Origin of the sequence: Litoribacter ruber, from assembly GCF_018449405.1 — a bacterium.
In the GTDB taxonomy this organism is placed as follows: Bacteria; Bacteroidota; Bacteroidia; order Cytophagales; family Cyclobacteriaceae; genus Litoribacter; species Litoribacter ruber.
In genome coordinates this window covers 1-115,343 of record NZ_JAHCMY010000002.1, presented here as the reverse complement: position 1 = coordinate 115,343, position 115,343 = coordinate 1, and the positions used below count along the sequence as shown (strand labels likewise).

Genomic DNA, 115,343 nt, shown 5'->3' with positions numbered 1-115,343 from the left:
ATTGTCCATCCCAAATGTAGGAGCGATAAACTTATATCTGCCGCTGAAAATCGCCTGAAGCCCCATGGTAGAAAGCCCAATAAAGCCTAATGCCACCCCAAATTCAATCCAAAATGACCTGTATTCCGGTCTATCGCCCATTAAGGCGATACCCAAAGGGATGAGAGCGAGGACCGTATAGAGGCCCAACCATAAAAATGCTTTTTTTAAGCTATACTTCATTTCTTGCTGCGGGTAGGTTTAGGTTTAAAAGTGATTAACCATACTCTCCAATAAACTGCCAAACTCGCAAACTGTTAAAAATTATGAATACAGGCGTAAAGATTTATGTTATCAAACGGAATTTTCCGCCTTTCGCAATGGTTTTCCTATCTTTGAAAGCCTATGAAAAAATTACTCCTTCTTACCTGTGTTTCGATGTGCATGGCCTGTGGATCGGATTACCTTCCCAAACCCAAGGGATTTAATCGGATCGATTTGCCAGAACGTGAATTTGAAAAGCTGGAGGCACGTTTTCCCTATAGTTTTGAACATTCTGCCCATAGTCTGGTCGAGTCGGACGAATTTAATCCCAATGAAGAAGCTTGGATAAATCTAAATTATAAGGATATGGAGGCCAAAGTGCATTTGACCTACAAGCCAATTGATGGGGAGGAGGAGAAATTGAAAAGTTACCTTGCCGATGCCATTAACCTTACATCCAAGCACCAAGTGAAGGCCTACGGAATCGATGAATCGATTCTCAGAACCCCAAATGGATACACAGGGGTGGTAGCAGAGCTTTCCGGAGAAGTTCCGACGCAGTTTCAGTTTTTTGTCACCGATTCCACCCAGCATTTCCTGCGGGGAGCCCTGTACTTCAATGTGGCACACAAAAATGACTCCCTGGCCCCGGTGATTGAATACATCAAGGTAGACATGATGCACCTGATGAACACCTTGGAATTTAAGCAGTAAGGTTTGCCTTAATAAAATCACTTACCAGGTAACTGACCAATTTGGCGGCACCTGGTTTTTTTTGTCCATTTTCTAATTGGGTTGCACCTTCACAAATATGTACGTAACCTACTTTGCATTTTTTGGCCGTCTGAAACAGGTATTTTCTTGCCTGTATGCTGCTGATTCCCGAAGGAGTAGCAGCACTTGACAGCACCCCTTCAATACAGTCCAGATCCAGTTCTATTCCCGTGAATTCATTCTGGGTAAAAGAAATAGCTTGCTCCAAAGCTTGTGGATAACTTTGCACCTCTCTCAAAAAAATATCTTCAAACAGGCTGAAATGCACATTTTGGTTTTCAGTGAGCTCATTTATCAGGATTTGGCTGTTGTAATTTTCGTGTAATCCTACAATCGCATATTTTTTCAGATATCCAGCCTCATAGGCATAGCGAAAACCGTTGCCGCTATGTCTTCCTTCCATCTGCCTGAAATCAGAATGCGCATCTAGGTTTATCGCATTTATACCTACTGTGGATAAAGTGCCAGTGGAAGTAAGCCCTTCATTTACACCTTTCAAAATCGGGAAACAATTGTTGTGACCGCCGCCAACGACAATTGGAATTTTCCCTTTTAATACTATTTCCTTAATTAAGGAACTCACTTCGGCATCGATAATTTCGACCGCTTTTCGATAGTTATCCACAGGCAGTTTTTGGCCCTCGAGCAAACCCTTGAAATCGAAGTGCCCCACAATGGAAATTTCGTCACCTCGGAATTTGTCGGTGCTTTGGATGTTGAGGAATGCCTTCAGAAAATCCGGCCACAGGGATTCTGTTCCGCCCACGCCAAGATTTCCTTTTACTCCGAAGGATTCCGGAATTCCGAGCAGCACATATTTTTCTCCCTCAAAACCGGTTTTGATTTTCTCGCCGAGTTTGGTTTCGTTTGCTCGTGGGTTTACGATTTCTTTTAGATTTTCTGAAGTGAAGTGATGGAAGTGGTTCATGGGGAGGGGAGTTTTTGGACGTTTGATGGACGGAAGACCGGAGACCGGAGACCGAAAACTGAAATAGGAGGAAGGCTTTTAAAACCTTCCTTTAATCAGGACTTTATCTATGGAATTGCTGCCAAATGCGTAGGGCAGATAGGCGAGTGAAGGGATGGGTTTGGTGAAGATCAGATTGGCTTTTTTGCCTTTGGTGATGCTTCCCATCTCTTTTTCTACGCCCATAGCAAAAGCCCCATTGATCGTAGCGGCGTTGATGGCCTCTTCTGGCGTCATTTTCATCTGGATGCAGCTCATGGCAATCATCAGCGGAATATTCCCACTTGGCGCAGAGCCCGGATTGTAATCGGTCGCCAAGGCCACCCCAAGTCCGGCATCTATCATTTTCCTTGCAGGCTGGAAAGGGAATCTCAGAAAAAACGCCGCAAATGGCAATAGGGTAGGGATGGTATCGCTATTTCTTAGTACCTCAATCTCCTCTTCCCCCATACATTCCAAATGATCCACGGAAACCGCACCGTTTTTCACACCCAACTGCACGCCTCCGCTATTTTGAAGTTGGTTAGCATGCAATTTTACCTTCAGACCATACTTTTTGGCCGCATCGATAACCTGCTGGGATTCCTCCAAACCGAAAAACCCTGCCTCACAAAACATGTCCACATATTCCGCTAGACCTTCCTGGGCCACTTTGGGCATCATTTCCTTACAAACCAAATCCAAATAGCCTTGATGGTTGTCTTTATATTCCATTGGATAAGCATGGGCACCCAAGAAAGTCGCCTTGATTTCCACATCGGCATTTTCCTTCAGCCTCTTGATCACCCTCAGCATTTTAAGCTCTGCATCAACGGTCAGTCCATAACCGCTTTTGATTTCAATAGCACCGGTTCCCAGTTTTTTCACCTCCTGAAGCCTCTTCCAGGCCTGTTCGTATAGAGAATCTTCGGAGGCTTCTTGCAGTCTTTTGGCCGAATTCAAGATTCCACCGCCTTTTCTGGCGATTTCCTCATAGCTCACCCCCTTGATTTTATCCACAAATTCCTCTTCTCTACTTCCGTCAAAAACCAGGTGGGTATGGGAATCGCACCAAGCCGGCAAAATAAACTGGCCCTCGGCATTTATTTCCTCCTCACCGTTTTGAGGGCCCAGATCTTCCATCTGGCCATAATCCACAATGGTATCTCCCTCAATCCTCAAAAATGCATTCTTTATAGAAGGCAGGGAATCCATCTCTTTTCCTTTGAGAAAAACTGTTTCTTCCCTGACCCCAAATAATTCTTTTATATTCTTTATCAGCATATTAACCTAATCTAGAATCCATATCCAAACCGTGTTCTTTGGCCGTATTTTGAGCGATTTCATAACCCGCATCTGCATGGCGGATTACCCCTATTCCCGGATCATTTCTCAGTACCCGCCTTAATCTGGCAGCCGCCTCATCAGTACCATCAGCCACGATCACCATGCCCGCATGGATGGAATAACCCATTCCAACCCCGCCACCATGGTGAAGAGAAACCCAGCTAGCCCCACCTGCGGTATTCATCAAGGCATTCAAAATTGGCCAGTCAGCTACTGCATCAGAACCATCCATCATGCCCTCGGTTTCACGGTTTGGGGATGCCACAGAACCGGTGTCCAAATGGTCACGACCGATCACGATTGGCGCTTTTACCTTGCCGCTTTTCACCAATTCATTGAAAGCCAAGCCGGCTTTTTCCCTTTCTCCCTGACCCAACCAGCAGATTCTGGCAGGAAGTCCCTGGAAAGCAATCCTGTCCTGAGCCATGGTTATCCACTTTTTCAGTCCTTCATTTTCAGGGAAAAGTTCCAAAATCAGGTCATCTGTTGCCTTGATATCCGCCGGATCTCCAGAAAGAGCTGCCCAACGGAATGGCCCCTTGCCCTCGCAAAATAGCGGTCGGATGTAAGCGGGCACAAAACCAGGAAAATCAAAAGCGTTTTCCACACCTTTTTCATGCGCTCTGGCACGCAGGTTATTGCCGTAATCAAAAGTAATTGCCCCCTTGGACTGAAGTTCCAGCATAAGTTTCACATGCTCCACCATGGACTCATAAGCCAGTTCCACATATTTTTCCGGATTGCTTTTTCTCAATTCGAGGGATTCCTCTAGAGAAATCATGTGGGGAATATATCCGGTCAAAGGATCGTGGGCAGAAGTCTGGTCCGTTAGGGTATCAGGCACCACATTTCTGGTCTTTAGCCTCTCCAAAAGGTGAACCGCATTGCATGGCACACCGATCGAAACCCTCTCACCTTTCTTTTTCGCCTCCAAAGCCCGGTCAATGGCCTCATCCAAATCATCGATTTTTTCATCCAGATACCTGGTCTGAAGCCTCTTCTCGATTCTCCAGTTTTCAACCTCAGCGACCAAACAAACCCCATCATTCATCGTAATGGCCAGTGGCTGCGCGCCACCCATGCCGCCAAGACCGGCAGTAACGTTCAAAGTGCCCTTCAACGACCCACCGAAATGCTGCCTAGCCAACTCTCCAAAAGTTTCGTAAGTCCCTTGTACAATTCCCTGCGAGCCGATGTAAATCCAGGAACCCGCGGTCATCTGCCCATACATCATCAAACCGGCCTTTTCCAACTTATCAAAATGCTCCCAATTGGCCCAATTCGGCACCAATTGTGAATTGGAGATCAACACCTTTGGAGCATCTTTATGGGTAGGCACGATCCCAACTGGCTTTCCGGATTGAATCAAAAGGGTTTCGTCATCCTCAAGGATCTTCAAACCTTGGATGATTTTGTCCAAAGCCTCAAAGTTACGGGCGGCCTTTCCTCGGCCACCATATACGATCAGTTCCTCTGGCAATTCCGCCACTTCCGGATCAAGGTTGTTGAGCAGCATTCTAAGAGCAGCCTCCTGAACCCAGCCTTTGCAGGTTAGCTCAGTACCGGTAGGGGTTGCATATTTTTCTTTGGTATATTTCTTATTGAGCGTTTCCATAAATGTTGATAATTAATGGTTAATATGATGACTGTAGTAAAGCGGGTTTGTTTTTGATAAAGGCGATCGACTTGGCAATGTCAGTGGATAAAACCCTGTCCACATCGTTGAAAGGAACTTCCTTGCGGTAGCTGGACACGATACCTTCAATAAAATCTGAGCTCTTGGACGGGCGTCGGAATTCCAAAGCCTGTGTCGCGGAGAATAGCTCAATGGCCAAAACCTTCTCCACATTTTCTATCACCCTAAAGCATTTGGTTGCCCCATTGGCGCCCATGCTCACATGGTCTTCCTGCCCATTGGAGGAAGTGATGGAATCCACCGAAGATGGGGTGCAAAGTTGCTTGTTTTCACTCACCACGCTGGCTGCGGTATATTGGGGAATCATCATCCCAGAGTGCAAACCGGGATTTTTGATCAAAAACAGGGGCAAACCCCTCTGCCCTGATAGGAGCTGATAGGTTCTTCTTTCAGCAATATTTCCGATTTCTGCCATGGCTATGGCCAAAAAGTCAAAACCCAAGGCCAAGGGCTGTCCGTGGAAATTTCCACCTGACACAATTTGATCTTCCTCAGGGAAAATATTCGGGTTATCGGTCACCGCATTGATTTCCCTTTCAAAAACCCCCAAAACATAATTAAACGTATCGCGGGAAGCACCATGTACTTGCGGGATGCAGCGGAAGGAATAAGGATCCTGAACCGCCTTGCTTTTAGATTCGGAAATTTCACTTCCTTTCAGCAGCCTTCTCATTTTGGCGGCCGTCTCCACCTGTCCCGGATGAGGCCTTATGGCATGGATATTTGGGTTGAATGGCTGCATGGTGCAATTAAATCCATCGATACAAATGGCTGCTATAATATCAGCCCATTCCAAAAGGCGCTTGCTGCTCATGAGACAATGAATACCATAGGCAAGCATAAACTGCGTCCCGTTGATCAGGGAAAGGCCCTCTTTGGACTTTAACGTAATCGGAGTCCAGCTGAAATTCTTCAAAACTTCGCCTGCCTCTACAATTTTCCCTTCAAAATAAACCTCGCCCAAGCCAATCAGTGGCAAACTCAGGTGAGAAAGCGGGGCCAAATCACCGGATGCCCCCAAGGAGCCCTGTCGATAGACCACCGGCAAAACATCATGATTATAAAAGTCCACCAATCGCTGAACGGTAATCAGTTGTACACCACTGTTGCCATAAGCCAGAGACTGGATTTTTGTCAGGAGCATGAGCTTGACAATCGCTTTTGGCACCTTTTCGCCCACCCCACAGGCGTGAGACTTTAGCAGGTTATACTGGAGCTCACTGATCTGGTCTTTTTCGATCCTTACATTTTGAAGATATCCAAATCCAGTGTTGATCCCATAAAAAAGTGCATCGTCATCCTCGGCAATCTTCCTGTCCAAGTAATCCCGACAAGCAGTAATCTTTTCAATAGCCTCCTCTGAAAGCTCAATGCCCATTTTTTTCTCTACTATATGCTCAATCTCCTGCAAACTCAGCCACTGTGAGCCAATTTGGTGGGTTTTCTTCTGCGAAATTTTATCCATGTCGTTTTATGTATTGTACTAGGTACTAAGTACTATGTACTATGTTTTACTCGAATCAAGGCTAGATGCTAAATAGCAGCTCTCTCCCGTCTCCCGTCTTCGGTCTTCCGTCTTCGGTCTCCCGTCTCCCTCCAAATTTCCCCAATTCCATTAATAATAAAAAATAGTATTATCTTAACCCATTAATAACTTTAAGTGATCAATGGAGATAAGACAGTTACAGTATTTCGTGGTGTTGGCTGAGGAGCTGCACTTCAACCGGGCAGCAGAAAAGCTTCACATCGTGCAACCTGCGCTTTCCAAGCAATTGCAGCAGCTAGAGCAGGAGTTGGGGGTGCGATTGATGAATCGGACTAAGCGGAAAGTCGAGCTTACAGAGGCTGGGGTGTATTTTTTCCATGAAGCTAAAGATATCCTGCACAGATTGGACAAGCTGAAAAACCAAACTCATCTTGTACAGTCTGGGGAAAAGGGTGAGCTTAAAATTGGATATGTAGGATCCTGTATCCACACGTTTTTACCTGACTTGCTTACTTCCTTAAATGCCAATTTTCCCCAAATCCAGACCTATCTCAACGAAATGACCTCCTCTGCCCAGTTGGCCGCCCTGGAAAACGGGGACTTGGATGTGGCCTTCGTACGGAATCCGATTCCAAGTCCAGAAATGGGGGAGAGGCTTGTCTTTAGTGAAACCTTTTCACTTGTTTTACCCCACCATCATCCCGCTCCTGACCCACCTAACCTTTCGGAGCTCAAGACTGAAAAGTTTATACTTCCTCCAAAAACGGATGGGGACCTATATTATAAGGTGCAGTTGAGCATATGTGAGGATGCGGGATTTTTGCCGGACATTGCCCATGAAACCGTCCATGGACATACGGTGTTAAGTCTTGTGGACCATGGGTTGGGCATTACATTTTTGCCTACCTCATTTCAAAAAGTCACCAATGTGAATGTCAAATTCATTGAGCTTAAGCAGATTCCGCAAAGGGCCGAAATCACGGCGGTTTGGTTTAAAAACAACCCCAACCCCAGCCTAAGGAAGTTTGTGGAGTTATTAATATAAAAAAAGCCTTACCTTTGTCCCCGATTTAAATTGGGTTAGTATATTCTATGGCTAAGAAAAGAGGAACCGCGCTGGAAGAACACGAGAAAAGGAAGCTAAACAAAGATAATTTTCGCAAATTAGGTGGAATTTTCGGCTTCATGATGCCCTACAAGGCACCTTTCATCCTGGGCCTTCTTTTTTTGGTCCTATCCAGCCTGACCTTGCTCGCTTTCCCCTTTGTAGCAGGCAAACTTATCGACACGGCTTCCGGGCAAGCCTGGATTGTGAATGATATCAACAGCATTGCGCTGATTCTTGTCGGAATCCTCTTTGTCCAAAGTGTATTTTCATTTTTCCGCGTGTGGCTTTTCGCTCAAGTGAGCGAAAAATCCATGCGTGATATCCGAGTGGCCCTTTATGACCGGTTAGTCCATCTTCCTATGTCATTTTTCGACAAGAGGAGAACCGGAGAATTGATCAGTAGAATCACGGCTGATATTTCACTTTTGCAGGACACCTTTTCGGTGACTTTGGCGGAGCTGATCAGGCAATTGATCACCCTTCTAGCAGGTACGGTTTTTCTTTTTTACACCACCCCGAAACTCACCTTATTCATGTTGGCCACCTTCCCGGTGTTGGTACTGATTGCCATGGTTTTTGGAAAATATATCCGAAAATTGAGCAAGGCTACCCAGGATGAGCTTGCTTCTGCCAATGTGATCGTGGAAGAAACCCTGCAGTCCATCATGACGGTAAAATCCTTTGCTGGAGAAGATTATGAAACACGAAGATACGGAACCGGACTCAACAGGGTGGTAAAAGTAGCCCTAAAGGCGGCCAGTTTCCGAGGCGCATTCATATCCTTCATCATCTTTGCCCTTTTTGGCGGGATCGTGGCGGTGATGTGGTACGGGGCAACATTGGTGGCTACAGGAGCCATGAGCATCGGTGACTTGGTTTCTTTTGTGCTTTACACCACCTTCATCGGAGGCTCAATAGCTGGGTTAGGGGATATTTATGGCCAGGTACAGAAGGCAATTGGTTCTTCAGAGAGGGTATTGGAGATTTTGGATGAGAAGCCTGAGGAATCCTTGACCGATTTTCAGCATACCAAGCTAAAGGGTGAGGTGGCCTTTCAGAATGTTGCCTTTAATTATCCAACCCGGCCTGATGTGCAGGTCCTTCGGAATATATCTTTCCACATTGCTCCGGGTCAGAAAATCGCCCTTGCAGGCCACAGTGGAGCGGGTAAGTCTACTATCATTCAGCTTTTGCTCAAATTTTACCAAGTAGGTGCCGGTGCGATCAAGATTGACGGCCAAAATGTGGATAAGTGGAACTTGAAACAGTTGAGGTCCAACGTGGGGATCGTGCCCCAGGAGGTATTGCTCTTTGGCGGGAGCATCCGTGAAAACATTGCCTATGCAAAACCTGACGCCACAGAGGAAGACATCATGCTTGCCGCCAAAAAAGCCAACGCTTGGCAGTTTATCCAAAGCTTCCCCGATGGTTTGGACACATTGGTAGGGGAAAGAGGCGTAAAATTGTCAGGAGGCCAGCGTCAAAGAGTTGCCATTGCCAGGGCCATTCTCAAAAATCCAAGCATATTGATCCTAGACGAGGCCACCAGCTCCCTGGATTCCGAATCCGAATCCCTGGTTCAAGAAGCCATGGATGAACTGATGAAAGGCCGGACCACCATCATTATCGCCCACAGATTGTCCACCATCAGAAAGGTAGACCGAATTTATGTATTGAAGGAAGGCCAGATCGTGGAAGAAGGCACCCATGACTCTCTAGCGCACAAGGATGAAGGCTTCTATGCCAACTTGGTAAGGTTGCAGTTTGCCGAATAGCATCCCCAGAACAACGAATCCCAACTGCATGGGATTCCTTACTTTTATTATACATCCAACACGGGTCCTCGTCGCCTCCCCTTCGGGTCCTCGTCGGGTCCCCTATGGGTTTTTACATATTTCAGGCGAACTGAAGCCTGATTAAATTGTGCCCAAATGCCTATTCCTCATTTGGCAATAGCATACCCTTTCCAACTTTTGGGCATTAGCTTCTACTTACAATTGTAAATAGGCTATATTTATTACTTTGTTCTACCAAACTTTATCCACTCATGAAATATCTTTTCATTCTGATAGGCTGTTTGACAATGGTCGGTTATCACACCCAAGCCCAAACACAGGAGTCTTATTTGGAAGAAATTTTTCCAGAAATAGAAGAGCTTTATAAACATTTCCACCAATATCCGGAGCTATCCCTACAAGAGGAAAAAACTGCCGCAAAGATAGCTGAGGAGCTGAAAAATTTAGGTTTTGAGGTCACTGAGGGCATTGGCGGTCATGGTGTAGTGGGGATATTTGAAAACGGTGAAGGCCCAACCCTGCTTGTCAGGACAGATATGGACGCCTTGCCTTTGGAAGAAAAGACCGGCCTTCCCTATGCTAGCAAGCAAAAGGGAGTGACCGGTGATGGGAAGGAAACCTTTATCATGCAGGCCTGCGGTCACGATGTGCATATGAGTGTGTTTTTGGGCACGGCCCGCATGCTGATGAATTTCAAGAACGAGTGGCAGGGAACGCTAATGATGATCGGCCAACCAGCTGAGGAAAATGGATTGGGTGCATACAATATGTTAAATGACGGTTTATTTGAGCGTTTTCCTTACCCCGATTACGCCATCGCCCTGCATGATACGCCCCATTTGCCTGCGGGAAGCATCGGATACAAGGCCGGGCCGCTCATGGCGGGTGTGGATATGATGAATGTGAAGGTTCACGGTGAGGGTGGCCATGGGGCAGCACCCCATATGACCATAGATCCTGTGGTGATGAGTGCCCAGATGATTCAGGCTTACCAATCCATCGTAAGCCGAAGAATCGCTCCTACTGAGCCAGCAGTGGTATCAGTTGGCTCCATCCGCGGGGGCCATGTGCACAACATTATTCCTGACGAAGTGGAAATGCAGCTGACCTTAAGGTATTACAATCCTGAAATCAGGGAAACTTTAATTGAAAACATCAAAAAAATCAGCGAACATGTAGCCCGATCAGCAGGAATGCCAGAGGACAAACTGCCTACCTACTGGATCAGGGAGCCCTACACACCGCCTTTGATAAACGATGATGAACTCACTGAGCTGATGGTTGGGGTATTTAAGGCCAATTTTGAAGAAAATAAGATAGTGGAAATTGAAGCCGAAATGATAGGGGAGGACTTTAGCCGTTATGGCATTCAAGAGCCAGCGGTTCCGATATCCATGTTTTTTTTGGGGGCTACGCCAAATGACCTTTTCAAGCAGGCTAAAGAAAACGGCAAGGAAATACCTGGCTTACACAGTCCGCTTTTCGCTCCAGAAGTGGAGCCCACATTGAAAACAGGGATTAAGGCAATGAGTTTGTTTGCGATGGAGATTTTCAATTCAACAAGATAATTTCTTAAAAAGAGAACCCTGGAGCTAAGTTGAAGTTTCTGCCAGCCAAATAAATCAAGAGTGCTGTGCCACCAAGTATCCCGATCGTTAATCCTGGAGATACTTTATTTTGCTGTATTTCAACAATTCTTTCGAAAGGAATGTCTATAACCATTCCACGTGAAGCGCGGTCTTTGTTATCCGCACTTTCAACCTTTAAAGAATTTTCTTCAAAGGAAAGGATTTTGGCTTGAATGGTATTACCACTGTTCATAGTGATCTTATACCTTTTCCCAATCTCTAAAAAATCCAAATTTCTCCTATCCGTCCAATCAATATGTTCAGGATCAGATCTCTTATGAGGTCCGACATTCTGATAAGCAGAACACCCCAAGTTCAAAATCAAAATGAGGCTAAAGATCGAGCAAAACAGAGCATTTTTCACGATATAAGTTTCAAAGTGAAGTAAATGGTATTAATACGATTATCACTTCATACTCTACTTTATATCTAAATTTACAAATTTATATCTGTATTTGATTTTATTATATAGAATTTAATTTTAATAAAAATAAGGATTGCAAATTTCAAATTGAATTTGAAAACCTGCCAGGTTTGACCTATTTTTTTCAAAACCAGGCAGGATTAAATGCTTATCTCACCATGATATATTCATACGAGGACTGCAGTCCCAGCGGGTATCCCACAGCCCAGTAGCCAAGCAGAAAGATTGTCCAGACGATAAGTAGAACCACTGAATATGGGATCATAATCGATACGAGGGTTCCGATTCCAGTGGACTTGACATAACGCTGGCAGAAGACCACCACCAATGGGAAATAAGGCAACAGAGGTGTGATGATATTCGAGACGGAATCCCCAACACGATAGGCGGCTTGAGTTAAATCTGGAGAAATACCCAACTGCATCAGCATCGGAACAAATATGGGGCTAATCAGCGCCCATTTAGCGGAAGCCGAGCCCACCAAAAGATTTACAAAAGCAGTAAGGAATACAATCCCAACAATAGTCACCTGTCCAGGGAGGTTCATGCTTTCCAAGAAGTTGGCCCCCTTCAATGCAGTCATTGCACCAATGTTGGATTTGGCAAAGGCATCTATAAATAAAGCGCAGAAAAATGCCATCACGATATAGTGGGCCATACTTCCCATGGCTTTGCTCATGGAGGCTATGGCGTCTTTCATTTCTTTATATGTGCCCGAGGCGAATCCATATACCAAACCTGGAAGCCAGAAAAGGAAAAATATCAATGGTACGATGGATTTCATCAAAGGAGCCGCAAGGGAAGTAATCTCACCATCTGCATCTCTCAAAGCGGAATCCAACGGATAAGCCCACACTACCAATCCTGTCAAACCCAAAATCATCACTAGGGAAGCCAGCCAAAAAGCTTTCTTTTCCTTTGAGCCGATTTCTTCCATCTTGGGGGCATCGGTCATGTCTTCATCCACTTTGGCTGTTTTATTCAGCCTAGGCTCGATCACCCTATCAGTCAAAAACCAAGCAACCGCCACCACCACAATACTGGATGAACCGGTGAAAAACCAGTTATTTAATGGGTTTAGGCTAATAGTAGGGTCAATAATTCTTGCTGCTGATTGGGTGAAGCTTTGAATTAAGGGATCTATGCCTGAAGGAATAAAATTGGCGCTAAAACCACCTGAAACCCCGGCAAAAGCCGCTGCAATTCCCGCCAAGGGGTGGCGACCTGCTGCATAAAATATCACGCCTCCCAAGGGAATTACCAACACATACCCTGCATCAGCAGCGGTATGGCTGACAATGGCCACCAACACCAAAATAGGCGTGAGCAGCATTTGGGGGGTAAAATTGAGCAGATATTTAAGCCCTGCATTGATGTAACCCGAATGTTCCGCCACACCAACACCCAACATGGCCACCAGCACTACGCCCATAGGAGGGAAAGTAATGAATACATTCACCATGTTAGAAAGAAATGCCGCCAGCTGAGTTCCAGTCAAAAGATTTAGAACCTTGAGGTCCTCGCCTGTTCTGGGGTCGATTTCACCAAAGTCGATGGGGGCCAACATGGCGGAAAGCACCCAGGTGGCTAGCATTAGAATCAGGAAAAGGATAGCAGGGTCAGGGAGTTTATTGCCTGCATATTCGATTACATCTAGAAACCTGTCTAGAAGGGATTTTTGCTTTTTTTCTTGTGTGGGAATCATGGGCTTAAATTTGGGAAAACCAAATGTAAGCAGCCCTACTAAAATATAAAAGGAATCTCTATTGATTCACCCACTTCTTGAAAGCAGTTACCTTTTCCCTGCTTACCACAAGCTCTTCATGAAATTGGATTTTGGGGGTAATTTTAAGTCTGCTGTTGATGTGTTTTTGAATGGGACCTATAGCATTGATATTGATCAACACACTGCGGTTGATCCTAAAAAATTCTCTCGGATCGAGCACATCGGCCTCCAGATCCATGAGTTTTTGGTTGATGGTGAATCTTTCGCCCGTGCCCATTTCGTACAGATAGGTCTGACCGTTATCGGCAAGGAAAAACGCCACTTCTGAGGGCATTTTGGCCAAAAAGGAATCCCCGGATTTCACCATAAACCTAGATTTCTGGTTGCTGTTTAGTTGGGGCTCACTCGAGAAGGGACCGGATGGGGACCTGCCCGTCTGTATCGAATAGAGCACCTGAAACTTTTCAAAGCTCTTTCGGATCCTTTCCTGATCCGCATTCTCATTGATGAAATCCAGGCAATTAAGACTTAAAGCCTTTTCGGTGATAAAAGGCTTAGGGGAAGTGAAGATCACCGGAATCCTCATGTCCAGTTTCTCAAATATAAAGGGATGCATATCTGTCAGGTCATAACTCCCCACAATCAGGTCCACCTTATTGCCCTTTTCTACATAGTTGTAGGCTTCCTCCCAGGAGGCCAATACTTCTACAGTTTTCAAAAAAGGGTTAACATTCTGGAATTTATGGCTCCATTTATAGCCATCCTCACTCCGGTGTACGATGATGCAATTAATGAACTGGTTTTCTACTCCCATTTTGCTACTCTTGGATAATTTCCGTCCGAAAACTAAACAGCTTTCAGGCTAATATCAAGACTTTTTACATGATGTGTCAAAGCACCCACTGAAATAAAGTCTACGCCGCATTCTGCGACATCTTTTAGCGTTTCTTCTGTAATTCCACCAGAGGCCTCGGTTTTATATTTTCCACCGATGAGTCTTACAGCCTCCTTCATAGTTGGACAATCCATGTTGTCCAACATAATCACATCCACACCCCCAGTTTCCAACACCTGCTTCACTTCATCGAGATTTCGGGTTTCCACCTCAATCTTGAGTTTCAGCTTATTGGCTTTCAGGTATTCCTGAGTGGCCTTAATGGCTGCGGCTATCCCACCGGCAAAGTCCACATGGTTATCCTTCAGCATGATCATGTCATAAAGGGCAAACCTATGATTTTGGCCACCCCCGATCGCCACAGCCCATTTTTCCAGCATGCGGAAATTTGGTGTGGTTTTGCGGGTATCCAATAATTTGGTGCGGGTGTGCTTGATCAGCTGGTTTAGCTTGTACGTTTTGGTGGCAATGGCGCTCATACGCTGCATGCAGTTGAGCACCAGGCGCTCGGTAGTCAAAATCGAGGCTGCACTTCCAGATACTTTAAGACCTATATCGCCAGCTTTGACTTTGTCACCATCTTTGAGTAAAAGCTCCACCTGCAAATGTGGATCATAATGCTCAAAAATCATCTTGGCCAAGTCCAAACCGGCAATGATGCCCTCTTCCTTGATCAATAGCTGGGCGGCACCCTGCACATTTTCAGGCAAGGCGGCCAAGGTAGAGTGATCACCTGTCCCCACGTCTTCCAGCAGGGCAGATTTGATGAATTTTTGTAAATTATCTTGGGTCAAATACGAATTTTTCACCCTGCAATATTACTAATTTTATCGGGAAGAATTGTCACTAAGTGAGGAAATGGGCACTTGCGTCACGATAAGGTTGCTGCTTCCTTTGGCTATGAGCTTGCCTTCCGCATTGGTGATTTTGGCTTTCCAATGGTTCACATTTCGTCCACCCCTCACCAGTTTGGCTTCTACGGTGAGTTTTTCGCCTACATGGGCCGCAGCCAAAAAGTCGATGTTCAGGTTGATGCTGGTCATCAGGTATTCATTTCCGGTCACGTAGTTGGCCCCGCCGATCACGTCGTCCAACATGAGAGAGGCCACCCCGCCATGCAAGATGTTGCCGGGATTGCAAAATTCTTCCCTCACGGTGTACTCCATGACCAATAAGCCGTATTCTACCTCTCTGAGGACTCCTTCCAGCCAGTTGCCGGCCTTGGAAGGGGAATGATTGATGGTGGTACCGATTAGTTTTTTGTAATTTCTGAGAAATATATTGTCTTCCATAGGTAAAGGCTGATCAGATTGACGGTATCGAAAATTTCATAAATGTTTTTGGGCACAAAAGGGGAGAGGGTAACCTTATAATGCCGGTTTTTGTCCTGCTGGATAATGAGGCTGTACTTATCCTTCAGTTTGAGAATTTCCTCCGGGAAAAAAACCTGTTGGGGCATTTTGACTGGACTGTTTTTCATTCCAAACTGTTTTTTGACCTTTCCATAGGTTTGGCCAACGATTCTGTCATTAAAACCCCGCTCCTGAATTTCCAGAGTGGAGTCCTGGAGAAATTTAGGATTAAAGGAATGGATTAAAGTAATGCCGGACTTGATAAAGCGATAGGTGACCTTACTTCCCACTTCCTTCTGAAAAGGCAGATTGGTCTTGATTTTACAAAAATTCCATAAGTTTTCTATCCGCTTCAATTCCATCATTTGTTCCTGTCCTCTTGTTCCAATAATCTAAAATAATCAAATGAGGTGGTTTTAAAAGCATCTCTTTCCTTTCTTTCCACCAAAATGGGCTCCCAGCCATCGGAAGTCTCTATTTCAAAATGGGCATCCTGGAGCAATAAAGGATAAACCTGATCCACAAACCTGAAATGATCAAACCTGTCACCACCACCAAATTGAATAATGCCCGAGCTGTCACTTTCATCAAAACTATACTTCAAATTAATCCTGCCATCCAATATTGCCTCGGATGGCTCCAAATAAATATAGGCATCTTCCTTCACCCGATTCAGAATAATCGAAAGGTTGATCACAGGCCTGCTGTCATCCACCACCCTTTTGGACAACCTGAAAACGTTCATTTTGGCATCGTTGCGGTTTTCTCGGTCATAGAAAGGCTGCCGCACATTCATGAAATACAGGCGGCTCGCAGCCGTGATGGAGGTCCTTATTTCTCCTTCCTCCAGTTCCACCGTTTTGGTGTTGAAAAATGATAAAGCAAAGACCCAGATCAACGTTCCGATCCCGAAGATTTTGAACAGTTTTATAAGTTCCGGGTCAAATGATTTATCCTTGGACATTTTCCTTTTTTGGCATCTTTTCTAACAACAACTCCCAGGCATTTTTGATATGGGTTTCTTCCACGTCCGTCTGCCCGATCACCCAGCGGATCACAAATTTTCCGTCAAGCTTTGTATGTGTAAAAAATGCAAGGCCGGTTTGGTTCACTTCAGCCATCCATTTTTCATTGAGCTGATTGAGTTTTTCAGTTGACAAACCAGTTTCCACAAACCTAAAGCAAATGGTATTTAAAGGTACAGGTGCCAAAATTTCAAGGTTTGGATGCCTTTCAATCCATTCTACCGCCTTCTTAGTAAGCTTAAGATGGTGGCGCAACTTTTTCCTCAGGCCATTTAACCCATAATGGCGGATGACAAACCAAAGTTTCAGCGCCCGAAACCTTCTTCCCAGTTGAATACCCCAATCCCGGTAATTGTTGACCTGCTCATCCAGTTGTGTCCGTAGATATTCGGGAGTGAGGCTGAAGGTTTTGATCAGGTGTTGGGGCTCTTTTAGAAATAGAACAGAGCAGTCAAAGTTGGTGAACATCCATTTATGAGGGTTAAAGACATAACTATCAGCTTTTTCATGCCCTTCATTCATCCATCGAAATTCAGGTAAAAGCAAGGCTGTACCTGCAAAAGCCGCGTCTATATGGTGCCAAATACTGTATTTTTGGCATATATCACCAATTTTATCGATCGGATCAATGGCTGTCGAACTGGTAGTCCCTAAAGCAGAAACCACGCAGAGAGGGATGTAACCCTTCTCAACATCGGCTTGAATGGCTTTTTCCAAAAGCTCCGGTATTAAAGCATAATTATCATCCACCCTTATTCTAATCAGATTGAACTGACCGATCCCGGCAATCCTTAATGCCTTGTCGATGGAGGAATGAACATGTTCTGAGCTATAAACCCTGAATTTTGCAAAGCCTTCAAAACCTGATTGGTTGATTCTATAGCCGGTAACCCTCTCTCTGGCAGCAAGAATCGCACTAAGCGTGGCAGTACTGGCCGTGTCATGAATCACACCTTTCCACGTGGAACATATGCCTTTTGCATCCCTCAACCAATCTAAAACCCGCTCCTCTAATTCAGTTGCGGCAGGGGAGGTGAGCCAAGACATACACTGGGCACCCAAAGTAGACATCAGTAATTCGGCCAATATGGACGGCTCGGAATTGTTGGCCGGAAAGTAGCCGAAAAAGGATGGATGTTGCCAATGAGTCATTCCCGGCAGGATGACATCTTTGAAATCAGCAAATATGCGGTCAAAATCTTCACCCTCCTCTGGAGCGGAGGAAGGCAATTGCTTTAAAATTTCACCAGGCTCTATTTTAGGTGTAACTGGATACTTTTCTTTGTTTTCCAAATAATCCGCCATCCAATCAACCATTTCATGGGCTCGCTTTCTGAATTCCTCTTTATCCATATTCAATGTACGTAAGATCCGGCATTCATATCGATAGTACAGCCTGTAGAATGGTCAGCTAATCCAGAACAAAGCAAGGTCACCATCGGTGCAATATCCTTAGGTTCAGTGAGTTGTGACAGAGCAATATCGTTTAAAGCGAAATCCTCACCATATTGATCCATAAAATCCTGAGCCATATCGGTTTTGGTAAAGCCAGGGGCTATAATGAAAGCCTTGATTCCTTCTTTTCCGTAATATCGGGCAAGAGATCGTGTAAAACTTACAATAGCGGCTTTGGAAGCGGCATAGGCCAAATAATCAGGGGTGTCACCCCTAAATGCAGCCCTGGAGGAAATGTTTACAATACGCCCATTCTTGTTATTTCTGGCATGCTCGACAAACTCCTTACTGATAATTGCCATTGCATTGATATTGACATTCATGGTTTTGAGCCATGAGCTGGTCCAATCGATGGTTGGGGCATTGTCAGGCGTAGAAATGGCAATGCCCGCATTGTTAACCACCGCATCAATCTTTCCGTAGGTTTCCACCAAAACCGGTATCCAACCCATTACTGCATCCAGATCCGAAAGATCACAAGCTACGGGGTGGGAGGGGTTTGGAAGGCTTTTCTGCAACTCCAAAACATCCTTCTCACTATTATTATAATGCAGAAGTACTTCCGCACCAGATGCCGATAATTGTTGGGCTATAGCCTTCCCAATTCCCCGGGAAGCCCCCGTGACGAGAATTCTATGGCCTGAAAGGTTTATATGCATATTTGAATCAATTCAAGTTAAGTAAGCAATTTAAAAAGCCTTGGGAAATAAAGCCATGCCGACGGTATAAAGTTTAGACAGTTCCCGCTGCTATCACGGCCAGATCAACTTTTTTAACTCCGGCAGCCAAGAGTGCATTGGCACAAGCGGCGAGTGTGGCCCCGGTGGTCATCACATCATCGACCAACAATACGTATTTGCCTTCTAGCTCTTTACCACCAAAGTGAAAAACATTCTTAACATTTTCCCACCGTTCCATCCTGGATTTCTTAGTTTGTGTTTGAGTGAATTTGGTCCTTTGCAATCCCTCATGTACGGGCACTGCCAAAGCAGCAGAAATCCCCATGGCGAATTTAGCACTTTGGTTATATCCCCGCCTGCGCAACTTAGCTGGGTGCAGAGGCACAGCGATAATGAAATCCCAATTGACATCAAACTCAGCCTGAATCAGCTTCTGCCCATACAATTTTCCCAAAACCACTCCCAATTGTGGTTTATTCTTGTATTTGAGCTGGTGGAGAAGCTTTTGACTTAAGCCATTTTTGGAAAATCTAAGGAAGGCAAGAACCCTATCCGCCTTGGTAAGACCAAGCAATTTGACGGTCAGGTCATTTTCTTTCGGCCGCAGGTGGTAAGAGGTGATGGGAAGGGAAGCTTCGCATTTTCGGCAAAGCTGAAATTCGAAAGCATACAGGCTTGTTTTACAGCCACTACAGGTCTGGGGAAACACCAGGGCCAAAAAATCCTCCAAAAAATTGAAACGCATCATGAAAAAGGCTTGTTTGTTCTGAATGACAGGAAAATACCTGTTATATTTACCGGTTAATCTAAAAGTTAAGGAAATTAATGAATTTAAGAGAAGAATTCAATGCTTATAGAACCAAGATGAATGAAAAAATCTTGGCTGAGGACAACAAAGTCATCAAGCGTTTTTTCAATCTGGACACCAATGCCTATGCGGAAGGTGCCTTGGATGTAAAAACCAAGGAAATGCTAGGCCTTTCCAGTTCCATGGTGCTCAGATGTGATGACTGCATAAAGTATCATTTGGAAAAATGTTTTGACGCAGGAGTGACCAAAGCACAGGTATTTGAGGTCTTTTCGGTTTCCATGATCGTTGGCGGATCTATCGTGATCCCTCATTTGAGAAGGGCAGTTGAATTTTGGGAGGAGCTAGAAAACCAGACAAATGATTAAAAAGGATTATGACCTTGAAGTAAGGTGGGGCAAATTGCTAAACGGATTGAAAGATCTGATTGGGAAAAAGCCCGCCGATCTCAATGGAGTACTGTTTTTGATAGGAGTACAGGAATTGGGACAGGGTCTGAGAACCTTTTCCAAGGAGCAAAAACAGGATCTGATACATATAGGCATATGCAAGGTATTAAGCTTGGGCGGCTTTTATGAATTGGATTATATCGATCAAGACGGTTGGCCACATTGGAAATTGGTCAATAAATTGCCCCACTTTGACATATTGGATCAGGAAAAGTTGTTGAAGATCCACGTAATTGAATATTTTGAAATCGAATTTGATATAGAAATCAAATAATTAATTCACCACAAGAGAATGAAATTCGTATCCTATAATGTCAATGGCATTAGAGCAGCATTAAATAAAGGTTTTGCAGAGTGGCTTAAAGATACAGACGCCGACGTGATCGGTCTTCAAGAGGTAAAAGCCATGCCTGACCAAGTTGATATAAGTATTTTCGAAGACCTTGGATACCATGTTTTCTGGTATCCAGCTGTGAAAAAAGGATACAGTGGTGTGGCCATACTCAGTAAAGTGAAGCCAAATTTTGTGGAATATGGCATGGGTGTAAGCACTTATGATGATGAAGGAAGGATGATCAGAGCTGATTTTGATGATGTATCTTTCATTAGCGCATATTTTCCATCAGGAACCACAGGGGACATCAGGCAGGATTTCAAATACCAGTTTTTGGATGACATCTATGGATATAGCCAGGATTTGATCCAAAAAATACCTAACCTGATCTTTAGCGGGGATTATAATATTTGCCATAAGGCGATTGATATCCACAATCCAGTAAGCAACAAAAATTCGTCTGGGTTTTTACCAGAGGAGAGGGCATGGATGGACAAGTTTACCGAATCGGGGTTTGATGACAGTTTCAGATTATTCAACCCTGACCCGCACAATTACACCTGGTGGAGCTACAGGGCCAATGCTCGGGCAAAGAATTTGGGATGGCGGATCGATTATCACATGACCACAAAATCCATTAAGGACCGGTTGAGAAAGGTAGAAATTTTGAGTGAAGCAAAACATAGCGACCACTGCCCAATTGTACTGGAAATCGAATAATTTGCGTGACTGAATTATACTAATAAAAGATTAAATAAAATATAAATCTGAACAGAAACTTAATGAAATCTATCAAAATTTCAATACCTTCTCTGATAGACAATATTAAAATTGTCGAAAGTTTCATAGATAATGCAAAGGAAAAATTCCATATCAATGATGACATATATGGAAACATTATGATTTCGGTCACAGAGTGTGTAAGCAATGCCATTATCCACGGCAATGGTAATGATCCCAAAAAAACGGTAAATCTGGAACTAAAATTCTTGGATAGCGAGTTGAAGTTCATCGTGGAAGATGAAGGCAATGGCTTTGATCAGAATGCATTGGTAGATCCGACCTCCCCCGAAAATATTGAAAAATACGGAGGAAGGGGAGTATTCATCATGAAGCACCTCAGTGATGAAGTAGCCTTCGAAGATGACGGACGTAAGACTATCCTGACATTTTACATGAGTTAATTGAAATGGCGATAAATTTCTTCAGTGAAGATATACCCTTTGATCTCAAACCAAAAAACAGCTACAAGAAGTGGCTGAGAGAAATTGCGGGCGAGGAGGGTTTTAAGATAGGTGAATTGAGCTATATATTCTGTTCAGACGAGTACTTGTATTCCATTAACCTGGAATACCTCAATCATGACACCTATACGGACATTATCACCTTTGACAACTCCGAAGATGAAGACATTATTGAAGGAGATATTTTCATCAGTATCGAAAGAGTCAGGGACAATGCCAAAACCCAAGGGACAGATGAAACGGAAGAATTAAAAAGAGTTCTCAGTCACGGCTTGCTACACCTTATGGGATACAAGGACAAAACAGAGGAAGAGGAGAGATTAATGAGAGAAAAAGAAAACCAGGCTATTGGTAAATTCTAAACTGTTCCACGTGAAACAGTGTCTTCTCACCTTATCCATATCATTCAACAACACAAGTGTTCCACGTGGAACACTGGGAGAATTTTCAAAAATAAATCAACGTTCCACGTGGAACATTATAATTACAGACGAGTATGTTTCCAGTATATGACGTAATAGTAGTAGGGGCAGGGCATGCGGGTTGTGAAGCCGCACATGCTGCTGCAAAGATGGGTTCCAAGGTTCTGCTTTGTACCATGAACATGAACACTATTGCGCAAATGTCCTGCAACCCGGCAATGGGCGGGGTGGCAAAAGGCCAGATAGTAAGGGAAATTGATGCCTTAGGCGGGATGTCGGGAATCATTTCGGATAAATCCATGATCCAGTTCAGGATGCTCAACCGCTCCAAAGGTCCGGCTATGTGGTCGCCCAGATCACAAAACGACCGGATGCGCTTTGCGGAAGAGTGGAGACTGGCACTAGAAGCTACGCAAAACTTAGATTTTTGGCAGGAAATGATCACAGGACTCGTAGTTAAAGACAAAAGGGTAGTAGGTGTGAGGACGGGAATGGGGCTAGATATTGAGGCAAAATCCGTGGTTTTGACAAATGGAACATTTCTAAATGGGATCATTCATATCGGAGAAAAGAAATTTGGAGGGGGAAGAACCGGTGAAGCTGCAGCAAAAGGCATCACTGAGCAACTTGTGGAACTGGGCTTCGAAGCGGGCAGAATGAAAACAGGCACGCCTCCAAGAGTAGATGGCAGAAGTTTGGACTATACCAAAATGGAAGTCCAACATGGAGATGAGTCTCCGGAAAAATTCTCTTATTCCAATGAAACCAAACCTTTGGAGAAACAACATACCTGTTGGATCACCTATACCAATAAAGAGGTACATGAAACACTGGAAACAGGATTCGATAGATCACCAATGTTCAATGGGAGAATACAGGGATTGGGTCCTAGATATTGTCCCTCTATAGAGGATAAAATCAACCGTTTCGCCGAAAGGGAACGCCACCAGATATTTGTAGAACCTGAAGGATGGAATACTGTGGAAATCTATGTGAATGGATTTTCAACTTCTCTTCCCGAAGACGTGCAATATAAAGCAATCAGGAAAATAGCGGGATTTGAAAACGCCAAGATGTTCAGACCTGGTTATGCCATAGAGTACGATTATTTTCCACCGACTCAATTGAAGTTGACACTGGAGACGCAGCTGATCGAGAACCTATACTTTGCAGGACAAATCAACGGCACGACAGGATACGAAGAAGCGGCCTGTCAGGGACTAATCGCAGGAATAAATGCTCACAATAAAGTCAAAGAGGAAGAACCATTCTTACTGAAGCGATCAGATGCCTATATATCAGTATTGATTGATGATTTGATCAATAAAGGCACTGAGGAACCTTATAGGATGTTTACATCCAGGGCTGAGTTCAGGTTGCTGCTTCGACAGGACAACGCAGATCTTAGACTCACGGAACTTGGCCATAAGATAGGGTTGGCGTCTGATGAGCGATTGGAAAATATGCTCGATAAAAAGAATGCCACTAAGCAGCTTATAAAAGAACTGAAGGAAAGAAAGCTTTCCCCCGAAGTGATCAATGAGGGCTTGGAAAAGCAACAGACGGCTACTATCAAGGAAAAGGCTACCATTGAAAAGCTGATCAAAAGACCTCAATTGGGATTGGATCAATTAAAAGGAATGGATGCTGATTTCGATGCGTTTCTGGATTCCTACGATAAGGAAGTATTGGAACAAGCGGAGATCCAGATTAAATACGACAGCTACCTGGAAAAAGAGCAGGCCATGGTAGATAAATTGAACAGCATGGAGAATTTCAGGATACCAGAAAGTTTTGATTATTTATCCATTCCTGCCCTTTCCGCTGAGGCAAAGCAAAAGCTTAATAAAATCAGACCTGAAACAATGGGACAGGCTTCAAGAATCAGCGGTGTGTCGCCTGCTGACATGTCCATATTAACTGTATATCTTGGAAGATAAAAGTATGTACGAAAGATTGACCAAATGCCCGCTTTGCAAAAGTGGGCATTTTAATAATACCTTAATCGTAAAGGATCACAGCGTATCTCAAGAGTCATTTACAATATGTAAATGCAAAAAATGTGAGCTGCTTTTTACCAATCCCCGACCGGACGTAAAAAGTATACAGAAGTATTACGAATCTGAGGATTATATTTCACATAACGATTCGGCTACCAATCTCACCAATTTGATCTATAAATTGGTTCGCTCCTATACTTTAAGGCAAAAAGTATCCTGGATCAACAGGTTTTCGAATAAGAAGGGGAGAGTCCTCGATTTCGGTTGCGGTACAGGATATTTTCTTAACAAGGCTAAAGAAGATGGATGGGAGACTATAGGATTAGAGCCAAATCCAACAGCAGCCAAAATTGCCAAAGATAGAAATGGTCTGACTGTTTACTCGGATCGGGAAGACCTACAAATAGAGAAGAAATTCGATGTTATTACGTTATTCCACGTATTGGAACATGTACATGATCTGCAGGAAACCATGGAGGTTCTTTTGGACAAATTGAAGAAGCGGGGAGTGCTCCTGCTGGCCGTCCCAAATTACTCCTCATGGGACAGCAAGGAATACGGTGAAAATTGGGCGGCATTGGATGTGCCTCGCCACTTGTACCATTTCACACAAGGGACCATGCAATCTTTGGCAGAAACCTTCAATCTAAAAATAAAAGAGACCATCCCTATGAAATTCGATAGTTTTTATGTCTCACTTTTATCAGAGAGTCATAAAAATCAAAAGAAAAATTTTATAAATGCATTAAGGAATGGATTTAAATCCAACAATTATGCAAAAAAGAACAACCAGAATTATTCTAGCTTGCTATATATTTTGAAGAAAAAATGAAAGTAAATAACCTGCTGTTATTATTTATAGCAATTATTGCCCTGCTTGCCTGCGCAAGGGAAAGCGCCCCAATGGGAGGCCCAAAGGATGAAGAGCCTCCCAAGCTACTCAAATCCGATCCAGCACATGAATCCTTAAATGTAAGACCTGAAGAGATTAATTTGGAGTTTAGCGAGTTTATCAAGGTAGAAAATCCAAACAAGCAGATCATCATCACCCCTAGGATCAATACCCAGGAAATGGAAGTGGTGGCCCTTAGAAACCGAGTGAGGATAAAACTTAATCAGGAACTGGAGGATAGTACTACTTATGTTTTCAACTTTCAACAAAGCATTAAGGATATTACCGAAAACAATCCAGCAGAAAATCTTAAACTGGTTTTCTCGACAGGTAATGAAATCGACAGCTTGAAATTTTCAGGAAGGGTAAGATTTGTATTTCCACAAAAGGAAAAGGTTATCAAGGATGTGCTGGTCGGCTTGTATGACATAGCCGACACCACAGATTTATTCAATGATCCTCCATATTATATAGCCCAGGCTGATACAAGCGGAAGGTTTGAAATAACTAATATCAAAGCTGGAACCTATAGGGCAGTAGCCTGGCAGGATGAAAACAATACATTGAAAGTGGAGTCTAAAGTGGAACCTTATGCTTATTTCTCCGATTCTGTAGTGATTGATGAAAATATAGATGGCGCCCATTTCAACCTTTTCAGGGCTGATTTATCGGCATTTTCCATCAACCGTTCAAGCCCTACTGCAACCAATTATGACATTGTACTGAGCAAGGCACCGGCTGAAATCAATTTGGACCACCCGGATTTGAATGATAAGCTATTTTATAGGCTATCAGAAAGGACAATCAGACTTTACCATACTGAGATGCGGGAGGACAGCACAGAGGTCAGATTATCGCTCAAGGACACTGTGGGCTTCAGCATTGATACTGCGCTGTATGCAACCTTTGAAGAGAGTACGAGAAACAAGCAAAAGCTCGAACTAACGGTGGATAGCGGCAAAGGCTTTATACGCAATCTCACCGCACAGTTGGACTTCAACAAACCTGTGGTAAACATCAATTACGATTCTTTGATGGTTCGGTATGATACGGCGAGCTTTATACCTATTACGCGTGAAAACTTGAGTTTACTGGATAGCAGCAATTATACAAAGTACATTGTCAGGGTAGCCTTACCGGATACTTTGCCAGCTGGCACCTATACTTTATTTGCAGCAGATTCCACCTTCCAGGATGTGGAAGGGCTATGGAATGAAAATGAAGTAGAGGCCAATTATAGAAAAATCAAGTCTGATAACCTTTCGGATGAAATTTCAGGAGTAATCGAAAGTGATGAATTGCCAATCATTTTGCAACTGCTCAACAAGCGAAATGAGATTGTTTATACCACTTATCTGACAGAATCAAACAGGTTTAGAATAACCAATATAGAGGCTGGAGAATATAGATTACGGGCAATAATAGACAGGAACAGCAACCGCAGATGGGACCCTGGCAACTATAACGACCTCAGCCAACCCGAACCGGTCTACTATTATGTAAATCCGGCGAATGGAACCCGAGAATTCACTATTAGGCCCAATTGGTCTAATGTGGACCTTAATATTGCCGCTATTCCTGAAACAGGTTTAACACAAACGACTGATCAAGAGGAAGAAGGCATGGATTTTGAGATAGAAATACCGGAATTTATCATCCCGGAAGAACTATAGCAACCGCTGTCGATAACTTGCCTAGAAAGTGTGAATAAGTGTCGACAACTTATGGATAAAAGCAGAGTTATCCCCCAGTGATATTTTTCATTGGGGGATTTTTTTGAGGCCTATGGATAACCACAATATTCTGCACCTTAATCCACATTTTCCCCCACAGCTATTCATACACATTCAACTTTGGCGTATATTCTACACCATAATGGGCATAAGTCCATTGCTCATTGAGCCTTAACAACTTACAAGTGGATAAAATGTGAATGAGACGTGAATAGCAAGGGGATAAATGATTATAAGCTTGTGGGAAAGTTTTTGCCAGTTAATTGTCCACAAATCCACACCTTAATAACTTTAATAGTTTTTATTTAATTAAATAAAATAGTATATATATAGAGAAGTGGATAACTGAAAAAGTGAACATGTTACAGGCTTCGGAGTTTTTTAGAAAATTATAAAGGCTCTTTAAATGCTCAATCAATGAAAAGGATTTTATGGCTGGTTTTTCTTGTGACGTTGGGCCATGACTTGGCGGCCCAAGAGTTTTTACATTTTACTGATTTTTACGTCTCGGGCGGATATCGCAACCAACCCTATAAAGCCTTAAATCAAAGATTGCAAAATGCCGGCTATCAGGATTTCGGAGAGCATGCCGGAATCGTAGGTATAGGTATCAATCATTTTAACAGCTCAAGGTGGGGTTTATTTGCTGAAAGCGAACTAACCCTTCATAAAAAGAGATCGTCCAATGACGAGGTTAATTATAGGTATTTACCGCTACATGTCACTGCCGGTGTACAATACCGATTATTTCCAGAAAGAGGCTTTTCCCAATGGAATTTTTATCCCCGACTTGGGCTGTTTTACGGAACCACTTCATTGGATCTGTTAGCAAATAACCTTAATAGGGATTTTGATGATAATATTACTGGCGCCATGAATTCAAGCTTTCTTTATCAGAGAAATTATGGCTTGAATTTCAGTTTGAATGCGGATAAAATTATCGGCGCTTTTATAAAGCCAACCACTCAAGTTGGAATTTATAGCCGTTTTTCCCTTCAGGCGGGTTATATTTGGAATGTGCTAAACAGCAGGACAAAACTCAGAAGGAATTTCAATCCAGATATTCGGGATGATTTTGCCATTAGAAATTCACCCACATTTGATCCAAGTGCTTTTTACATCAAAGCCAATATTGGTTTGGGCAAATTTAAAAGGACCATTAAATCTGAAAAAGAAGCCGATTATTGATTATGCGCCAAGTTTTTTTCACTATTCTATTTTTGATTTTTCCTTGTTTGATTTTTGCCCAGGAGGAAGTGCCAGCTGATTTTCTTGAAAAATTGCATCAGGAAAAAAGTGAATCCCCTCCATCTTCAATGAACTTCTTTTTCTCAATGGGCTTGGAGAGTTTATTTTCTTTGCAGCAATTTTCCGAAAGATTGGAGAGTAATGGTTTGACTCCATTTCCTGATAGAAATTTTGTAAATGGCTTGGGATTTAATATTCAAAAAGAAAAATGGACTGTTTTTCAAGTGGATTTTGGATTTGCCAACAGTAATGATATTGGAGACGTAGAAGGGTTAAAGGAAAATGTTTTTTATTCCAACGCCAGAATAGGAGGGGCATACAATGTGCTTCCAGGCACGCATTTGTTTCGCTTCGAGCCTGGCTTAGGCCTTTTGTTTGCCAATGGACGCTATACTGTAAAGTCCACGGATGAATTGGGGAGTTTCGACGGTTTTTTGGGTCAAAGGAATTTTAATGAGTTGAGATTGAGCCAAAGCAGTGTTGGTTTGAATGTCAATGTCCTGATCAGCCCCAATCATTTCCATCCTGAGCCTACAAGAGGGGTGTTTGATTTCTTTTCCCTTGAAATTGGATCTAACTTGTTACTTCACCAATTTGGTATGCAGCCAAATCTTGCAGATCACCCTGACCTTAACCTGACCAGCGTGTATTTTAAAGCGCGGATAAATGTCATTAGTCAATGAAAAAAAATAAATATTTTTATAAGAAACTTAATTCTGTATTTTCAGTTTTTTAAGTATTTATTTTTATTTGAAAGCCATTTTTTACTATATTTTAAAATATAATCAGGAATAAGTGGTTGTTTACCTCTTTTAAGTATTGAAAGCAGTTGAAATTTTTGAATAAATAGTATGCATGCATACTTTATTTTTCTTAACTTAGGTAATTCTTAAACCCGCTAGAGCATAAAGCATAATGAAGAGAGAAGAAACAGTGGATTATCATATCAAATCTGCCTGGCACGCCATCAATCGGATGTATAACCAGCGGGCTGTGCAGGATGATTTTACAACATCCATTGGATTTGTTTTGATAAACATCAATTCCAAAGAAGGGACGCCGGCCACCAAGATCGCCCCGCTGATGGGGCTGGAGGCAAGAAGCCTTACCCGGATGCTCAAAACGATGGAGGAGAAAGGGCTGATCATCCGCAGGCCTGATCTGCAGGACAAAAGGTCGGTTAGGATATTTTTGACTCCAGAAGGAAAGAAGAAAAAAGAGATCAGCGTCAAAACGATCAAAGAATTTAACGAGGAGGTCCAAAAGGCCGTGGGAAAAGAAGAACTGGACAGGTTTTTCAAGGTATTTGACAAGATCAACCAAGTAGTAGAAAAAATACAGTCGTCAACTATAAACCCTCAAACAACGATTGAAATTAGGGATTAGATTATTAGACCTTTTTTCAGAAATCACTAAAACAATATGAAACGAACAATTAAAAAAATCGCCATTTTAGGTTCCGGTGTCATGGGATCCAGGATAGCCAGCCATTTTGCCAATATCGGCGTGGAAGTGTTGCTTTTGGATATCGTACCCAGGGAGCTTAATGAAGATGAACAAAAGAAAGGCCTTTCCTTGGAAGACAAGCAGGTCCGGAACCGTATTGTAAATGATGCCCTTCAAACGGCATTAAAATCTAAGCCATCGCCAATTTATAACAAGGATTTTGCTAGCAGGATCACTACCGGGAATTTTGACGATGATCTCCCCAAGATCAAAGATTATGACTGGGTAATGGAAGTGGTAGTGGAAAGGCTGGATATAAAACAGTCGCTTTTCGAAAAGGTAGAGCTGCACCGCAAACCTGGTACGCTAATTACCTCGAATACCTCGGGAATTCCAATGCACATGATGTGTGAGGGAAGAAGCGAGGACTTTAAGAAAAACTTTGCAGGGACTCATTTTTTCAACCCTCCGCGTTACCTGCGCTTATTGGAAATCATTCCTGCACCAGAAACCGATCCGACCATCATTGACTTCTTGATGGATTATGGTGATAGGTATTTGGGCAAGGAAACTGTGCTTTGTAAGGATACTCCAGCCTTTATTGCCAATAGAATTGGTGTATATGCCATTATCAGTGGCATGCATACTGTCGAAAAAATGGGCATGGGCGTATCTGAAGTAGATAAACTCACTGGAACGGTGATAGGTCGGGCCAAATCCGCGACTTTCAGAACCATGGACGTAGTTGGTTTGGACACCACCGTGAATGTGGCCAACAACCTTTACAAAACTCTTGAGCACGATGAATCAAGGGAGAAGTTTAAACTGCCTAAAATCATGGAAGTACTCTATGAGAAAAAATGGTGGGGAGACAAGACGGGAAAGGGTTATTTCAACATGATCCGTCATAAGGATGGCTCCAAGGAGCTGAAGGAAATCGATTTTGAAACTTTTGAATACAACGATGTAGAAAAGCCTAAGTTCAAGGCGCTGGAAGGCTCGAAGGAGATTGACGATCTGAAAAAGAGGATCAAATTCTTGGTAAACTTTGACGATAGGGCCGGGGAGTTTTACAGAGCGACTTTTTATGATCTTTTCCGCTATTGCAGCAACAGAATTCCTGAGATCGCTGACGAATTGTACAGAATTGACCAGGCGGTGACGGCAGGGTTTGGCTGGGAGTATGGACCATTTGAAAATTGGGACATCCTTGGCGTAAAAGAAACCGTGGCCAAGATGAAGGAAGCTGGCGAGACACCTGCCGATTGGGTGGACGAAATGCTTGCTGCGGGCCACGAGTCTTTCTACAAAGTAGAAAACGGTGTGAAGAAATACTACGACATCCCGAGCAAGTCTTACAAAGCCGTACCTGGAATGGATGAATTCATCCTCTTGGATACCCTCAAATTGGCCAATAAGAAACTTTGGGGCAATGCCGGATCGACCATATATGACATGGGTGACGATGTGATCGGCCTGGAGTTCCACACCAAGATGAACTCTCTGGGTGCTGAGGTGATCGAAGGTATCAATACCGCGATTTCAATGGCCGAAAAGCAATACAAAGGTCTGGTGATCGGAAACGAAGGACCAAATTTCTCGGCAGGTGCTAACTTAGCCATGCTGTTCATGTTTGCCGGCGACCAGGATTTTGATGAGATCAACCTGATGATTGCCCAGTTCCAAAACACCATGATGCGCGCCAGATATTCATCTGTGCCGGTAGTGGTAGCTCCGCACAACATGGCCTTGGGTGGCGGTTGCGAGCTTTCCCTTCATGCGGATGCCGTACAGGCGCATGCTGAACTCTACATGGGATTAGTCGAAGTGGGGGTAGGCTTGATTCCTGCAGGTGGCGGAACCAAGGAAATGACGCTAAGATTCTCAGAAAGCATCAAAGATGGGGATGTGGAACTCAACAGGCTTCAGGATACCTTCATGAATATTGCCATGGCAAAAGTGTCCACCTCTGCTGAGGAAGCAAGAGGTCTCGGATTTCTTCAAACCAAAGACAGTATCACTTTGAACAGGAAAAGGGTATTGGCCGATGCCAAGCAGAAAGTTTTGGCTTTGAACCATGCAGGTTATACCCAACCGGTTCAGAAAACCAATATAAGAGTGTTGGGAAAAACCTCCTTAGCCTTGTTTGAGGCTGGTATTACGGGCATGAGATACGGAAAATATATCTCGGAGCACGATGCAAAAATTGCCCGCAAACTGGCCTATGTGATGAGTGGTGGGGACCTTTCGCAGCCAACTGAGGTAAGCGAACGCTATCTGCTGGATTTGGAAAGGGAAGCCTTTTTGAGCCTGACGGGTGAAAAGAAAACTCTGGAGAGAATCCATAGCATCTTGTTCAAGGGCAAACCACTTAGAAATTAATTGAAAAGCTATCAAGACTAGAAAATTGATACGATTTAATTAAAAAACAATCACTTATAATCAGAAATAATGGAAGCATATATTGTAAATGGATATAGATCGGCCGTAGGAAAGGCCAAAAAAGGAGGTTTTAGGTTTTATAGACCTGATGACCTCGCAGCGGATGTAATCACACATCTAGTCAGTGAGATTCCGGGATTGGACCCAAAAAGGGTAGATGACCTTATCGTAGGAAACGCCATTCCTGAGGCTGAGCAGGGCATGCAGATGGGAAGAATGATCTCCCTATTGGCTCTGCCTCAGGAGGTACCAGGATTTATTATCAACCGTTATTGCGGGTCAGGATTAGAAGCTATAGCCTTGGCCACCGCCAAAATCAAATCCGGAATGGCGGATTGTATCATTGCTGGCGGGACAGAATCCATGTCCCTGTTGCCAATGATGGGATACAAGACTGCTTTGAACTGGAAAATTGCTTCCCAGAACCCGGATTATTACCTAAGCATGGGTTTGACAGCTGAGGAACTTGCCAAGGATTATGACATCACGCGTGAGGATTCGGATCAGTTTTCGGTCAAATCCCACGAAAAGGCCCTAGCCGCTATTGAGAGCGGTAAATTTAAAGATGAAATCGTGCCTGTGGAAGTTGAGGAAACTTACGTGGATGAAAAAGGCAAACGTAAAACTCGCAAATTTACCGTAGATACTGATGAGGGACCTAGGAAGGGTACGAGCATGGACGTACTGAGCAATCTGAAGCCCGCTTTCAAACAAGGGGGCCAAGTGACGGCAGGGAACAGCTCCCAGACTTCAGACGGGGCTGCCTTTGTAATGGTGATGTCGGAGAGAATGGTGAAAGAACTGAATTTAGAGCCAGTGGCCAGACTTGTTTCTTATAGCGTGGCCGGTGTTGAGCCTAGAATCATGGGTATAGGTCCTAAGGAGGCTGTTCCAAAAGCTTTGAAGCAAGCTGGTATCACCATGAATGATATCAACTTGGTAGAGCTAAATGAGGCTTTTGCCGCTCAGGCATTGGCAGTGATCAAATCGCTGGACATGAATCCGGATATCGTAAATGTGAATGGTGGCGCTGTGGCCTTGGGCCACCCACTGGGATGCACTGGAGCGAAACTTTCTGTGCAGATCATTAACGAGCTCCGCCGCCGAAATGGCAAATACGGCTTGGTAACTGCCTGTGTGGGCGGTGGACAAGGTGTTGCCGGTGTTATTGAATTGTTGAAATAAAAATTGAACTATATTATCATGGAAACCATAAAAAAATCAATTAATGGAGGAGAGTTCTTGGTTAAGGACACACCTGCACAGGACATTTTTATACCTGAGGAATTTACCGAAGAGCAAAGGATGATGGCTCAGGCCTGTCAGGATTTTATCGAAACGGAGATTACTCCAAAGGCCGAAGAAATCGACAGCATGAAGGATCCTGAGCTTGTTCCTAGTATTTTTAGAAAAGCCGGAGAACTTGGACTTTTGGGTATTTCGGTACCTGAGGAGTTTGGAGGTATGGGAATGAGTTTTAACACCTCCATGTTGATTGCTGATATCATAGGTGCGGCGGGATCGTTTTCCACCACTTATGGAGCACATACCGGTATCGGTACCTTGCCGATACTGTACTACGGTACGGAGGAGCAAAAGCAGAAGTATCTGCCAAAATTGGCAAGTGGGGAATGGGCTGCGTGCTATTGCTTGACAGAACCAGATGCTGGATCAGATGCCAACAGCGGTAAAACCAAAGCGGACCTGACCGGAGACGGAAAGCATTACTTGCTGAACGGGCAAAAGATGTGGATTTCCAATGCAGGATTTGCGGATATATTCATTGTGTTTGCCAAGATTGAGGACGATAAAAACCTGACCGCATTTATTGTGGAAAAGGATTTTGGAGGCATCACTATGAATGAGGAAGAGAAAAAGATGGGTATCAAGGGATCTTCCACCCGTCAGGTTTTCTTCAATGATTGCAAAGTACCGGTTGAGAATATGCTTTCCGAAAGAGGTAATGGCTTTAAGATCGCCGTGAACATTCTTAACATCGGTAGGGTAAAACTTGGAGCAGGTGTGTTAGGCGGTTGTAGAACAGTTATTTCCCAATCCATTAAATATTCCACTGAGCGTAAGCAATTTGGTACCTCTATCAATACGTTTGGAGCCATAAAGCATAAATTGGCAGAAATGGCGGTGAGAACATACGCCAGTGAATCGCTTTCTTACAGAGTTGGACAGGATATAGAGGATAGAATTAGCTCTTTGATCTCAGAAGGCATGGAAGATAGCCAGGCTAAACTGAAAGGTGTGGAGCAATTTGCAATCGAATGCGCCATCTCGAAGGTTCATGGATCTGAGGTGTTGGATTATGTGGTGGACCAAGGTGTACAGGTGTACGGTGGCATGGGCTATTCGGCGGATGCTCCCATGGAAAGAGCCTACCGTGATGCTAGAATCTCAAGAATCTATGAAGGTACCAATGAGATCAACCGTATGCTAATGGTGGGTATGGTTCTTAAAAGGGCCATGAAAGGCGAGGTTAATATTTACGAGCCGGCAATGGCTGTAAGTAAAGAGTTGACCTCTGTACCATCATTTGACACAGTGGATACTTCCGAGCTTTTTGCGGCAGAGAAAGAAGTATTGAAAAAACTGAAAAAAGTTTTTCTTATGGTTGGCGGAAAAGCTGCCATGGTGCTTCAGGATAAGATCGAGACGGAACAGGAGATCATGATGAATCTTGCGGATGTGATGATTGAAATTTACGCTGTAGAATCCACCATTTTGAGAACCGAAAAATTGGTAAGCCAAAAAGGTGAGGAAAACTGCAAACATCAAATCGCCATGACAAAGGTATATATGTCGCAGGCAGCCGATAAAATTAACGCAGCAGCCAAGGAGGCAATCGGTTCCTTTACTTCAGGTGATGAGCAGAAAGTAATGCTCATGGGACTGAAGCGATTTACCAAGATGGATCTTGTGGATACCAAAACCCTGCGGAGGGAAATTGCTGATTATATGATTGAAAAAGGGAAATATCCTTTCTCTTAAAAGTAACTAAAAGCCCTCAAAATGAGGGCTTTTATTTTTTACCTCATTAAATACCCAATAAGTATCGATAAAAGATTCCTTCTAGGTGATACTTACTCTACATTTACAAATAAGTGCCGTTTATTTCTTTTTTATGAATCTTATTATATAACTTTAAGGTTCAATATAAATTCCCAGATATATGATAAATCTAAATAATTGTGATAAAGAGCCAATTCACCTTCTTGGCAAGTTACAGCGTAACGGGCATCTGATAGCAGTGGAGGTGGATTCTCTTAAAGTCGCATTTGTGAGTGAGGGCTTAGATGAGTCTCTCAACATGTCTGTGGAGGAAATTTTTAAAATGGATATTGGTAACACCTTTGGGCCGTGGTTTCTCGATGAAGTGAAGAAGTACGCAACCACGTCCAAGAATTATCAAATTGTAAAAGACCTGATTATAAAAGGGAACTCTTTCTTTAAAGCAATTCTATCCAAATCCAACGGATACCTCTTGATTGAACTGGAAGATGTCACCAATCTTCAAAAATACAATGCCTATGCTAATGAAGGCCTGAGTTTCATTGACGAAGCCAGTCAGGTCTTTGAAAATATCAATGATGAAACCAAATTGGCGATCAATGCAGCCTCACTTTTGAGAACCTATACCGGTTATGATAGAGTGATGGTTTACAAATTCAATGATAATGGTGACGGAAAGGTCATTGCCGAGGATAAAAAATTTGGCCTTGAACCTTTTTTGGGGCTTCATTATCCCGCTAGTGACATTCCAAAGCAGGCAAGATTGCTCTATTTGAAAAACAAAGTGCGTGCGATCTATGATGTGGAGGATGAAGGAAAGGACATTTTTAGCCTAGATGGGTCCCATGCAGAAGAAAGGCTGGATCTTAGTTATTCGGTGTTCCGTAGTGTGAGTCCAATTCACCTTCAATATTTGAACAACATGGGAGTAAAGTCCACCCATGGGGTTTCACTTATTATCAATAAAAAGCTGTGGGGTATGCTACTTTGCCACGACCATACCAAATCAAAATTTTTATCGATTGAGCAGCGCTTGACTACCCAATTCTTTGGGGACTTGATGTCCAACAGGATAGCCTTGATTAATTCCAACAAAAAGAATGAGGAGTTCGAAAAGCTAAATACCATCGTAAATTCACTGAAGTTTACTACCCATGATGATCTTGGGGTGGCTATCCAAACGCATTGGCAGGAAATAGGCGATTTGATCAAATGTGACGGTTATTTTCTCCAGTCCCCGCTTGGCACCTATCAGTCAGGTGAGCAAATCAGTGAAAAGCAGATTGAAGTGCTGGACTCAGCCATGGAATATAACCAAGATCTGGTGTACACCAGTAATTCCCTTTCAAACGAGGGTATGAACAATACAGAGGGTTTGTTTCCTTATTCTGGATTTTTGAGGCTCACAATTAGCGAGGAGAATAAAGAATTTGTATACCTTTTTCGAAAGGAGAAGAAAAAGAAAATAAATTGGGCGGGCAACCCCAATAAGCCAGTACTGGTAGAGGAAAATGGGCAAGAAGGCCTTACCCCCCGCAAATCGTTTTCCAAATGGGAACAGCTGGTAGAAGGGCAATCCGAAGACTGGAGTGCGCAGGATGTAGAATATGCCAATATCCTCAGGGATGCCTTTATCACTTTTGAGATAGAACACCTCAAGCAGGTTTATTCCACTGGCACTGAAGTGGAAGAAGCCACAGAGCACTACAGAAACCTTCTTTTTGAGCGGAATAAGGAGCTGAACAGGCTCAATTCATTGCTTAAAAAGGAACTGGAGGAGAAAACGAAATCACAGAACAACCTTCGAATTGCCAAGGAAGCCGCTGAGCAAATGAACAAAATGCAGACGGAATTTCCATCCACCTTGAGCCACGAAATGCGGACACCTCTAAATGGAATCATGGGGCTATCGTTGATGATTCAGGAGAAATCTGTTTCCCCGGAACTGAAGGAATTTGCCAGCATGCAAATTGAGACGACCAAAAGGATGACCAAAACCTTGAATAGGGTTTTGGAACTTGCAAAAATTCAAAGCGATGGAACTAAACCTATCCTGGATGCATTTGATTTAAATAATTTTCTCAACGAGACTGTGAAGCCCCTAAAAGAGACGGCATCAAAAAAGAGGCAAAAGCTCCTTTTGATCAACCATGAGGAGGAAATGCAAATAATATCCGATCAGATCTTGCTGGAACAAATTATTTCTAATTTGATAACCAATGCGATAAAGTTTACACCCGAGAAGGGAGTGATACAATTAAATATCAAATTGGTTAGTAAAAATTTGAAAGAAATTTTAGAAATTGCGGTTGAAGATAACGGTATAGGAATTTGGGAAGAAAATTTAGAAAGAATCTTCGAACCATTCTTTAAAGAGGGAGAAATTACCAAACATTCGGATAACAGTTCTGGTTTAGGTTTGTTCTTGGTAAAGAAATACTCCGAATATCTCAACGGAAAAATCCGCGTGGAAAGCGAAAAAGGGGTAGGGAGCATGTTTCTTGTTCAGATACCAGTCGTCAAAGCTTAAAAAAGGTTTTAATCAAGAGTATATGAAAATTCTGTATATCGAGGATAATAATATTAACAGGATGATATTCGAGACGCTTCTGTCTCCGAGAGCTGACATTGCTTGTGCAGAAAATGGTCCCGCCGGCCTAGAGATGGCTGCCAAAGACTGCTATGAAATGATTGTCATCGATTTGAACCTTAATGATCCCAAAATGGACGGGTTTGATGTATTGAAATCCTTGAGGGAAAATGGCTATTGCCAAAAATGCAGCTCCTCAAAACTATTTGCCTTGACTTCTTATGCCGGCGATGAATGGGAAAAGAAGTGTATAGAGGCAGGTTTCGATGGCTATTTCAACAAGCCCTTGGATCCCAACATCATTCTTGAAAATTATAATGGTAACTGAAACCCTTAAGGAATCCACCAAAAAACACCATTCTCTCACCGAAAAAGCGCTAAACTCCAAACAGATTTTCCAGGAATCGTTTGATTTAGAAGCCTACATCCACATTTTAAAAAATCTTTATCTTGCCCATGAGCTCATTGAAAAAAAGCTCATGGAGCAGGAAAACCCCGAATTTGCAGACTTAATGCAAAGGCATTACCTGATGCGCAAAGGTTTGCTTGAAAAGGATCTGCAAAACCTTTCTGCTGATATTCCCTCAAATTCCAATGTCGTGTTTGATTTGGAAAACACCAATCAGGCCTTGGGTGCACTCTATGTGCTCAAAGGATCAACATTGGGCGGAAAATTCATTTATAAACATCTACATAAAGTATCCCAAAACTGGGAAAAAACCTCCTTGGAGTTTTATGGATTTGAGCATGAGGAGGTGATGGAAAACTGGAAACTTTTTACACAAGAGCTCAACGCCCTGCCTATTTCACCCGATAAGGAAAAACAAATGGTAATAGGCGCCGAAAAAGCTTTTACTACTTTTATTGAAGTAAGTGAAGAATTTTCCAAAGCTTAATATTCCTCATCCCTGGCCACTTTAAATTCTCCGTTATCCTTTGTAGCCACCAAATTGGTCGCCAGCTCGAAAAGGTGTGCCTCGGATTCATAAAAGTGCATCATATACCCCGCTGTATTGGGGAAGCAGATGAGGTCACCGATCTCAGGCAGGTTTTCAAAAGCCAGTTTGCGTTTCAGGATCAATTCCTGCTCAAGGCAATACGCACCAACCAAAAACCCCTCTACTGGTTGCTGAGTCTGTTTTGTTTCCATTGAAATGATGATGGGATCTAAAAGAAAGTCAGCACTTGAGCTGAACATCTGCGTGCGGTTCATTTCCAAACCTACTAGCCAATCACCGTTCATATCCTGCTTTCTAAATGCCACCCGGGCTACTGTAATCCCCACCTGATCCAAAAGTGACCTTCCCGGCTCAATTCTGATCTCTATCTCAGCATGCTTATTCAAAACCTCATAAAGGGCAATACCTTCCGCATTTTCGAAAGTCAAAATTTGCTCTAAGAATACCGCCCGGGGAGTGGTGTTGTAGTAGGGATAAACTTTGGGCTCTCCGTGAAGCTTGCCATCCACTAATGCCATCCCCAAGGGATCGTTGGCAAAAGTGATAGGGGATCTTTTCCCTAAAACGGCATTTTTTAATGACTGATGGAAGTCTTCCCACTCATTTTTATCATGCAGATAATTCATCAGGAATCCACCTCCGATATCGATAAATTGGGTTTTAATTTCCTTCTCTGCCAAAAGGTCCACCATATTAAGTGTTTGAAACAGGGCATTTGCCCTTTGCTCTGGAGAATAACCGTTGAGGTGGAAATGGAATCCGGTAAAGTTTAAGTTTTGAAATTGATCTTTAAAACCTTCTTTAATAAGGTGGAAGGCTTGGGAAAAGGTGAATCCGAAACGGGTATACAGGATTTCCCCTTCATGCTCAAAACCTCCCAGTCTTATCCCGATATTTATCTTTTTGCCCAACTGTATGGCTGTCGCATTTGCAAGTTCACATTCATCCAGGTTGTCCAATACAATTGGCACTTGGTTTTGAATGGCAAGATCTATCAAGCGTCTATTTTTGACAGCTGCGGTAATGGCAATATTTTCTGGGTCAAGCCCTTCATGTATGCACTGTTCAAGTTCCCTGTAGCTGGCCGTATCGACCCCAAACCCCAGTTTTTTGGCTTCCTTTACCATGGACCGGCTTTTATTGGCCTTTCTGGCAAAGTATATTTTATGTTTGATATTGTATTTTTTGAAAACCTGGCTAAACTCTTCAAAATTCTCTTTAAACGGCTGTGGATTGTGCACATTGATAGGGGAGTGGTGTTTATCCACCAGCTCGGCCAACTTCTTTTTGTTCTTCAAAAATTCAGATATCCATTCGTGGATGATGGGAGTCAATTTTGGTAAGCTCATATGAAGGTAAAATGATTTGACTTTACAATTAAATTAAGCAATCGGCTTTATTTTTTCGTTTTGCAGGATAGAAATGACGCTTTTCGCCCAACTACTCGTTAGATTGTTTCTGTATCGAGACAGGGTGTCATTGTCAAAAGTAATACCCTCCGTTGGGGTGCCGGCCAGATGGAGGCTGGGATTAGGAATGCCAGTGGAATCAATTGCCGCACCTTCTTTGGAAATTTCGAAGCATCCGGGTGCATACTCGCCGTTGTAAAATGGCTTGAGCAATCCTTCAGTGTATAGCTTTTTCATAAGTGGGTTAAGACCCTGCCTGAAATCCGGTCGGGCCATTCTCGCATCGATTAGCGTATCCACTTCAATCGAAAATGGAAATTTTGAACCTGAAAGCATTGGTTTTGGTCGGGTTTTATCAATTTCAAAATTTGGAGAAGGGCCCAATTCAAAAGATATGATCCCTGCATCCACAAGGGCTAATATTTTCTCCATATTGGCCACAGGGGGACCATAGGTGACCCGACACAGGCTGCCGTTCAATTTGTCCAAAGCCCTTTGTGAATCGGATGAAAAACCGCCAAAATTATAGATCCTGCCCAAATGAACCGTTACCTCCCGCCATATCGCAACTGCGGCCATAAGTGGGCTTTCAAGTTCTCCCAATTTGGCTTCTTCTATGGAATGGGCGATATAATCCCGAACTGATGAATGAAACTCATCTTGGGATTCAAATTTTTTGTTGTGGAAGGGATCCAAAAAGCTTTCAAATGTAAAACCATCATTGTCTGTATTTTTCACTGTGGAATAATAGGCCTCCTCAACCTCCTTTTTCAACAAAGGAAAAATGGATTTTTGGAAGTCAATTTGATTTTCAGCTGAATGCTTGATTAAATCATCAAAATATGGCTCTGTGAGATGTTTCAATTCATATTTCTTACCCTCCGGAATTGGTCCTCGAGGAAGCATGGGTAGACTGCTTCTGGAAAAACAATAAATTTTATTCGGCTCTTTACCCGATGGAAAATACGTCAATTTATCCTCTATCTGCATAAATGTCCCGCCTCTGCCCTCCGTAAGCGCCAAGGCAGCATCAATAAATGTGAGCCCCACACCTTTGATGGCTACTACCTCTTTTGCTGGCAGCTCGGTTAGTTGTGGGGCTACAGGATAAGCTTTAGGTATGAATTTAAATGTGGCGTGTTTGGTAGCAAAATCCTTAAGACTTTTTTCCAATTCTGTATCAAAGTTCTGGGAATGCCCAGATGCAATCAGGATTTTTTCATAACCACCCAAATGAGTTTCTGAATTTGTGGTTAAGTAGTAATTTCCGGCTTCAATCTCTATATCTTGAACAGGCGCAGCGATAAGATTTACCTGCATGTTTGCTGGTAAGTTTTCAAGGACTTTCCTCAGCCCATCCTGCAAGTATGCCCCCACCAGCGATCTGCTGGCATAATCGGTAAACTTAGCTGGGCAGTCGGTGAGATTCATTCTTTCTACCCATTGCCACAGGCTCAACTTTTCACAGGAGATCTGATCCGGTTCATCGATCCAAATATTGATGTTGCCGATATTATAGTTAATCAGCAAATATTCCGGCTGGTCCACACGGTAATTGTTACCAGCAGCAAAATGAGGGGTTTCATTAAACCAGTCCACTATAAGGGCATGCGTAGCATCATGCATATAGGCCACCAGTCTCTCCAATGCATAAAAACCCTTTGGTCCGCCGCCAATAATAGCAACCCTGGGGATATCCGGAGTTGAAGCTAATCCAGTGCCAGGAAGGATAAATTGATCAATGACCTGATGGTTTTCTTCAATTCGTTTGGTATAGATGTGATTTGTCTTCCAGATCATGCGTAAGTTTAAAATTTTAATGATTTTTCAAATTCCTCACCAAAATGATCTTTCACCCATCGGTTGTTATACACCGTGTCTAGATACCTTTCCCCTCGGTCGCAGATGATGCCGGCAATCGTACTTCCTTTTGGTAGATGGGGAAGAGCATATTGGATAGCACTCACGATGGCTCCAGAAGACCCTCCAGCTAAGATGGCTTCCTTTTTTAACAGTTCCCGGCACCCTCTTATGCTATCCTGCTCGCTCATAAGGATGGCCTGTTCGACCAGGGATTCATTGAGGAATTGGCTTTTTCGGCCAGCCCCAATACCCGGAATAACTCTTTTGGCAGGACTGTCGCCAAAAATGATGCTTCCTTTGGAATCCACAGGGACAACTTTCGTTTTGGTGCCTTTCATGTGAATACGGTCCGCACAGCCCATAATAGTGCCACAGGTGCTGGTGGCCACAAATAGATAATCCAAGTTCCCGTACAGTTCGTCCAATATTTCATCCACAGTTTGGTGGTGGGCCTCGGGGTTAGCCGGATTGGCGTATTGATTGGGCCAAAAGGAATTGGGGATGCTGTCCAGCAGCTGTTCTACTTTTTTCAGTCGGGCCTTAAGATAACCCCCAGTGTCATCGGGTTGGGTGACTTTTTCCACTTTGGCCCCATAGGTTTTTAAGATCTTCACCGTTTGCGGATTGATGTAAGGGTCAACTACCAAAGTCAGGGGAATGCTATGGCAAAGGCAGATTTGTGCCAACCCAATCCCCATATTGCCCGATGTGCTTTCTACAATTCTGGTTGTGGAGTTTATTTTGCCCTCCGCTATGCCCCGTTGTATTATATTTAGAGCCGTGCGGTCCTTGATGGATCCTGCCGGATTGAATGCCTCAAGTTTGCCAAACACCTGCTCTCCAGGAAAGAGTTTAGTGAGGGGAACAAGCGGAGTATGGCCTATGGTGGCTAGAATTCCCGATGCCAAGGCTTCAGTTTGAATGTTCATATGGTAGTGGTCAGTAGTTTACAAAATTATTCTTTTGTGATTTTTTTAGGAATCTCAATTCAAAATCATAATTTTGAATTTATAACTGAATAATTTTAATAAATAGTATTACTTTAAAAATGTGCAAAGCCTGCGCCAATAATTCATAACAATGGGCAAAACCCTCATTAAAGCTGAATGGTAATGGAATTTGAAAAACTCACTGCAGAAAATTTTCCTGAAGTAATCCAACTCTGGGAGGCCTCGGTCCGCTTTTCTCACGATTTTTTGAAAGAGGAAGATATTTCCCTTATGAAACCCATGCTAATAAACACCTACTTGCAGTCCCTCAACCTGGTGGGCCTGTACAAGGGGGGGCTGATTGGGTTTTATGGCACCCGATCAAGCAAGCTCGAGATGCTCTATGTGCTTCCCAATTATATTGGCCAGGGCTACGGCAAGGCTTTGCTGCAACATGCCCGAAAATTTGAAAAAATTGATGCGGTGGAGGTGAACGAGCAAAACCGCTCCGCTTTGGCCTTTTATGAGCATCAGGGATTCAGAATAGTCAACAAAATAGAAAAGGACCACTGGGGATTGGGTTATCCACTGGTCCATATGGTTTTTGACTAATTTTCCGAGTTGTTGTGGTTTTCTTTTGGCCATACCTCATGAAGCTTTTCCCCACCCTTGATTCCAAAATCCAAGGTTCTGATGGGGAAAGGGATCATGATGTCGTTTTCATCATACTGTTGCTTAATGGCCATGATTGCCTCACTGCGAGCCTGTAGAAAGTCGGGTTGTTTTTTAAATTTTACCCAAAAACGCACCACATAATTTATGGAGCTGTCGCCAAACTCCGTGAAATAAAGGGAAATGTCTTCATCTGAAAGCACGTTGTTCACTGACTTTACCGCTTTTAAAGTGACCTCTTTTACTTTTTGGAGATCGTCTCCATACGATACGCCACATTCCAAGTCTATTCTCCGCTTGCCATGGGTGTTGTAGTTGATTATGGTGTTTTCAAAAACTTCCTTGTTTGGCACAATGTGAATTTGACCCTGCAGGGAGCGGATGATGGTGGAGCGGAGATTGAGCCGCTGCACGATGCCTTTTGAGCCCTGCGTTTCGATCAGGTCACCTTCTTCAAATGGCCTGCGGATAGCCATGATCACCCCCGACATGAAATTTGCCATGATATCCTGAAAAGCAAAGCCCAGGGCCAGACCGATGATACCGGCACCAGCCAAAAGGGTGGTGACCGTCCTGGTAAGATCCAGCACACCCAGTGCGATGAAGCAGGCCACCAAAATGATGGCTACATGGATAGTGGTCGTGATCAAAGATAGCAAAGACTCATGCCTGGTGACTTTTCGTAGGGCCTTATAAATTAGGTTTCTGGCCCCCTTGGCAATGATCGCACCGATGAACACCACGATCACCGCCAATACAAAATTTGGCAACATGGCTATTATCGTAGTTGCCCAATCTTCTAGTTTGGTAAATATTAAATCTGATGCGTCTCTGATATCCATTTGCTAAAAATTGATTTGGTCACTATTTCAACAAATCAAATAGGTGATTGTTGTCACTACACACAAAATTCTAATCTGCATGAAGATCCTTCTTACCGGAACTACCGGATATATTGGGCAAAGACTGCTCCCAGCACTGTTAGCTGATGGCCATCAGGTTGCCTGTTGCACACGGGACAAGCAGCGGTTTGACGCCAGTAAGTATGAGCAAAAAAACCTATCCATAGTTGAGATTGACTTCCTGAAAGAGGACACTCTGGATTCTGTACCCGAGGATATTGATGTGGCATTTTACCTAATCCATAGCATGTCAAGCAGTAAAGGAGATTTTGAATCCCTGGAGGAAAAGTCGGCTAAGAATTTTGTGAAAGCCATGGAAAAAACCCATGTAAAGCAGGTAATTTACCTAGGCGGTATTGTCAATGACAAACAACTTTCCAAGCATCTCCGCTCCAGAAAGCTGGTGGAGGATACTTTGGGCAAGGGAAAGTTTGCCTTGACCACTTTGAGGGCGGGGATTATTCTGGGGTCCGGAAGCGCTTCTTTTGAGATTATCCGGGATTTAGTCGAAAAATTGCCCGTGATGGTGGCGCCAAAATGGCTCAATACCAAATCACAGCCCATCGCCATTCGGAATGTCATCCAATTTTTGAAAGGCGTGGTAGGATTGGAAAAAACCTATAATCAGCATTTTGACATTGGCGGCCCCGAAATCCTGACCTATAAAGAAATGCTTCTTCGCTTTGCCCAAGTGAGAAACCTCAAACGCAAAATCATTACTGTTCCGGTCATGACACCGAAGCTGAGTTCCTATTGGCTGTATTTTGTTACCTCTGTTTCCTATTCATTGGCCGTCAATTTGGTAAGCAGCATGAGTGTGGAAGTGGTGGTGGAGGAAAATGATCTGGCAAAGTGGCTGGATATTAAACTTTTGACCTATGAGGAGGCCATAAGGGTGGCCTTTGACAAGATCCAAAATGAGGAGGTAGTGTCGAGCTGGATAGATGCCCAGGCCAGAAATGTGCTGGCAGGTGGGATATCCCAGCTATCCCAAGTGCCCACCTACGGTTGCTTTGTAGACAAACGGGAAAAAGAAGTCCGAAGTGTAGAGGATACGCTGATGAAAATCTGGACTATAGGTGGTGATACGGGTTGGTATACCTCGGATTGGCTTTGGAGGTTCAGGGGCTTTTTGGACAAGCTTTTTGGTGGAGTAGGGCTGCGTAGGGGGAGAAAGCATAAGTCTGCGATATTTGCCGGAGATTCGCTTGATTTTTGGCGGGTCCTATATGCCAATAGGGAAGAAAAACGCCTTCTGCTTTATGCAGAAATGAAACTTCCCGGGGAAGCATGGCTAGAATTTGAGATCAAAGACAACAAAATCGTGCAGACGGCCACCTTCCGGCCACTTGGTGTTGCCGGAAGGGCATATTGGTATTCCGTATTGCCTTTTCATGGGATAATTTTCAGAAGGATGATAAATGAATTGGCTAAATGATGATTTTATAATATTTTAATTTACATAAATAATATTTTTAAAAAACATTGATTTTTAGTATATTTATATACTTTTATCATTGTTTTATGGGTACCCTGATGCAATTGGCTAATAGATTTGGAGGGATCAATTTACTTTTCATCCCCCTGGCAATGCTTTTTTTCCAATGTGCCTCATCGACCAAAGTGAAAAGGGAACTCCGACACGTAGAAGAAATCCAAAACCTTAATAAGGAAGCCCAAAGGCAATATTTGAAAGTTCATCTTCTGGATGGGCACCTCTATATCTTGCAGGACTGGCGATATGATTTGGATCACAAATATGTCTCCGGCAATGGACGCTACCTCGATCCCAACAGGCAGCTGATCCAAAGCAAGCTTCCCAAGGAATCCCAAGAGAGTAGAAGATCCAGTGTAGTTCCCTTTTTCATTCCCTATGATCAGATTTTGATGGTGGAAACAAATTCCCGTGGCTTCAATGCCGGGGTGGCAACCTTATCCATTACCGGGCTGACCACCATGATTATTTCCGTCAATTGTCTCGTAAATCCCAAATCCTGCTTTGGCTCCTGCCCAACATTCTTTGTACCCACTGAAGATGGGCTTCAGCTTGTGGGGGAAGGTTTTTCCTCCAGCGTAAGCAGGTCTCTGGAAGATACAGATGTGGATAGAATCGATGCTAAAATGATATTGGGTTCACCGGTTTCCCTGACGGTCAAAAATGAGGCCTTGGAGACGCATATGATAAGGAAGCTGAATATCTATCAGGCTCAAAGTAGTGCGGGAAACAAGATATATTATAGCAATGAAGGCAGGTTTTATGAAGTATCAGGAATTAGGCAACCTTCTTTGGCTACAAACAAGGGCAAGTCCATTTTGTCCTATGTGGAGGAAAAGGATGAGCTGGAATGGTTTAGCCTGGCTAATGATAAGAATTTAAATACCAAAGAGGAGATTTATTTGGAATTTGAGCAGACTGGGGAGCCTGTTGGACTCATTATTGACAAGCGGCAATCTCTGATGACCACTTTTTTATTCTATAACTTAATATCCTTGATGGGGCAAACGACCGGCTATTACATTTCGGAAATGGAATTAAACAAACCTTACCTCAAAAAGCGGATCGAAAAAATGTATGGGTTATTGGGGGGTATAGAGGTGGAAATACGGAATGATAGAGGGAAGTGGGAGAAATGTACCAACCTGCGCGAAGCAGGCCCAATTGTGACAGACTCCCACTTTGTGCCCCTGCCAAGTAGCCCTGCTCAAGATAAAATCCAAATCAGGTTGAGGCTCACTGAAGGGCTCTGGAGGATAAATGAATTAAGTTTGGGGACGATTGTGGGGGAAATAACGCCCGAAAAGCTGCATCCTGCCAATGTACTGGTAAATGGCAAGGCAGCAGATGAGCTGTTGGCCAAATTGCACTCCGATGAATATGTGGTGACATTTCCTGGAGATGAATTTACCGTGCTATATCCGTCCACAATCACTGAAAACACGGAATATTTTATTGAAAGCAAGGGCTACTACTTGGAGTGGCTGAGGGAGGAGTGGATGAAGGATGCGAATATCCGTATGGCAAAAAAGGTAATCATGTGGCCTTCTTGGTATTTGAGAGCGATGGCCCCTGTTTTTAAAGAAATAGAACCTGAGATGGAAGAGGCGTTTTGGAGCAGCAGATATACCAACCCATGAAACTGTTTTTCTGTATCCTGCTGATTTTATTGCTGCTTGGTTTTACCAACTGCAGCAATAAATTTAATAAGGCTCCCAAAAACAGTGTGCCCATGAGGACAAAAATTGATAAATCTCCCTATGGGGGGTATACTGTAATTTACGACCGAGATAACCAGGTATTTTATGGTGAGTTGATTGGTAGCAGAAACGATACTTTGGTAATTATAAACAGCCAGCTGAATCTACTTCCCATGGAAAATATTGCGAGTGGCAAGGTTATTTATTTTCAGCCGTACAATTTTATAAATATTTGGCTTTATTCTTCCATCCCCACACTATTGCCCTTGGTGCATATTGCCGAATATGGAGGGGCACCCTTGCTTTTTACGCTCGTTGCCTCCGGATTTAACATGCTTGGCGCGCTTCCCGCCATGGGGATTGAAAATGAGTTTAAGAATTACCATACTTTTGAGGATGATAGGCTGAGTTTTATGAAGTTTTCCCGTTTTCCGGCCGGCATCCCACCACAATTGGACCTCAATCAACTCTCTGCTCCAGAAGGGTTTGGGGTCATGATAAAAGAATAATTTTTACCCGTGAAAATTTACCTTATGGCAGAATTTAAGTATATTTATTCATGTGTTTTGGTGCAGTCCGGTAAAGTGCCAATTTTTTTCCTGCGCACTTTTATGTAGCAAGTTTTAACATCCACTTTTCCTGAGTATTATGAAAAAAATCCTTGTCCCCACCGATTTCTCCCAAGGTTCCAAAATCGCAACGGAATATGCCTTGGCCATTGCCGAAATGTGCAACACCTCCATCGTTTTTCTCCACATTGTAGTCACCCCGCTAGACTGGGTCAACCTGCCCCTTGAAAAAGAAAAACTCTATCCCGAGACAAAAGCGGAAATAGCCAATGCGAAACGGGCTTTGCAAGAGTTGGAAAATAATGCCCATGCTAAGGGGGTGGCAGTAGAGACTAGCCTCCAATTCAACAAAAGCCGGGAGGCCATCGAAGAGCACATCATTAAGGGTGAATTTGACTTGGTGGTAATGGGTTCGCATGGCGCAAGAGGCATCAGGGAATTCATGATTGGGTCAAATGCGCAAAAGGTAATCCGAAACAGCGCCGTGCCAGTGCTGGTAGTGAAAACCCCGCCGGATGAATACACTTTCAGAAACATAGTTTTTGCATCCACCTACCAAGATGGGCATATAGCTAGCTTTCAGAAGATCATTGAGCTAGGAGAAAATCTTGCCGCTCCCATACACCTTCTTTATATCAATACCCCTTATTACTTCAAGGAGACGGAAGATATGGAGTATATGTTGAATAGCTTTGCTGAAGGCTTTCCCAACAACAATTTCCAAAAGCATATTTATAATGCCTTCAATGAAGAGCGGGGCATCAGTAATTTTATGACCAACAAAGGGATGGATCTGCTGGCGATTGCGACAGAAGGTAAATCGAGCATCAAACAGCTTTTTTCACCGAGCTTGACAGAAAGCCTGATCAACCACCTTGACAATCCGATATTGACGCTTAACTTAAGTAAAATCCAATGAGGGAAAAAGTAAGGGGATTTAATATCCCCTTACTTTTTCCCTCAGGTTTTCCCAAACGTTACCTCTCTGGTTGCGTTTCTTCATCCGCTGTCTCTGGCGTTGCTTCTTTTTCTGCTCTTTACTTTTCACAATGACATGTCGGGCCGAAATGCCTACTTGGCCGCTGTACCAAGGTGTTCTGGACCCCACGATGTTAACATTGGGCTTATAATCCAGGCTAATATTGGTTCGCAGCAGGGTCATTTCGACTCCTAAGATTAATTCAGCATTCAGGGTGTTATTACCATAGGTGGTTACGATTTCCCGTGTTTCCGGATTCCGGTGGGTGCTTTCTTCCCAGCCAAAGCCTACCCCGGTGCCATAATAATAATTAAACCTCCTGGAAATTATCCTGGAATGCTTTTGTACCAAAGCGTGAAAGGTAGTGTTGTTGTTAAAATCCGTTTGGGCTATACCTTCAAGGGTGATATTGTCAAATACCCGCTGCTGCACACTAAGGCCGATAGTCCGGTGGTTTTTGTTGCTTCCCAGCCTTAGGCCGGCAGATGTGCCATAGCTCTGCGCCCAGGTATCAGCTCCTTGGAAAAAAAATATGCCCATCAACACCCAAATCCACTTCATAAAAATCAAGTTAGCCTATAATTATCTACACATACGCATAGTATGATGTAATTATACTTCCCAACGCTCAATATTCATAATTAATATCAAAGGAGGCCAAGTAGTTTTTCGTTTCCAGTAGAATTTGGTTTTCTTGGTCAATCCATTCTTCGGTACTTTTGTCGGTAAGAGGTTTCCAATTTTTATCAGCCCAAACCTTCATCTTGTTATCCTCGATGATGAAATGGCCCCGAGGGTTATCCACGGCCAATAACTGCTGATTTTGGAAATAATAGACAAACTTGCCTTCAGGCCGGTCTACCTCCATTACTACTGGCCAGCTTTCTCCGTCTGACCGTAATACCAATAATTCTTGCTGTCCCAGTGAATCCTGTTTTTCCTGCTCCTTGGCATCCAAAGCCGAATGGGCGGCCGATAGCATCTGTTCCAACTTGGGCTTAATCTCTGAAACCTTGCGCTCCTCTCCGCCATTGGTTACCGTATCCATTGGTTCGTTGGACGGCATGGGAGCCTCAGTGCTGGTTTGCGGGGCCTGGCAGCCAATCATGACCGCCAAAATCAGCCCGGTGATAAAATTCTTATTCATACGTCAATGGTAATCTCATATCAATGTACAGTTTATTATCCTTTAAAATCAATCCAAAATGCCAAAACTGAGAAAAAATATTTTTGGATTCTTTTTTGATATGTAAATAAGCCTAACCTTAATTATTGGAAAAACCTCTTTAGGATGAAATTGGACAAGAAAGTAGTGATTGTAACGGGAGCCTCAAGCGGCATCGGTGAGGCCATTTGTTTCAAATTGGCCGAGGAAGGTGCCACTGTGGTGATGGGTGCTAGGCGCGAAGATATACTGGAGCAAAACTGTGAAAAAATCAACCAGCGTGGAGGCAATGCCTGCTATGTTCCTACCGATGTGACCTTTAGGGGAGATTTGGAAAGAATAGTAAAATTCACCCTGGACAAGTTCGGTAGGATCGATGTGATGATCAATAATGCCGGGGTGATGCCATTATCCTATTTTGAAAGCTTGGACCATGATGGCTGGGATGCCATGGTGGACACCAATTTTAAAGGCGTGATCTATGGCTGCGGCGCCGTGCTGCCGGCTTTTTTGGACCAAGGTGATGGGCATATCATCAACATTTCCTCAGATGCCGCACTGAAAACCTTTCCGGGTGGGTCGGTGTACACCGCCACCAAAGCTGCTGTAAATGTATTTACCGAAGGACTAAGAGCCGAGCTATCGGCAAGCAAGGGTATCAGGGTAACCTGTGTGATGCCAGGGGCGACCATTTCCGAGATTTCCTCAACGATAGAAGATCCTAAAGTGATTGAAAACCGAAAGATAAGCGGGATGGAAGAGATGAGGATGTTGCTCCCAGAAGATGTGGCGGGCACTGTTTTATATGCCATTTGCGCCAGCAAGAGAGCCAATGTAAATGAAATAATTGTCAGACCTACAGATCAGGCTTAAATCAAAATATTTATTCCTTCGTCTGTCAATTCCGCAGAAAAGACCTTCAGATCTGGGCAATTACCCCCGGATCTGAGGTCGCCTGTATGCAGGTCAAAGCGGTAATGGTGGAGGGGGCAAATGACTTCCTCAAATCCGTTAATCTTTCCATCAGCCAAAGATGCGGATTGATGGGGACACAAATGCTGAAAGGCAAAGACTTTTTCCCCCACTCTAGCCAGGCAAACCAAATCACTGCCCAGTTGAACTTTTCGTATGGCCCGCTCGGGGAGCATGCTGAGTGCGGAAGCCCTATCGGTACCCAACGTAAATTTCTTAGACATAGCGGAGCTCGTCTATTTGCCAAAGGATCACTCCGTAAATTATAAATCTGGCCACCCGCCATAGACTGTATCTCAGGTACTTTTTGCGGTTATATGCTGAGGCACCACCCATTAGACAGATTATCCCAAAAGGAAGTGGGCTCAAGGCAGCCACTATGATCAGAAAACCTCCATATTCACGGAATAGCTTGTCGTATTTGGAGAAAAATTTGAGCTTAATAGCTCTGAATTTCTGATTGTTTCGCAAGTTTCTACCTACCGTGTAAAGCAGAAAACCTGCAGCATAGGAGATCAAGGAGAGAAATAGCACCTTGAACATAAAGTGCAAAAATGTACCATCTTGCAATGCCCAAATTATGAAAATTTCTGGTGGCAACAGGCCGGATAAGCCTTCAGAGGCGATAAAAATAGAAATAATTAAAGTGACTCTTCCAAAAAAAGGCTGTAACCAAGCAAAGCGCTCGGCATCTATGGTTTTGCCTGCGATGATGAATGTCCCGATCAGCAGGGCAAACATAGCGAGACCTTTGATGATGTTTTTAATTAAATAAGCTCTTTTCTCTTTTTGAGAATGAACTCGTAGTTCCTGTTCCATTAACATTTTAAAAATAATTCCAATTTTTAATCCTTGGAGAAACAAAGTAAATTAGCATAAGGTTGCCTGTAAGGCTTTTAATCTATTTTGCCTAAGTGCAAGTTCCGCACCATAAGAGGTCAGCCTGCCAAGATTTATTTGACGCTGCAAAGAAACAATTATTTTTAACCAAATAACCTTTAATATCATGACAAGATTACTATTAATAGCTTTATTTATGATTAGTGGACTGGCATATGGTCAGGATTTGGAAGGAGCGTGGAGGTTGACTCATGTAAATGGACAGGACATGCCCCAACATGAATTCGTCAAAATTTACCAAGATGGGTATTTTGCCTTTGGAGCAAAAGAAAAAGAAGGGGACAAGTTCCACAGTGCCGGTGGCGGGGAATTTGAACTTGATGGCAGTAGCTATTCGGAAACCTTTGACTTCCATACCGACAACGAAGGCCTCATTGGCACCTCCAATTCCCATCAGGTGGACTGGGTAGAAGGCAAGTTGGTGATCACAGGCCAGGATGATGGCAGGGAGAGAATTGAAATTTGGGAGAAAATCAGTGACGACAGGGATGACCTAACCGGAAACTGGGTTTTCACCGGCCGTCAAAACAACGGTGAAATGAGCCGATCTACGCCTGGAGCTAGAAGAACAGTAAAAATCCTCGGTGGAGGCCGGTTCCAATGGATTGCTTTCAACTCAGAGACCAAGCAGTTTATGGGCACAGGGGGAGGAACTTATTCTGCTGAAAATGGCAAATACACGGAGAACATTGAATTTTTCTCCAGAGATGATAGCCGAGTGGGCGCCAGTTTGGAGTTTGATTATGAGGTGAAAGATGGCGAATGGCACCACAGCGGCAAAAGCTCCAAAGGTGACCCTATTTACGAAATCTGGTCTCCCTACAAAGAAGCGTATAAAAAATAAGTATCGCTGGGTTTCACTATTTGATACCTGCCTGCTTAAATTTGCTTTATGATAGCTGAAAACAACAAAGTAGTGAGTGTGGCCTATGAGCTACATGTGGATGATGGCGAAAACGGGAAAGAATTCCGTGAAAAAGTAACTAAGGAAGAACCTTTTCCTTTTCTTTTTGGAGCTGACAATATTCTGCCAAAGCTTGAAGAAGCGATTTCCGGCAAAACTGTTGGAGATTCTTTTGAAGTTTTTATTGATTATGAAAACGGCTATGGCGACTATGACGAGGCCAGAAAAGTGATCATCCCGAAATCCAATTTTAAAGAACAGAACAAAAAAAATAAAGACCTGCTGAAAGTCGGAAATGTGATCCCGATGAAAGATGACAAGGGCAATCGTCTGAGAGGGGAAATTTTAAAGGTGGATTATAAAGGTGTCCATATGGACTTTAATTCCCCGCTGGCGGGTTACGATCTTTATTTCAAAGGTGAGATCGTAGCTATCCGTGATGCAGAACCTGAGGAACTCGAGCATGGACACGTGCATGGCCCAGGAGGTCACCAACATTGATAAATTTATAAAAGACGGCTCAAGGCCGTCTTTTTTGCTTCTCCCACGAAACCTTTTCGCTAAATTAATATTGAGTATTATATGAAATTTTACAAAATTACTTTTTTCCTTTTGCTCCTTCTGGCGCCTATCACGCTATTAGCCCAAGAAGTCCAGTTAGTCATTTTAGATAAGGATACACGTGAAACACTCCCCGGAGCAACTTTGCAGGCCGAAAATCTGGAAACCCAAGTTTCGAATAATAATGGATTAATAAGTTTTATACCCGCCCAGAACTACTTTGTAAAGGTGAGTCATGTGGCTTACGAAAGCCAAAGCTTCCAGCTGAGGCCAGGGATGACAAGGGAGGTGCTGCTAGAAAGAAAAAGCACCGCTTTAGGTGAGGTAGTGGTGTCGGCATTTGAGACAGACAGGCCACTGCTTGAACAGGGTGCGGCCATTAGCAGGGTGTCTGAAGCGGATCTTTATAGATTCAATGAAAGATCAATCGTTCAGGCTTTCAACACCAAGCCAGGCATTAGAGTAGAGGAAAGGGCGCCCGCAAGTTATAGGATTTCTATCCGGGGGAGTGCTTTGAGATCTCCTTTTGGAGTAAGAAATGTAAAGGTCTATTGGAATGACATGCCTTTTACCTTTCCTGATGGCACTACGCCCCTGAATCTGCTGGATCTTTCGAACATCCAAAATTCCGAAATCATCAAAGGTCCAGCTGGAAGCATTTATGGAGCAGGAAATGGTGGGGTCATTAATCTACAGAGCCTGCAACAGCCCAATCAAAACAAAATCAGCTCAGAGCTGGGTTTTGGCGATTTTGGAATGCTTCGGTATAGGTTTGCCGTAGATCAGCGCACTGAAAATGGAGGGATCAGCGCTTCTTATGTGCACCAGCAATCTGATGGCTATCGAGACCACAGTGCTGTTGACCGCAAGGTTTTCCAATTGGGAGGGCATTTTTCCCCATCTGCCAAACAAACCATTTCTACCAACATTCTTTACAGTGACCTAAATTATCAGATTCCTGGTGCACTGACTGAGGGGCAGCTTTTGGAAAATCCGCAAATGGCCAGACCGGGTTCCGTTGAGCAAAATTCCTCTATCGCCCAAAAATCCCTTTATGCAGGAGTCACGCATTCCTATCAGATTTTGGAAAACCTGGAAAATGTCACCAGTGCATACGTGCAGACCAGTGAATTTGAAAACCCTTTCATATTGGATTACAAGCGGGAATTGCAGCATAGTTACGGAGGAAGGACCAAATTTGTCTTTCAGGACCAATTGGGCTCGGTGGGCTTGAGGTTGATAGCGGGTGGGGAATACCAATATGGCAAGACAGCTGCCCAGAACTTTGGCAACCGTGATGGGGTGGCCGATACGGTGAGGTTTGCTGATGACCTGATTACCACACAGGGTTTCTTGTTTCAGCAAGCGGAATTTGAGCTTCCCTCTGATTTGATTTTGACGTTGGCATTTAGTGAAAATTTTTCCCGGTATGACATAAACAGAAGTATTGATGCACAAACCGGAGTGCCATCGGGTGCCGAAAGGAGATTTGACCCGGTGATCATTCCCAGAATTGCAGTGGTGAAGAGGATTGGAAACAATGCTGCAGTGCATGCCAGCGTCAGTTCAGGATTTTCCCCGCCTACCATTGCCGAGGTGCGGACCAACGAGGGCTCCATCAATTTGGACCTCGATGCCGAAAGAGGGGTAAATTATGAGGCAGGTTATAGAGCCGGTTGGTGGCAAGGCAGGGTAAACCTGGATGCCAGCTTATTTTATTTCCGACTGGACCAGACTATCACTTCCTTTACCAATGAGCAGGGGGTGGTGTTGTTTAGAAATGCCGGTGCGACTGACCAAAGGGGTATAGAGGCCCTGCTGGATTATACCTTGGTGCAAAATCCCAATGCTTTCCTTTCCAACCTGAAATTTACCCATGCCTTTACTGGTCATTATTTCGAATTCAGGAACTACGAAAGCGGGGGGAATGATTTTTCCGGAAATAAGCTGACGGGGGTTGCCCCAAATAGTTTGGTTAACCAGTTTGATTTGACTACCAGTTTGGGATTCTACTTGAATCTCACCCACCATTTCGTGGATGAGATTCCATTGAATGATGGCAACACGGTCTTTCAGGAGGCTTACAATCTGGTAAGTGCCAGATTGGGATGGAGGAAAACTTTCATCAATAGATGGGATCTGGAAGTCTATGCTGGTGGCGAAAACTTGCTCGATGAATCGTATAGTTTGGGAAATGATTTGAATGCCTTTGCCGGCAGGTACTACCAACCTGCTCCGGGAAGGAATTATTTTGGCGGTCTAAAAGTTGGATTTAGATATTGACAGAGTTTTGGATCGAATGAAAATTTGATATTTTGCTGAATAGAAAAATATAATGACTTTATGGAAAGACCTGATTTTAATATTGAGGAAGTAAATAAGATTATCCGGAACAGGAGAAGTATGTTTGTGGCTCAATTTAAGGAAAATGACCCCGTAGATGAGAGCATAATTGAGGAGATGTTGGAAAATGCCAATTATGCGCCCACCCACAAACTGACCGAGCCGTGGAGGTTTACGGTTTTTGCTGGTAAGGGACTTCAGAAATTTGCCGATTTTCAATCCCAACTTTATAAAGAAAAAGCCGATCGCGAAGGCACATTTAATGAAGCTACCTACAAAAAGCTTCAGGAAAATCCGCTAAAGGCCTCCCACATCATTGCGATTGGCATGAAGCGGGACCTGAAAGTCAACCTGCCCGAGATGGAGGAGATTGCCGCAGTAGCCATGGCCGTTCAAAATATGTATCTGACGGCATCCGCACATGGATTGGCGGCTTATTGGGGAACAGGTGGGGTTACTTTCTACCCTGAAGCCAAAAAGCATCTAGGGCTTGAAGAGGAAGACAGACTAATGGGTTTTTTCTACATAGCAAAGCCTGCCTCAGACCATTGGCCAGCCGCCAGAAGAAAACCAATTGAAGAGAAAGTCTATTGGGTGAAATAGAAAAATAGCCGGTTGACGCCGGCTATTTTTTTGGGGTTATCAATAGATAGATGATAGGCAAGATGCCTGCGGTATTGAGAATCAGCAAGGCCACAAACCAGCCCTTTTGCCTGACTTGTGCAGCACGCCACATGGCGATTCCTTTCCATGTCAGTTCCCACGCTGCCGCTAAGAGTATAAAAATGATAAACCAGGTATGTTCAAACAAGGAAGAATCTGTCATAACAAAGGGGTTAAAAATTACTGGTAAAGCGATCCATGAATGTCAATCTGAATATACTAAACTTTCGCAGAAATTCTGGAGTTCTGCACTTTCATCTAAAAAAATTAACTTTGCAGAAAAGGAAATAATATGGACTTTAATAAAATCATAAGGTTTAAAATAGGAGGCGAATTGTGGGAGGTGCCCTTGGGTGTGCTATTGCTCGTTGGTGGCATCACGTTGCTGCTGATGATTGGTGGGGCCTACCTGGGATTTACCTTCGGGCAAAATCAGTTTTAAAAATCAATGATGGAAGTCTGCATGAAATAGCAAGAAAAAAAGCGGCTAAGAGCCGCTTTAAGATTTTTAGAAAGGGAGTACATCGTCTCCGCTGTCTTCGTTGAATGTGGTTACTTCAGGCATCTTGTTTGGAGATGCTGCATTTCCGCCACCTTGGCCGCCTTGAGCGTCAACTCTCCAAGCCTTCACGTCGGTGTACCATCTGCCATTATATTCTCTGCTTTCCACTTCGATCCCGGCCGTCACATCCATACCTTCTTTCATGCCGAACTGGTCGATCTTGTCTCCCCACACGGTCATACAAACTTTCTTTGGATACTGTCCGGTGGTTTCAAGGATGTAGTCCTGCTTTCTCCAAGCACCGTTTCTACCCGTTCCGCCTTGCTCAGGAAGTACCTGAATAATTTTTCCGCTGATTTCCATATATATCTGTTTTAAATTATTTCCGAACCACGAAGGTAATCATTTTTGAGCGATTAACCCTTTTCACTTTCAATTCTCTTTTTCCTAAAGGAAAGTTAATGAAATGGCTTAAATGAATTGTCAATTGTCAATATTGAATTTGAACTGTATCAACTTAGGATAATTCAAAAGCCACAATTTTGCGAAAAAATTTTATATGGAAAACCTTTTTAATTTATTTCAATATCAAAATATTATGAAATTTGTTTCTGAGATTGCCATTTTTGCTTTTCATTTCCAACGAATCATTCTATCAACCAATTAATCAAATTACTTAGTGAAATGGGTGTAATAAATTATTAACTGGATGAAATGATACTCCAACTGTGTTTTCTGCAAAAATGTTAAAAATTAACACTCACTTTTTACCATCTACAAAATACAATTTACGTTTTTTAAACGATTAGATCCTTTGAGGAACAGATTTGGATAAGATTTCGATTTGAAGAAACTAATCCGGGCCGGCAGGTGGTTATTTATGGATTCAAACAATTTTTATGGCATCAGGAAAAAGGAAAAAATTTACTGAAGGGAAAATCCTGAGTTCATTGGTCAGCTTGGCTGGCCCCATCATTTTGGCAAATATTTTACAGACCGCTTACCAACTGATCGACACCTTTTGGCTGGGAAGGTTGGGTGCAAATGCTGTGGCGGCCGTGAGTTTGAGCTTTCCGATCTTGTTTCTCATCTTGGCAATCGGTGGCGGGCTTACCCTAGCTGGCACCGTGATGGTGGCGCAACACCATGGAGCCGAAGACCAAGAACAGGTGAATTATAGCTCCAGCCAAACGGTGATAGTCATTTTCTGGGTTTCACTTGTCCTATCGGTAATCGGTTTTTTTGCCGCTCGGCCCATGATGACCTTGGTAGGGGCGGGGCCGGAGATTTTGGAAGACTCAGTGTCTTATTTCAAAGTGTCCTCCATCGGCTTTATTTTCCTGTTCATGTTTTTTGTCTTTCAATCCCTCATGCGTGGGATTGGAAATGTCATGTTGCCGGTGTATGTCATCTTGGTCACGGTTTTCCTAAATCTCGTTCTTGACCCGTTATTCATATTTGGCTTTGGGCCCATTCCAGGTTTCGGTGTGGCAGGAGCTGCGGTGGCCAGTGTGATCACCCAAGGGCTTTCGGCTGCCACAGGAATTTACCTCTTGTTTAGAGGCAAAATTGGGATTAGGGTCAAGCTTTCCATGATGCGTTTTGACTTTCCTTGGGTCAAAAAAATGGTTTACCTGGGGATACCCTCCAGTGTGGAGCAATCTACCCGCGCTTTGGCCATGGTGATGATGATAATATTGGTCACTAGTTTTGGGAGTGAAGTGGTGGCTGCCTATGGAATCGGGGCCAGGATACTCAGTTTTGTGATCATACCGGCATTGGGATTCGCCATTGCCACCACCTCGCTGGTAGGCCAAAATATAGGGGCAAGAAAAATCAAAAGAGCGGAGAAAGTCGGAAACCTCAGTGCAAACATCGCTTTTTTTGGACTTACCTTTATCGGGATCTTACTTTTCATATTTGCAGAACCCCTGACGGCCTTTTTTGTGCCCAATGAACCCACGGTAATCCGTGACGGTGCATTATTTATAAAAATCATGGCTCCAAGCTTTGGGCTATTGGGTGTGCAGCAAATATTGAACGGGGTGTTCAACGGGGCGGGCTTTACCAAAGCCTCCATGTTCATTTCCATTTTGAGCCTTTGGGTGATCCGTTTTCCATTGGCTTATGTTTTGGCCTATAAAACCCCCTTGGGCTACGAGGGGATTTGGTGGGCATTTCCTGCTTCCAATCTTGTGGCTGCAATTGTCGCATTCGTGTATTTCAAGATGGGATACTGGAAAATGAGAGTCTTCCGCTACCGGCATTCCAATTCGGTTTAAACGTTTAATTTTTCCGGTTGAACTTAAATTTGGGTATCTTTAAGGTCTATGGCATTTAGCATTAAAGACTTTTTTCACAAGGAGTTTGTCTCAAAGGGTTTGGATATTGACAACCATCAATTCATCCAGGCCATGGAGATTGCCCTTTTTTCTGACCGGTCGCTTTTCCTTACAGGGAAAGCCGGAACGGGTAAGACCACCTTTTTGCATACCCTCAAGCACCTGGGCATAGACAAGAGAATGGCCGTGGTGGCCCCAACGGGCGTGGCCGCGATTAACGCCAAGGGAAAGACCCTTCATTCCTTTTTCCGCATCGATCCTCGGCAGCTGTTTTTGCCCGACGATCCAAGGCTAAGCGCCAAAACCCACGATAAAAAAGTTTCGATATACAATACATTCCAATATTCCAGGGAGAAGATCAATATTTTCAAAAAGCTGGACTTGCTTGTCATTGATGAGGTTTCCATGGTCAGAGTGGAGATGTTGGATGTAATTGACAAAATTCTGAGGGTTTTTAGAAAAAAACACCATTTGCCTTTTGGCGGGGTGCAGCTGATCCTGATTGGGGATCCGTTTCAGCTTCCGCCCGTAGTGAGAAATGAAGAGTGGCAGCATTTGGAGCCTTTTTATCAAACCCGTTTTTTCTTTGGCTCAAGGGCCTTTCAGGAACTCGCTCCCATTCATATAGAACTCCAGAAAATATATAGGCAAAAAGACGAAGATTTTAAAAACCTGTTGAATAGGGTCAGGGAAAACCAGCATACCTATCAGGACATACAGCTTCTCAACCAAACCACCTCCAAGTACGACTTTAAACTCCTAGACGAGGGATATATCCTTTTGGGAACCCATAATCATACGATCAATGGGATAAATGAAATGAAATTAAAGGAGCTGAAGGGAAAGGAATGGAAATATTCTCCGGAGATAACGGGAAATTTTCCAGCCAGTCTCAAGCCCTTTGATCCCCTGGAACTTGTTTTAAAAGCTGGTGCCCAAGTGATTTTTATGAAAAACAATCCGGATTCCGGCTTTTACAATGGTATGATCGGGAAAGTGCTTGAGTTGAAGCAGGATGTAATCAAGGTGCAGAACGACCGGGGGAGGATATATGAAGTTAAAAGAGAGCTGTGGGAAAATATCGAATACAAATACAATGAAAAAGAGGATCATTTGGACTCAGAAACAGTAGGTACCCTGTCCCAATTTCCCCTGAAACTTGCCTGGGCAATCACGGTGCATAAAAGCCAAGGCCTAACCTTTGACAAGGCTATTCTGGATATCAGCAGAAGCTTTGAGGCGGGGCAGGTATATGTGGCATTGAGCAGATGTACCAATTTGGAGGGCCTGGTGCTTAAAGGAAAAATTTGGGAAAATAGCGTCAAAGTCAGTCCCGATAGTCTAAATTTCAGCAAGCAACAGTCAGACTCCATTTACATTGAGCAGGAATTGGAATATGCACGGGCATTTGTGGCCTGTAGGTATGCTTTCGCAGCTTTTAAAGAGGGAAATTACAGGGCTGCCCAAGAACTTTTCGACGAAATCCAATCGGTAGTCGACATTACCCAGACCCTAAAATGGCAACAATTCCTACAAGTAAAAGACTGGCTCGAGAATCGGACTTACGTGAAAAACGAGTGAAAAATTTGACTTTAAATAGGAATAATTTTTAAAAACCACAGAGGCGCGGAGAGCTCGGAGAAAATTAGTAAGAAGTGAGAAGTAAAAAGTGGATTTTTGAAATAACCTCAAACCTTTCATTTTTTACTTCTCACTCACTTTGCGTTTCTCAGCAGTTAATTTTTAATCTCTGGTACCTCTGGGCCTCAGCGGTTAATTTTGAAATTAAACCTCCCATTTCTCTATTTTATAAGCGCTATCCCAAAACATCCACTCCAGCTTGCTGGCCATTTCGAAGGCATCCAGCATCTTTTCCTGGGCTTCGGGGCTGGCTTTCTCGGCCAGGGCATCGGTGATGTCAATGGCAAGTTTTACCGATTGTGCAAATTCCTCACCTGCGTAGGTTTCGATCCATTTTTTGTATCGATGGCCCTCGTGGTGATGGTTTTCATAAATATAATCCCCCACTTTTTTGTAAATCCAAAAGCAGGGCAATACACCCGCCACACCCACTTCCACATTGGAATAGGCCGCTTGATTGAGAATGTAATTGGTATAAAGCAGGCAGGTGGGGGAGGGGTTAACCAGATCCGGTATGCCGAATTCTTTAAAATAACTTTCATGTAGGGCTCTTTCCACCACTATGGCGCCACTGGCAAATTCCGAAAAGGCAAGCACATGGTTGAGGTCATGCAGGCGACCGCTCAAAGTGCTGAGGGTTTTGCCAAATTCACCTAGATAGTAGGCATCCTGGGCCATATAAAATTTAAACTTTTCTATTTCCAAAGTTCCTTCCATCAACTCCTGATTGAAAGGCATGGCTAAAATTTTCTCATACAGGGGCGTGATCCGCTCCCAAGCGCGTTGGCTAAATTTCATGCTTAATCTGTTTTTTTGGATTATAAAAATGGTTTAAAGGTCCATTGCCGGATCCTGTCACCACATCTTTGCCCTGATCTATGGCCTGCCAGATGTACTCACGAGCATTGTGCACTGCATCCTCCAAGTTATGGCCTTTGGCCAATTCTGCTGCAATCGCCGAGGAGAGCGTGCAGCCTGTGCCGTGTACATTTCTGGTGTGGATCTTCGGGCTGTCGAAGGTCAAATGGGCATTGCCATCTTTTACCAACACATCGTATACCGTTTCCCCAGCCAAGTGCCCTCCTTTGAGCAATACCGCCTTTGCTCCTTTAGAAATCAGTTTTAGCCCGGCAATCTCCATCTCGTCCTTGTCAGTGATTTTCATCCCGGTCAGTATTTCCGCCTCATCCAGATTAGGGGTAATTACTTTGCAGAGGGGGATTAGTTTTTTGGCGAGTGCCTCCACGGTTTCATCCTGGATGAGCTTGTCCCCGCTGGTGGCCACCATCACGGGATCAAACACTACCGGGATTTTCGGATACCTCTTAAGTGTTTCTACAATGACATCCACAACTTCAGGCCTGTCCAGCATGCCTATTTTGATGGCCTTGGGCTTGATGTCCTCAATCACGGCCAAAATTTGCCCTTTGATGATATCAGGAGGAATGGAGTGGATTGCTGTCACACCCAAGGTGTTTTGAACCGTGATTGCTGTAATGGCAGAGGTGCCAAAGCAACCGAGTGCGGAAAAGGTCTTGAGGTCGGCCTGTATCCCCGCGCCCCCCCCACTGTCCGATCCGGCAATGGTGAGGACGGGAATATATTTATTTCTTAAATAGTTTTTCATGGGTGACTTATTATAAAACCTGCCAGGTTATTCGTGAAATTTATCCAATCTGGCAGGTTTTAACTTATACTCTTTTCAATTTGATTTCGAAATTCCTCGGCAGCCTTGGCGGGGCTAGGGTCACTGCAGATGCCGGAGACCACCGCCAGGCAATCCGCTCCGGCCCGAATTACCGACTCCGCATTGCTCACTTTGATATTGCCTATTGCCACCAGGGGCTTGCTGGTCATCTGTCTCAGGTTTTGCAGCCCATTCAAGCCCCACTCCGTGTAGGTGTCAGCTTTGGTGGGAGTGGTGAAAATTGGGCTTACTCCATAATACCAGGCAAACTCGCTGCCTGCCTTTGTCAATTCTGAGGCCTGTTCCAGCGAAAGGCCCACAGGGTAGTGGCTGCCCAAGAGGCTTTTTACCTGTTGCAGACTTTCATCTTTCTGCCCGATATGAAGTCCTGTCGCCTCTACTGCTTTGGCCACTTCCACGTTGTCATTGATTATCAACGGCACGTTGTATTTCGAACAAATTTCCTTTAGACGAAGGGCTTTTTCGGTGAAAGCAGGTGTGGCAAGATCCTTTTCACGTAGCTGTATGATCTCCACGCCGCCTTTGATTGCCTCTTCCATTACCCAAAAGAAATCCCTTCCCAGACAGGCTTTTTGGTCAGTTACTAAATACAGGCGGAATGGAAAATCTGCAAAATCCATTTAGAGCATGCTGATTTTGGCAAGGTTGGTGATATCGGTGTCGCCCATCTGGTGGAGGCAGTCGTAAATGTAGAGTTGCATGGTCCCAGGACCGGATGCCATCTCAGAGGCCATCTGCCCTGCCATGCCCAAAACCGCCATAGCCGATACGGTGGCATCAAATGGGTCATCTATTACAGCGGCAAATGCCCCTATCAACGCCGAGGCTGTGCAGCCCATTCCCGTGATTTGGCCCATGAGTTCGTGGCCATTTTCTATCATCGAAACCCTGTCGCCTTGGATTACATAGTCCTTTTCCCCTGAAATGCACACCACGGCACCGGTAGAATTGGAGAGGTTTTTTCCAGCCTCAACGGCCTCATCGGAGGTGTTGGCGCTGTCCACACCTTTGGATGCGATGTCGATTTTGGCCAAAGACATGATCTCGGAGGCGTTGCCTCGGATGACGGTCGGTTTGTGGTGGAGAAGCTCGGCAAGGGTATCATTGCGGTATTTGGAGGCACCAGCACCTACAGGATCCAAAATCCAGGGTTTGCCAATGGAGTTGGCCTTTTTGGCGGCGAGCATCATGCTGTCTACCCAATATTCGTCCAATGTGCCGATATTGATTACCGAGGCGCCAACCAAGTCAATGAGATCTTCCACCTCAGGGTGGGCATGTGCCATGATGGGGGAGGCCCCAATGGCCAATATGGCGTTGGCCGTATTGTTCATCACCACAAAATTGGTGATGTTGTGAACCAGCGGGCTTTTTTGCCTTACAAGCTGTAGGTTTTTGATAATAGACTCCATGGTAGTTGTGGGTTTAGTTAGGAGTCCCTTTGAAAAGTCAATACGCAACTTTTTCCTTCGGCAGTGCGAACTGCATCAGGTTCAAAGGGTATAATCTCAGCCCAACTGGGCACCCCTAAAGTTTGATTATGGGAACTAAGTTAGTAAATCCTGCCATCGAAGGCAATTTATGGCCAAGCTTTTAGAGCCGCTTCGGCGATGATTCCATCCTGTTCGCTTGTTACCCCACTGATTCCGATGGCTCCTATCACGCGGTCTCCATCTTTGATTGGCAACCCACCTTCCACGGCTACCACATTCGGCAAACTCATTAAATGGCTGTTTCCGCTCTTGGCTCCATCTTCAAAAACCTTGGTAGACCGCTTGAAATAGACAGAAGTTTTTGCTTTGGCAATGGCCACTTCCACGCTGCCCACCTGGGTGCCGTCCATGCGCCTCAAGGCCAGCAAATGCCCACCTTCATCCAAAATGGCAATGACCACGTTCCAGTTGTCCTGTCTGGCCCGCTCCTCAGCCGCATCTGAAATCTTCTGTGCAGCCTCCAGGTCAAGGGCACGGGTTTGGGAAAGGGCAAGGTTGGTGATGGAAAAGAAAAATAAAGCGATTAAAAGTCTTTTTTTGATGTTCATGGTGAAGAAAATTAGTGGAGATTAAATTTACGGATTTCCTAGCTGAGATTTTCCAAAAGCTGAAAATTATTAAAGGGGAGGTGTTTGTCAGGCTTCAGCAAAAAACTCTGTGAAACTATTTTTTTTTAAAACCCATTTAAACTCTGTGTCCTTTTCTTTTACGCCTCAACTTATCCTGCTCCAATTGACCTGATGTTTTCTTTGGCTTTGAACCTGCCGTAGGATCAGGGCATTGCTGGGGTGGCTGAGATCAGGGTCCTCGGCCAGGATATTCTGGGCGGCATCTCTTGCAATGGCCAAGATAGGGGCATCCTTGCTTAGGTCACCGATCAGCAGGTCCATGATGCCACTCTGCTGTGTGCCCATCAGGTCACCAGGGCCACGCAGTTTGAGATCTACATCTGCAATCTCAAAACCGTTATTTGTTCTGACCATGGTATCAAGGCGGATTCGGCTGTCTTTGGAGAGTTCATATTTGCTCATCAGCACACAATAGGACTGCTCGGCGCCACGTCCCACGCGCCCTCTGAGCTGGTGGAGCTGGGAGAGGCCAAACCTTTCCGCATTTTCAATGATCATGACTGAGGCATTGGGCACATTTACACCCACCTCAATCACGGTGGTGGCCACCATGATCTTGGTTTCTCCTTTGACAAACCGCTGCATCTCGTAATCCTTGTCAGCCGGCTTCATTGCTCCGTGCACGATGCTGAGTGGATATTGCGGAAAGGCCCTGGCGATACTTTCATATCCGTCCATCAAGCTCTTTAAATCCATCTTTTCCGATTCCTCAATGAGCGGATAGACTATATAAACCTGCCTGCCCAATTCGATTTCTTTCTTGATAAACCCAAAAACCTTGAGCCTGTCCTTGTCATAGCGGTGTACAGTCTGGATAGGTTTTCTGCCAGCCGGTAGCTCATCAATGACCGAAATGTCGAGATCCCCGTAAAGGGTCATCGCCAAAGTCCTGGGAATAGGCGTGGCGGTCATGACCAGTACATGCGGAACAAACTGCTTGTTTTTGGCCCAAAGTTTTGCCCGCTGGGCCACACCGAATCTGTGCTGCTCATCCACGATGGCTAGGCCAAGATTCTTGAACTGGACGATATCTTCCAAAAGCGCATGGGTGCCGATGAGTATATGGAGTTCTCCGCTCAACAAAGCTGCATGGATCTTTTTCCGTTCCGACTTCTTGGTGCTGCCTGTCAGCAAGGCAATATTGAGCCCCATCATATCCGCAAATTCCTTCAAGCCCTCATGATGCTGGTTGGCCAAAATCTCCGTGGGTGCCATCAGACAAGCCTGTGACGATGAGCCTATGGCCACCAGGCAGCAGATAAAAGCCACCATGGTTTTGCCGCTCCCTACATCGCCTTGGATCAACCGGTTCATCTGCTTTCCCGATCGCATGTCGTTATAAGCCTCCTTGATCACCCTTTTCTGCGCTCCGGTAAGTTCAAACGGGATATGGTTTTTATAAAATTCCGTCAGCAGGTTGGTATCTGAAAGAATCTGCCCCTGGGATTTCTCCGTTCGGGTCAATTTAAGTTTCAACAACCTGAGCTGTACATAAAAAAACTCCTCAAACTTTAGCCTATAAATGGCTTTTCTCAAAACCTCAGGGTTTGAGGGAAAGTGTATTTCTTTGATCGCAGGCTTTTTTGCCAGAAGGTTGAACCTCTCCAAAATGCTTGTCGGTAAAGTTTCGTGGATCTGAGGTAGGGCATTTTGCAGCAGGATTTCCATGATTTTGGAAATGCCCTTGCTGTCGAGAAATTTTGCCCGTAGTTTTTCGGTAGTGGAATAGATCGGCTGAAAGGCATTTCGGTTTTCTGTTGCCGCTGTATAGATTTCGAGTTCGGGGTGGGCGATGCTGAATTTACGGCCGTATTGATTGGGCTTTCCAAAAGCAATATAAACCGCTCCAACGGTAAGTTTTTTGACCACCCATTGTACCCCTTTAAACCAGGTCAGTTCCATTTCCCCGGTTTCGTCTCTGAAGTAGCCTACCAGCCGCTTCCTTCTCCCGTCACCGATGGTTTCTATTTTGACCAACCTGCCCAATATCTGTACGTGATCAAGTTCGGCAGTAAGGTGGCGGATTTTGTAAAACTTGGTGCGGTCCTCATACCGGAAAGGGTAGTGCTGCAGCAATTCCCCAAAAGTAAAAATGTTGAGTTCTTTGTTGAGCAACTCAGCTTTTTGGGGGCCTACGCCTTTCAGAAATTCTATTTTGGTATCGAAGTAGCCGGGCACGGGTTGAAAGGGGTATGTTTTAAAAACTTCCCAAATTAAAACAAATCCAGGAAAAGATGGCTAAGAAGGTACAAAAACCTACTTTGCCTTCAATGCACTAATAAATTGTCGTATCTATGACTTTTTAAAACTTAAAATTTATTAATGATTAGTGCAGAGTTTTAATTTTTTAGTCATATTTATAACCAAGTTATGAAAAAGTTTTATCCAATTTTTGCAGCGGCTTTGTTTTTTGCTTGTTCAGAAAACCCAAAGGATCTTTCCCAAAGCCAATCACTTTCTCTCAACTTTGAGCTTGACACCGTGATGGTGGATGCGGGGGATGATATTATTTTTTTGGCAGGTGGACTCCATCAATCGGACTTGAGTTCTGATGGAACGACATTTTATAATTTTGATTTCAATGAGAATCTTCTCGAGGTCATTGATCTGGATAATCTTCGGCTCTCTCATAAAATCCCATTTGAGAAGGAAGGACCAAATGGTACCGGAAACGTATATGGAGTTCAAAATTTGAGTGATGGGAGGTACCTTTTGTCCAATTTTACATCAATTGGTATTTTTTCAGAGCAAGGCCAAAGGGAGGATTCATATGATTTTTCGAAGGTTCCTTCAGGTATTCTCGAAGAGGGTGAAGTCGTTTCGTCGGATGGTATTTTATCAGAGGATGGAAAGTACTTTGTGTCATTTTATGCTAAAGGATGGGCAGGTGCCCATGGTATCGCCAAGCTAGACCTTGAAACCCGTGAGATCTTAAGATTTCCTGTAGATCAATTGAAAGCTTTGGATAGGTATACGATGAAATCCCATGATGAATATAAAATGGAAATAAGTATGGTGGCCAACCATCTTTCGTGGCATGAGGAAAAGTTGCTCATCAGCAATTCAGTAGAAAATCAACTTTTGGTTATTGACCCTAACCATAATAGCATTTCTCAACATTCTTATGAAGCTCTATTGACACCTAACTATTCTAAGGAGCCTAATAAGAGGGATTTTGATACATTTGAAGAAATAGGAGAAGTGGGTGAGACTTACCGTAACGAGGTCTACTTTGGAAAATGGCTTTGTGATCCTCTATCTGAAAGATTTTACAGACTGAGCCATATATTTGAAAGGGAGGTTGGGGAAGACCAGGAGGAATATAAAGTAGTGCTGACAGTTTTTGACAAGGATTTTCAGCAGTTGTATGAAGGTCTCACACCATTGAAAAGTAATTACTTCAATCCGTTTGTAAGAGGTGGAAAGCTTTACCTCTTCGAAAACATCAATGACGAACTTGCATTTATCGTCCTTACCATCAATGAAGCATAATATGAAAAGATTTTTATTGCCCCTATCTCTGATGTTTGGCATCGCCTGCTCTGACAAGGGTTCCGAAGAAGGAGCTCAGCAACTAACCCTGACTTTTGAAGTGGACACCGTGATGGTGGATGCGGGGGAGGATTTTATTTATTTAAGAAGTGGGCTCTATCGTGCGGAGCTTAGTTCTGATGGCAGAGCATTGTATAATTTCAATGACAATGAAAATCTGCTCGAGGTGATTGATATGGATAATCTTAGGCTTTCTCACAAAATCCCCTTTGAAAAGGAGGGGCCACATGGTACCGGACAAGTATATAGATTTCAAGATTTGACTAATGGGAATTATCTTATATCAAATTTTACTTCAATAGGTATTTTTACAGACAAAGCTCATAGAAAGGAATACCATAAATTTTCTACACTATCAGAAGAGGTCATGGAAAAGGGTGAGATTGTCTCACCTGAGGGTATTTTATTAAAAAATGGAAAAACATATGTAACTTTTTATGCAAAAGGTTGGGCAGTAACAGATGGAATTGTAAAGTTTGATTTGGAGTCCAATGAAGCAATTAAGTTACCCGTTGATCAATTAACAGCCTTGGATAGGTTTACTGTTAAAGTTCATGATAAAACGCAGACAGAAATTAATTGGGTAGGTAAATATTTGTCTTCATATGGGGAAAAAGTACTTATAAGCAATTCCGTGGATAATCAGCTTTTAATATATGATCCTGAAGAGAATAGTATTATTCAACATGATTTCCAAGCTAAACTGACAGCCAACACGCCTAAGGAGTTTGCGAGAAGAGAAGTAGATACGCAGGATGAATTAATGGAAATAGGCAACTCTTTTCGAAATGATATATTTTTCAGTCAATGGATATTTGATTCTACCGCCGAAAGGTTTTACAGGTTAACCTACCTTTTGGATAAGGAAGTGGATGGACAAAAAGAATTCAAAACAGTATTAACCATTCTTGACAAGGAATTTCAGCAGGTGTATGAGGGAGTGACACCCTTGAAGAAAAAGTATTTCAAGCCGTTCGTGAGGGAAGGCAAATTATACCTTTATGAAAATATAAACGATGAATTGGGCTTCATTGTCCTTTCTATTACTGAGGTTTGATCAGATATAAGAAATCCCTAAAAAAAAAACTTATTTTGATTTCTCCGCAAAGAAACTCTGCGAAACTCCTGTTTAAACTCGGTGCAACTCTGTGTCCTTTTTTCTCTACTCCAACCTCGGCAAGCTCAACTTGTACTTAACCGCTACCAACCTGATGATGATCACGATGCCGATGGAAATGAGCATGTTGGGATCTCTGTCCAGGCCAAAATGGTTGAGCACCAAATAAATGATCGCACCGGCTAGGCAGGCACTGGCATACACTTCCCTTCTAAAGAGGATGGGGACCTCATTGGTCAGCGTGTCCCGGATCACGCCTCCCATCACGGCAGAAAACATGCCCATGATGGCGGCTATTTCCACCTGTACCCCTAGACTCAATGCTTTTTCCACTCCAAGAATAGTGAAAAACCCAATCCCAAAAGTATCAAACAGGAATAGAGTTCGACGTAACTTCCCCAAACTCCGGTGAAAAAGAAAAGCCGTTAAGATACCCAAGAATATGGCGTAAAGGAACCAGACATCGCCCACCCATACCAAAGGGTAACTGCCTAGTATAATATCCCTGAGGCTACCACCGCCGATTGCCGTAATGAAGCCCGTGAAGCCGGCCCCAAATAAATCATGCTCCCTATCCTGCACGGCCAAGGCACCGGATATGGCAAACATGAAGGTACCGATTAATTCAAGTGGGTATTGAATGTCCATTTGCTTATCATTTAGCAGACGGAAGAGGACCGGAGACGGGATGTTCTCGCTTTTTTGTTTCTCTGGGCCCTCTGATCCTCTGTGGTTATTTTAATTTCTTCATTACAAAAGTCCCCATGGTTCGCTTGTGGTGCACCAATACGGTTTTTGGGTCTTCCAGGTGCTGTAAATTGTGTCGGTGCATTAGTATGTCCAGCAAGCTCTCAGAAAGCAGAAACCGTGTATTGCCATCTGGTAGTAGATGCTGCCCTTCTTCGGTTCTTTGGCTTTCCTCCACTATTCCCCCCATGGCAGTGCAGCATCGAAGAAAGAATATACCTCCTGGTTTCAACACACGCATCATTTCATCCCACAGTTGGACAAAGTGCTCTTCATTTTTGGCAAAATGCATGACAGCCGAGGAAATGACCGCATCAAAGGCTCCCCTGTGAAAGATCATGTCCTCCACCATACCTGTCTGAAACCGTTGGGTATCATATTCCGGTAGGATGGTTTGGGCATAGATCCGGGCCATTTGGATGGCGATGGGATTGTTGTCCACCCCAAAAATCTGGAATCCCTCCCTTATGAAATAATGGGTGTTTCTCCCTTCACCGCATCCTGCGTCCAGAATTTTCATTTCTTTGGTAAACCTGCCTTTCAAAATCTGATCCAGCAGGTAGATGTCAATATTACCTAATAGGTGGTTAAGCTGGGCGATGTTCATATCAGTTTCTTTTCCTGCAAAGCCTCTATGGTTATTTCACGACCGATTTCAATTATTTCCTTTGCTCTGTAAAATTCAAAAGTGCCGCATTGTTTCCTGCTGATTTTCACGTGTACATCCACAGGGTGCTGCTCGAGGATGTAATCGGATATTCTGTCCTGCATCATGTCCATGGACAGGTTCATCAGGTCCAAAAAGCTCAGGGTTTTGACCTTAGGTGCCTTTTTCTCTCTGGGCAGGTATTTGGAGACTTTTGCCTTGTATTCATTGACCCAGGCAGGGATGGCAATTCTGCTGCTACCTTCTTCCAATACTTTTTGTCTTACTAGACATTGTTGTGGCCCGTTTACATCAGAGGCAATCCTCAGGGTAGCCTGGTTGTCTTTGATCAACTCTACTGGAATGGGATTTAAGATTCCGCCGTCTATGTAAGAAATATTATCGATCAAGGCGGGTTGAATCACGGTAGGGATGGCTGCCGAGGCCCTTATGGCAGAAAAAAGGCTGCCCTCGGTGAAAACTTTTTCCTGTCCGCTGATAATATCCACCGCATTGCAGGCAAAGGGAATCGGAAGATCTTCAATAAGGCAATCTCCCAAAAGGGCCTGGATCACTTGGAAGACCTTTTCCCCCTTGATAAATCCGGAGGTGGAAATCGTGAAATCCATGAGGGAAAACACGTCGACCCTATCAAGATTGCTGATCCATTCCTTGAATTGGGGCAGGTTGCCTTTGGCGTATACCCCGGCGATCAATGCCCCCATGGAGCAGCCGGCCACGGAACTGATCTGAAAACCGTTTTCCTCCAGCACTTCTATGGCACCTATATGTGCCAAACCCCTGGCGCCACCGCTTGAAAGGACTAAAGAAACGGTTTTTTGATCCATAGTATTTAATTAAATTCGTTTTTAATTAACCACAAAGTACGCGAAGGTCCGCAAAGTTTTTCTTTCCGATTTGAGCAAATGCTTTAAACCGAAACCTAAATTTACAATAAAATGACACAGTATAACCCCTTTCATTTGGCTTTCCCGATCAGGGATATTGAGGAGACCCGGAAATTTTATCAAGAGCTGCTTGGCTGCGAGATTGGAAGAAGCACAGACAAGTGGATTGACTTTAATTTCTTCGGCCACCAGCTTTCTGCCCATGTCAAACCTGAAGAACTGCAGCAAGCGAAATCCAATGAGGTGGACGGGAAGAATGTACCGGTAAGGCATTTCGGAGCCATTTTGGAGTGGGATGCCTGGCATGAATTAGCCGACAAACTGAAAGCTCACGGCATAGATTTCATCATCGAACCCTATATCCGCTTCAAGGGTGAAGTAGGGGAGCAGGCCACCATGTTCTTCCTAGACCCCAGCGGAAATGCCCTTGAGTTTAAGGCATTCCAAGATAGGGAGCAGATTTTCGCCAAGTAGTGGATACAGAAGACTGAAGACCGGAGATCGCAGTTTCCGTCTTCCGTCTTCCGTCTTCCGTCTCCCGTCTTTTACAAATTTTCGTCAAAGGCCTTTACCGCTCTCAATACCGTTTCTGCGGCTTGGTGGTAGAAGTCTTGGTCAATGTTTTCGAAGGTGTCGGTTGGCTTGTGGTAGTCGGGATGGTCTTCCACGCCGAAATAGATATGCGGGATATCTTTCAAGTGGAATTGCGCATGATCGGAGCTGAATGTCCAATCATCCTTGCCCATTTCCGGATCATCATGGCCCAACTTGAGGGTGACTTGCCCAAAAGGCTCCAGAGATTCCAATACAGGCTTCAATTTGGGATTGTGAAAAGTGCCAGAAGCATAAAGCTCATTGTTCTCATTTCTGGAAATCATGTCCATGTTGATGTTGAGTTTGACCTGTTCCAATGGAAAAGGGAAGTCTGCCACAAGTGCTTTGGCTCCTTGATGGCCCATCTCCTCTGCATCCACGGCGGCAAACATGATGGAATGTTTGGGTCTGTTGACGGAGAAATATTCCGCCATGGCCAAAAGTGCCGCGGTACCGCTGGCATTGTCGTCAGCCCCATTGAAAATTTGCCCGTTGATCACTCCAAGGTGGTCAAAGTGGGCCGTGATTACGATCAGGTATTCAGACTCGCTGCCGGGAATGAAGCCCACGATATTGGCAGCCCCCTCATATTGCACGCTGTCACGTGGATTCATGAAAGAAAAATACTGGGTAAAATCGCTATATTGGCTGGTCAGATTCAAGCTTCCAAACCTCTCCCTAATATGCTTTTGAGCTTTTATATTGCCTTCCGAAAGAGGTTTTCTTCCTTCCAGCTCATCTGAAGAGAGGTATTCAATATCCGCGATAAGCTTGTCCTTATCAATGTTTTGCGCAACAGCCGCAAAATCCAGCGCTACCCCCAGGATCAATAGGAGGCAAATAAATTTAAATTGGTATTTCACTTCAAATAATTAAATTGTGTTAATACTAGTTGTCAAAATTTGTAGCAATTTGGCCTATCACAATAAAGAGACCTATTTTTAAGTTTTGTAGGTAACAGGAACAATTCTTTCCTTTGTCTATTATGAGGCAATTATAACGTATTATGAAGTCAAAACTCCTCGTTTTAATCTTTTTTTGTATTTCAAACTCATTTGCCCAAAGCGGTGTGCCTGATTTCTTTCTGGATGGCAAGTCCGTGGTGCTAATTTCTAACGCACCATCGGCCCGACCGGTTATGGGATTTGAGGAAATCGCACACCAGGTCCACCAGGGCTTGGTAGAGGCAGGTGGGGATCCGGTGGGGTATTTTGAGCTTGAGGAGATAGTGCTTAATGAAGAAATCCAAGCTGGATACGCCTCCCTGTTTGCCAAAAGGCTGATCAACGGAATAGTTATCCTAACCCGCCTTCCCAATGGTGCTTTTGAAATGAACATGGCGCCTTTTTCCAACAATAAAAACATTGTAAACCCAGGATCTTCCTGGAGCATGAGGGGATCAAATATTAAAGAATTAAATGAATCTTTGATCAAAATCGGTGAAGTTACCCAATCCAAAAACCTGTTGGTGCTGGAGGTACCTGAGTTTCCTCAAGGCAGTCAATCCGGCTCAAGTAGCTACATTAGCCGCAATCCCTTAAACTTGAATGTTTTCAGATTGGGGATTCCCCTAAGCGGGGCAGGGGGGGAGGGCAGCCACCTGACTTCCTTTCGCTATGACTTGCTAGGGAGAAGCGATGCGGAAAGGGCACGATCCCAAGAAAGGGAAAAAGAGCAGCTTCAGGCGGTCTTTGAAACCAGCTATCCACATCAAGTGGTCTTTCTGACCGAGGCTAAAACTTCCCAGGAGCTCATCCGTGACCGGGTTCAGTTTGTCCTCAGAAGGGTGGAAGGCAGAGAAGGTGATTTGATGAAAAGCATGGGCGTGTCGGGTCAGAGTCCCAACCCGGAAAAAGTAGTGGTCAAATATTATATCCACTTCTTGGTGAGGGATGAGCTCTACATTGGCCCCAAATGGGATGCGGATGCTAACTGGCAGGTGGCCTTGACCAATTTTCTCCAAAACCTCAACCCCTAAAAAGCAAAAAGGTGTACCAGGAAGGTACACCTCAAGCTATCGAATTGGGTGGTCAATGCAACTTTCAGCTTACTATTAATTATCTATAGAGCCCATGACCCTTTTCATAAAGGCATTCATGGCTTCTTTTTTATCCATGCCATCCTTGATCATCTTGTGGACCTCCAGAGTACCATATAAGTTGGATAGCAATTCGCCCATAACTTCTATTTCTTCATCTTTTAGCGAAGGAATTTCAGTCATGGATTCCAAAAGTTCAATGGTTTCATTCACCCAGTCCTCATCGTTTTCCTCAATGAAGCCCAGGACATGCTTAATTATTGGCAATCTCATCTATAAGTGCTTTTAGGTTTTCTTCCTTGTTTGTCTGTGTTTGGTTGACTAATAAGCCGTCCTTAAATGTAGCAAAAGTAGGAAGATTGGTCACCGCAGCTAGTTTCCTTGATTCAGGAAGTTTCTCTGCATCTACGTACAAAAATGTGACCGAATCATAATCTTTGGCCAATCTTTTCATCTTTGGCTTCATAATTCTGCAACTTCCGCACCAGCTGGCACCGTATTGTACCACAACTTTACTTTTTTCTGTGATAATTTCCTTTAGGTTGTCGTTTTCTAATTCTTGTAGCATATCTAATAGTTATGATTGTAAGACTAAAATTGAGCACAAAGGTACTGTCTATTAAAATAAAAGTCCAATTGAAAATATCTATACAAGATAGAGTGTCTCAATTAATATATCTTGGCATTCATAAATGGGACTAAAGCTAGAATTATGGCCTGCTCGTAATAGGTCTTCCTATTGACGGCCCCATTGGTAAGAATGCCCACAGCACCATCCGTCTCTTTAGAGTTTTCCCGATTAAAAAAACTGTCATCGGCCTTTCCAAGTTCCATTCCTCCTTTTACTAATTTAGATATAACTTCCGGTAGATAAAAGGTAGACGTTTTGGCTTTACCGATTTTATCGGCTTTGTCCAACACCACCACCCAGGCAAAAGCATTCATTCCATGCCTGTCTTCATCCACGCCGCCTTCAATGCCCAACCAAAAGTCTGCTTCCGGAAAGGCGTTTTTGGCGTTCTCCGCGCGATTCAATGCACCCTGAAGTGTTTCAGCATCCCCCACTGGCTGATCAGCCACATCTGAGGTCACGTTGATGCCCTGTACGATAAAACTATCTTCAAAGCACTGGTGGAAGGCTGCATCGGTGCTGTTGATTTTGACCGGATTTCGGCTTCCGACGATAATCAGGAGTTGTCTTTTCTTTTTCTGAAGGTTTTCTCTTTTTGGAAAGCTCATATTTAATTAAAAGGATTGGACGCTAAATGTTTGGAGAGGTCCAGTTCAATTGTATCCTACTGGGGTAAAAATAAACAGCCTTCGGTTGGTTCCCGAAGGCTGAAGTAATTATGCCATGTTATGATAAACGTTGTTTACATCGTCGTCTTCTTCCATGCGCTCGATCATCTTATGGATGTCTTCTTCCTGCTCCTCAGTGAGCTCTTTGGTAGACATTGGAAATCTTTGAAAATCAGCGTTGGTGACTTCGATGCCCTTATCTTCAAGGGCTTTCTGCATGTTGCCAAAGTCCTCAAATTCGGTATAAATGAAGATTTCACCCTCATTCTCATCGATATCGGAAAGCCCAAAATCAATCAGTTCAAGCTCTAATTCCTCCAAATCCCAGTCTCCCTTTGGGAAACGGAAAACGGCTTTGTGCTCAAACATGAAGCTCACCGAACCAGAAGTGCCCAACGAGCCTCCTGCCTTGGAAAAGAAATGGCGCACATTGGCCACCGTTCTGTTGATATTGTCTGTGGAGGTTTCCACAATTACGGCAATCCCGTGAGGTCCGTAGCCTTCATATACTACTTCTTCGTAATCCTTCTCATCTTTGTTGCTTGCACGTGCAATGGCGGCTTCGATCCTGTCCTTGGGCATGGATGCACCTTTGGCGTTTTGGATCACCGTACGCAGCTTGGCATTGTTGTCCGGGTCTGGTCCGCCCACTTTCACGGCCATCACGATTTCTTTACCCAATCGGGTAAAGACCTTGGACATCTTGTTCCAACGTTTGAATTTTCTCTCTTTCCTGAACTCAAATGCTCTTCCCATATAGATTTATTTCTCGGGTCTTCCTCGGTTGTGTTTGTGTTTCTAAGCTTTAATTTAATGTAAAAATAACAAATCTTTTCATTTCCTCCCGAGGAAGTTTTAATGCTTGGGCTTATAAGAAATATAGTACAGGGATTTAAGAACGAAAACCCCCTAAAACCGTACTATTAAAGAATCAACGCTAGCCTTATGACTTTTTCCTCAGCTTACCCACTTCCCAACCTCCCGCAGAGCAATCATAAAAGAGTCGTGATTCTGGGCGGAGGCTTTGCAGGTCTCCAACTTGCCAAAAAACTTTCGGGCAAACCCTATCAGGTTGTCCTTTTGGATAAAAACAATTACCATCAGTTTCAACCCCTCTTTTACCAGGTGGCCACCTCCGCTTTGGAGCCCAGTGCCATTTCTTTTCCCCTGAGGAAAATCTTCCATCACAGTAAAAATGTGACTTTCCGGATGACAGAAGTGGAGTCCATCTCGCCCGATGAAAAAAGGGTTTTTACCAAAATGGGATTTGTCGATTTTGATTATTTGGTTTTGGCCATGGGGGCGGATACCAATTATTTCGGGATCGAAAACATCAAACAGAAAAGCACACCCATGAAGTCCGTTTCGGAAGCCCTTTATATCCGAAATCGCATCATCGCCAATTATGAAAAGGCCATCAATACGCAGGATGAAAACGAGAAAAGGGCCTTGATGAACATCGTAATCGTAGGGGGTGGGCCTACTGGGGTGGAGCTTGCCGGTGCGATGGCGGAACTGAGAAACAGGATTCTGCCTAAAGACTACCCAGAGCTGGATTTTCATCAGATGCAGGTGATTCTGGCTGAGGCAGGAGAGAGCTTACTTGCGGGGATGACTCCTCAAGCCAGTGCGCACGCATTGAAATATCTGAAAAACCTGGGGGTGGAGGTCATATTCAAGGCGGCCGTGACCGATTATGACGGCCTTACCGTCAAGGTGAAGAATTACCCGAATTTCAATAGCCGCACTCTGGTGTGGGCAGCCGGGGTGAAACCCAACGCTGTGGACGGAATCCATGCTGATCAGGTGGCAGGAAATGGCCGATTGCTGGTCAATGAATTTAACCAGTTGGCTGGGGCGGATTACATTTTTGCCTTGGGGGACCAGTGTTTGATGGCCTCTGAAGATTATCCCCGCGGTCACCCCCAGGTGGCCCAAGTGGCCATTCAGCAGGCAACCAACTTGGCCAAAAATCTGGTTTCCTTACATAAAAATCAGCCCCTTCGGCCCTTCAAATACAAAGACCTAGGATCAATGGCTACCGTGGGTAAAAAACTGGCGGTGGTGGACCTTCCTTTTATCAGATTCCAGGGCTTTTTTGCCTGGGTGACCTGGCTTTTTGTCCATTTGATGGCCATTTTGGGCGTCAGGAACAAACTGTTTATTCTGCTCAATTGGGCGTGGAATTACTTTTCCTTTGATGTGTCCCTTCGTCTTTTGATCAGGCCTAGGATGGTCAAGGACCATGAAAGCAAGGAACTGGTGGAGGATAAGGATTAAAAGATCCTGGCTCCACTTCGGTTGACTATATTTTCAAGGTAATCATTGGGGAGCTTAAATTGCTTTCCTCCCTCTATAATGGAGGCTAGATAGGTTTCTGAAGGGAATATGTTGGGCTGGTTTTCGGGACTGAGGAAGGTGCCAGCTTGGATTTTTCCCTTGTTGGTATGAATGTCCACTTGTTGATAATTATACCCTGGCTCGTTTTTCAAAAAATGCTGCAAATCCTCTTCGCTGATTTCATAGATGGCGCCGTACACATGTTCATTGGGGCTGCTCACAATGTTTGCTCTGGCGGAGCCGTCTTCCATGGGGTGGTTGAATCTAAATCCATATTTGGGCAAAATTCCCACGCCCTTGTATTCGGCTGTACGACCCAGCCTCTCTTCGAAGAGCTCCTGCTTCAAATTGCTCGCATAGGCAAAATATAGAATCTTTTTCATCCAATTAATTTACGCCTTTCAGTGGGCTCTCCCAAATCATCATTAAGATTTGTTAACAATTTATTGGATAAACCCGCTTAAACCTTGGGGTATGGACTGGGTCTAAGAAGTACAAACCAAAACAAAGAAGGATATGAAAAAGCTAATGTTATTTGCCGCAATATTTACTGTAATGTCATTTACCGCTGATGCCCAAAAGAGAGGCGAGCGTAGAGGACAGGAAAGAATGGACCCTGAAAAAAGGGTAGAAATGAGAGTCAATCGGATGGCTGAACAGCTCGAACTTACTGAAGAGCAAAAAGAGCAGGTGAAGCAAATCCATATGGAAAGGGCTGAAGTGCAAAAAGAAGCCCGGGAGACCAGAAGAGCTCAACAGGAAGAAAGAAGAGCAGCTATGCAGGAGGAAAGAAAAGCCCAGCAGGCTGAAATTGAGAAGGTATTGACTCCTGAGCAGAAAGAGAAGTGGGAGGAAATCAGAAATGAAGACCGTGAGAAAATGCGTAAATACCGTGACGCCAGAGGCAATGATGATACTGAAAAGGTCAGAAAGCACAGAGGCAAAAGAGGCGGTGGCGCTTGGAGAAAATAATAGTGTTTGTAGGGTGAAATTAGGTTTATGTTAAACTAAAAAGGGATGGTTAGGTAACCATCCCTTTTTTCTTGACTTTTCCAGTTTTTCAACTTTTCTCCATGAAGCTCAGTGATAAACTCCGCGCAAGACTTTTAATTTAACTCCCAAATTCATAATAGGAGTGATCTTTCTGGGGTAGGGAGCTTTTTCCTTGCAGAAATTTATCCACATGATAGGCTGCCTCTCGTCCTTCCGAAATGGCCCAAACTACTAAGGATTGGCCTTTCCTCATGTCACCGGCCAAAAATACTTTTTCCTCACTGCTTTGGTAATCTTTGGAATAAGGCAAGCCATTATCCAAAAATTCCACCCCAAAAGATTCAAGCAAACCATCCTTTTTGGGGCCTGAATAGCCAATAGCTATGAAAGCCAAATCACAGGGAATCACTTTCTCGGTGCCTTCCACCTCTTCAAAACCAAATGAGCCATCTCCCTTTTCCTTCCATTCAATCTCTACCACTTCGAGCCCGCTGACTTTGCCTTTTTCTCCTTCCAAAAATCTCTTGGTAAGCACCGACCATACCCTTTCCGCCCCTTCTTCGTGTGAACTTGAAGTGCGCAAAGTCATGGGCCACTCAGGCCAAGGATTGCTTTCAGTCCGCTTTTGTGGTGGCTTGGGTAAAAGCTCCAGCTGGGTCACCGATGCTGCGCCATGCCTTCGGGAAGTGCCTATGCAGTCGCTACCGGTATCTCCCCCTCCAATCACCAGCACATGTTTGTCTTTTGCAGAAATGGGATTATTTCCCCTTTCCCCGCCAACCACGCGATTTTGGTTGCCCAAAAAATCCATGGCAAAATGCACGCCTTCCAGTTCATGACCTGGTATTTTCAACACTCTTGGCTCCTCGGCCCCGGTGGATAAAACCACGGCGTCGAAATTCTGGAGGATGTTTTCTGCTTTAATGTTAAAACCTACTTCCGTATTGGTGGTAAAGGTGATGCCTTCTTCACGCATAAGGGAAATCCTGCGGTCTATCACCCACTTTTCCATTTTAAAATCGGGAATGCCGTACCTCAATAGCCCACCAACCTTGGCGTTTTTCTCAAAAACAGTTACCTCATGGCCGGCTTTATTGAGTTGGTCGGCAGCAGCCAATCCTGCAGGCCCCGAACCGATCACCGCCACATGCTTACTTGTTCTTTTGGCAGGGGGGTTGGGTTTGGCCAAGCCCAATTCATAGGCTTTTTCGGCAATGCTCTTTTCGATCAACTCTATGGTCACAGGATCTTTGTTGATTCCCAGGACGCAACTGGACTCGCAGGGCGCCGGACAGATCCGGCCTGTGAATTCGGGGAAATTGTTGGTACTTTTTAAAATGTCAAAAGCCTCGTCCCACCTTTCCTGATAGACTGCCTCGTTAAAATCCGGAATTACATTTCCCAGCGGGCAACCCTGGTGGCAAAAGGGAATCCCGCAATCCATGCATCTGGCGGCCTGTTGGTTAAGCTTTTTTTCATCCAAAGGTTGGTAGATTTCCTGATAATCGCCCACCCTTTCTTCTACCGGTCTGGTTTGCGGCAGTTCTCTTTTATATTTGATAAATCCTTCTTTCTCTCCCATTTTAAGCTACAGTTTGTTTGATTTCACGCTGTTTTTGAAGTACCCGCTTGTAATCCCTTGGAAACACCTTGATAAATTGACTTTTCACCACATCCCAATCCTCCAATAATTTATTGGCCACACCGCTGCCAGTCAATTGAGCATGTTTGGTGATTTGGAGATGGATTTCTTGGCAGTCATCCTCATCCAAGGGATCGAGGTCCACCATTTCAGGGTTGACCAGCTTTTTGAAATCCTTGTAGATATAGGCAACTCCTCCACTCATACCGGCGGCGAAATTTCGTCCTATTTCTCCCAAGATAAGCACTTGCCCTCCGGTCATGTATTCGCAACCGTGGTCGCCAATGCCTTCCACCACGGCCTTAACTCCCGAATTTCTCACGCAGAAACGCTCCCCACCTTTGCCATTGATGTAGGCGGTGCCGGAAGTGGCACCATAAAATGCCACATTACCTATGATGATATTATCCTCCGGGGCAAAAGTGGCGTTACGGTCGGGGAAGACGATGAGTTTTCCTCCCGAAAGGCCTTTTCCAAAGTAGTCGTTGGCCTCCCCTTCCAGTTTGAATGTAGCTCCTTTGGTTAAAAAACCACCAAAAGTCTGGCCTGCAGAACCCCTGAATCCAAACTCGATCGTATCTTCCTCCAGGCCTTTGCTGCCATAGATTTTCGAAATCTCATTGCTCAGCATTGCACCCACAGTCCGGTCAATATTATTGATGGAAAACTCCCCCTTAACTCGGCCACCCTGCTCCAAGGCCAATTTTGCAGCCTCAATGAGTTTTCGGTCCAGCACTTTTTTGAGCTTGAAATCTTGGTCAATCTGCTTGAATATGCCCACATGTTCGGGAACTACCACCTTGTGGAAAATTGGGCTGAGGTCTACGGTATCCCATTTCCAATGCCCATGAATGGGGGCAGCCTTGAGGATATTGCTCTGGCCTACCATTTCTTCAACAGTCCTGAATCCTAAATCAGCCATAATTTCCCGGAGGTCCTCAGCCAAGAACCTGAAATAATTGACCACATGGTCAGGATTGCCCGTGAAGAGCTTTCTCAATTCAGGATTTTGGGTGGCTATGCCCACAGGACAGGTATTAAGATGACATTTCCTCATCATGATGCAGCCTTCCACCACGAGGGCAGCGGTTGAAACGCCCCATTCCTCAGCGCCGAGAAGGGCCGCTATTGCCAAATCCCTACCCGTCCGGATTTGCCCATCGGTCTGGAGCACAACCCGGTTCCTAAGGTTGTTTTTCACCAAGGTTTGGTGAGCTTCGGAAAGCCCCAACTCCCATGGCAGACCTGCATGGCGTATGGAACTGAGCGGGGAGGCTCCTGTGCCCCCATCGGCCCCGGAAATAAGGATCACATCCGCATTGGCTTTGGAAACCCCAGCCGCCACGGTGCCTACACCGGCTTGTGCGACCAGCTTGACATTGATACGGGCTTTGCGGTTGGCATTTTTTAGGTCATAGATTAGCTGTGCCAGATCCTCAATCGAATAAATATCGTGATGGGGTGGGGGGGAAATGAGTCCCACTCCGGGCGTGGAATGCCGCACACGCCCAATCCAGTCATCCACTTTATGGCCAGGCAGCTGTCCGCCTTCCCCCGGCTTGGCGCCTTGGGCCATTTTGATCTGCAATTCTTCGGCGTTGGTGAGATAATTACTGGTCACGCCAAATCTGCCGGAAGCAACCTGCTTGATGGCTGATCGCTCCCAGTCCCCATTTTCTTTTCTCTCAAACCTGATTTCATCTTCCCCGCCTTCGCCGCTGTTGCTCTTGCCGCCGATGCGGTTCATGGCAATGGAAAGAGTAGAATGTGCCTCATGGCTAATGGAGCCAAATGACATGGCCCCGGTGGCAAAACGCTTGAATATGCTTTCAGCTGGCTCCACCTCTTCAATGGGGATGGAGGGGCATTTCTTAAATTCAAATAGCCCTCGTAAGGTCAGTGCTGCCCGACTTTGGTCGTTGATTTTTTCGGCAAATTTTTTATAAAGTTTGTAGTCGTTTGTACGGGTGGATTTTTGGAGCAAATGGATGGTTTCAGGATTGAAAAGGTGCTTTTCGCCCCTTCTTTTCCATTGATAGACCCCGCCAGCTTCCAGCACGGGCATATCGGTGAGGTAGGCGGCCGAATGCTTGATAAGTACCTCCTGAGCCAGCTGGTCAAAGGAAATACCACTTATCCGGCTAAGTGTTCCTTTGAAACACTTCTCAATCACTTCCGGTCCAAGTCCCAAAGCTTCAAAAATCTGCGCTCCCTGATAGGATTGTAGGGTGCTGATGCCCATTTTGGAAAGGATTTTAAGCAAGCCCTTGCCGATGGCGTATTGGTAATTTTCGAATAATTTTTCCCTGGAAAGGTCCTGCGACACCAGACCGGCGTTTTGTAGATCCAAGATGGACTCCAGAGCCAAGTAAGGGTTGATCGCACTGGCCCCGTAGCCGATCACGGTGGCAAAGTGGTGTGTTTCCAAAATGTCCGCTGCCTCTACCAAAATACCGGCTTTGGTTCTGATTTTTTTGCCCACCAAATAGTGATGGACGGCACCTGTGGCAATAAGCGACGGAATCGGAGCTTCGGTTGGGTTGGCGTCTCTGTCTGAAAGGATGATAATGTTGCAACCGTCTTCCAAGATGGCCTTTTCTGCCATTTTGCAGATTTCATCTAAAGCATTCAAAAGCCGGTTTGGCTGGTGGTCGGCAGGAAAGAGAATAGGCAAAGTGGCCGCTTTGTATCCGTCCAGGCTCTTGATTTTTTCCAGGTCTTCATTGAGAAGCACTGGCTGACTGATGTGGATTTGTTTGGTATGTTCGGCACTTTCTTCTAGGATGTTATAACTTTCTCCCAAGCGGGTAAAAAGTGACATGACCAATCTCTCCCTTATGGGGTCAATAGGAGGGTTGCTCACTTGGGCAAACAGTTGCTTGAAATAATTGCTGATGTGCTGGCTTTGGGTGGATAGGACTGCCAAAGGCGTATCAGCGCCCATTGAGCCTAATGGCTCTTGGCCATTTTGAGCCACTGGGACCAGCAGGATTTTGATATCCTCCTCGGTATAGCCAAATAACTTTTGACGGGTTTTGAGATTGTCCAGCTTATAGGGAAATGTCAAATGCTCCGGATTTGGGCGGAGGCGCAATTTGATCCTTTCCTTGCTGATCCATTTGCCGTAAGGCTGTTGCGAACTTATTTGGCCTTTGATTTCTTCATCAAACCTGACCTTGTTTTCCTCCAGGTCCACCCAAATCATCCTTCCTGGACTTACCCGGCCAGTTTGGGTGATTGTGGAAGGGCGGATGGGCAAAGCGCCGGCTTCGGATGAAAAGATGATCCTGGAATCGTCGGTAATAAAATACCGAAGGGGTCTGAGGCCGTTACGATCCAGCGTAGCGCCCATGGATTTGCCATCAGAAAAGATCAAGGCCGCCGGACCATCCCAAGGCTCCATCAGTGAGGCGTGGAATTTATAGAAGTCCTTGCGTTTCTTATCCATGGTTTTATTGTCCTGCCATGCTTCAGGTACCAGCATCATCATGACATGGGGGAGTTCCCGCCCGCTAAGCGTCAGCAGCTCCACCATAGCATCTAAGTTGGCTGAATCCGAGTAGGAATTGCTAGTCACAGGCATGAGCATGTTGATTTCCTGGTCGGTGAAATTGGCCGATTTCATCAGGTATTCCTTGGACCGCATCTTGTTCAGGTTTCCGCGTATGGTATTGATCTCACCGTTGTGGGAAATAAAGCGGAACGGCTGAGCCAAACGCCAATTGGGGAAGGTGTTGGTGGAAAACCTGGAGTGCACTATCGCCAGTGCCGAGCTGATTTTCTTGTTCTGCAGGTCCTTGTAGAATGGAAGTACCTGGTCGGTTCTCAGCTGACCTTTGTATATTACTGTTCTGCAGCTGAAGCTGGCAATATAAAAACCATTGTTGACCCCGGGGACCAATTTGTTGATTTGATGGCTGGCATAGTTACGAAGGACATAAAGTTTTCTTTCCAACTCAATGCCTTGAAGGTTTTCTTTATGCTTTACAAACACCTGTTCGATAGTGGGCATCACCTCTAGGGCCCCGGAACCGGGCACGGTGATATCCACCGGTACCTCACGGTAGCCCAGAAGCTCAAAGCCCAGCTCACCGATGATTTTATTCAACAGCCTTTTGGACTTCTTGTGGATCTGTGGATTGTTGGGAAAAAAGACCATACCCAACCCATAATATCCAGCCTCAGGGAGTTCGATTTGGCTAATGGGTAAGACAGTCCTTAAAAAATCATCTGGGATCTGGATGAGGATTCCGGCCCCATCCCCTGTTTTGGGATCGCTTCCCCGCCCGCCTCGGTGTTCCATGTTTGATAGCATCAGTAAGGCGTCGCTGATGGTTTCGTGGCTTTTTTTATTCTGGATATTCACCACGGCGCCAATGCCACAGGCATCGTGCTCCATGGATGGCACATACATTCCTTGGTTCATTGTCAAAATAGCTAAATAGGTTTGAATCGAATTATAAAAATTACAAAATATATTCTATATTCTGAAATTTAAGATGATATAAAGGCTATTTATATAAAGAAAATTGATGTAAAGATTGTTTTATTTGAAAATTTGAAAAATAATTTGGGTAAAGTTTGAAAAAGTGGTGTAAAAAAAATCCGGGGACTTGTGGCTACCGGATTTGTATTTTAGTCTTCGTGGGAATTGTAGTTGTCTATTTCTTCTTTTTGTGGAAGGATGTGGACTTTTACTTTTTTGATCCTTTTGGTGTCTACAGCCATGATGGTGAACACGAAGCGGTCATATTTGATTTTGGCTCCACCTTTCGGAAGCTTGGAGTTGATTTCCAGCAGAAGGCCGCCAAGGGATTCGCTGTCGCCTTTTACCTCGTCAAAAATTTGAGCGTCCAGGTCTAGTTTTTTACAGAAATCGTGGAGGGAGATTTTGCCCTCAAAAACAAAAGTATTCTCATCCAATTGCTGGAAAAAGATGTCATCCTTGTCGTCAAATTCATCGTTGATCTCCCCGATTATCTCCTCAATAAGGTCTTCCAAAGTCACCAGACCGGATGTTCCCCCGTATTCGTCGACCACGATGGCCATGTGAACCCTCTTTTTCTGAAAGTCTTTCAGTAGGGTATCCACCTTTTTGTTTTCCGGCACAAACATCCCCTTTCGGATCAATTCCTGCCATTTGAAATGCTCGTCCTTTTCAATAAAATTCAGCAAGTCCTTGATGTAAAGGATGCCCTGTATATTATCAATGGTGTCTTTATAAACCGGGATCCTAGAATACCCACTTTTGTTAATCTTGTCCATGAGCTCGTGGAAGTCCATATCCACATCCACTGCCGTGATGTCCATTCTGGACTGCATCACCTGCCGTACGGAAAGGGTACTGAAATTAACAATCCCTTTCAGAAAATCTTTTTCTTCCGTGGTGGTGTCTTGGCTGGTAATCTCCAGTGCTTTGTGCAATTCATCCACCGAGAGCGTGTAACCCTTCTTTTCAATCCTGTTTTCGATTACGTTGCTTAGAGCCATTAGCGTTACCGAAAGGGGTTTTAGTAAAGTGGAGAAAAAGCCGATGGTGGAGGCCATTGCTTTGGAGAAAGGGATTCTGGCCTTGTTGGCATACACTTTAGGTACAATCTCCCCAAAGAACACGATCGCAAAAGTCACCCCTACGGTTTGCACAAATATCACCACCGCTGAAGCCACAGAAGTACCCATGATAGACCAGGTAATAAAGGTAGTCAGCATGACTATACCGATATTAATGAGGTTATTTAGGATTAGGATGGTGCTGAGAAGCTTTTGCGGGGTCTCTACCAACTGGATCACTTTCTGGGATTGGCCGTCGTTTTCCTCATTGAGCTGGTTGAGATCATCGTGGGAAAGGGAAAAGAAGGCCACCTCAGAGCCCGACACGAGGGCGGAAAAAATCAGCAAAAGGATAAAAATGAAACTGTTTATCACAATATAACCGGCTGAAGCCTGTAAGGCCTCAGCCAGCAATAAAATACTCGGATAGGGGTCGTCGTCCATTAATTTATTTTAATCTTTTTTACAAAATTAAGGATTAAAAAATCAATAATCCATTCTTAGAATGGTAGATCATCATCCGAACTGTCGTCCATTCCACCGGAATTGCTCGGCATGGAGGCCGATTGGGCTGGTTGTTGGTGCATGGTATTTGGATTTTGGCTTGGGGCACCGCCGCCTTGGCTGTCGCCCCTGCTTCCCAACATGGTAAAGCTCAGCACCCGGATTTTGGTTCTTTTTCGGTTTTGCCCTTGGTCATCCTGCCAGGTATCGCTTTTGATTTTGCCTTCCACAAAGATCTGGCTGCCCTTTCTTAAGTATTGCTCGGCAATTTTTGCCTGCCCGTCCCATAGCTCCAAGTCATGCCACTCGGTGTTCTCTACTCGGTTGCCCATTTTGTCTTTATAAGACTCGGTAGTGGCCAGTCGCAGATTCGCGACTACCTTGTCACCTTCCAAGTGCTTTACCTCCGGGTCTGCGCCCAAATTACCTACCAAGATGACTTTGTTTACTCCTGCCATTAGTTTGTATGTTTAAATGATGAACAAAAAGTTTTTCTTCAATTTAGTCAAATATTCTGATCGTTCAAATAGTTCACAATGAGTTTGGGTTTGCCCAGCTCCTCCACCTCTTTGGCCGAAAGCAGCCTCCAGCCATGTTTTTGCCCCAATTCTACGAGTTGGGAGAGGGAATCCTTTTGAACTTTGATCTCCACAAAGGTTGAAAAAATTCTTTGATGGGAAAGAATATGACGGTATTTGATTTCGGGCTCGTAGAGAACTGAGGCGCTTATGGCTTCCAATTCCCGGTAATATTTGGAGCTGGCCAGCTCAAAATCATCCAGCTCCTCTATTTCCTCAAGAGGAAAATCGTGGAGTCCTTCCCAGATATCCTGTCCGCCCCTTTTTTTCATCATCAGATTTTCCCCGCAGGATATGGCGTAGTAAACAAAATTTCTGGTTCGTACCTTCACTTTCCCCTTTTTGACGGGCAACTCGCCAATCAGGTCGTTTTGGAATGCAAGGCAGTTTTCCTGCAAAGGGCAACTGGAGCAATCAGGGTTTTTAGGGGTGCATTGGAGGGCGCCAAATTCCATGATGGCCTGGTTGAATTCATCAGGCTGGTCTGCGGGAATCAGCTCATTGGCTAGGCGTTCAAATTCTTTTTTGCCCTTGGGCGAAGAAATATCCTCGCTTACTCCAAAGTAGCGGGCCAGTACCCTGAAAACATTCCCGTCTACCACGGCGACTTTTTCCCTGTAGGCAAAAGAGGCGATGGCGGCGGCGGTATAGCTTCCCACACCTTTGAGTTTCAACAGATCTTTATAATTATCGGGAAATTGGCCATTGAATTCATCACTTACCTGAATGGCACAGTGGTGGAGGTTTCGCGCGCGGCTATAGTATCCCAATCCCTGCCAAAGACGTAGGACATCGTCGAGTGGGGCCTTGGCCAAATCCTGAACTGTTGGGTATTTTTCCAGAAAACTTTCAAAATAGGGGAGGCCCTGAGCCACACGGGTTTGTTGAAGAATAATTTCGGAAAGCCAAATGATGTATGGATTTTGGGTGTTGCGCCAAGGCAGATCGCGCTTGTTTTGGGGGTACCAATGTAGAAGCTGCCTAGTGAAATGCTTGAAATTCAAAACTTTTGAAAATTTAGGGAATGACTTTACGTTAAACAAATGACGCTAATTTTCCTGAATTTGTTTTTATATTGTAATCATTGGTATAAATTTGCAATCCCAAAATGAGTTGGTTAATAGGTTATTAGCTTATTAGATAATACTTAATTTAAATTAAACAGAAGGTGACTAAAGCAGAGGTAATCACAAAGATTTCGGATAAGACCGGAATCCAGAAGGACGATGTGACTCAAACTATTGAGGCATTTTTCAAAGTAGTAAAAGACTCCATGTCAGAAGGAGAGAACATTTATGTCAGAGGTTTTGGAAGCTTTATCAATAAGAAAAGAGCCAAAAAAATTGCCCGTAATATCTCCAAAAACACGGCAATTGTAATCGATGAGCACTATGTTCCGGCTTTCAAGCCATCTAAAGTGTTTATTGACAAAATCAAAAACAGCAAGAAAGTAAAAGAATTGGCTCCTCAGGAGTAGGAAGCCATAAAATGCCTTGTGGCCATCTCACCCATGGCCACAATTCTTTATCCTCCCCCTATTCATGAAAAAATCGCAAATCATCGTTTTGACAGCCGGAGTGGCCTTAGTGGCCGGATTGTATACCCTGCCTAGAGTGGTGGTAGACAATGCCGAGGAAGGGCAGTCGGTAGAAAATACCGCCGCCGCCGAAGCGCCAGTTGCCGAAGATATGCACAACCCCAACGCCAAGGCCGTAGATTACGATCAGGTAGCGGAATTGAGGTCAAAAATGGAAGTTGAGGAAAATAAAGAAAATTTTGCTATATTTGCAGATTCAATTGGCTCGCTTTATGCAAGTTCGGGAAAATACGATAGTGCGGCATATTATTATGCCCAAGCTGCCGATAAAGTTCCTGCACCCGCTAGGTGGGAAAAAGCCGGAAATGCCTATTATGAGGCCTACGGTTTTGCCATGAACCAGGAGAAGATCAACACCCTTGCAGGCAAAACGCAAGATTACCTTAATAAGGTATTGGAGCAACATCCTGAAAGATTGGATCTGAAGACCAAAGTGGCGATGACTTATGTGACATCGGAAAACCCCATGCAGGCAATAGGCATGCTGAGGGAGATTTTGGAACAGGATCCGCAAAACGGATCTGCTCTCTTCAATATGGGCGTGCTGTCTATGCAGTCGGGCCAGTATAAAAGAGCAGCCGAACGATTTGAGGATTTGGTCAGTTATCATCCTGAGCATATTCAGGGGCAGTTTTACTTAGGGGTAAGCTACTTTGAATCCAAGCAGAAAAACAAAGCGAAAAAACAATTTGAGTTAGTCAAAAGCATGACCCAGGATTCTATGATCCTCAACAGTGTGGAAAACTACTTGGATAGAATATAATTGTTACACTTAAAATCAACAAGACTATGCCTTGCGGTAAAAAAAGAAAGAGACATAAGATCGCTACGCACAAGCGTAAGAAAAGACTTAGAAAAAACAGACATAAGAAGAAGTAGTAACTACTTCTTCTTTTTGAGTTTTTAAACCAAACGTTCATTAACATAAGAAAGGAGACACGATTTGAGTACGGAATTATTAATCGATTCTGCTCAAAACGGTAGTCGAATAGCTCTTTTAAAGAACAAGAGCCTGGTGGAGCTTCACACAGAAGAAGACGACTCCAAGTTCAAGGTTGGTGATATTTATCTGGGCACCGTTCGTAAAATCGTCAGTGGGCTAAATGCGGCCTTCATTGATGTAGGATACGAGAAAGATGCCTTCTTGCATTACCAGGATCTTGGCCCACAGGTCAAGAGCCTGAGCAAGTACATCAAAATGGTGCGGAATAATAATTACACCAGCTACAATTTAAAAGGGTTTGATCCAGAACCTGAAATAGAAAAGCTGGGAAAAATTTCCCAAGTCCTTTCTAAAAACAATCAAATTTTAGTTCAGGTTGTGAAGGAACCGATCTCAACGAAAGGTCCGCGACTATCCTGTGAGCTCTCCTTAGCCGGTCGCTATCTCGTATTGGTGCCTTTTTCCAACTCCGTCAACGTATCCAAAAAGATCCGAAGCGCAGAAGAAAGAAGAAGACTAGCCAGATTGATCACGTCCATCAAACCTGCCAATTTCGGAGTAATCATCCGCACTGTGGCAGAAGGCCAATCGGTTACCGAATTGGACAAGGACTTGAGAAACCTGCTCACCAGTTGGGAAGAAGGCATGGCCAAGCTGGCCAAAGCCAAGCCCAGGGACAAGGTAATAGGAGAAATGAGCATGGCATCCTCGATCATAAGGGACCTGCTCAACGAATCATTCGACGCAATCACGGTGGAGGATGAGGTAATTTATGATCAGATTAGATCTTATATTAAGTCTATCGCCCCTGAAAAGGAAAAAATTGTTAAGCTTTACAACGGAAAAGCTAAGCTCTTTGAAAGTTTTGGAATTGAAAAGCAAATCAAAAGTCTTTTCGGACAATCTGTAAGTTTACCCCAAGGGGGCTATGTGATCATAGAACATACAGAGGCCCTGCACGTCATCGACGTCAATAGTGGCAATAAGTCCAATCAAGAAAGTGACCAGGAAACAACAGCATTTAAAACCAACCTGGTAGCTGCCAAAGAAATTGCCAGACAACTTCGCCTCCGGGATATGGGAGGCATTATCGTCATCGACTTTATAGATATGAAAAGGGCCGACCACAAAAAGGCCATCTATGAAGCCATGAAGGAAGAAATGAAGTCTGACAGGTCAAAAAACACCGTCCTACCCCTTACCAAGTTTGGTCTTTTACAGATCACACGACAACGGGTGAGACCTGAGATGAATATTGTTACCAAGGAAACCTGTCCATCTTGTAACGGCACCGGTAAAATCCAAGCCTCCATTTTGGTGGCGGATAAACTGGAAAAAGACCTTGATTACATGATTTCAAACCAAAACCATCCAGATATCAAAATAGGCTTGCACCCTTATCTGTACGCATACTTTACCCACGGTATAGTATCCAAGAGGGTCAAGTGGTTTTTTAAGTATTTCAAATGGGTGAAATTGATCAAAGATTCCTCACTACCAGTGACGGAGTACAAATTCCTGGATGAAGCAGGAGATGCAATAGAACTTCAAGTAAAAAGCGAGGCCGAATAAGGTCTCGCTTTTTTTATGTTTTCAATAGCCACAAAGGCGGGAAGGCGCGAAGTTTTTAATAACGGAGCTCTTATCGAGCGCATTTTTTCCGCATCCATCGTTTTAAATTTCATACCCCAATAAAATCTTCAAATCCCGCCCGGTTTATTAGGGAAGTTGTATGGTCGGGATAGGCTTGAAGAAAGGAGGCAGGGAATCTAGCCTTCTGCTCTTTCCATTTGAATTCAAATGCATTCAGGACTCCATCCGTCTCTTCGATGTAGTCAATTTCTGCCCTGTCATGGGTGCGCCAAAAGTAAGAATTTACATGCTTTCCATCGTAGGAATTATTTTTTAACCGCTCAGAAATCAGAAAATTCTCCCATAGCGCACCTTTGTCCTGCCTCATTTCTGGTATAGTAAAATTACTGATCAAGACATTCCTGATTCCATTATCATAGAAGTAATATTTTCTGCCCTTCTTGATTTCATTTCTTAGATTTCTGCTGAATGCCGGAAGCTTGTAGATTACAAAGGCTTTTTCCAGTAGGTCCAAGTACTTTTCAACAGTGGCTGTATCAATGTTTCCTATAGTTTGGGACAACTCATAATGACTGACCTCACTGCCTACCTGAAAAGCCAAGGCCCGCAAAAGTTTCTCTAAGTGGCTAGGTTTTCTGATGTTTTCAAGCTGCAAGACATCTTTGTAGAGATAGCTTTGGGCTATTTCAATGAGGATATCTTTTTCACTTCCGGGATTATTGACCACGTCCGGATAAAACCCATACACCAGTCGTGTATCCAGCAGTCTTTTGGCTTCCATTAAGGAGCTACCCTCTATGGTTTCCTGGTAACTGAGGGGAAACAAGTGGAATGTCTTTTTTCTCCCTGTCAAAGGTTCAGCCGTGTTATTCTGCAGTTCGAAGGCTGAAGATCCCGTTGCGATGATTTGTAAGTCAGGTTTTGTATCAAAAATCAGCTTGAGCTTTTTGCCGATTTCAGGAATCTGCTGTGCCTCATCAATGATGACCAGTTTATTTGTTGAACCCATCAGTTGTAATAACTGTGAGCTGGTTGCCGCAGTAGTAAAGGCTTCCATAACATCCGCCTCATCGGCATTTAACCATGCGTAAGGTACATCCAATTCCTTCACTACCTCTCGGAGCAAAGTGGTTTTACCAACTTGCCTTGCCCCTAATAATATAATCACCTTCTTTTTAAAACAAGAGGCGATTATTCTTTCTTTGAGCTTTCGAGGGACCATAATTCATTGATTTATAAGTGAATTTACAAAACATTCACCACATATTCCTAAATTTAGGCCTAATATTTCGATTATGTTCTAAAAATTAGGCCTAATATTTCGATTACGTTCTAAAATTTAGGCCTAATTTTTAGAATTAGGTCATAAACCTGCTTTTCCGAGGGGATGAAGAATCTTCACATTAAAATAGAAAATTGAATCAATTTCTCTGAGTACTCTGAGACTCCTCTGTGGTTTCTTTCAACCTCCACAACCTCCACCAAGGGGTGCCGGGGCTGTCGTGGTGCTCGTAGTGGTATCCAAAAAAATAGCAGCTCAAGAAACCCCACACGTGGTTTCCCTTCATGCTGCCTGATTTGTGTTTGTTGTTGTGCTCGCCCTTGTGGGGAATGTAGGTTCCAAAGTAGAATAATTGGAATGTAGAAATGATGGCAGGAAGCATCCAGAATAACACCAGGTTCTCAACAGGAAAAAACAGCTTGAGCACATTGAAGGTAATGGCCATCATCAGAATTTGCCAAATATTTACATAGGTCGTGATAAATGATAAATACCAGCGCCAAAAGTTTCCAGAATGGTGGTAGTCGGGATCATCATCAGTGGCTACATGCTTATGATGTTCGTGGTGTTTGGGGTAAAGGCGATGGTAAAAATTGAAGCTGAAAAGCAATGCAGAGAAGAAACCGATGGCATGATTTAATTTTTTATTACTGCTCACCACCCCATGCATGGCATCGTGGGCGGTAATAAAGAGCCCGGTATATAAATGCATCTGAATCAAAATTGCCAAATACACTAAGGGGTTAGTATAATTTATTTCGACTTGTAGCAAAAGCGCAAGAGAGCCGGTCCATAAGAAGATTATGGACAAGGCAATGATCACACCGGTAGGGTCAACTCTTTTGTGCTCATAAGTTTTCATGATCAAAAGGTAAGAAGCTTTTCCCTCACATCTTCCATCAGCCACATGGGCGTAGAAGTGGCCCCACAGATACCCACACTTTGGTTGTCTGAAAACCATGAAGGGTCGAGTTGATCAATATTGGAAATAAAATGCGTATTAGGGTTGGTGTTTTTACAGACGTGGTACAAGACCTTACCATTGGAAGATTTGGTACCACTCACGAAGACGATCTGATCGAATTTTTTAGAATATTCACGCAGTTCTTTGTCTCTGTTGGAAACCTGACGGCAGATGGTGTCATTGAAATTGACCTGAATGCCGCGCTCTTGCAGCATTTTGTGGATCTCGTAGAACTTGTCTGTACTTTTTGTGGTCTGGCTATATAAAGTAATACTTTTCGGAAGTGTGGCGATATCTAGCTCATCTAAATCCTGAAATACAACCGCCTCATTGGAGGTCTGGCCCAAAAGTCCTTCAATCTCCGCATGGCCTGGCTTGCCATAGATGTAAATCTTTTCAGACTTGTCGAAGGAATTTTTCACCCTGTTTTGTAGCTTCAGCACTACTGGACAGCTGGCGTCTATCAAAGTCAAATTGTTGTGAAGGGCAAGTTGATAGGTGGAGGGTGGCTCCCCATGGGCTCTGATGAGAACTTTTTCGCCTTGGAGCTCCTTGAGTTGCTCATGGGTGATGATCTTCAGTCCCTTCTTTTCAAGCCTATGTACCTCTTCATCGTTGTGCACAATGTCACCTAAGCAGTAAAGATACTCCTCCTCTTCCAAGATCGCCTCCGCCATTTCAATGGCGTATACCACCCCAAAGCAAAAGCCTGAATGCTTGTCTATGTCTACCTTAAGATTTAACATACAATTTCTCTGTAATTACAGGGTGGTCAACTTTTTTTAAGAACATCTCATAAAGGGAAATATTCATCAATAGAAGGCTCATAGAATAAACGATGTCCTCCACGGGGATGGTTCCCAGTCGGATACTCAGGTTTTCGGCATTATTATACCATACTATCGGATTTTCTATCCAAGTGCCGGTCAATATGCTATTTACTATTAAGAAAGGGATCAGATGGATAAGGTAAGCCATATAAAATCTCCCCAAGTGCTTGTTTCCAAAGAAAGCCAAATGTGCTCCCAGCACCATAGCTGCAAACAGAAAATTCAAGCTAGTGTACCATTTGTCCAAATTCCACAATCCTATCATAAGAAATGCGGCAATCAAAACCAGCGTCAATGGCTGGCTGAAATTTTTGAAATAGTCTTTAGGCACAAAATAATTCAGTACTTCATATATAAATATGCAGGCAAAAGGAACGGTGAAAAAGAACATCCATTCCTCTAATGGCAGAGAGAAGACGAACAAATCAACCAAATAGGTGGAATTGAAACCCCAAACCCCGGTCTCAGTGAAAAAATGATCCCATATGATGAAAACTGCCCCAGTCAGGATTAAGGCAGGAAATAAAGCTTTCCATTTTTTGGCATAATTAATCCTTGGCTCAAATGAGCGGATCAAAGGCACCGAAATAGTCAGAAGGTTTATGGCAAGATAAAGATACTTTTCCATCACTCAAGGCCTAATTTTGTACCGAAGTAGGTACCCACTAACAATGACAATTTCCTGGAATTCGGAATTCTCACCCGCATCGAGGAGATTGTTTCCGGACTGCAGTCCCTGATTTTATTGAAGAGCGAGCGGTAATATTTGTAGGCCAGGTACACCCCAGTTCGTGCTCCTTCAGGTAGCTTTTTGATTCCGATCAAAGCTTCCTGAAAATCTTTTTCTATATCCTCTTCTATTTGGGTTTTGGCGAGTTCGTTGAATTTGCTGTATTCCAAACCTGGAAAATAAACGCGGCCTCTTTCCTCAAAATCGCTCTTCATGTCCCGAAGGAAGTTCACCTTTTGGAAGGCTGCACCCAACTTGCAGGCATAGCCTTTTAGTTCTTTGTATTGTTTCGGGTCATCCTTGCAGAATACCTTCAGGCACATCAAACCCACAACTTCTGCTGAGCCATAGATGTATTCCTCGTAGGTGGCCTTGTCATACACCAAATCTTCCAAGTCCATGGCCATACTCTTCAAGAAAGCCTCTACCAAATCTAGCCCTATATCGTACTTGTGGATGACCAGCTGAAATGCATGCAGCACTGGGTTGAAGCTTATCTTTTCCTCAATTGCTTTGTATGTTTCAGCCTTAAAGGTATCCAGTAATTTTCTTCGATCTTTATCGTGAAAGGTGTCCACAATCTCATCAGCAAATCTGACAAAACCATATATGCCATAAATGGGCTCATGAAATACCTTGTCCAGAGATTTGATGCCCAATGAAAAAGAAGTACTGTACCGCTGCGTGATAAGTTTGCTGCACTCCAAAGAAGTAGAGTCAAAGAGTTTGATCGCATCCATAGCCTAAATAGTTACTGGTGTTTTTTTAAAGTCCTTCATTACTTCCCTAGCCACCACTTCCCCTGATATCAAGGAAGGGGGTACCCCAGGGCCGGGAACAGTTAGCTGTCCGGTATAATAAAGGTTGTTTAAATTCTTGTTCTTTAAAGTAGGCTTTAAAAAGGCGGTTTGGGTCAGTGTGTTAGCAAGTCCATATGCATTGCCCTTAAAGGCGTGATAGTCCTTGCTGAAGTCTGTATGAGCATAACTGCGTTTATAGACAATATGTTTTCTAACAGGTTCATCAATATATTTTTCCAGCCTCTGCATTACCATGTGGTAATATTTTTCCCTGGTTTCCTCATCATCTTGAAGGTCTGGTGCTAATGGGATCAATACAAACAGGTTTTCCTTGCCTTCCGGTGCCACGCTTGGGTCCGTGACCGACGGTGCACAGACATAAAACAAAGGCTTTTCTGGCCAACGTGGACGGGTATAGATAGCATCTGCGTGCTCACTCAGGGACTCATCAAAGAAGAGGTTGTGGTGGTGCAAACCTTTGAGTTTTTTATCCACTCCCAGATAGAAAATCAGACTCGATGGCGCCATCACGCGCTTATTCCAATAATTTGCCTGGTAGTTGCTTAAATTGGGTGGTAAAAGGTGCCTATCCACATGGTGGTAATCCGCTCCGCCAATGAGAACCTCTAATTCAAGACGGGAATCATCCTTTAAAACTACCGCAGTTGCCTGACCATTTTTGGTTTCAATATAATCGACTTCTGCGTTATAAATGATGTTTACGCCTTTTTCCTCAGCAAGTGAAACCATGGCGGCGATGATTTCATGCATGCCACCCATGGGATACCATGTGCCGAGCTTAATGTCGGCATAGTTCATCAAACTATATAATGCTGGAATTTTTTCTGCAGTTTGTCCAAGAAAAAGCACTGGAAACTCTAGCAACTGGAGGATTCTGGGGGATTTGAAATATTTTCTGAGGTGTTTTGACATGGACTGGAACAGGTCCAGTTTGACTAGATCTTTAACTAGAGATACCTGGGTAAATTCCATCATGGACTTACTAGGCCTGTAGACAAAGTCCTGTATGCCGACCTGATACTTGTATGCAGCCTGCTCCAAAAATAGCTCAAGTTGCTTGGCACTTCCCGGTTCTATGCTTTCGAAGATCTCCATTAGCTCAGCCAGAGAAGCAGGTACATCCATACGGTCCCTATCCCCGAAAAAAACTGAATAAGAGGGGTCTAACCTGATGAGGTCATAATAATCAGACGTTTTTTTTCCAAAGAATGAAAAATACTTGTCAAACACATCCGGCATCCAATACCAGCTTGGCCCCATGTCAAAAATAAAACCCTCGGCCTCGAACTTGCGAGCTCGTCCGCCGGGGGTTCCGTTTTTTTCCAACAAGGTCACCTGATAACCCTGATGGGCTAAATGAGTAGCGGCAGATAATCCGGCAAAACCGGCTCCGATCACTACTACTTGGTTTTTTACCATACTAATTTTTATTCTTATATACGTTGAGTTCTTCTTTTAGGATCTTCCTAGCAATATGGATTCTATTTTTGACAGTTCCAATTGGTATACATAACTTATCTGCTATTTCGTGGTATTTAAAACCTCTAAAATGCATCATAAATGGTGTTTTATACACATCATCTAGCTTAGCAATAGCGCTTTGAATGTCCTCCATCGCAAAATCACCATATGCCCCATTTTCAATCAGACTGTCCCCAGAGTTGATGTAATGAAGATTATCAGTGGTATCTACGAAAGTTCCCCTTCTGATCATGCGCTGGTAATTGGTGATGAAGGTGTTTTTCATGATGGTATATAACCATGCCTTCAGATTGGTGCCATCCGTAAACTTATCCTTGTTGGTAAACGCTTTGACGATGGTATCCTGCATCAGGTCATTGGCATCATCCATATCTCTGGTCAACTTCAGGGCAAAAGGCTTCAGTGATTTGGACATCTTGTGTAGTGAGTAGCTGAATTCTAGTGTTGTCATGGTGTAGTAGTTTACGTGGTGTTTAATGGTTTTGTTTAAGTAAAGTTAGTAAAGTTTAAACAAACATCCAATAGTGAATAAGAAAATTTGCAGAAAAATTTTTGATAATCTGTTGTTTCCTAATAAAAATGCCTTATAAATGCCATTAGGGCATAAAACAAAAAAAGCAGGAATACGAAATATTCCTGCTTGCAAAGTCAAGTGTATGGTAAGCGGTTACTTATTTTCTCCGACGGTTTCAAGATCCTCTAAAAGCTCTTTAATCTGCCGGATGTGCTTAAACACTTTGGCATTTTCCGGGATTTTTAAATCTTGATTCAAGACTTGAAATCCAGTAAGCAGGATTTGCGATTTTTGGAACCTGTCACACAATGCCTCAACATAATCTTGGACATATTCACTGCTCGGTGATGTGGTGACAATGGTCAGTAAAAAATCAGGTTTATGAATGTTATAAACCGACAACAAATCATCATTTGGTGTACTTTGGCCTAAGTAAATGACCTTGTGTCCCTTAGACTTAATTATATACGCCGCAAATAATAGTCCAATTTCGTGTAGTTCTCCCTCAGGCAGAAATAATAACCATTTTTTTCCGCTGTCCCTATACATCTGTCCATCTATCGCCACGATTAGTTTCTGTCTGACCAAATTGCTTATAAAATGCTCATGCGAGGGGTTGATGGCCCCCGTTTGCCAGAGGATGCCTATTTTGGCCAGAAAAGGGTAGATGATGTAGATCATGGTTTGCTCAAAACCGATCTTTAAAATATTGGTCGAAAGAATTTTGTCAAACCGCTCCTCGTCCATTTCCACCATGCTGATGGTAAGGGCGTAGATCTGGTCCTCATGGGTGATGGTACGTTTGGTAAGGCTGTATACCTCCTCTCGCATTTCCTCCATGCTCATTTTGGCAATCTTGCTGATTTTATAGCCGTTCTCATTGAGGAGGGCTACATTGAGGATCAATTTTAGATCATCATCATCGTAAAATCGAATATTGGTGTCCGTCCTTTTAGGACTAAGCAGGTTGTACCGCTGCTCCCATATCCTGAGCGTGTGGGCTTTGATGCCCGACAGCTGTTCCAGATCTTTTATCGAATATGTACTCACTATGATGTTGATTAAATTATTGATCCTTCCTTTATGATCCTTCCACTACCGACTTCACCTTTGAAGAGAATAGATTAATGAAGAGATAAATTTTATAAAAAAAAATGAGAATTATTGAGCTTGCTTGTTTTATTAAGCAAGACTAGAAATAATACTTTTTTATTACCACTTATAGGTATTTAAGTTTGAGTGCCTTAACCTAAGCTTCATCTGATATATTATTTTATTAGGCCAAATTGCTATTATGTCCGATGATAAAACCATGTAAAATTCTGTAAGGTTTCCATTACAGGATAATTGCTAACACTCCGAAAAAGAATGTCATCGCTAAAAGTAAAGTCATAGCGAGGGGATTTTGTTTAGGAAATTGTGCCTTTTTGTAAAACAACTGTAACAAAAATGCCACACCTAGCCAGCCAAGATAATTGCTGATAGGAATGACACCGCCTTCCCATTGCCAGAAATCCAAAGCCACTGCCACTGGCTCAATTAAAATATCCAAGCCCACCATCATAAATGCTGCACCTAAGGCTGCCAAAAAATCATTGGCAATGTAGCGCTCAGCCAAATTTCCTGTCAGATAGGTCAATAAAAACCAATTGACCCCGATCATTAGGGGCACTCCCCAGAGTTGAATTCCCAGCACCGGACCGTAAATATATTCGCCAAACAGGATGCCTGTCTGCACGCCCAACACTTCTGCTAGAAAGCCGATCAAAAATGTTCCGATAGCAAATACGATAAAGTTTTTGTTCCAACCGGCATGAAAAAGCAGGAGGGAAAATGTGCTGATGGCCAGGTGAAATGGTGTCAGGAACTGGAATATCGGACGAAGGTCCGGTATGGACATTCCAATGATTCCAACACCATAAAGTAAAACGGTAATGATTTTCCAAAGACCCAAATTCTTCAAAACTGGGTGGCTGGTGAACTTAACTTCTGAAAGGGGCATATTTTTTAAACCTGATAAAAAGGGTTCATTGGATAACCCAATTCCCCTATCTTTGTTATAAAGTTAAAATTTAGAATCAAATATATAATTTATGATACTATATAGCGTAACTGTAAATATTGACACGGATGTTGAAAATGAATGGCTAGACTGGATGAAAAGTGAGCACATTCCAGATGTCATGGCCACGGGAATGTTTGTGGAATATAAGTTTTACCGACTGCTACATGAAACAGAGGATGGTGGTGTTAATTATTCAGTTCAATATTTTGCGGAAAGCATTGACAGAATAGAGCAGTACCAAACTGAATTTGCCACAAAGCTTCAGGAAGAAGTTAAGAAGAGATATGATGGCAAATATGTAGTGTTTAGGTCTTTGCTGGAAACAGTTTAAGGGTATCAAGTACCTGGTACTAAGAAGGATTACGGTTCTTCCAATCCGGGGATTTAGGCCTTTAGAACTCTTTCGTCAAAACCCACGCAGTGGGTCACCTTGAATTTCCGCCGCGAATACTTGGTACCTGGTACTTCGTACTTGGTACCAATTTTACTTATTCCCCATCGTAATCAACCTGATCCCCTCCAAGGTTAAATTCCTGTCCACCTCGTCAAATTCACTTTCAAGTTTGACCAAAATCGACGACAGTCCTCCCGTGGCGACGATCTTGAAATCCATATCAGCGAGTTCGTTTTGGATATCGGCTAGCATTCCCTTTACCAAACCGGTATATCCATGTAATATACCGGCCTGAATTGAATGGACGGTTCCCTTTCCGATTACCGACTCCGGCCACTCCAAGTCGACCTCGGGAAGTTTTGCGGTATTGTTGAAAAGGCTCTTGATGGCTGTTTTGATCCCTGGGACAATGTTGACTCCCATCACTTCGCCGGAAGCTGAAACAATGGTAAATGTCAAGGCGGTTCCAAAGTCTACAATGATAGTGGCCTGATTGTATTTTACATATGCGGCGGTGACATTGGCCATGAGGTCGGTGCCGATTTCATCAGGTCGGGCCACGCTGACCTTGAGGTTGTCGTAACTTTTTCCTGCAATGATATAGGGCTCCCTTCCCAAGAAAGACTTGCAGAATTCTATGATGGTGACATTGAGTTCCGGCACCACCGAACTTACACCAATCTCCTCAATATCGCTTACATGATAATCTTTCTCTAAAAAATAGAGGTGCACTTTTTCCTGTAGAGATGAAACCAAAAGGCCGGGTCTGGTTTCTACCCTCAACTCAGCCTTCCATTTTCTATTTTCCTGATCGTACAACCCGAATACGATGTTCGAGTTTCCTATATCGATTGCTAAAAACATGTAGTTAATTTTTCAGATCCAAAGACATAAAGATATAAAACCCATGCATCTTTCTTCATTTTTATTAACTTCAGCGCCATGTATACGATCAGAGAAGGAAAAAAAGAAGATTTGCCGAGGGTGTTTGAGCTTATTCAGGAACTAGCCCTTTACGAAAAGGCCCCTGAACAAGTGACCAACACCGTCGAAATGATGGAAAAGGACGGTTTTGGTGACAACCCGGTATTTGGGTTTTTTGTTCTCATCAAAGATGAGACCAGCGATATCATCGGTACGGCCATATATTATTATAGGTACAGCACCTGGAAGGGCAAAAGACTTTATCTGGAGGATTACATTGTGACCGAAAAGGAAAGAGGAAAAGGCGCAGGCAAGCTCTTGTTTGAAACAGTGCTCCAAAAATCCCTTGAGGAGAACTGCACCGGCATGATGTGGCAGGTCCTCGACTGGAACGCCCCCGCGATCAATTTCTACGAAAAATACAGCACCTACATGGAAGGCGGCTGGTTCAACTGCCACCTGCAATCCGAGGAGATTGAAGAGTTGTTGAGGAAAAGTTAGAAAGGGGCACAACGGGCACTTTAGTAAATTGTCCACTAAGTCGCACAAAGTTGGTCACTAAGTCGCACAAAGTTACGATGAAGGCGCATACAGTTTAACTTTTGGGAAATATTAAAAAGCATGTATAATTATGAAAAAATAATTTCTTAATTTAGTTGAAGTCAACCACTTCAGGTAGGTGTTTTTTTTATTATAGATGTTTTTTCTCAACTGATTTTTTTATGGAGACAGAGATTGTTGCCAAAGCAGTATTAGACTGTGCTTATAAAGTCCATACGCATTTAGGGCCAGGGTTATTTGAAAGTGCATACGAGGAATGTTTGTATTATGAGCTTTCAAAAGCGGGTATAGCTGTTGAAAAACAGAAAATTTTGCCTTTTCTTTATTTTGACTTAGAGATTAAAGCAGGTTACAGGTTAGACCTTCTAGTTGAAAATAAAGTTGTTGTAGAAATTAAATCTATAGACAGCTTGAAAGATATCCACACCTCCCAGATTTTAACCTACTTAAGGTTAACCCAGTGTAAAATTGGACTGCTGATTAATTTCAATGAAAGGTCCCTCAAAAACGGTATTAAAAGGTTTGTTCTTTAAACAGATCTCGAGGATTTGTAAATTCATGTGACATTCTATTAAAACCGCTTCTTGGGTTAAGAATAATATATAAAACTTTGTGCGACTTGTTTTTAATACTTTGTGCGACGTTGTGATTTATTGAAAAACTTATTGCGTCAACGTAATTAATTTTATTTTTGCGCATGAGGAAGTTTTTGTTGTGGGCATTTTTTCTTGTGCCTTTGAGTGTTTGTGCCCAATCTGAACCTGTCGAGGGAGGGGAGAGTAGGGGGAAGGTGTTTGAGAAGCTTTTTGACGCAGCCGATGGCGTGGTGGGGTTTGTGAGCGGGGAAAAGTGGAGCTTTATCCCGGCAGTCACCTATTCCCCGGAAACAAGCCTGGGACTGGGCGTAAGGGCCATCCGCGTATTTCGCCACCAAAGCGATACTTCTGGGATTGTAAGACCCAGTACGCTACCCATTACTTTTCTATATACTCTTAACCGCCAAATTATCCTCACCGGAGAACTTAACTATTGGCTTAACGAAAACCGGGACTTTCTGAATGCCCGAATAGAACTAACAGATTATCCCTTCAAGTTTTATGGAATCGGTAATGACTTGCCTGCCGCGCAGGAGGAGTTTTATGCTACCCGCTATTTCTACATGCATCTGAATTACGAAAGGGAGGTGTTGCCTAGGCTTTATGTTGGACCAAGGTATGAATTCAGGGCAGACGACATTTATGAAAAGGAGCAGGAGGGAATCTTGGACCGGGGATTGGTGCCCGGGTCGGCTGGACAAAGGCTTTCCGGATTGGGCTTGAAGGTCAACTGGGATTCCAGAAACAATATCTTTCAGCCCACTAGGGGCAGCTTTCACCAGTTTTCCTACATGACCTTTCAACCATTTTTGGGAAGTAATTTCACATTTGACCAATTTGATGTAGATTTCAGAAAATACGTGGGTTTCAAAAACCAAAACGTGCTGGCCCTGCAGAGCTGGTGGAGTTTCACTACGGGAGGCCCTCCCTTTCAGCATGTGAGTTTGATAGGGGGCAGTGACCTGATGAGGGGGTATTTTGAAGGGCGGTACCGGGACAATTTGGCGATGGTGCAGCAGGCCGAGTACCGCTTCAAAGTGTATAGAAACCTAGGAATGGTAGCTTTCGGCAGTGCCGGGCAAGTGGCCGACAGGTTTTCCACCTATAGCTTTTCCCGAATGCGCTACGGGGCCGGGGTCGGCTTCCGCTACCGCCTCAATTCCGAAGGTCTCAATATCCGGCTTGACTTGGCCTATGGGGACCAAAGAGCTTTCTATTTCGGATTGAATGAGGTGATTTAGAATTAACCGCAAAGAGAGCTAAGGTTCGCAAAGAAAAATTATAAATATTATAAAACCATAGAGGAGTCGCGGAGAACTTCAGAGAAAGGATTTTGTACTTTGAGGGTTCATAACTAATGTGTTGAAATTAACCGCAAAGAAGCTAAGACACACAAAGAAAATTAAAATAACCGCAGAGACGCGCAGGACGCAGAGAATTAATTTTGAATTCGTTTCTACGCTCTGAGCCTCTAGTTCTCTGTGGTTTAAATAACCTAAACCATGATACCACTTTCAACTCCATATCTAGCCGGGAATGAATGGCAGTATGTTAAAGAATGCCTGGATACAGGCTGGATCTCTTCATCGGGTGATTTTGTGGGCAAGTTTGAGGAGGCTATTGGCCAGATAGTGGGCTGTGCCCATACCGTGGCCTGCGTCAATGGCACGGTGGGACTCCAAATGGCCCTGCAAGTCGGCGGTTTGAATCCCGGGGAGCATGTGCTGATACCCAACCTGACTTTCGTGGCGACAGCCAATGCGGTGCACCACGCGGGAGGGAAGCCCATTTTGATCGATGTGGACAAGGATTTCTGGCAAATGGATCTGGATCTACTGGAGGATTTTTTGGCCAGCCAAACTTTTCAGATAGAGGATGAGACTGGTATTTCGACCTATTATTTAATTACTAAAAAACGAATAGCTTTCCTCATGCCAGTCCATGTTTTGGGTTACATGGGAGATATGGATAGGTTGGCAAAAATAGCCGAAAAGTACCATCTCAAGATCGTGGAAGACAGCACGGAGGCCTTGGGGAGTACTTATAAGGGACAGCATGCCGGCACATTTGGAGATTTTGGAGTTTTTAGTTTCAACGGAAATAAAATAATCAGCACCGGCGGTGGGGGAATGGTGGTTTGCAAAAACCCTGCAGATGCCGCAAAGTTGAAGCATCTGATCAATCAAGCAAAGTCCCATTCCGAAGAGTACACCCATGATGAGACAGGCTATAATTTCCGCATGGTGAATGTGCTTGCTGCCATTGGGCTGGCACAGGCCGAACAGTTTTCCTCCCACCTATCGAGGAAAAAAGAAATCGCGGAAGCCTACAGGGTTGGCTTGAAGGATGTTACAGAGATATCTTTCCAAAGAATCTCGCCAAAGGTTGATAGCAACGATTGGCTTTTTACCATTCTATTAGAAAATCCTGCTGGCCTTCAGGCTTTTTTACAGAAGCAGGGAATCCAAACCCGGAAACTTTGGGTGCCGATGAACCAGCTTCCTATGCACAGCACTCTGCATTATATTTCAGGTAAAGATCAGAGCGACCTTCTGTATAAAAAAGCCCTGAGTTTACCCTGTTCAGTGGGCATTACAGAGAGTCAAATAATTCATGTTATTGGTAAAATAAAAGAATTTCTAGGAGTGAATCACTTCTGATTGGAAATAATATTTTAATTCTCAATAAAATAATCGCTTTTACTTTTGAATATCTAAATTTTTATTCTTCTTTATCTAACAAATGAATTTATTAATACAATGGAATTGTTATGGTAGGATTTTTACGTGTAGAGGAGTTTATTGACAAACATATTACAAAAAGAGAGCGGAGTTTTTTCTCAGAGGATTTTGAAAGCAAGAGACCGCTGCTCCGTAAGGAAATTGAAGGCAAATCAATACTAGTCATCGGTGGCGCAGGTACCATCGGTTCAGCATTTATCAAGGCGGCATTGGAGTTTTCCCCTAGCCGATTGTTTGTGGTGGACATCAACGAAAACGGGCTGACCGAACTCACCCGGGATCTTCGCAGCACGCCATGCTTGAATGTGCCGGATGCCTACAAGACCTACCCCATGGACTTTGGCTCTTTGGCATTTCAGAAACTTTACCTGAGAGAAAGCAAGTTTGACATCATCGCCAATTTTGCCGCCCACAAGCATGTTAGAAGCGAAAAGGATATTTTTGCAATAGAGGCCATGCTGGACAACAATGTGTTTAAGACCAAAAAACTTTTGGAACTCTTGAGCCTCAGACCGCCAAAGCATTTCTTTTGCGTGTCCACTGACAAAGCCGCCAACCCCATCAATATCATGGGTGCCAGCAAAAAGCTGATGGAAAATATCATGTTGGCCTACCGGAATGATTTCAAAATCACTACCGCAAGGTTTGCGAATGTTGCCTTCAGCAATGGTAGCCTGTTGGATGGTTATATTTATAGAATTAAAAACAACCAGCCTTTGTCCTGTCCTGAAGACATCCAAAGGTATTTTCTTTCCCAGCAGGAAAGTGGCCAGCTGTGTCTTTTGGCGACAATTTTTGGACAGAGCGGGGATGTGTTTTTCCCAAAACTGAACGAAAATCAGCTCGTTTCCTTCAAATCCATCACCGAAGCATTGATAAAAGAGCTTGGATTAAATATAAAAACGTGTAATTCTGAGGCAGAAGCAAAAGATTATGTGCCTTCAAGCTCCGAATACCCCGTTTACTTCTTTCCATCCCACACCACGGGGGAAAAGTTGGTAGAGGAGTTTTATTCGCCATTGGATATTATCAACGATTCGGCTTTCAAAGGCCTGGGCATAATCAGAAATGACAACCAGGTTGAAATGGGCAAAATCGTCAATGTTCTTAACCAGATCCGCGAACTTCTGGACTGCACCAATGCGGAGAAAGCGGACTTGGTAAACCTTCTTGCCCTTCATATGGGGGATTTCAACCATGTGGAAACCGGAAAATCCTTAGATCAGCAAATGTAATTGTATGGGATCCTTTGATCTGTTTATGAAAAGAACTTTTGATATCACGGTGTCACTGGTGACGCTCCTTTTGTTTTTACCCTTATTGGTACCGATCATCATTGCCCTACGCCTCACCGGCGAGGGCTATGTTTTTTATAAACAGGAAAGAATCGGGCAGTTCAACAGGCCATTTTTCATTTACAAATTTGCTACTATGCTGAAGGACAGCCCAAACATGGCAGGCGGCATCATTACTACGGCAAAAGATCCCCGCATGACGCCTCTGGGACCTTTTCTCAGGTCTACCAAGATCAATGAAATTCCCCAGCTTTTGAATATTCTATTAGGCCAAATGAGTCTGGTCGGCCCAAGACCGGTTATGAAGAAAAGTTTTGACCAATATCCTGAGGAAGTAAAAAGTGTCATCTACAATCTTCCTCCAGGTTTGACAGGGATCGGCTCGATCATTTTCAGCAATGAGGAGCAACTCATTACCGATGTAAAGGAGCGGGGGGAGGATGTTTGGGAATTTTATGTCAACCAGATTTATCCTTATAAAGGGGAATTGGAGATGTGGTATCAGAAAAACGTTTCTTTTTCAACTGACAACAAGATTCTGTTTTTGACGCTGTATTCCATTTTCAATGAAGATAAAAGTCTGATCTATAAAAGCTTTAAGACACTTCCCCGGCCTGCTTACATGATGGCAACAGCCTAAATAATTGGAATTTTTTGCTGGTAAAAAGTAATTATTGGAAGGTTTTTTGCAATAGATGAGAGGAGCGCTAACTTTTTTTGCGCTGAACTTATTACCCAGCCATTATTACTATGAAGCATTTTTTCCTTCTTCTGTCTTTCTTCAGTCTGTGCCTTGTCCAGGCTCAAGCACAAAGTTTCAACTACAAAAGTCCCGATAGGCCTTGGGCTGCCGAAATTGGGGCAGGGGCCTCATTTGTGTTGGCCGACAATTCATTTCCTTTTGATGACCAGTTAACTTTCAGACCTACCTTTGGGGGATCACTTGGTCTAACCAGAAACATCAGAAATAATCTGGGTTTGAAGGGAACAGTAGGCTATCAAAAAGTATTGGGTGAGGCGTTGGTGTCTAGGGAAGAAAGACTGGCCATGGGGCTCAACGATCAGGCTTACCAATTTTACGGGTATACGATTTTTGCGGATATTGCTCCTGAGATAAAATACCTGAATCGCACTTTCATCAATAGCCGATCCCATATCAACATGTACACAAGTCTGGGGGTAGGTGCTATGATGGTGCTTACAGACAACCAGATTCAGACCGGATCAGGCAATCAAAAACGCAAAAACAATTTCTTGACGCCAATTTTGCCACTTCGAACTGGGGTGTCGTATAGGTTTTTGCCCCTATATGAAGCCTCCCTGGAGGCCGGCCTGTTATTCACTTTTTCCAACAACATAGATGGGCGGACCAATAACAACAGCATCGATGACCATATTTTGACCTTCAAATTTAAATTAAGAAAGCTTTTCTCCTTTGATTATTGATAAAGGGTTCTTCGAATGGCGAGCTTGAATTGAAACAGATAATCGTTTCCAAAAGTGTTATAGCCCACATTTCCGTCCAAATCATCTGAAAGTGTGAAGAAAAATGATCCTTCAGCCCCAGCAGACCAGTTTAAGTTGAGTTGCCTAAGGTAACCAAACCTGATAGGGAAATAGGCCGTTTGGGTAAAGGCATCCTTTGTTATGATATTTTCGGCGATGAGCGTTTGCTGGGTTCTATACACCTGCAAAATCCCCAATCCGACACCCCCGTAAAAGCGGTTCGGCGATTTTTTATAGGGGTCTCCGATGGTAATTTCAGGCATTATATCAAAATAGTAAGCGTTACCGGAAAAGGCAAAAGCCTGGTTTCTTTCCCCCCATTTCTCAATTGTCCGATCCGGCACTTGGGTATTGCTCTGCAGCCATTGGGTGCCGAGAGTTGCCCGTATGCCTAGTTTTGGGGTTAAATGATAAATGTATCCCGCATCAAAGGTCGGCCTTGTTTTGAAATCCAGCATGGAGAGCCTTCCGCCGTTATCCGCATACATGAAGCCTGGGCCGGCGGCAAAAAAAAGGCTATGCCGAGGGGTTTTATTGCTGTAGCCCTGGGCTAAACCATCCAAATTCAGGCAGGTTAGAAAAAACAATATCCAAAGATTTTTTTTCATCAGAATCTCTTTTTTACTGTTTCTTCTGCAAACCTCCTACCAAATTGGTTTAGGGGGTTAAGTCCCGATTGGCGCTACGCTTATCGGGACGGTTTAGAGGTTTAGTTGATGCAGGCCTGCCGGACGGTGCTCTTCGGCCTCTTACTGAACTTCATGGCTTTTCTTATTAATAGGTAGTTACGGCAGACTACGTGTGGAGTGCTCGAAACTAAGTCTGCCACGGCTGTCGTCGCCTCGCGCCTAAACCCCTAAACGTCTCGCTAGAGGCGAAGTTTACCTCCCGGGGGAGGCCGAGAGCGGATATAAACCCCTAAACCAATTCATCTATACCTAGATAAATACCTAGTAAGCATAAGTTGCGCTTGGATAAAATGGTCGTTTCTGGTGTTGGTACCGGCATTGCCGTCCAAGTAGTCGGAGAAGGTTATAAAAGCACTGCCTTCCAGGCTCAGGTTCCAAAATGGGGATAACTGGCGGCTCACTCCAAGCCTTAGAGGGATATATGGGGTGGAGGTTTGCACATCTTCCCTTGTGGTTTCCCCTACCATGTTTTGGCTTCGGAAGACGGTAAGGTAGCCAAATCCCGCTCCCGCATACACATTGATATCGCTCCTGATGGCTTCGTAGGGGGAATTGGAAAATAGATATACCACTGGCATGATGTCGGCAAAATATGTCCTGCCGGTGAAAGAAAGGGCATAGCCATTCTCTATCCAATTGGGGAAAAAGTTTTCATACACAATAGCATGTTTGCTACCGATTACTTGACCGCCCACGGTGGCCCTAAGGTCCAAGGTGGAGTTTAACTGTCTTGCATAAGAAAGCGAAACTGCGGGAAGGAAATTGGTGATATTCCTTCTGATCCCGCCGGTATTGTCACCGGCCATCACACCGAGTCCCGAACCAATAGAAACCGTGGAGTTGCCCCTTAACGATAAATTCCTGTTGAATGCCTGTCCATAAGATAGGTGGCAGAGGCAGCATAAAAAAACTATAAAAAATGCTCTCATGACCAAAAAGTTTGAATTACTGATTGTTATAGGTGTAAATATAATAAATTCGTGGTTATCCGCAATGATGACAGCAGCCAATTTCCTTTTGGACCCAGCGCCATCAGAAATTCAACCTTCCCACGGTTCTCTAACCTCCTAATCCTCCCGATCCGCGAAGCGGTAATCGGGAAATAACCCTCTAAACTATTCAAATATGGCTCTTTTTTTGTATTCATTTTACTAGTTACTTTTAGACCATTATCATATGAAAGCAAGATTTTTACCCCTATTCCTCCTATTTTTCATTGGGGGATTTCAGGCCGTATTGGCCCAGAACTTCAATTTCCAATCACTTGACAGGCCGTGGGCTGTGGAGGTAGGCGTGGGGCCTGGATGGACCTATGCGGATAATTCCAGTGCCTTTAGAAGAGCGGGATTTTCCCTACATCCGGCTGCATCGGTTTCTCTGGCTAGAAATATTTCCCCTGCTGTATCCCTCCGTGGGACCATAGGTTTTCAGCAGATGGAAGGGAACTTCAACGCTGATGAAGCCAGAAAAGTCCGGATGGGAGAGCAGGGCAATGCCTACCATTTTGAAGGGCAGATTTATTACTTTGATTTCATGCCTGTCTTCAATTTTGTAGGTGGACCGCGCCACATCAACCGTAGCCAGGTGAATATCTATGGTGGTATTGGTGTGGGTGTGATGGGAATTATGGGAGATTATGACATCATGGTCAACGGTGAATCCCAAAATGTCAACAACGACATGGTCATAGCCACCTTCCCCGCCCGGGCAGGCATATCCTACCGCTTCCGTCCCCAGTTAGACTTTGCCTTAGAGGGCACGGTTTTGATTACATTAAGGGATGATATTGACGGACACACCGGGTACAACCGCTTTGATGATTATCCGATGAATGTGCAGTTCAAAGTGAGGAAGATGTTTTCGTTTGATTATTAATTCGTGGTTTAGAAGGTTAGCCGGCCTGCGGCCTAGGTTAGGGGGTTAGAAATCGCGATGCGACGACAAGATTGGAAATTGGTTGAAGGGTTGAATGTCCCAGATGATATAGCTTCGCTCTATATCCTCTGGGACTGATTATGGGATTAATGATTGAATATCTTACGTTAAACTATTAAACCTCCTGATGGGCACTGCGCGGGATGAAATAAGGTAACGGGAGGATGGCAGGATTATACCATTGAAGTGAATACTCCATCAATTGCGGAATTCTCTCTCAGTGCTCAGTACACAGAGGAGCACACGTACGTGCACTGCGCGCTGGGCACTGCGCGGGATGAAATAAGGTATCGGGAGGATGGCAGGATTATACCTTTGAAGTGAATACTCCATCAATTGCGGAATTCTCTCTCAGTGCTCAGTTCACAGAGGAGCACACGTACGTGCACTGCGCGCTGAGCACTGCGCGGGATGAAAGTGGGTACCGGGAAGATGGCAGGATATCCCATTGAAGTGAATACTCCATCAATATTGGAATTGTCTCTCAGTGCTCAGTGCACACGGCTCACGTACGCGCACTGCGCCCTGCGCACTGAGCGCTGGGCACGGCGCGGGATGAAAGTGGGTAACGGGACGATGGCAGGATATACCATAGAAGAGAATACTCCATCAATTTTGGACTTCTCTCTCAGTGCTCAGTGCACAGGGCTCACGTACGCGCACTGCGCACTGCGCACTGAGCGCTGGGCACTGCGCGGGATGAAAGTGGGTAACGGGAAGATGGCAGGATATACCATTGAAGTGAATACTCCATCAATTTTGGAATTCTCTCTCAGTGCTCAGTGCACAGAGCTCACGAACGCGCACTGCGCATGGAGCGCTGGGCACTGCGCGGGATGAAAGTGGGTAACGGGAGGATGGCACGATTATACCATTGAAGTGAACACTCCCTCAATTGCGGAATTCTCTCGCAGCGCTCAGTGCACAGAGCTCACGTACGCGCACTGCGCACGGAGCGCTGGGCCCTGCGCGGGATGAAAGTGGGTAACGGGAGGATGGCACGATTATACCATTGAAGTGAACACTCCCTCAATTGCGGAATTCTCTCGCAGCGCTCAGTGCACAGAGCTCACGTACGCGCACTGCGCACGGAGCGCTGGGCCCTGCGCGGGATGAAAGTGAGTAACGGGACGATGGCAGGATATACCATTGAAGTGAAAACTCCAACAATTGCGGAATTCTCTCTCAGCGCTCAGTGCACAGAGCTCAAGTACGTGCACTGCGCATGGAGCACTGAGCACTGAGCGGGATGAAAGTGGGTAACGGGAGGATGGCAAGATTATACCATTGAAGTGAACACTCCATCAATTGCGGAATTCTCTCTCAGCGCTCAGTGCACAGAGCTCACGTACGTGCACTGCGCATGGAGCTCTGAGCACTGCGCGGGATGAAAGTGGGTAACGGGAGGATGGCAAGATTATACCAGTGAAGTGAACACTCCATCAATTGCGGAATTCTCTCTCAGCGTGCAGTGCACAGAGCGCAGTGCTTGGAACGTTAACCAGACTGAGCTCCAGCAAGAGTCAGGGTATCAAGTACCACGTACCAGGTACCAGGTATTCTAGGACGGAGGTTTTTTTGGCAGTTTTGGCGGTTGCGGTTTGCCGGCGTTTTTATTTACGGGAGCCTCCCGCTGGGCTGCGCCCAGCGGATGGGCTATCGGGTACTGAAGGATAAGACTTTTCTCTTTGCGCTTCTTCCAAGCTTTGCGGTGATAATTGACCCGAGTCGGAGACTCTACACTCAATAGTTCGAAGTCTGAAGACATTCGCACAACGGAATAGTGGTTTAATGGTTGATCGTCCCGCTGGCATTATTGCATTAGATGCCAGCGGGACTGATTAAGGGATTAACGTTATTCTATTAATCCCTGATGTGCGCAGCGCTATCAAGACTTCAACCCTTTAACTAATTCCCCCCTCTCCGCTGTTCGAAAGGGCTGGGGGGGTCAAAATGGAGGCACAGCCTCTACTTTCACAGTTCCAAGGCACAGCCTTGGAACAACCGTATGCCCCAGCTCCGTTAGGAGCGGCCGATATAATAACCGCCGGTGGCAACCGGCGGGCAGCAAATACCTACCGAGCTGTAAGTCCCAGAGGGACGCACCATATTAATTCTGAGTAAGGGCTGGGGGATCAACAATACGCTGGCCCTTCGGCTCCCCATCGACTTCGCTCAGGGACCACGCTCCGGGATATGCACTGCGCACGGAGCACTGAGCACTGGGAAATTGCCACGGTGGTTAGGGAGGTTAAGTCCGCTTTCGGCTCCGCCTCAAGCGAGACGGTTTAGGAGCCTGTCTGCGCCAGGCAGGTTTAGCGCAAAGCGACGACAAGGGTTGAAAGTAATGCACTGCGCGCGGAGCACTGCGCGGGATGAAAGTGGGTAGCGGGAAGATGGTAGATATTAACATTTGATGTGAACACAACATCATTTGCCGAATCCCTCTCAGGGCTCAGTACACAGAGCTCAGCGCTTGGAACGTGAACAATCCATGCTGCTCTGAATGGAATGAAGGAAGAAGAAGAATGCACAATTGAGGTGAACCCCACATCAATTGCGAAATCCCCCTCAGGGCTAAGAATGCAGAATGATTTAGATCGAAAGCAAATAAGCTTCCATCTCATTTTCGTTTTTAAAACTGATTCTTTCGATGAATGTGGCTTTTTTATAATCAACTTTCTTTGATTCAGCAACAGTCTCTAGCATTTGGTTTACTGAAGGGGCTACGTTCAATAATGAAATTGATTTACCGCGATTTTGATACCTTTCCAGGTAAACTGCAAGCTCATGAGCTGCGGCACGTGAAATAAAATCAATATTTTCAAAGTCTACAGAAAAGTTATCTACCTCACTAACCTTATCAAAAATGATCCTTATAGACTCCCTGTTACTTATGGAATCAGCATAAAAAGTAGAAAGTCTGATATTTGATGGATTATTCATAGCATTACAAAGATAAGTCTAATTATACTACTCTGTATATTCATAAATGTTAAAAGTTTCATTTAAGTTCACTACAGGAACTCTTAAAAAAGCCAATGCCCCTTGCGAAGCAACTCCAAAATCAACCAACCTGTAATTAATTAATAGACCATTTCCACTCAAAAAAACAAAGGTTCCATTCAGGCCATCGACCAGCATTTCCCTAGAAGTATGGACTCCAAACCCCCTTTCCTTTAAACTTTTCGTGGATCCTCCCCGGATCATCGTTTCAATTGCATCTAAATGAGTTGCAACATGAGAATAGTCTTTTTCTCCACTATAGGCTAAATAAGAATTTAAAACCCCTATCCCTGAATCTGCCAGTGAAATATCCAAAAAGCCTTTTGAGGGATAATACTGAAATGAAATCCAACCAAAATCATGCCCAGAATGATCTACAATATTATCCGTCAACTCTGACAGCAAGTAATTAATAGCAATGTAATAATTCATAGGCAACTTAGCAATTTGGCGTATCATCTGACACACATGACTGATTAAATTATCCCTTGTAATTGTTTCTACTTCACTTTTACCAGTGGAAAATTTGATTAGGGGGAGATAACTTTTACTGGAAAACCCATTTAGATATCTTTGCCAGTCATCTGCTGAAGAAGGACTATAGCCTTGCAAGAAATTTATGGTTTGGCAATAACTATAATGAGGCTTACTGTAATGCCCAAATCCAGGGTTATTATCTACTAGGCAAGAAAAATAGGTCGATAATAAGGGCGGACAAAATTTAAAATTTGAAAAATCTAAGTAATTTTTCCCAGCCGAATTTTCTCTCAAAAAATTCCTTATGATTGATAACTGATATCCTGGTCGATAATCCCAATCTGTACTTTTTACAATTATATTTTTCAATACCTCCCTTTTTTCAAAATATAACCAGTCTGATTTGAAAATTCAATAGTTAATGTTATAATCTTCTGAAAAGAATTGCCTTACTGAGCTCAATTCAAAGTTTCTTTGTCTGAATTATTTAAGCTGGAAGATGGAAGGAATCTATTTTCACTCCATTTGGGAGTGTACAAGTCAAAATGGGCAAACCAGAAAAGTATATCCCTTATTTCTATGGGATATATCACATTGGTATCCAACACACAGGTGAACCTTACACTATGAATCATACAGCCCCAGGTCTTCGTCGGATTTCATTATATCCTGGAGGAGAGCCTCTTGGTTCTTTTTCTGAACAGCCTTGTACTCGGCGACATCTTCAAATTTCACACGCCTGTGCTTTCCAATTTTGGTAAATGGAATTTTACCTTCCTCAAGAAGTTTGACGAAATGGGGCCTGGAACAGCCTAGGAATTCTGCTGCTGCCTGGGTAGTCAACTCAGTAGCCATTGGCACTATTGATATAGGCTTACCCTGACCCATTGCCTTCAAAACCTTGGCAAAAAGTTTTAGAGCTTCCATCGGAATTTTGATCTTTTCCTGTGTTTCCTCTATTTCTATCTCTGGATTATCGGATCTCAGTTGGCTTAGCATTGACGCGAGTGCATTGTAAGATTCCAATGCAATCATTTGCTCATCCTTTGATGGCTTCTTGAGGTCGTTAAGGGAATTCATATTCTAAGGTTTATATAAATATAAACGAAATAAACGAAACGAAGTTCGATTAGGTGAGATTTTTAGTTTAAGCTTTTGATGTCCAGATTGGATTTTGGGTACCAGGTACCACGTACCAGGTACCAGGTATTCTAGGGCGGAGGTTTTTTTGGCAGTTTTGGCGGTTGCGGTTTGCCGGCGTTTTTATTTACGGGAGCCTCCCGATGGGCTACGCTCAGCGGATGGGCTATCGGGAACTGCGCACTGAGCGCTGGGCGCACGCGGGATGAAAGTGGGTAGCGGGAAGATGGCAGGATTGCA

At 44.0% G+C, this 115,343-nt stretch carries 112 protein-coding genes and 1 riboswitch (1 of these 113 running past the window's edge); of the genes, 52 read left to right on the top strand and 60 right to left on the bottom strand.

Annotated elements, in window-relative coordinates:
• Positions 1-222: the start of a ferredoxin reductase family protein gene (locus KI659_RS05225; RefSeq protein WP_213944312.1), read on the bottom strand. It extends 1,089 nt beyond the left edge of the window; only the first 222 of its 1,311 coding nucleotides appear in the window; it begins with the start codon at positions 220-222; the stop codon falls past the left edge of the window.
• A 162-nt stretch (positions 223-384) separates the two neighbouring features.
• Between KI659_RS05225 and gldD the strand changes: the two genes are divergently transcribed.
• Positions 385-957: a gliding motility lipoprotein GldD gene (gene gldD / locus KI659_RS05220; protein ID WP_213944311.1), complete on the top strand. Its 573-nt coding sequence runs from the start codon at positions 385-387 to the stop codon at positions 955-957.
• Here the strand turns inward: gldD and KI659_RS05215 are convergent.
• The 4 genes from KI659_RS05215 to hutH all read right to left on the bottom strand — a co-directional run bounded on the left by KI659_RS05215 (position 947) and on the right by hutH (position 6,471).
• A complete protein-coding gene (locus KI659_RS05215; RefSeq protein ID WP_213944310.1) occupies positions 947-1,945 on the bottom strand; it encodes a formimidoylglutamase in 999 nt (332 codons plus the stop codon). The two genes, gldD and KI659_RS05215, sit on opposite strands and share 11 nt — an antisense overlap.
• Before the next feature lie 78 nt (positions 1,946-2,023).
• Positions 2,024-3,247 carry an imidazolonepropionase gene (gene hutI / locus KI659_RS05210; RefSeq protein WP_213944309.1) on the bottom strand — a complete coding sequence of 408 codons (1,224 nt, stop codon included), beginning with the start codon at positions 3,245-3,247 and terminating at the stop codon, positions 2,024-2,026.
• A gap of 1 nt (position 3,248) precedes the next feature.
• A complete protein-coding gene (gene hutU / locus KI659_RS05205) occupies positions 3,249-4,925 on the bottom strand; it encodes a urocanate hydratase (protein WP_213944308.1) in 1,677 nt (558 codons plus the stop codon).
• A 19-nt stretch (positions 4,926-4,944) separates the two neighbouring features.
• Positions 4,945-6,471: a histidine ammonia-lyase gene (hutH, locus tag KI659_RS05200; protein WP_213944307.1), complete on the bottom strand. Its 1,527-nt coding sequence runs from the start codon at positions 6,469-6,471 to the stop codon at positions 4,945-4,947.
• Between the two features lie 202 nt (positions 6,472-6,673).
• Here hutH and KI659_RS05195 point away from each other — a divergent pair, with 202 nt between their 5' ends.
• From KI659_RS05195 to KI659_RS05185, 3 genes are all read left to right on the top strand, one after another.
• Positions 6,674-7,537, top strand: coding sequence for a LysR family transcriptional regulator (locus KI659_RS05195; RefSeq protein ID WP_213944306.1), 864 nt, complete (start codon positions 6,674-6,676; stop codon positions 7,535-7,537).
• Between the two features lie 47 nt (positions 7,538-7,584).
• Entirely contained in the window at positions 7,585-9,375 is a 1,791-nt protein-coding gene (locus tag KI659_RS05190; RefSeq protein WP_213944305.1) for an ABC transporter ATP-binding protein, read from the top strand.
• Between the two features lie 272 nt (positions 9,376-9,647).
• The gene (locus KI659_RS05185; protein ID WP_213944304.1) at positions 9,648-10,964 is read left to right on the top strand and encodes an amidohydrolase; all 1,317 of its coding nucleotides are present in this window, start codon (positions 9,648-9,650) and stop codon (positions 10,962-10,964) included.
• A gap of 4 nt (positions 10,965-10,968) precedes the next feature.
• On the opposite strand, the gene KI659_RS05180 is transcribed toward KI659_RS05185, so the two are convergent.
• The 10 genes from KI659_RS05180 to KI659_RS05135 all read right to left on the bottom strand — a co-directional run bounded on the left by KI659_RS05180 (position 10,969) and on the right by KI659_RS05135 (position 19,329).
• Positions 10,969-11,388, bottom strand: a complete 420-nt coding sequence (locus tag KI659_RS05180) for an LSm family protein (protein ID WP_213944303.1) — start codon at positions 11,386-11,388, stop codon at positions 10,969-10,971.
• 208 nt (positions 11,389-11,596) lie between these two features.
• On the bottom strand, positions 11,597-13,153 hold the full coding sequence (locus KI659_RS05175; protein WP_213944302.1) for an AbgT family transporter: 1,557 nt from the start codon (positions 13,151-13,153) through the stop codon (positions 11,597-11,599).
• Positions 13,154-13,211: 58 nt separating this feature from the next.
• A complete protein-coding gene (locus tag KI659_RS05170) occupies positions 13,212-13,988 on the bottom strand; it encodes a LytR/AlgR family response regulator transcription factor (protein WP_213944301.1) in 777 nt (258 codons plus the stop codon).
• A gap of 32 nt (positions 13,989-14,020) precedes the next feature.
• A complete protein-coding gene (gene nadC, locus KI659_RS05165; RefSeq protein WP_213944300.1) occupies positions 14,021-14,878 on the bottom strand; it encodes a carboxylating nicotinate-nucleotide diphosphorylase in 858 nt (285 codons plus the stop codon).
• Positions 14,879-14,896: 18 nt separating this feature from the next.
• Positions 14,897-15,361 (bottom strand): PaaI family thioesterase, encoded by a 465-nt coding sequence (locus tag KI659_RS05160; RefSeq protein ID WP_213944299.1) that lies wholly within the window; start codon positions 15,359-15,361, stop codon positions 14,897-14,899.
• Positions 15,322-15,786, bottom strand: coding sequence for a hypothetical protein (locus KI659_RS05155; RefSeq protein ID WP_213944298.1), 465 nt, complete (start codon positions 15,784-15,786; stop codon positions 15,322-15,324). The genes KI659_RS05160 and KI659_RS05155 overlap by 40 nt, the downstream gene beginning before the upstream one ends.
• Positions 15,783-16,385, bottom strand: a complete 603-nt coding sequence (locus KI659_RS05150) for a hypothetical protein (protein WP_213944297.1) — start codon at positions 16,383-16,385, stop codon at positions 15,783-15,785. The genes KI659_RS05155 and KI659_RS05150 overlap by 4 nt, the downstream gene beginning before the upstream one ends.
• Positions 16,372-17,799: a pyridoxal phosphate-dependent decarboxylase family protein gene (locus KI659_RS05145; protein WP_213944296.1), complete on the bottom strand. Its 1,428-nt coding sequence runs from the start codon at positions 17,797-17,799 to the stop codon at positions 16,372-16,374. Before KI659_RS05145 ends, KI659_RS05150 begins: the two co-directional genes overlap by 14 nt.
• Positions 17,800-17,801: 2 nt before the next feature.
• A complete protein-coding gene (locus KI659_RS05140) occupies positions 17,802-18,560 on the bottom strand; it encodes an SDR family NAD(P)-dependent oxidoreductase (protein WP_213944295.1) in 759 nt (252 codons plus the stop codon).
• A 73-nt stretch (positions 18,561-18,633) separates the two neighbouring features.
• Positions 18,634-19,329 (bottom strand): ComF family protein, encoded by a 696-nt coding sequence (locus KI659_RS05135; RefSeq protein WP_317195924.1) that lies wholly within the window; start codon positions 19,327-19,329, stop codon positions 18,634-18,636.
• A 77-nt stretch (positions 19,330-19,406) separates the two neighbouring features.
• Between KI659_RS05135 and KI659_RS05130 the strand changes: the two genes are divergently transcribed.
• The 17 genes from KI659_RS05130 to KI659_RS05050 all read left to right on the top strand — a co-directional run bounded on the left by KI659_RS05130 (position 19,407) and on the right by KI659_RS05050 (position 38,106).
• Positions 19,407-19,757 carry a carboxymuconolactone decarboxylase family protein gene (locus KI659_RS05130; protein WP_213944294.1) on the top strand — a complete coding sequence of 117 codons (351 nt, stop codon included), beginning with the start codon at positions 19,407-19,409 and terminating at the stop codon, positions 19,755-19,757.
• Positions 19,750-20,112: a hypothetical protein gene (locus tag KI659_RS05125; RefSeq protein ID WP_213944293.1), complete on the top strand. Its 363-nt coding sequence runs from the start codon at positions 19,750-19,752 to the stop codon at positions 20,110-20,112. The genes KI659_RS05130 and KI659_RS05125 overlap by 8 nt, the downstream gene beginning before the upstream one ends.
• Before the next feature lie 18 nt (positions 20,113-20,130).
• A complete protein-coding gene (locus KI659_RS05120) occupies positions 20,131-20,892 on the top strand; it encodes an exodeoxyribonuclease III (protein WP_213944292.1) in 762 nt (253 codons plus the stop codon).
• Between the two features lie 62 nt (positions 20,893-20,954).
• Complete coding sequence (locus KI659_RS05115; RefSeq protein WP_213944291.1) at positions 20,955-21,356, top strand: ATP-binding protein; 402 nt, start codon at positions 20,955-20,957, stop codon at positions 21,354-21,356.
• A 5-nt stretch (positions 21,357-21,361) separates the two neighbouring features.
• The gene (gene ybeY, locus KI659_RS05110) at positions 21,362-21,778 is read left to right on the top strand and encodes an rRNA maturation RNase YbeY (protein WP_213944290.1); all 417 of its coding nucleotides are present in this window, start codon (positions 21,362-21,364) and stop codon (positions 21,776-21,778) included.
• A 134-nt stretch (positions 21,779-21,912) separates the two neighbouring features.
• Complete coding sequence (gene mnmG / locus KI659_RS05105) at positions 21,913-23,778, top strand: tRNA uridine-5-carboxymethylaminomethyl(34) synthesis enzyme MnmG (protein ID WP_213944289.1); 1,866 nt, start codon at positions 21,913-21,915, stop codon at positions 23,776-23,778.
• Positions 23,768-24,670, top strand: coding sequence for a class I SAM-dependent methyltransferase (locus KI659_RS05100; protein ID WP_317195923.1), 903 nt, complete (start codon positions 23,768-23,770; stop codon positions 24,668-24,670). Before mnmG ends, KI659_RS05100 begins: the two co-directional genes overlap by 11 nt.
• Complete coding sequence (locus KI659_RS05095) at positions 24,667-26,403, top strand: Ig-like domain-containing protein (RefSeq protein WP_213944288.1); 1,737 nt, start codon at positions 24,667-24,669, stop codon at positions 26,401-26,403. The genes KI659_RS05100 and KI659_RS05095 overlap by 4 nt, the downstream gene beginning before the upstream one ends.
• A gap of 477 nt (positions 26,404-26,880) precedes the next feature.
• Positions 26,881-27,651, top strand: a complete 771-nt coding sequence (locus KI659_RS05090; protein WP_213944287.1) for a hypothetical protein — start codon at positions 26,881-26,883, stop codon at positions 27,649-27,651.
• A 2-nt stretch (positions 27,652-27,653) separates the two neighbouring features.
• Positions 27,654-28,394, top strand: coding sequence for a hypothetical protein (locus KI659_RS05085; RefSeq protein WP_213944286.1), 741 nt, complete (start codon positions 27,654-27,656; stop codon positions 28,392-28,394).
• Between the two features lie 232 nt (positions 28,395-28,626).
• The gene (locus tag KI659_RS05080; protein ID WP_213944285.1) at positions 28,627-29,097 is read left to right on the top strand and encodes a MarR family winged helix-turn-helix transcriptional regulator; all 471 of its coding nucleotides are present in this window, start codon (positions 28,627-28,629) and stop codon (positions 29,095-29,097) included.
• Positions 29,098-29,133: 36 nt separating this feature from the next.
• Entirely contained in the window at positions 29,134-31,539 is a 2,406-nt protein-coding gene (locus KI659_RS05075) for a 3-hydroxyacyl-CoA dehydrogenase/enoyl-CoA hydratase family protein (protein ID WP_213944284.1), read from the top strand.
• A gap of 69 nt (positions 31,540-31,608) precedes the next feature.
• Positions 31,609-32,784 carry a thiolase family protein gene (locus tag KI659_RS05070; RefSeq protein WP_213944283.1) on the top strand — a complete coding sequence of 392 codons (1,176 nt, stop codon included), beginning with the start codon at positions 31,609-31,611 and terminating at the stop codon, positions 32,782-32,784.
• An 18-nt stretch (positions 32,785-32,802) separates the two neighbouring features.
• Positions 32,803-34,599 (top strand): acyl-CoA dehydrogenase family protein, encoded by a 1,797-nt coding sequence (locus tag KI659_RS05065; protein ID WP_213944282.1) that lies wholly within the window; start codon positions 32,803-32,805, stop codon positions 34,597-34,599.
• 181 nt (positions 34,600-34,780) lie between these two features.
• Entirely contained in the window at positions 34,781-37,150 is a 2,370-nt protein-coding gene (locus tag KI659_RS05060; RefSeq protein WP_213944281.1) for an ATP-binding protein, read from the top strand.
• A gap of 22 nt (positions 37,151-37,172) precedes the next feature.
• Positions 37,173-37,538 carry a response regulator gene (locus KI659_RS05055; RefSeq protein WP_213944280.1) on the top strand — a complete coding sequence of 122 codons (366 nt, stop codon included), beginning with the start codon at positions 37,173-37,175 and terminating at the stop codon, positions 37,536-37,538.
• Entirely contained in the window at positions 37,528-38,106 is a 579-nt protein-coding gene (locus KI659_RS05050) for a biliverdin-producing heme oxygenase (RefSeq protein WP_213944279.1), read from the top strand. The genes KI659_RS05055 and KI659_RS05050 overlap by 11 nt, the downstream gene beginning before the upstream one ends.
• On the opposite strand, the gene KI659_RS05045 is transcribed toward KI659_RS05050, so the two are convergent.
• The 3 genes from KI659_RS05045 to sbnA are packed head-to-tail and all read right to left on the bottom strand — an operon-like array spanning position 38,103 to position 42,370.
• Entirely contained in the window at positions 38,103-39,518 is a 1,416-nt protein-coding gene (locus KI659_RS05045; RefSeq protein ID WP_213944278.1) for a type III PLP-dependent enzyme domain-containing protein, read from the bottom strand. The genes KI659_RS05050 and KI659_RS05045 overlap by 4 nt on opposite strands.
• 33 nt (positions 39,519-39,551) lie before the next feature.
• Entirely contained in the window at positions 39,552-41,378 is a 1,827-nt protein-coding gene (locus KI659_RS05040; protein WP_213944277.1) for an FAD/NAD(P)-binding protein, read from the bottom strand.
• An 8-nt stretch (positions 41,379-41,386) separates the two neighbouring features.
• On the bottom strand, positions 41,387-42,370 hold the full coding sequence (gene sbnA / locus KI659_RS05035) for a 2,3-diaminopropionate biosynthesis protein SbnA (RefSeq protein WP_213944276.1): 984 nt from the start codon (positions 42,368-42,370) through the stop codon (positions 41,387-41,389).
• Between the two features lie 183 nt (positions 42,371-42,553).
• Here sbnA and KI659_RS05030 point away from each other — a divergent pair, with 183 nt between their 5' ends.
• Positions 42,554-42,982 (top strand): GNAT family N-acetyltransferase, encoded by a 429-nt coding sequence (locus KI659_RS05030; protein WP_213944275.1) that lies wholly within the window; start codon positions 42,554-42,556, stop codon positions 42,980-42,982.
• On the opposite strand, the gene KI659_RS05025 is transcribed toward KI659_RS05030, so the two are convergent.
• Positions 42,979-43,884 carry a mechanosensitive ion channel family protein gene (locus KI659_RS05025; RefSeq protein ID WP_213944274.1) on the bottom strand — a complete coding sequence of 302 codons (906 nt, stop codon included), beginning with the start codon at positions 43,882-43,884 and terminating at the stop codon, positions 42,979-42,981. The genes KI659_RS05030 and KI659_RS05025 overlap by 4 nt on opposite strands.
• 79 nt (positions 43,885-43,963) lie before the next feature.
• Here KI659_RS05025 and KI659_RS05020 point away from each other — a divergent pair, with 79 nt between their 5' ends.
• The 4 genes from KI659_RS05020 to KI659_RS05005 all read left to right on the top strand — a co-directional run bounded on the left by KI659_RS05020 (position 43,964) and on the right by KI659_RS05005 (position 48,627).
• On the top strand, positions 43,964-45,382 hold the full coding sequence (locus tag KI659_RS05020) for an SDR family oxidoreductase (protein ID WP_213944273.1): 1,419 nt from the start codon (positions 43,964-43,966) through the stop codon (positions 45,380-45,382).
• 86 nt (positions 45,383-45,468) lie between these two features.
• The gene (locus tag KI659_RS05015; protein ID WP_213944272.1) at positions 45,469-47,079 is read left to right on the top strand and encodes a hypothetical protein; all 1,611 of its coding nucleotides are present in this window, start codon (positions 45,469-45,471) and stop codon (positions 47,077-47,079) included.
• Positions 47,076-47,648, top strand: coding sequence for a hypothetical protein (locus tag KI659_RS05010; protein ID WP_213944271.1), 573 nt, complete (start codon positions 47,076-47,078; stop codon positions 47,646-47,648). Before KI659_RS05015 ends, KI659_RS05010 begins: the two co-directional genes overlap by 4 nt.
• Before the next feature lie 139 nt (positions 47,649-47,787).
• Entirely contained in the window at positions 47,788-48,627 is an 840-nt protein-coding gene (locus tag KI659_RS05005) for a universal stress protein (protein WP_213944270.1), read from the top strand.
• Positions 48,628-48,645: 18 nt separating this feature from the next.
• On the opposite strand, the gene KI659_RS05000 is transcribed toward KI659_RS05005, so the two are convergent.
• Both KI659_RS05000 and KI659_RS04995 read right to left on the bottom strand, forming a co-directional pair.
• Positions 48,646-49,248 carry a hypothetical protein gene (locus tag KI659_RS05000; RefSeq protein ID WP_213944269.1) on the bottom strand — a complete coding sequence of 201 codons (603 nt, stop codon included), beginning with the start codon at positions 49,246-49,248 and terminating at the stop codon, positions 48,646-48,648.
• 67 nt (positions 49,249-49,315) lie between these two features.
• Positions 49,316-49,834 (bottom strand): hypothetical protein, encoded by a 519-nt coding sequence (locus tag KI659_RS04995; protein WP_213944268.1) that lies wholly within the window; start codon positions 49,832-49,834, stop codon positions 49,316-49,318.
• 144 nt (positions 49,835-49,978) lie between these two features.
• Between KI659_RS04995 and KI659_RS04990 the strand changes: the two genes are divergently transcribed.
• A complete protein-coding gene (locus tag KI659_RS04990) occupies positions 49,979-50,725 on the top strand; it encodes an SDR family oxidoreductase (protein ID WP_213944267.1) in 747 nt (248 codons plus the stop codon).
• Here the strand turns inward: KI659_RS04990 and KI659_RS04985 are convergent.
• Both KI659_RS04985 and KI659_RS04980 read right to left on the bottom strand, forming a co-directional pair.
• A complete protein-coding gene (locus KI659_RS04985) occupies positions 50,722-51,048 on the bottom strand; it encodes a Rieske (2Fe-2S) protein (RefSeq protein WP_213944266.1) in 327 nt (108 codons plus the stop codon). The two genes, KI659_RS04990 and KI659_RS04985, sit on opposite strands and share 4 nt — an antisense overlap.
• Positions 51,041-51,643, bottom strand: a complete 603-nt coding sequence (locus KI659_RS04980) for a hypothetical protein (protein WP_213944265.1) — start codon at positions 51,641-51,643, stop codon at positions 51,041-51,043. Before KI659_RS04980 ends, KI659_RS04985 begins: the two co-directional genes overlap by 8 nt.
• A gap of 187 nt (positions 51,644-51,830) precedes the next feature.
• Between KI659_RS04980 and KI659_RS04975 the strand changes: the two genes are divergently transcribed.
• The 4 genes from KI659_RS04975 (at position 51,831) to KI659_RS04960 (ending at position 56,135) form a co-directional block, all read left to right on the top strand.
• Positions 51,831-52,568: a hypothetical protein gene (locus tag KI659_RS04975; RefSeq protein ID WP_213944264.1), complete on the top strand. Its 738-nt coding sequence runs from the start codon at positions 51,831-51,833 to the stop codon at positions 52,566-52,568.
• Between the two features lie 48 nt (positions 52,569-52,616).
• Positions 52,617-53,129 (top strand): FKBP-type peptidyl-prolyl cis-trans isomerase, encoded by a 513-nt coding sequence (locus KI659_RS04970; protein ID WP_213944263.1) that lies wholly within the window; start codon positions 52,617-52,619, stop codon positions 53,127-53,129.
• 81 nt (positions 53,130-53,210) lie between these two features.
• Positions 53,211-55,472 carry a TonB-dependent receptor plug domain-containing protein gene (locus KI659_RS04965; protein WP_213944262.1) on the top strand — a complete coding sequence of 754 codons (2,262 nt, stop codon included), beginning with the start codon at positions 53,211-53,213 and terminating at the stop codon, positions 55,470-55,472.
• A 60-nt stretch (positions 55,473-55,532) separates the two neighbouring features.
• A complete protein-coding gene (locus KI659_RS04960) occupies positions 55,533-56,135 on the top strand; it encodes a nitroreductase family protein (protein ID WP_213944261.1) in 603 nt (200 codons plus the stop codon).
• A 22-nt stretch (positions 56,136-56,157) separates the two neighbouring features.
• Here the strand turns inward: KI659_RS04960 and KI659_RS04955 are convergent, their stop codons facing one another.
• Entirely contained in the window at positions 56,158-56,358 is a 201-nt protein-coding gene (locus KI659_RS04955) for a DUF5652 family protein (protein WP_213944260.1), read from the bottom strand.
• A 129-nt stretch (positions 56,359-56,487) separates the two neighbouring features.
• Between KI659_RS04955 and KI659_RS04950 the strand changes: the two genes are divergently transcribed.
• The gene (locus tag KI659_RS04950; RefSeq protein WP_213944259.1) at positions 56,488-56,637 is read left to right on the top strand and encodes a hypothetical protein; all 150 of its coding nucleotides are present in this window, start codon (positions 56,488-56,490) and stop codon (positions 56,635-56,637) included.
• Between the two features lie 66 nt (positions 56,638-56,703).
• Here the strand turns inward: KI659_RS04950 and KI659_RS04945 are convergent, their stop codons facing one another.
• Entirely contained in the window at positions 56,704-57,060 is a 357-nt protein-coding gene (locus tag KI659_RS04945) for a DUF3127 domain-containing protein (protein WP_213944258.1), read from the bottom strand.
• 536 nt (positions 57,061-57,596) lie between these two features.
• Between KI659_RS04945 and KI659_RS04940 the strand changes: the two genes are divergently transcribed.
• Complete coding sequence (locus KI659_RS04940) at positions 57,597-58,979, top strand: MATE family efflux transporter (RefSeq protein ID WP_213944257.1); 1,383 nt, start codon at positions 57,597-57,599, stop codon at positions 58,977-58,979.
• Between the two features lie 48 nt (positions 58,980-59,027).
• Positions 59,028-60,620 (top strand): ATP-dependent DNA helicase, encoded by a 1,593-nt coding sequence (locus tag KI659_RS04935; RefSeq protein ID WP_213944256.1) that lies wholly within the window; start codon positions 59,028-59,030, stop codon positions 60,618-60,620.
• A gap of 204 nt (positions 60,621-60,824) precedes the next feature.
• Here KI659_RS04935 and tenA read toward each other — a convergent pair whose 3' ends face one another.
• From tenA to recG, 6 genes are all read right to left on the bottom strand, one after another.
• Complete coding sequence (gene tenA, locus KI659_RS04930) at positions 60,825-61,478, bottom strand: thiaminase II (RefSeq protein ID WP_213944255.1); 654 nt, start codon at positions 61,476-61,478, stop codon at positions 60,825-60,827.
• Positions 61,468-62,307 (bottom strand): bifunctional hydroxymethylpyrimidine kinase/phosphomethylpyrimidine kinase, encoded by an 840-nt coding sequence (gene thiD / locus KI659_RS04925; protein WP_213944254.1) that lies wholly within the window; start codon positions 62,305-62,307, stop codon positions 61,468-61,470. The genes tenA and thiD overlap by 11 nt, the downstream gene beginning before the upstream one ends.
• 59 nt (positions 62,308-62,366) lie before the next feature.
• Positions 62,367-63,008 (bottom strand): thiamine phosphate synthase, encoded by a 642-nt coding sequence (gene thiE, locus KI659_RS04920; RefSeq protein WP_213944253.1) that lies wholly within the window; start codon positions 63,006-63,008, stop codon positions 62,367-62,369.
• Positions 63,009-63,800, bottom strand: a complete 792-nt coding sequence (gene thiM, locus KI659_RS04915) for a hydroxyethylthiazole kinase (RefSeq protein ID WP_213944252.1) — start codon at positions 63,798-63,800, stop codon at positions 63,009-63,011. It abuts the gene before it with no gap.
• A gap of 35 nt (positions 63,801-63,835) precedes the next feature.
• Positions 63,836-63,927, bottom strand: a riboswitch (TPP riboswitch).
• Positions 63,928-63,967: 40 nt separating this feature from the next.
• Entirely contained in the window at positions 63,968-64,429 is a 462-nt protein-coding gene (locus KI659_RS04910) for a GlcG/HbpS family heme-binding protein (RefSeq protein ID WP_213944251.1), read from the bottom strand.
• A 165-nt stretch (positions 64,430-64,594) separates the two neighbouring features.
• Positions 64,595-66,688 carry an ATP-dependent DNA helicase RecG gene (recG, locus tag KI659_RS04905; protein ID WP_213944250.1) on the bottom strand — a complete coding sequence of 698 codons (2,094 nt, stop codon included), beginning with the start codon at positions 66,686-66,688 and terminating at the stop codon, positions 64,595-64,597.
• A 192-nt stretch (positions 66,689-66,880) separates the two neighbouring features.
• On the opposite strand from recG, the gene KI659_RS04900 reads away from it, so the two are divergent.
• Positions 66,881-68,002, top strand: coding sequence for a DUF4221 family protein (locus tag KI659_RS04900; protein ID WP_213944249.1), 1,122 nt, complete (start codon positions 66,881-66,883; stop codon positions 68,000-68,002).
• Position 68,003: 1 nt separating this feature from the next.
• Positions 68,004-69,119 (top strand): DUF4221 family protein, encoded by a 1,116-nt coding sequence (locus KI659_RS04895; protein ID WP_213944248.1) that lies wholly within the window; start codon positions 68,004-68,006, stop codon positions 69,117-69,119.
• Between the two features lie 105 nt (positions 69,120-69,224).
• Here KI659_RS04895 and KI659_RS04890 read toward each other — a convergent pair whose 3' ends face one another.
• From KI659_RS04890 to KI659_RS04880, 3 genes are all read right to left on the bottom strand, one after another.
• Entirely contained in the window at positions 69,225-69,827 is a 603-nt protein-coding gene (locus KI659_RS04890) for a trimeric intracellular cation channel family protein (RefSeq protein ID WP_213944247.1), read from the bottom strand.
• An 85-nt stretch (positions 69,828-69,912) separates the two neighbouring features.
• Positions 69,913-70,533, bottom strand: a complete 621-nt coding sequence (locus KI659_RS04885; RefSeq protein ID WP_213944246.1) for a class I SAM-dependent methyltransferase — start codon at positions 70,531-70,533, stop codon at positions 69,913-69,915.
• On the bottom strand, positions 70,530-71,420 hold the full coding sequence (locus tag KI659_RS04880) for a patatin-like phospholipase family protein (RefSeq protein WP_213944245.1): 891 nt from the start codon (positions 71,418-71,420) through the stop codon (positions 70,530-70,532). The genes KI659_RS04885 and KI659_RS04880 overlap by 4 nt, the downstream gene beginning before the upstream one ends.
• A gap of 111 nt (positions 71,421-71,531) precedes the next feature.
• On the opposite strand from KI659_RS04880, the gene KI659_RS04875 reads away from it, so the two are divergent.
• A complete protein-coding gene (locus KI659_RS04875; protein ID WP_213944244.1) occupies positions 71,532-71,954 on the top strand; it encodes a VOC family protein in 423 nt (140 codons plus the stop codon).
• A gap of 71 nt (positions 71,955-72,025) precedes the next feature.
• Here the strand turns inward: KI659_RS04875 and KI659_RS04870 are convergent, their stop codons facing one another.
• Positions 72,026-72,937 carry a M28 family peptidase gene (locus KI659_RS04870; protein WP_213944243.1) on the bottom strand — a complete coding sequence of 304 codons (912 nt, stop codon included), beginning with the start codon at positions 72,935-72,937 and terminating at the stop codon, positions 72,026-72,028.
• A gap of 143 nt (positions 72,938-73,080) precedes the next feature.
• Between KI659_RS04870 and KI659_RS04865 the strand changes: the two genes are divergently transcribed.
• Positions 73,081-74,052 carry an NTPase gene (locus KI659_RS04865; RefSeq protein ID WP_213944242.1) on the top strand — a complete coding sequence of 324 codons (972 nt, stop codon included), beginning with the start codon at positions 73,081-73,083 and terminating at the stop codon, positions 74,050-74,052.
• 75 nt (positions 74,053-74,127) lie between these two features.
• On the opposite strand, the gene KI659_RS04860 is transcribed toward KI659_RS04865, so the two are convergent.
• The 4 genes from KI659_RS04860 to KI659_RS04845 form a co-directional block, all read right to left on the bottom strand.
• Entirely contained in the window at positions 74,128-74,385 is a 258-nt protein-coding gene (locus tag KI659_RS04860; protein ID WP_213944241.1) for a DUF6952 family protein, read from the bottom strand.
• A complete protein-coding gene (locus tag KI659_RS04855; RefSeq protein WP_213944240.1) occupies positions 74,366-74,680 on the bottom strand; it encodes a thioredoxin family protein in 315 nt (104 codons plus the stop codon). Before KI659_RS04855 ends, KI659_RS04860 begins: the two co-directional genes overlap by 20 nt.
• 101 nt (positions 74,681-74,781) lie before the next feature.
• Positions 74,782-75,351 carry an inosine/xanthosine triphosphatase gene (gene yjjX / locus KI659_RS04850; RefSeq protein WP_213944239.1) on the bottom strand — a complete coding sequence of 190 codons (570 nt, stop codon included), beginning with the start codon at positions 75,349-75,351 and terminating at the stop codon, positions 74,782-74,784.
• Positions 75,352-75,459: 108 nt separating this feature from the next.
• Positions 75,460-76,167, bottom strand: coding sequence for a YebC/PmpR family DNA-binding transcriptional regulator (locus KI659_RS04845; RefSeq protein WP_213944238.1), 708 nt, complete (start codon positions 76,165-76,167; stop codon positions 75,460-75,462).
• Between the two features lie 189 nt (positions 76,168-76,356).
• Between KI659_RS04845 and KI659_RS04840 the strand changes: the two genes are divergently transcribed.
• On the top strand, positions 76,357-77,691 hold the full coding sequence (locus KI659_RS04840) for an NAD(P)/FAD-dependent oxidoreductase (RefSeq protein ID WP_213944237.1): 1,335 nt from the start codon (positions 76,357-76,359) through the stop codon (positions 77,689-77,691).
• Here the strand turns inward: KI659_RS04840 and KI659_RS04835 are convergent.
• Positions 77,688-78,134: a gamma-glutamylcyclotransferase family protein gene (locus KI659_RS04835; RefSeq protein ID WP_213944236.1), complete on the bottom strand. Its 447-nt coding sequence runs from the start codon at positions 78,132-78,134 to the stop codon at positions 77,688-77,690. The two genes, KI659_RS04840 and KI659_RS04835, sit on opposite strands and share 4 nt — an antisense overlap.
• A gap of 133 nt (positions 78,135-78,267) precedes the next feature.
• On the opposite strand from KI659_RS04835, the gene KI659_RS04830 reads away from it, so the two are divergent.
• On the top strand, positions 78,268-78,723 hold the full coding sequence (locus KI659_RS04830; protein WP_213944235.1) for a DUF4890 domain-containing protein: 456 nt from the start codon (positions 78,268-78,270) through the stop codon (positions 78,721-78,723).
• A gap of 139 nt (positions 78,724-78,862) precedes the next feature.
• On the opposite strand, the gene KI659_RS04825 is transcribed toward KI659_RS04830, so the two are convergent.
• From KI659_RS04825 to mutY, 5 genes are all read right to left on the bottom strand, one after another.
• On the bottom strand, positions 78,863-80,326 hold the full coding sequence (locus KI659_RS04825) for a glutamate synthase subunit beta (protein ID WP_213944234.1): 1,464 nt from the start codon (positions 80,324-80,326) through the stop codon (positions 78,863-78,865).
• 1 nt (position 80,327) lies between these two features.
• A complete protein-coding gene (gene gltB / locus KI659_RS04820) occupies positions 80,328-84,812 on the bottom strand; it encodes a glutamate synthase large subunit (protein WP_213944233.1) in 4,485 nt (1,494 codons plus the stop codon).
• A gap of 209 nt (positions 84,813-85,021) precedes the next feature.
• Entirely contained in the window at positions 85,022-86,380 is a 1,359-nt protein-coding gene (gene gldE, locus KI659_RS04815; protein ID WP_213944232.1) for a gliding motility-associated protein GldE, read from the bottom strand.
• 56 nt (positions 86,381-86,436) lie between these two features.
• Positions 86,437-86,898 (bottom strand): single-stranded DNA-binding protein, encoded by a 462-nt coding sequence (locus KI659_RS04810; protein WP_213944231.1) that lies wholly within the window; start codon positions 86,896-86,898, stop codon positions 86,437-86,439.
• Between the two features lie 47 nt (positions 86,899-86,945).
• The gene (gene mutY / locus KI659_RS04805) at positions 86,946-88,022 is read right to left on the bottom strand and encodes an A/G-specific adenine glycosylase (protein ID WP_213944230.1); all 1,077 of its coding nucleotides are present in this window, start codon (positions 88,020-88,022) and stop codon (positions 86,946-86,948) included.
• A gap of 164 nt (positions 88,023-88,186) precedes the next feature.
• On the opposite strand from mutY, the gene KI659_RS04800 reads away from it, so the two are divergent.
• From KI659_RS04800 to KI659_RS04790, 3 genes are all read left to right on the top strand, one after another.
• Positions 88,187-88,495: an HU family DNA-binding protein gene (locus KI659_RS04800; protein WP_213944229.1), complete on the top strand. Its 309-nt coding sequence runs from the start codon at positions 88,187-88,189 to the stop codon at positions 88,493-88,495.
• A gap of 64 nt (positions 88,496-88,559) precedes the next feature.
• Positions 88,560-89,378, top strand: a complete 819-nt coding sequence (locus tag KI659_RS04795; protein WP_213944228.1) for a tetratricopeptide repeat protein — start codon at positions 88,560-88,562, stop codon at positions 89,376-89,378.
• Positions 89,379-89,558: 180 nt separating this feature from the next.
• Positions 89,559-91,130 (top strand): Rne/Rng family ribonuclease, encoded by a 1,572-nt coding sequence (locus KI659_RS04790; RefSeq protein WP_213944227.1) that lies wholly within the window; start codon positions 89,559-89,561, stop codon positions 91,128-91,130.
• 109 nt (positions 91,131-91,239) lie between these two features.
• Here the strand turns inward: KI659_RS04790 and KI659_RS04785 are convergent, their stop codons facing one another.
• The 9 genes from KI659_RS04785 to KI659_RS04745 form a co-directional block, all read right to left on the bottom strand.
• Positions 91,240-92,319 carry an ATP-binding protein gene (locus KI659_RS04785; RefSeq protein WP_317195921.1) on the bottom strand — a complete coding sequence of 360 codons (1,080 nt, stop codon included), beginning with the start codon at positions 92,317-92,319 and terminating at the stop codon, positions 91,240-91,242.
• Between the two features lie 253 nt (positions 92,320-92,572).
• Positions 92,573-93,295, bottom strand: coding sequence for a fatty acid desaturase (locus KI659_RS04780; protein WP_213944225.1), 723 nt, complete (start codon positions 93,293-93,295; stop codon positions 92,573-92,575).
• Positions 93,296-93,297: 2 nt separating this feature from the next.
• The gene (locus KI659_RS04775) at positions 93,298-94,143 is read right to left on the bottom strand and encodes a 4-hydroxy-3-methylbut-2-enyl diphosphate reductase (protein ID WP_213944224.1); all 846 of its coding nucleotides are present in this window, start codon (positions 94,141-94,143) and stop codon (positions 93,298-93,300) included.
• Complete coding sequence (locus KI659_RS04770) at positions 94,130-94,855, bottom strand: lycopene cyclase domain-containing protein (RefSeq protein WP_213944223.1); 726 nt, start codon at positions 94,853-94,855, stop codon at positions 94,130-94,132. The genes KI659_RS04775 and KI659_RS04770 overlap by 14 nt, the downstream gene beginning before the upstream one ends.
• Positions 94,855-95,697 (bottom strand): phytoene/squalene synthase family protein, encoded by an 843-nt coding sequence (locus KI659_RS04765; RefSeq protein WP_213944222.1) that lies wholly within the window; start codon positions 95,695-95,697, stop codon positions 94,855-94,857. The genes KI659_RS04770 and KI659_RS04765 overlap by 1 nt, the downstream gene beginning before the upstream one ends.
• 3 nt (positions 95,698-95,700) lie before the next feature.
• Positions 95,701-97,197 carry a phytoene desaturase family protein gene (locus KI659_RS04760; protein WP_213944221.1) on the bottom strand — a complete coding sequence of 499 codons (1,497 nt, stop codon included), beginning with the start codon at positions 97,195-97,197 and terminating at the stop codon, positions 95,701-95,703.
• Between the two features lies 1 nt (position 97,198).
• Positions 97,199-97,711 carry an RNA polymerase sigma factor gene (locus KI659_RS04755; protein WP_213944220.1) on the bottom strand — a complete coding sequence of 171 codons (513 nt, stop codon included), beginning with the start codon at positions 97,709-97,711 and terminating at the stop codon, positions 97,199-97,201.
• A gap of 216 nt (positions 97,712-97,927) precedes the next feature.
• On the bottom strand, positions 97,928-98,824 hold the full coding sequence (locus KI659_RS04750) for a MerR family transcriptional regulator (protein WP_213944219.1): 897 nt from the start codon (positions 98,822-98,824) through the stop codon (positions 97,928-97,930).
• 286 nt (positions 98,825-99,110) lie between these two features.
• Positions 99,111-99,776: a carotenoid biosynthesis protein gene (locus tag KI659_RS04745; RefSeq protein WP_213944218.1), complete on the bottom strand. Its 666-nt coding sequence runs from the start codon at positions 99,774-99,776 to the stop codon at positions 99,111-99,113.
• Between the two features lie 91 nt (positions 99,777-99,867).
• On the opposite strand from KI659_RS04745, the gene KI659_RS04740 reads away from it, so the two are divergent.
• Positions 99,868-100,170, top strand: coding sequence for a DUF4286 family protein (locus tag KI659_RS04740; RefSeq protein ID WP_213944217.1), 303 nt, complete (start codon positions 99,868-99,870; stop codon positions 100,168-100,170).
• A gap of 153 nt (positions 100,171-100,323) precedes the next feature.
• Here KI659_RS04740 and KI659_RS04735 read toward each other — a convergent pair whose 3' ends face one another.
• Positions 100,324-101,097, bottom strand: coding sequence for a type III pantothenate kinase (locus tag KI659_RS04735; protein WP_213944216.1), 774 nt, complete (start codon positions 101,095-101,097; stop codon positions 100,324-100,326).
• Between the two features lie 78 nt (positions 101,098-101,175).
• On the opposite strand from KI659_RS04735, the gene KI659_RS04730 reads away from it, so the two are divergent.
• From KI659_RS04730 to KI659_RS04700, 7 genes are all read left to right on the top strand, one after another.
• On the top strand, positions 101,176-101,658 hold the full coding sequence (locus tag KI659_RS04730; RefSeq protein WP_213944215.1) for a GNAT family N-acetyltransferase: 483 nt from the start codon (positions 101,176-101,178) through the stop codon (positions 101,656-101,658).
• A 221-nt stretch (positions 101,659-101,879) separates the two neighbouring features.
• On the top strand, positions 101,880-102,251 hold the full coding sequence (locus KI659_RS04725) for a GxxExxY protein (protein ID WP_213944214.1): 372 nt from the start codon (positions 101,880-101,882) through the stop codon (positions 102,249-102,251).
• A 164-nt stretch (positions 102,252-102,415) separates the two neighbouring features.
• Complete coding sequence (locus tag KI659_RS04720; protein ID WP_213944213.1) at positions 102,416-103,555, top strand: BamA/TamA family outer membrane protein; 1,140 nt, start codon at positions 102,416-102,418, stop codon at positions 103,553-103,555.
• A gap of 261 nt (positions 103,556-103,816) precedes the next feature.
• Positions 103,817-104,974: an aminotransferase class I/II-fold pyridoxal phosphate-dependent enzyme gene (locus tag KI659_RS04715; RefSeq protein ID WP_213944212.1), complete on the top strand. Its 1,158-nt coding sequence runs from the start codon at positions 103,817-103,819 to the stop codon at positions 104,972-104,974.
• A 110-nt stretch (positions 104,975-105,084) separates the two neighbouring features.
• Positions 105,085-106,290, top strand: a complete 1,206-nt coding sequence (locus KI659_RS04710) for a polysaccharide biosynthesis protein (RefSeq protein ID WP_213944211.1) — start codon at positions 105,085-105,087, stop codon at positions 106,288-106,290.
• 25 nt (positions 106,291-106,315) lie between these two features.
• A complete protein-coding gene (locus tag KI659_RS04705) occupies positions 106,316-106,990 on the top strand; it encodes a sugar transferase (RefSeq protein ID WP_213944210.1) in 675 nt (224 codons plus the stop codon).
• Between the two features lie 110 nt (positions 106,991-107,100).
• A complete protein-coding gene (locus KI659_RS04700) occupies positions 107,101-107,796 on the top strand; it encodes a hypothetical protein (RefSeq protein ID WP_213944209.1) in 696 nt (231 codons plus the stop codon).
• Here KI659_RS04700 and KI659_RS04695 read toward each other — a convergent pair.
• Together KI659_RS04695 and KI659_RS04690 are read right to left on the bottom strand one after the other, a co-directional pair.
• Positions 107,790-108,464, bottom strand: coding sequence for a hypothetical protein (locus KI659_RS04695; RefSeq protein WP_213944208.1), 675 nt, complete (start codon positions 108,462-108,464; stop codon positions 107,790-107,792). The genes KI659_RS04700 and KI659_RS04695 overlap by 7 nt on opposite strands.
• 320 nt (positions 108,465-108,784) lie before the next feature.
• A complete protein-coding gene (locus KI659_RS04690; RefSeq protein ID WP_213944207.1) occupies positions 108,785-109,474 on the bottom strand; it encodes a DUF6089 family protein in 690 nt (229 codons plus the stop codon).
• 247 nt (positions 109,475-109,721) lie between these two features.
• Between KI659_RS04690 and KI659_RS04685 the strand changes: the two genes are divergently transcribed.
• A complete protein-coding gene (locus KI659_RS04685) occupies positions 109,722-110,420 on the top strand; it encodes a hypothetical protein (RefSeq protein ID WP_213944206.1) in 699 nt (232 codons plus the stop codon).
• A gap of 2,655 nt (positions 110,421-113,075) precedes the next feature.
• Here the strand turns inward: KI659_RS04685 and KI659_RS04680 are convergent.
• The 3 genes from KI659_RS04680 to KI659_RS04670 form a co-directional block, all read right to left on the bottom strand.
• Positions 113,076-113,426, bottom strand: coding sequence for an STAS domain-containing protein (locus tag KI659_RS04680; protein WP_213944205.1), 351 nt, complete (start codon positions 113,424-113,426; stop codon positions 113,076-113,078).
• Positions 113,427-113,453: 27 nt separating this feature from the next.
• Positions 113,454-114,332 (bottom strand): ATP-binding protein, encoded by an 879-nt coding sequence (locus tag KI659_RS04675; protein ID WP_213944204.1) that lies wholly within the window; start codon positions 114,330-114,332, stop codon positions 113,454-113,456.
• A 255-nt stretch (positions 114,333-114,587) separates the two neighbouring features.
• Positions 114,588-115,043, bottom strand: a complete 456-nt coding sequence (locus KI659_RS04670; protein WP_213944203.1) for a helix-turn-helix domain-containing protein — start codon at positions 115,041-115,043, stop codon at positions 114,588-114,590.
• Positions 115,044-115,343 lie beyond the last annotated feature (300 nt).

Bases quoted from the DNA above. Each gene is read 5' to 3' on its own strand.
- thiE (WP_213944253.1), bottom strand. From the start codon at position 63,008: ATGGATTTTGCAGATTTTCCATTCCGCCTGTATTTAGTAACTGACCAA.
- KI659_RS04940 (WP_213944257.1), top strand. From the start codon at position 57,597: ATGGCATCAGGAAAAAGGAAAAAATTTACTGAAGGGAAAATCCTGAGT.
- KI659_RS04715 (WP_213944212.1), top strand. From the start codon at position 103,817: ATGATACCACTTTCAACTCCATATCTAGCCGGGAATGAATGGCAGTAT.
- KI659_RS05135 (WP_317195924.1), bottom strand. From the start codon at position 19,329: ATGATGCGTTTCAATTTTTTGGAGGATTTTTTGGCCCTGGTGTTTCCC.
- KI659_RS04730 (WP_213944215.1), top strand. From the start codon at position 101,176: ATGTATACGATCAGAGAAGGAAAAAAAGAAGATTTGCCGAGGGTGTTT.
- gldE (WP_213944232.1), bottom strand. From the start codon at position 86,380: ATGGACGACGACCCCTATCCGAGTATTTTATTGCTGGCTGAGGCCTTA.
- KI659_RS04895 (WP_213944248.1), top strand. From the start codon at position 68,004: ATGAAAAGATTTTTATTGCCCCTATCTCTGATGTTTGGCATCGCCTGC.
- KI659_RS04765 (WP_213944222.1), bottom strand. From the start codon at position 95,697: ATGGATGCGATCAAACTCTTTGACTCTACTTCTTTGGAGTGCAGCAAA.
- KI659_RS05125 (WP_213944293.1), top strand. From the start codon at position 19,750: ATGATTAAAAAGGATTATGACCTTGAAGTAAGGTGGGGCAAATTGCTA.
- KI659_RS04840 (WP_213944237.1), top strand. From the start codon at position 76,357: ATGACTTTTTCCTCAGCTTACCCACTTCCCAACCTCCCGCAGAGCAAT.
- KI659_RS04795 (WP_213944228.1), top strand. From the start codon at position 88,560: ATGAAAAAATCGCAAATCATCGTTTTGACAGCCGGAGTGGCCTTAGTG.
- KI659_RS05005 (WP_213944270.1), top strand. From the start codon at position 47,788: ATGAAAAAAATCCTTGTCCCCACCGATTTCTCCCAAGGTTCCAAAATC.
- KI659_RS04755 (WP_213944220.1), bottom strand. From the start codon at position 97,711: ATGACAACACTAGAATTCAGCTACTCACTACACAAGATGTCCAAATCA.
- KI659_RS04865 (WP_213944242.1), top strand. From the start codon at position 73,081: ATGAAGTCAAAACTCCTCGTTTTAATCTTTTTTTGTATTTCAAACTCA.
- KI659_RS04775 (WP_213944224.1), bottom strand. From the start codon at position 94,143: ATGTTAAATCTTAAGGTAGACATAGACAAGCATTCAGGCTTTTGCTTT.
- KI659_RS04880 (WP_213944245.1), bottom strand. From the start codon at position 71,420: ATGGATCAAAAAACCGTTTCTTTAGTCCTTTCAAGCGGTGGCGCCAGG.
- KI659_RS05015 (WP_213944272.1), top strand. From the start codon at position 45,469: ATGGGTACCCTGATGCAATTGGCTAATAGATTTGGAGGGATCAATTTA.
- KI659_RS04710 (WP_213944211.1), top strand. From the start codon at position 105,085: ATGGTAGGATTTTTACGTGTAGAGGAGTTTATTGACAAACATATTACA.
- KI659_RS05115 (WP_213944291.1), top strand. From the start codon at position 20,955: ATGAAATCTATCAAAATTTCAATACCTTCTCTGATAGACAATATTAAA.
- mnmG (WP_213944289.1), top strand. From the start codon at position 21,913: ATGTTTCCAGTATATGACGTAATAGTAGTAGGGGCAGGGCATGCGGGT.
- KI659_RS05145 (WP_213944296.1), bottom strand. From the start codon at position 17,799: ATGGATAAAGAGGAATTCAGAAAGCGAGCCCATGAAATGGTTGATTGG.
- KI659_RS04860 (WP_213944241.1), bottom strand. From the start codon at position 74,385: ATGAGATTGCCAATAATTAAGCATGTCCTGGGCTTCATTGAGGAAAAC.
- KI659_RS04725 (WP_213944214.1), top strand. From the start codon at position 101,880: ATGGAGACAGAGATTGTTGCCAAAGCAGTATTAGACTGTGCTTATAAA.
- KI659_RS04690 (WP_213944207.1), bottom strand. From the start codon at position 109,474: ATGAGAGCATTTTTTATAGTTTTTTTATGCTGCCTCTGCCACCTATCT.
- KI659_RS05095 (WP_213944288.1), top strand. From the start codon at position 24,667: ATGAAAGTAAATAACCTGCTGTTATTATTTATAGCAATTATTGCCCTG.
- KI659_RS04845 (WP_213944238.1), bottom strand. From the start codon at position 76,167: ATGGGAAGAGCATTTGAGTTCAGGAAAGAGAGAAAATTCAAACGTTGG.
- gltB (WP_213944233.1), bottom strand. From the start codon at position 84,812: ATGAACCAAGGAATGTATGTGCCATCCATGGAGCACGATGCCTGTGGC.
- KI659_RS04685 (WP_213944206.1), top strand. From the start codon at position 109,722: ATGAAAGCAAGATTTTTACCCCTATTCCTCCTATTTTTCATTGGGGGA.
- KI659_RS04855 (WP_213944240.1), bottom strand. From the start codon at position 74,680: ATGCTACAAGAATTAGAAAACGACAACCTAAAGGAAATTATCACAGAA.
- KI659_RS04950 (WP_213944259.1), top strand. From the start codon at position 56,488: ATGGACTTTAATAAAATCATAAGGTTTAAAATAGGAGGCGAATTGTGG.
- KI659_RS05065 (WP_213944282.1), top strand. From the start codon at position 32,803: ATGGAAACCATAAAAAAATCAATTAATGGAGGAGAGTTCTTGGTTAAG.
- tenA (WP_213944255.1), bottom strand. From the start codon at position 61,478: ATGAAATTTAGCCAACGCGCTTGGGAGCGGATCACGCCCCTGTATGAG.
- KI659_RS04830 (WP_213944235.1), top strand. From the start codon at position 78,268: ATGAAAAAGCTAATGTTATTTGCCGCAATATTTACTGTAATGTCATTT.
- KI659_RS05030 (WP_213944275.1), top strand. From the start codon at position 42,554: ATGGAATTTGAAAAACTCACTGCAGAAAATTTTCCTGAAGTAATCCAA.
- KI659_RS04960 (WP_213944261.1), top strand. From the start codon at position 55,533: ATGGAAAGACCTGATTTTAATATTGAGGAAGTAAATAAGATTATCCGG.
- gldD (WP_213944311.1), top strand. From the start codon at position 385: ATGAAAAAATTACTCCTTCTTACCTGTGTTTCGATGTGCATGGCCTGT.
- KI659_RS05080 (WP_213944285.1), top strand. From the start codon at position 28,627: ATGAAGAGAGAAGAAACAGTGGATTATCATATCAAATCTGCCTGGCAC.
- KI659_RS04680 (WP_213944205.1), bottom strand. From the start codon at position 113,426: ATGAATAATCCATCAAATATCAGACTTTCTACTTTTTATGCTGATTCC.
- KI659_RS04745 (WP_213944218.1), bottom strand. From the start codon at position 99,776: ATGCCCCTTTCAGAAGTTAAGTTCACCAGCCACCCAGTTTTGAAGAAT.
- KI659_RS04985 (WP_213944266.1), bottom strand. From the start codon at position 51,048: ATGTCTAAGAAATTTACGTTGGGTACCGATAGGGCTTCCGCACTCAGC.
- KI659_RS05075 (WP_213944284.1), top strand. From the start codon at position 29,134: ATGAAACGAACAATTAAAAAAATCGCCATTTTAGGTTCCGGTGTCATG.
- KI659_RS05000 (WP_213944269.1), bottom strand. From the start codon at position 49,248: ATGAAGTGGATTTGGGTGTTGATGGGCATATTTTTTTTCCAAGGAGCT.
- KI659_RS05160 (WP_213944299.1), bottom strand. From the start codon at position 15,361: ATGGAAGACAATATATTTCTCAGAAATTACAAAAAACTAATCGGTACC.
- KI659_RS04770 (WP_213944223.1), bottom strand. From the start codon at position 94,855: ATGGAAAAGTATCTTTATCTTGCCATAAACCTTCTGACTATTTCGGTG.
- sbnA (WP_213944276.1), bottom strand. From the start codon at position 42,370: ATGAACATTCAAACTGAAGCCTTGGCATCGGGAATTCTAGCCACCATA.
- KI659_RS05155 (WP_213944298.1), bottom strand. From the start codon at position 15,786: ATGATGGAATTGAAGCGGATAGAAAACTTATGGAATTTTTGTAAAATC.
- KI659_RS05025 (WP_213944274.1), bottom strand. From the start codon at position 43,884: ATGGATATCAGAGACGCATCAGATTTAATATTTACCAAACTAGAAGAT.
- KI659_RS04780 (WP_213944225.1), bottom strand. From the start codon at position 93,295: ATGAAAACTTATGAGCACAAAAGAGTTGACCCTACCGGTGTGATCATT.
- KI659_RS05050 (WP_213944279.1), top strand. From the start codon at position 37,528: ATGGTAACTGAAACCCTTAAGGAATCCACCAAAAAACACCATTCTCTC.
- KI659_RS04740 (WP_213944217.1), top strand. From the start codon at position 99,868: ATGATACTATATAGCGTAACTGTAAATATTGACACGGATGTTGAAAAT.
- KI659_RS05045 (WP_213944278.1), bottom strand. From the start codon at position 39,518: ATGAGCTTACCAAAATTGACTCCCATCATCCACGAATGGATATCTGAA.
- KI659_RS05040 (WP_213944277.1), bottom strand. From the start codon at position 41,378: ATGATCTGGAAGACAAATCACATCTATACCAAACGAATTGAAGAAAAC.
- KI659_RS05090 (WP_213944287.1), top strand. From the start codon at position 26,881: ATGAAAAGGATTTTATGGCTGGTTTTTCTTGTGACGTTGGGCCATGAC.
- thiM (WP_213944252.1), bottom strand. From the start codon at position 63,800: ATGGAGTCTATTATCAAAAACCTACAGCTTGTAAGGCAAAAAAGCCCG.
- hutI (WP_213944309.1), bottom strand. From the start codon at position 3,247: ATGCTGATAAAGAATATAAAAGAATTATTTGGGGTCAGGGAAGAAACA.
- KI659_RS04980 (WP_213944265.1), bottom strand. From the start codon at position 51,643: ATGGAACAGGAACTACGAGTTCATTCTCAAAAAGAGAAAAGAGCTTAT.
- KI659_RS04975 (WP_213944264.1), top strand. From the start codon at position 51,831: ATGACAAGATTACTATTAATAGCTTTATTTATGATTAGTGGACTGGCA.
- ybeY (WP_213944290.1), top strand. From the start codon at position 21,362: ATGGCGATAAATTTCTTCAGTGAAGATATACCCTTTGATCTCAAACCA.
- KI659_RS05140 (WP_213944295.1), bottom strand. From the start codon at position 18,560: ATGCATATAAACCTTTCAGGCCATAGAATTCTCGTCACGGGGGCTTCC.
- KI659_RS04965 (WP_213944262.1), top strand. From the start codon at position 53,211: ATGAAATTTTACAAAATTACTTTTTTCCTTTTGCTCCTTCTGGCGCCT.
- KI659_RS05120 (WP_213944292.1), top strand. From the start codon at position 20,131: ATGAAATTCGTATCCTATAATGTCAATGGCATTAGAGCAGCATTAAAT.
- KI659_RS04735 (WP_213944216.1), bottom strand. From the start codon at position 101,097: ATGTTTTTAGCAATCGATATAGGAAACTCGAACATCGTATTCGGGTTG.
- KI659_RS05085 (WP_213944286.1), top strand. From the start codon at position 27,654: ATGCGCCAAGTTTTTTTCACTATTCTATTTTTGATTTTTCCTTGTTTG.
- KI659_RS05190 (WP_213944305.1), top strand. From the start codon at position 7,585: ATGGCTAAGAAAAGAGGAACCGCGCTGGAAGAACACGAGAAAAGGAAG.
- KI659_RS04695 (WP_213944208.1), bottom strand. From the start codon at position 108,464: ATGAAAAAAAATCTTTGGATATTGTTTTTTCTAACCTGCCTGAATTTG.
- KI659_RS04825 (WP_213944234.1), bottom strand. From the start codon at position 80,326: ATGGGAGAGAAAGAAGGATTTATCAAATATAAAAGAGAACTGCCGCAA.
- KI659_RS04720 (WP_213944213.1), top strand. From the start codon at position 102,416: ATGAGGAAGTTTTTGTTGTGGGCATTTTTTCTTGTGCCTTTGAGTGTT.
- KI659_RS04945 (WP_213944258.1), bottom strand. From the start codon at position 57,060: ATGGAAATCAGCGGAAAAATTATTCAGGTACTTCCTGAGCAAGGCGGA.
- KI659_RS05055 (WP_213944280.1), top strand. From the start codon at position 37,173: ATGAAAATTCTGTATATCGAGGATAATAATATTAACAGGATGATATTC.
- KI659_RS05170 (WP_213944301.1), bottom strand. From the start codon at position 13,988: ATGGGAGTAGAAAACCAGTTCATTAATTGCATCATCGTACACCGGAGT.
- KI659_RS04705 (WP_213944210.1), top strand. From the start codon at position 106,316: ATGAAAAGAACTTTTGATATCACGGTGTCACTGGTGACGCTCCTTTTG.
- KI659_RS05060 (WP_213944281.1), top strand. From the start codon at position 34,781: ATGATAAATCTAAATAATTGTGATAAAGAGCCAATTCACCTTCTTGGC.
- KI659_RS04670 (WP_213944203.1), bottom strand. From the start codon at position 115,043: ATGAATTCCCTTAACGACCTCAAGAAGCCATCAAAGGATGAGCAAATG.
- KI659_RS04935 (WP_213944256.1), top strand. From the start codon at position 59,028: ATGGCATTTAGCATTAAAGACTTTTTTCACAAGGAGTTTGTCTCAAAG.
- KI659_RS04970 (WP_213944263.1), top strand. From the start codon at position 52,617: ATGATAGCTGAAAACAACAAAGTAGTGAGTGTGGCCTATGAGCTACAT.
- KI659_RS04700 (WP_213944209.1), top strand. From the start codon at position 107,101: ATGAAGCATTTTTTCCTTCTTCTGTCTTTCTTCAGTCTGTGCCTTGTC.
- KI659_RS04875 (WP_213944244.1), top strand. From the start codon at position 71,532: ATGACACAGTATAACCCCTTTCATTTGGCTTTCCCGATCAGGGATATT.
- KI659_RS04995 (WP_213944268.1), bottom strand. From the start codon at position 49,834: ATGAATAAGAATTTTATCACCGGGCTGATTTTGGCGGTCATGATTGGC.
- KI659_RS04885 (WP_213944246.1), bottom strand. From the start codon at position 70,533: ATGAACATCGCCCAGCTTAACCACCTATTAGGTAATATTGACATCTAC.
- hutU (WP_213944308.1), bottom strand. From the start codon at position 4,925: ATGGAAACGCTCAATAAGAAATATACCAAAGAAAAATATGCAACCCCT.
- KI659_RS05185 (WP_213944304.1), top strand. From the start codon at position 9,648: ATGAAATATCTTTTCATTCTGATAGGCTGTTTGACAATGGTCGGTTAT.
- hutH (WP_213944307.1), bottom strand. From the start codon at position 6,471: ATGGATAAAATTTCGCAGAAGAAAACCCACCAAATTGGCTCACAGTGG.
- KI659_RS05175 (WP_213944302.1), bottom strand. From the start codon at position 13,153: ATGATTCCCACACAAGAAAAAAAGCAAAAATCCCTTCTAGACAGGTTT.
- yjjX (WP_213944239.1), bottom strand. From the start codon at position 75,351: ATGAGCTTTCCAAAAAGAGAAAACCTTCAGAAAAAGAAAAGACAACTC.
- KI659_RS04900 (WP_213944249.1), top strand. From the start codon at position 66,881: ATGAAAAAGTTTTATCCAATTTTTGCAGCGGCTTTGTTTTTTGCTTGT.
- KI659_RS04910 (WP_213944251.1), bottom strand. From the start codon at position 64,429: ATGAACATCAAAAAAAGACTTTTAATCGCTTTATTTTTCTTTTCCATC.
- KI659_RS04990 (WP_213944267.1), top strand. From the start codon at position 49,979: ATGAAATTGGACAAGAAAGTAGTGATTGTAACGGGAGCCTCAAGCGGC.
- KI659_RS05010 (WP_213944271.1), top strand. From the start codon at position 47,076: ATGAAACTGTTTTTCTGTATCCTGCTGATTTTATTGCTGCTTGGTTTT.
- KI659_RS05130 (WP_213944294.1), top strand. From the start codon at position 19,407: ATGAATTTAAGAGAAGAATTCAATGCTTATAGAACCAAGATGAATGAA.
- KI659_RS04760 (WP_213944221.1), bottom strand. From the start codon at position 97,197: ATGGTAAAAAACCAAGTAGTAGTGATCGGAGCCGGTTTTGCCGGATTA.
- thiD (WP_213944254.1), bottom strand. From the start codon at position 62,307: ATGAAAAACTATTTAAGAAATAAATATATTCCCGTCCTCACCATTGCC.
- KI659_RS04810 (WP_213944231.1), bottom strand. From the start codon at position 86,898: ATGGCAGGAGTAAACAAAGTCATCTTGGTAGGTAATTTGGGCGCAGAC.
- KI659_RS05195 (WP_213944306.1), top strand. From the start codon at position 6,674: ATGGAGATAAGACAGTTACAGTATTTCGTGGTGTTGGCTGAGGAGCTG.
- KI659_RS05150 (WP_213944297.1), bottom strand. From the start codon at position 16,385: ATGTCCAAGGATAAATCATTTGACCCGGAACTTATAAAACTGTTCAAA.
- KI659_RS04890 (WP_213944247.1), bottom strand. From the start codon at position 69,827: ATGGACATTCAATACCCACTTGAATTAATCGGTACCTTCATGTTTGCC.
- KI659_RS04835 (WP_213944236.1), bottom strand. From the start codon at position 78,134: ATGAAAAAGATTCTATATTTTGCCTATGCGAGCAATTTGAAGCAGGAG.
- KI659_RS04955 (WP_213944260.1), bottom strand. From the start codon at position 56,358: ATGACAGATTCTTCCTTGTTTGAACATACCTGGTTTATCATTTTTATA.
- KI659_RS05070 (WP_213944283.1), top strand. From the start codon at position 31,609: ATGGAAGCATATATTGTAAATGGATATAGATCGGCCGTAGGAAAGGCC.
- KI659_RS05215 (WP_213944310.1), bottom strand. From the start codon at position 1,945: ATGAACCACTTCCATCACTTCACTTCAGAAAATCTAAAAGAAATCGTA.
- KI659_RS05020 (WP_213944273.1), top strand. From the start codon at position 43,964: ATGAAGATCCTTCTTACCGGAACTACCGGATATATTGGGCAAAGACTG.